This window comes from Bradyrhizobium guangdongense, assembly GCF_004114975.1.
GTDB lineage: Bacteria > Pseudomonadota > Alphaproteobacteria > Rhizobiales > Xanthobacteraceae > Bradyrhizobium > Bradyrhizobium guangdongense.
Window position 1 is genome coordinate 1,649,209 of record NZ_CP030051.1, and the last position, 113,611, is coordinate 1,762,819.

109 protein-coding genes and 1 tRNA gene (2 of these 110 running past the window's edge) are annotated in these 113,611 nt (G+C 63.7%); 54 read left to right on the forward strand and 56 right to left on the reverse strand.

Annotation, left to right across the window (positions count from 1 at the left end):
* The 5 genes in view from X265_RS07905 to napE are tightly spaced (at most 26 nt apart) and all read right to left on the reverse strand, a layout consistent with a single transcriptional unit that may run on beyond the window.
* Positions 1–244: the start of a NapC/NirT family cytochrome c gene (locus tag X265_RS07905; protein ID WP_128964297.1), read on the reverse strand. The gene continues 410 nt to the left of window position 1, outside the view; only the first 244 of its 654 coding nucleotides appear in the window; the start codon lies at positions 242–244; its stop codon lies off the left edge, out of view.
* Complete coding sequence (locus X265_RS07910; RefSeq protein WP_164938466.1) at positions 241–711, reverse strand: nitrate reductase cytochrome c-type subunit; 471 nt, start codon at positions 709–711, stop codon at positions 241–243. The genes X265_RS07905 and X265_RS07910 overlap by 4 nt, the downstream gene beginning before the upstream one ends.
* Positions 708–3,221 (reverse strand): nitrate reductase catalytic subunit NapA, encoded by a 2,514-nt coding sequence (gene napA, locus X265_RS07915; RefSeq protein WP_128964299.1) that lies wholly within the window; start codon positions 3,219–3,221, stop codon positions 708–710. The genes X265_RS07910 and napA overlap by 4 nt, the downstream gene beginning before the upstream one ends.
* 17 nt (positions 3,222–3,238) lie before the next feature.
* Positions 3,239–3,553, reverse strand: a complete 315-nt coding sequence (locus tag X265_RS07920) for a chaperone NapD (RefSeq protein ID WP_128964300.1) — start codon at positions 3,551–3,553, stop codon at positions 3,239–3,241.
* 26 nt (positions 3,554–3,579) lie between these two features.
* A complete protein-coding gene (gene napE / locus X265_RS07925) occupies positions 3,580–3,765 on the reverse strand; it encodes a periplasmic nitrate reductase, NapE protein (protein ID WP_128964301.1) in 186 nt (61 codons plus the stop codon).
* A 235-nt stretch (positions 3,766–4,000) separates the two neighbouring features.
* Here napE and X265_RS07930 point away from each other — a divergent pair, with 235 nt between their 5' ends.
* The 4 genes from X265_RS07930 to X265_RS07945 all read left to right on the forward strand — a co-directional run bounded on the left by X265_RS07930 (position 4,001) and on the right by X265_RS07945 (position 8,056).
* Entirely contained in the window at positions 4,001–5,194 is a 1,194-nt protein-coding gene (locus X265_RS07930) for an LLM class flavin-dependent oxidoreductase (RefSeq protein ID WP_128964302.1), read from the forward strand.
* A gap of 143 nt (positions 5,195–5,337) precedes the next feature.
* A complete protein-coding gene (locus tag X265_RS07935) occupies positions 5,338–6,027 on the forward strand; it encodes a Crp/Fnr family transcriptional regulator (protein WP_128964303.1) in 690 nt (229 codons plus the stop codon).
* Between the two features lie 773 nt (positions 6,028–6,800).
* Positions 6,801–7,145, forward strand: coding sequence for a septal ring lytic transglycosylase RlpA family protein (locus tag X265_RS07940; protein ID WP_244659246.1), 345 nt, complete (start codon positions 6,801–6,803; stop codon positions 7,143–7,145).
* 122 nt (positions 7,146–7,267) lie between these two features.
* Complete coding sequence (locus X265_RS07945) at positions 7,268–8,056, forward strand: helix-turn-helix transcriptional regulator (RefSeq protein ID WP_128964304.1); 789 nt, start codon at positions 7,268–7,270, stop codon at positions 8,054–8,056.
* Positions 8,057–8,160: 104 nt separating this feature from the next.
* Here X265_RS07945 and X265_RS07950 read toward each other — a convergent pair whose 3' ends face one another.
* Positions 8,161–11,136 carry an autotransporter outer membrane beta-barrel domain-containing protein gene (locus X265_RS07950; protein WP_244659245.1) on the reverse strand — a complete coding sequence of 992 codons (2,976 nt, stop codon included), beginning with the start codon at positions 11,134–11,136 and terminating at the stop codon, positions 8,161–8,163.
* Between the two features lie 459 nt (positions 11,137–11,595).
* On the opposite strand from X265_RS07950, the gene X265_RS07955 reads away from it, so the two are divergent.
* A complete protein-coding gene (locus tag X265_RS07955) occupies positions 11,596–12,510 on the forward strand; it encodes an NAD(P)/FAD-dependent oxidoreductase (RefSeq protein WP_244659244.1) in 915 nt (304 codons plus the stop codon).
* A 64-nt stretch (positions 12,511–12,574) separates the two neighbouring features.
* Here X265_RS07955 and X265_RS07960 read toward each other — a convergent pair whose 3' ends face one another.
* Entirely contained in the window at positions 12,575–13,465 is an 891-nt protein-coding gene (locus tag X265_RS07960) for a LysR family transcriptional regulator (RefSeq protein ID WP_128964305.1), read from the reverse strand.
* A gap of 106 nt (positions 13,466–13,571) precedes the next feature.
* On the opposite strand from X265_RS07960, the gene X265_RS07965 reads away from it, so the two are divergent.
* From X265_RS07965 to X265_RS40335, 10 genes are all read left to right on the forward strand, one after another.
* The gene (locus X265_RS07965; protein WP_128964306.1) at positions 13,572–15,158 is read left to right on the forward strand and encodes an NADH-quinone oxidoreductase subunit L; all 1,587 of its coding nucleotides are present in this window, start codon (positions 13,572–13,574) and stop codon (positions 15,156–15,158) included.
* Between the two features lie 13 nt (positions 15,159–15,171).
* Positions 15,172–17,745 carry a YbcC family protein gene (locus tag X265_RS07970; RefSeq protein WP_128964307.1) on the forward strand — a complete coding sequence of 858 codons (2,574 nt, stop codon included), beginning with the start codon at positions 15,172–15,174 and terminating at the stop codon, positions 17,743–17,745.
* Positions 17,746–18,146: 401 nt separating this feature from the next.
* Complete coding sequence (locus X265_RS07975) at positions 18,147–19,310, forward strand: cytochrome P450 (protein WP_128964308.1); 1,164 nt, start codon at positions 18,147–18,149, stop codon at positions 19,308–19,310.
* Positions 19,311–19,524: 214 nt separating this feature from the next.
* Positions 19,525–20,475, forward strand: coding sequence for a sulfonate ABC transporter substrate-binding protein (locus tag X265_RS07980; protein ID WP_128964309.1), 951 nt, complete (start codon positions 19,525–19,527; stop codon positions 20,473–20,475).
* Positions 20,476–20,513: 38 nt separating this feature from the next.
* Positions 20,514–21,467, forward strand: a complete 954-nt coding sequence (locus X265_RS07985) for a sulfonate ABC transporter substrate-binding protein (protein ID WP_128964310.1) — start codon at positions 20,514–20,516, stop codon at positions 21,465–21,467.
* An 8-nt stretch (positions 21,468–21,475) separates the two neighbouring features.
* Entirely contained in the window at positions 21,476–22,642 is a 1,167-nt protein-coding gene (ssuD, locus tag X265_RS07990; RefSeq protein ID WP_128964311.1) for an FMNH2-dependent alkanesulfonate monooxygenase, read from the forward strand.
* The gene (locus X265_RS07995; RefSeq protein WP_128964312.1) at positions 22,639–23,445 is read left to right on the forward strand and encodes an ABC transporter permease subunit; all 807 of its coding nucleotides are present in this window, start codon (positions 22,639–22,641) and stop codon (positions 23,443–23,445) included. The genes ssuD and X265_RS07995 overlap by 4 nt, the downstream gene beginning before the upstream one ends.
* A gap of 8 nt (positions 23,446–23,453) precedes the next feature.
* Positions 23,454–24,284 carry an ATP-binding cassette domain-containing protein gene (locus tag X265_RS08000; protein WP_128964313.1) on the forward strand — a complete coding sequence of 277 codons (831 nt, stop codon included), beginning with the start codon at positions 23,454–23,456 and terminating at the stop codon, positions 24,282–24,284.
* A gap of 264 nt (positions 24,285–24,548) precedes the next feature.
* The gene (locus tag X265_RS08005; RefSeq protein WP_128964314.1) at positions 24,549–25,130 is read left to right on the forward strand and encodes a flavin reductase family protein; all 582 of its coding nucleotides are present in this window, start codon (positions 24,549–24,551) and stop codon (positions 25,128–25,130) included.
* 90 nt (positions 25,131–25,220) lie between these two features.
* Positions 25,221–25,376, forward strand: coding sequence for a hypothetical protein (locus X265_RS40335; protein WP_164938468.1), 156 nt, complete (start codon positions 25,221–25,223; stop codon positions 25,374–25,376).
* A 63-nt stretch (positions 25,377–25,439) separates the two neighbouring features.
* Here the strand turns inward: X265_RS40335 and X265_RS08010 are convergent, their stop codons facing one another.
* The 9 genes from X265_RS08010 to X265_RS08050 all read right to left on the reverse strand — a co-directional run bounded on the left by X265_RS08010 (position 25,440) and on the right by X265_RS08050 (position 35,153).
* A complete protein-coding gene (locus tag X265_RS08010; protein WP_128964315.1) occupies positions 25,440–26,588 on the reverse strand; it encodes a M20 family metallopeptidase in 1,149 nt (382 codons plus the stop codon).
* A 168-nt stretch (positions 26,589–26,756) separates the two neighbouring features.
* Positions 26,757–28,142 (reverse strand): sigma-54-dependent transcriptional regulator FlbD, encoded by a 1,386-nt coding sequence (gene flbD, locus X265_RS08015; protein ID WP_128964316.1) that lies wholly within the window; start codon positions 28,140–28,142, stop codon positions 26,757–26,759.
* 107 nt (positions 28,143–28,249) lie between these two features.
* The gene (fliN, locus tag X265_RS08020; protein ID WP_092302896.1) at positions 28,250–28,600 is read right to left on the reverse strand and encodes a flagellar motor switch protein FliN; all 351 of its coding nucleotides are present in this window, start codon (positions 28,598–28,600) and stop codon (positions 28,250–28,252) included.
* Positions 28,601–28,603: 3 nt separating this feature from the next.
* Positions 28,604–29,224: a FliH/SctL family protein gene (locus X265_RS08025; RefSeq protein ID WP_128964317.1), complete on the reverse strand. Its 621-nt coding sequence runs from the start codon at positions 29,222–29,224 to the stop codon at positions 28,604–28,606.
* Complete coding sequence (gene fliG, locus X265_RS08030; protein ID WP_128964318.1) at positions 29,224–30,321, reverse strand: flagellar motor switch protein FliG; 1,098 nt, start codon at positions 30,319–30,321, stop codon at positions 29,224–29,226. The genes X265_RS08025 and fliG overlap by 1 nt, the downstream gene beginning before the upstream one ends.
* A gap of 17 nt (positions 30,322–30,338) precedes the next feature.
* Positions 30,339–31,955 (reverse strand): flagellar basal-body MS-ring/collar protein FliF, encoded by a 1,617-nt coding sequence (fliF, locus tag X265_RS08035; RefSeq protein WP_128964319.1) that lies wholly within the window; start codon positions 31,953–31,955, stop codon positions 30,339–30,341.
* 183 nt (positions 31,956–32,138) lie between these two features.
* A complete protein-coding gene (gene sciP, locus X265_RS08040) occupies positions 32,139–32,414 on the reverse strand; it encodes a CtrA inhibitor SciP (protein ID WP_002714638.1) in 276 nt (91 codons plus the stop codon).
* A 387-nt stretch (positions 32,415–32,801) separates the two neighbouring features.
* A complete protein-coding gene (locus X265_RS08045) occupies positions 32,802–33,509 on the reverse strand; it encodes a flagellar hook assembly protein FlgD (protein WP_128964320.1) in 708 nt (235 codons plus the stop codon).
* Positions 33,510–33,521: 12 nt separating this feature from the next.
* The gene (locus X265_RS08050) at positions 33,522–35,153 is read right to left on the reverse strand and encodes a flagellar hook-length control protein FliK (protein ID WP_128964321.1); all 1,632 of its coding nucleotides are present in this window, start codon (positions 35,151–35,153) and stop codon (positions 33,522–33,524) included.
* Between the two features lie 349 nt (positions 35,154–35,502).
* Here X265_RS08050 and mnmA point away from each other — a divergent pair, with 349 nt between their 5' ends.
* The 4 genes from mnmA to X265_RS08070 all read left to right on the forward strand — a co-directional run bounded on the left by mnmA (position 35,503) and on the right by X265_RS08070 (position 38,389).
* The gene (gene mnmA / locus X265_RS08055; RefSeq protein WP_128964322.1) at positions 35,503–36,684 is read left to right on the forward strand and encodes a tRNA 2-thiouridine(34) synthase MnmA; all 1,182 of its coding nucleotides are present in this window, start codon (positions 35,503–35,505) and stop codon (positions 36,682–36,684) included.
* Between the two features lie 242 nt (positions 36,685–36,926).
* A complete protein-coding gene (locus X265_RS08060; RefSeq protein ID WP_128964323.1) occupies positions 36,927–37,565 on the forward strand; it encodes a class I SAM-dependent methyltransferase in 639 nt (212 codons plus the stop codon).
* A 138-nt stretch (positions 37,566–37,703) separates the two neighbouring features.
* Positions 37,704–38,069, forward strand: coding sequence for a hypothetical protein (locus X265_RS08065; RefSeq protein WP_128964324.1), 366 nt, complete (start codon positions 37,704–37,706; stop codon positions 38,067–38,069).
* 243 nt (positions 38,070–38,312) lie between these two features.
* A tRNA-Met gene (locus tag X265_RS08070) sits at positions 38,313–38,389 on the forward strand.
* A 190-nt stretch (positions 38,390–38,579) separates the two neighbouring features.
* Here the strand turns inward: X265_RS08070 and X265_RS08075 are convergent.
* Both X265_RS08075 and X265_RS08090 read right to left on the reverse strand, forming a co-directional pair.
* The gene (locus tag X265_RS08075) at positions 38,580–39,278 is read right to left on the reverse strand and encodes a hypothetical protein (RefSeq protein ID WP_128964325.1); all 699 of its coding nucleotides are present in this window, start codon (positions 39,276–39,278) and stop codon (positions 38,580–38,582) included.
* A gap of 777 nt (positions 39,279–40,055) precedes the next feature.
* A complete protein-coding gene (locus X265_RS08090) occupies positions 40,056–40,442 on the reverse strand; it encodes a DUF1622 domain-containing protein (RefSeq protein ID WP_164938469.1) in 387 nt (128 codons plus the stop codon).
* Positions 40,443–40,616: 174 nt separating this feature from the next.
* Here X265_RS08090 and X265_RS08095 point away from each other — a divergent pair, with 174 nt between their 5' ends.
* The 7 genes from X265_RS08095 to fabI all read left to right on the forward strand — a co-directional run bounded on the left by X265_RS08095 (position 40,617) and on the right by fabI (position 48,944).
* Positions 40,617–41,912, forward strand: a complete 1,296-nt coding sequence (locus X265_RS08095) for a DUF2254 domain-containing protein (protein ID WP_128964326.1) — start codon at positions 40,617–40,619, stop codon at positions 41,910–41,912.
* A gap of 17 nt (positions 41,913–41,929) precedes the next feature.
* Positions 41,930–42,574 carry a hypothetical protein gene (locus tag X265_RS41245; RefSeq protein ID WP_244659243.1) on the forward strand — a complete coding sequence of 215 codons (645 nt, stop codon included), beginning with the start codon at positions 41,930–41,932 and terminating at the stop codon, positions 42,572–42,574.
* A complete protein-coding gene (locus tag X265_RS41250; RefSeq protein WP_244659242.1) occupies positions 42,571–43,659 on the forward strand; it encodes an AI-2E family transporter in 1,089 nt (362 codons plus the stop codon). The genes X265_RS41245 and X265_RS41250 overlap by 4 nt, the downstream gene beginning before the upstream one ends.
* Before the next feature lie 65 nt (positions 43,660–43,724).
* Positions 43,725–45,947, forward strand: coding sequence for a DUF3141 domain-containing protein (locus tag X265_RS08110; protein WP_128964327.1), 2,223 nt, complete (start codon positions 43,725–43,727; stop codon positions 45,945–45,947).
* Positions 45,948–45,976: 29 nt separating this feature from the next.
* Positions 45,977–46,939 carry a phosphate acetyltransferase gene (locus X265_RS08115; protein WP_128964328.1) on the forward strand — a complete coding sequence of 321 codons (963 nt, stop codon included), beginning with the start codon at positions 45,977–45,979 and terminating at the stop codon, positions 46,937–46,939.
* Positions 46,940–46,944: 5 nt separating this feature from the next.
* Positions 46,945–48,159: an acetate/propionate family kinase gene (locus X265_RS08120; protein WP_128969181.1), complete on the forward strand. Its 1,215-nt coding sequence runs from the start codon at positions 46,945–46,947 to the stop codon at positions 48,157–48,159.
* Positions 48,156–48,944, forward strand: coding sequence for an enoyl-ACP reductase FabI (fabI, locus tag X265_RS08125; protein WP_128964329.1), 789 nt, complete (start codon positions 48,156–48,158; stop codon positions 48,942–48,944). Before X265_RS08120 ends, fabI begins: the two co-directional genes overlap by 4 nt.
* A 30-nt stretch (positions 48,945–48,974) precedes the next feature.
* Here fabI and X265_RS08130 read toward each other — a convergent pair whose 3' ends face one another.
* From X265_RS08130 to X265_RS08150, 5 genes are all read right to left on the reverse strand, one after another.
* Entirely contained in the window at positions 48,975–49,433 is a 459-nt protein-coding gene (locus X265_RS08130; protein ID WP_128964330.1) for a MaoC family dehydratase, read from the reverse strand.
* Positions 49,434–49,447: 14 nt separating this feature from the next.
* The gene (locus X265_RS08135) at positions 49,448–50,098 is read right to left on the reverse strand and encodes a 3-oxoacid CoA-transferase subunit B (RefSeq protein ID WP_128964331.1); all 651 of its coding nucleotides are present in this window, start codon (positions 50,096–50,098) and stop codon (positions 49,448–49,450) included.
* Positions 50,099–50,102: 4 nt separating this feature from the next.
* Positions 50,103–50,756: a CoA transferase subunit A gene (locus X265_RS08140; RefSeq protein WP_128964332.1), complete on the reverse strand. Its 654-nt coding sequence runs from the start codon at positions 50,754–50,756 to the stop codon at positions 50,103–50,105.
* A gap of 67 nt (positions 50,757–50,823) precedes the next feature.
* The gene (locus X265_RS08145; protein ID WP_128964333.1) at positions 50,824–51,435 is read right to left on the reverse strand and encodes a hypothetical protein; all 612 of its coding nucleotides are present in this window, start codon (positions 51,433–51,435) and stop codon (positions 50,824–50,826) included.
* On the reverse strand, positions 51,432–52,358 hold the full coding sequence (locus tag X265_RS08150) for an alpha/beta fold hydrolase (protein ID WP_128964334.1): 927 nt from the start codon (positions 52,356–52,358) through the stop codon (positions 51,432–51,434). The genes X265_RS08145 and X265_RS08150 overlap by 4 nt, the downstream gene beginning before the upstream one ends.
* A 133-nt stretch (positions 52,359–52,491) precedes the next feature.
* On the opposite strand from X265_RS08150, the gene X265_RS08155 reads away from it, so the two are divergent.
* From X265_RS08155 to X265_RS08165, 4 genes are read left to right on the forward strand one after another with little or no spacing between them, the layout of a single operon-like run.
* Positions 52,492–54,999: an alpha/beta hydrolase gene (locus X265_RS08155; protein ID WP_128964335.1), complete on the forward strand. Its 2,508-nt coding sequence runs from the start codon at positions 52,492–52,494 to the stop codon at positions 54,997–54,999.
* Positions 55,000–55,008: 9 nt separating this feature from the next.
* Positions 55,009–55,872, forward strand: a complete 864-nt coding sequence (locus X265_RS08160; protein WP_128964336.1) for an alpha/beta fold hydrolase — start codon at positions 55,009–55,011, stop codon at positions 55,870–55,872.
* A 39-nt stretch (positions 55,873–55,911) separates the two neighbouring features.
* Positions 55,912–56,088: a hypothetical protein gene (locus tag X265_RS40345; RefSeq protein ID WP_164938471.1), complete on the forward strand. Its 177-nt coding sequence runs from the start codon at positions 55,912–55,914 to the stop codon at positions 56,086–56,088.
* A gap of 16 nt (positions 56,089–56,104) precedes the next feature.
* Positions 56,105–56,560 carry a potassium channel family protein gene (locus X265_RS08165; RefSeq protein WP_128964337.1) on the forward strand — a complete coding sequence of 152 codons (456 nt, stop codon included), beginning with the start codon at positions 56,105–56,107 and terminating at the stop codon, positions 56,558–56,560.
* Here X265_RS08165 and X265_RS08170 read toward each other — a convergent pair.
* Positions 56,541–57,221 (reverse strand): helix-turn-helix domain-containing protein, encoded by a 681-nt coding sequence (locus X265_RS08170; protein WP_128964338.1) that lies wholly within the window; start codon positions 57,219–57,221, stop codon positions 56,541–56,543. The genes X265_RS08165 and X265_RS08170 overlap by 20 nt on opposite strands.
* Before the next feature lie 341 nt (positions 57,222–57,562).
* Here X265_RS08170 and X265_RS08175 point away from each other — a divergent pair, with 341 nt between their 5' ends.
* The 4 genes from X265_RS08175 (at position 57,563) to X265_RS41255 (ending at position 59,509) form a co-directional block, all read left to right on the forward strand.
* Complete coding sequence (locus tag X265_RS08175; protein WP_128964339.1) at positions 57,563–58,186, forward strand: response regulator transcription factor; 624 nt, start codon at positions 57,563–57,565, stop codon at positions 58,184–58,186.
* A gap of 117 nt (positions 58,187–58,303) precedes the next feature.
* Complete coding sequence (locus X265_RS08180; RefSeq protein WP_128964340.1) at positions 58,304–58,750, forward strand: response regulator transcription factor; 447 nt, start codon at positions 58,304–58,306, stop codon at positions 58,748–58,750.
* Between the two features lie 113 nt (positions 58,751–58,863).
* The gene (locus X265_RS08185; RefSeq protein WP_128964341.1) at positions 58,864–59,145 is read left to right on the forward strand and encodes a hypothetical protein; all 282 of its coding nucleotides are present in this window, start codon (positions 58,864–58,866) and stop codon (positions 59,143–59,145) included.
* Positions 59,146–59,296: 151 nt separating this feature from the next.
* Complete coding sequence (locus X265_RS41255; protein ID WP_244659268.1) at positions 59,297–59,509, forward strand: hypothetical protein; 213 nt, start codon at positions 59,297–59,299, stop codon at positions 59,507–59,509.
* Positions 59,510–59,634: 125 nt separating this feature from the next.
* On the opposite strand, the gene X265_RS08195 is transcribed toward X265_RS41255, so the two are convergent.
* Positions 59,635–60,069, reverse strand: a complete 435-nt coding sequence (locus tag X265_RS08195) for a L,D-transpeptidase (protein ID WP_128964342.1) — start codon at positions 60,067–60,069, stop codon at positions 59,635–59,637.
* A 366-nt stretch (positions 60,070–60,435) separates the two neighbouring features.
* Between X265_RS08195 and X265_RS08200 the strand changes: the two genes are divergently transcribed.
* The gene (locus X265_RS08200) at positions 60,436–61,101 is read left to right on the forward strand and encodes a helix-turn-helix domain-containing protein (RefSeq protein ID WP_128964343.1); all 666 of its coding nucleotides are present in this window, start codon (positions 60,436–60,438) and stop codon (positions 61,099–61,101) included.
* 23 nt (positions 61,102–61,124) lie between these two features.
* On the opposite strand, the gene X265_RS08205 is transcribed toward X265_RS08200, so the two are convergent.
* Genes X265_RS08205 through X265_RS08215 form a run of 3 tightly spaced genes read right to left on the reverse strand, consistent with a single transcriptional unit; the run spans position 61,125 to position 64,320 of the window.
* Positions 61,125–61,700 (reverse strand): invasion associated locus B family protein, encoded by a 576-nt coding sequence (locus tag X265_RS08205; protein WP_128964344.1) that lies wholly within the window; start codon positions 61,698–61,700, stop codon positions 61,125–61,127.
* Positions 61,701–61,727: 27 nt separating this feature from the next.
* A complete protein-coding gene (locus tag X265_RS08210; protein ID WP_128964345.1) occupies positions 61,728–62,621 on the reverse strand; it encodes an alpha/beta hydrolase family protein in 894 nt (297 codons plus the stop codon).
* 10 nt (positions 62,622–62,631) lie between these two features.
* Positions 62,632–64,320 (reverse strand): aspartate:alanine exchanger family transporter, encoded by a 1,689-nt coding sequence (locus X265_RS08215; RefSeq protein ID WP_128964346.1) that lies wholly within the window; start codon positions 64,318–64,320, stop codon positions 62,632–62,634.
* A 140-nt stretch (positions 64,321–64,460) separates the two neighbouring features.
* Here X265_RS08215 and X265_RS08220 point away from each other — a divergent pair, with 140 nt between their 5' ends.
* The 5 genes from X265_RS08220 to X265_RS08240 all read left to right on the forward strand — a co-directional run bounded on the left by X265_RS08220 (position 64,461) and on the right by X265_RS08240 (position 71,890).
* The gene (locus X265_RS08220; protein WP_128964347.1) at positions 64,461–65,144 is read left to right on the forward strand and encodes a YoaK family protein; all 684 of its coding nucleotides are present in this window, start codon (positions 64,461–64,463) and stop codon (positions 65,142–65,144) included.
* Entirely contained in the window at positions 65,141–66,838 is a 1,698-nt protein-coding gene (locus X265_RS08225; RefSeq protein ID WP_128964348.1) for a SulP family inorganic anion transporter, read from the forward strand. The genes X265_RS08220 and X265_RS08225 overlap by 4 nt, the downstream gene beginning before the upstream one ends.
* Before the next feature lie 135 nt (positions 66,839–66,973).
* Positions 66,974–69,727 carry an aminotransferase class I/II-fold pyridoxal phosphate-dependent enzyme gene (locus tag X265_RS08230; protein WP_128964349.1) on the forward strand — a complete coding sequence of 918 codons (2,754 nt, stop codon included), beginning with the start codon at positions 66,974–66,976 and terminating at the stop codon, positions 69,725–69,727.
* A gap of 12 nt (positions 69,728–69,739) precedes the next feature.
* A complete protein-coding gene (locus X265_RS08235) occupies positions 69,740–71,440 on the forward strand; it encodes an aspartate:alanine exchanger family transporter (RefSeq protein ID WP_128964350.1) in 1,701 nt (566 codons plus the stop codon).
* Between the two features lie 24 nt (positions 71,441–71,464).
* On the forward strand, positions 71,465–71,890 hold the full coding sequence (locus X265_RS08240) for a hypothetical protein (protein ID WP_128964351.1): 426 nt from the start codon (positions 71,465–71,467) through the stop codon (positions 71,888–71,890).
* A gap of 73 nt (positions 71,891–71,963) precedes the next feature.
* On the opposite strand, the gene ppk2 is transcribed toward X265_RS08240, so the two are convergent.
* Positions 71,964–72,764, reverse strand: coding sequence for a polyphosphate kinase 2 (gene ppk2 / locus X265_RS08245; protein WP_128964352.1), 801 nt, complete (start codon positions 72,762–72,764; stop codon positions 71,964–71,966).
* A 78-nt stretch (positions 72,765–72,842) separates the two neighbouring features.
* Positions 72,843–73,298, reverse strand: a complete 456-nt coding sequence (locus X265_RS08250; protein ID WP_128964353.1) for a hypothetical protein — start codon at positions 73,296–73,298, stop codon at positions 72,843–72,845.
* A 151-nt stretch (positions 73,299–73,449) separates the two neighbouring features.
* On the opposite strand from X265_RS08250, the gene X265_RS08255 reads away from it, so the two are divergent.
* The 11 genes from X265_RS08255 to X265_RS08315 all read left to right on the forward strand — a co-directional run bounded on the left by X265_RS08255 (position 73,450) and on the right by X265_RS08315 (position 82,899).
* Positions 73,450–73,902, forward strand: coding sequence for a hypothetical protein (locus X265_RS08255; protein WP_244659240.1), 453 nt, complete (start codon positions 73,450–73,452; stop codon positions 73,900–73,902).
* Positions 73,895–75,130, forward strand: coding sequence for an HlyD family secretion protein (locus X265_RS08260; protein WP_128964354.1), 1,236 nt, complete (start codon positions 73,895–73,897; stop codon positions 75,128–75,130). Before X265_RS08255 ends, X265_RS08260 begins: the two co-directional genes overlap by 8 nt.
* Positions 75,131–75,158: 28 nt before the next feature.
* A complete protein-coding gene (locus X265_RS08265; RefSeq protein ID WP_128964355.1) occupies positions 75,159–75,575 on the forward strand; it encodes a hypothetical protein in 417 nt (138 codons plus the stop codon).
* Positions 75,576–75,668: 93 nt separating this feature from the next.
* Entirely contained in the window at positions 75,669–77,558 is a 1,890-nt protein-coding gene (locus X265_RS08270; RefSeq protein WP_128964356.1) for a sensor histidine kinase, read from the forward strand.
* A 104-nt stretch (positions 77,559–77,662) separates the two neighbouring features.
* Positions 77,663–79,297: a DUF3300 domain-containing protein gene (locus tag X265_RS08275; protein WP_164938981.1), complete on the forward strand. Its 1,635-nt coding sequence runs from the start codon at positions 77,663–77,665 to the stop codon at positions 79,295–79,297.
* Positions 79,294–80,208 carry a DUF2950 domain-containing protein gene (locus X265_RS08280; RefSeq protein ID WP_128964358.1) on the forward strand — a complete coding sequence of 305 codons (915 nt, stop codon included), beginning with the start codon at positions 79,294–79,296 and terminating at the stop codon, positions 80,206–80,208. The genes X265_RS08275 and X265_RS08280 overlap by 4 nt, the downstream gene beginning before the upstream one ends.
* Positions 80,192–80,656 (forward strand): hypothetical protein, encoded by a 465-nt coding sequence (locus X265_RS08285; RefSeq protein WP_128964359.1) that lies wholly within the window; start codon positions 80,192–80,194, stop codon positions 80,654–80,656. The genes X265_RS08280 and X265_RS08285 overlap by 17 nt, the downstream gene beginning before the upstream one ends.
* A gap of 641 nt (positions 80,657–81,297) precedes the next feature.
* The gene (locus X265_RS08295; protein WP_373291540.1) at positions 81,298–81,465 is read left to right on the forward strand and encodes a DUF2934 domain-containing protein; all 168 of its coding nucleotides are present in this window, start codon (positions 81,298–81,300) and stop codon (positions 81,463–81,465) included.
* Between the two features lie 448 nt (positions 81,466–81,913).
* Entirely contained in the window at positions 81,914–82,228 is a 315-nt protein-coding gene (locus X265_RS40350) for a hypothetical protein (protein WP_164938472.1), read from the forward strand.
* Positions 82,229–82,347: 119 nt separating this feature from the next.
* A complete protein-coding gene (locus X265_RS08310) occupies positions 82,348–82,614 on the forward strand; it encodes a hypothetical protein (RefSeq protein WP_128964363.1) in 267 nt (88 codons plus the stop codon).
* A 3-nt stretch (positions 82,615–82,617) separates the two neighbouring features.
* Complete coding sequence (locus X265_RS08315) at positions 82,618–82,899, forward strand: hypothetical protein (protein WP_128964364.1); 282 nt, start codon at positions 82,618–82,620, stop codon at positions 82,897–82,899.
* A gap of 133 nt (positions 82,900–83,032) precedes the next feature.
* On the opposite strand, the gene X265_RS08320 is transcribed toward X265_RS08315, so the two are convergent.
* From X265_RS08320 to X265_RS08390, 15 genes are all read right to left on the reverse strand, one after another.
* Positions 83,033–84,097, reverse strand: a complete 1,065-nt coding sequence (locus X265_RS08320) for a UDP-glucuronic acid decarboxylase family protein (RefSeq protein ID WP_128964365.1) — start codon at positions 84,095–84,097, stop codon at positions 83,033–83,035.
* Between the two features lie 12 nt (positions 84,098–84,109).
* Positions 84,110–85,234 carry a CgeB family protein gene (locus X265_RS08325; RefSeq protein WP_128964366.1) on the reverse strand — a complete coding sequence of 375 codons (1,125 nt, stop codon included), beginning with the start codon at positions 85,232–85,234 and terminating at the stop codon, positions 84,110–84,112.
* A complete protein-coding gene (locus X265_RS08330) occupies positions 85,231–86,319 on the reverse strand; it encodes a CgeB family protein (RefSeq protein WP_128964367.1) in 1,089 nt (362 codons plus the stop codon). Before X265_RS08330 ends, X265_RS08325 begins: the two co-directional genes overlap by 4 nt.
* Complete coding sequence (locus tag X265_RS08335) at positions 86,316–87,446, reverse strand: CgeB family protein (protein ID WP_128964368.1); 1,131 nt, start codon at positions 87,444–87,446, stop codon at positions 86,316–86,318. The genes X265_RS08330 and X265_RS08335 overlap by 4 nt, the downstream gene beginning before the upstream one ends.
* Positions 87,443–88,555, reverse strand: coding sequence for a glycosyltransferase family 4 protein (locus X265_RS08340; RefSeq protein WP_128964369.1), 1,113 nt, complete (start codon positions 88,553–88,555; stop codon positions 87,443–87,445). Before X265_RS08340 ends, X265_RS08335 begins: the two co-directional genes overlap by 4 nt.
* A complete protein-coding gene (locus X265_RS08345) occupies positions 88,552–89,838 on the reverse strand; it encodes a TIGR04295 family B12-binding domain-containing radical SAM protein (RefSeq protein ID WP_128964370.1) in 1,287 nt (428 codons plus the stop codon). Before X265_RS08345 ends, X265_RS08340 begins: the two co-directional genes overlap by 4 nt.
* Complete coding sequence (locus X265_RS08350) at positions 89,835–90,899, reverse strand: NAD-dependent epimerase/dehydratase family protein (RefSeq protein WP_128964371.1); 1,065 nt, start codon at positions 90,897–90,899, stop codon at positions 89,835–89,837. The genes X265_RS08345 and X265_RS08350 overlap by 4 nt, the downstream gene beginning before the upstream one ends.
* A complete protein-coding gene (locus tag X265_RS08355) occupies positions 90,899–92,011 on the reverse strand; it encodes an NAD-dependent epimerase/dehydratase family protein (protein WP_128964372.1) in 1,113 nt (370 codons plus the stop codon). Before X265_RS08355 ends, X265_RS08350 begins: the two co-directional genes overlap by 1 nt.
* Positions 92,012–92,222: 211 nt before the next feature.
* Positions 92,223–93,428, reverse strand: coding sequence for a phosphopentomutase (locus tag X265_RS08360; RefSeq protein WP_128964373.1), 1,206 nt, complete (start codon positions 93,426–93,428; stop codon positions 92,223–92,225).
* Positions 93,416–94,357, reverse strand: a complete 942-nt coding sequence (locus X265_RS08365; protein WP_128964374.1) for a glycoside hydrolase 5 family protein — start codon at positions 94,355–94,357, stop codon at positions 93,416–93,418. The genes X265_RS08360 and X265_RS08365 overlap by 13 nt, the downstream gene beginning before the upstream one ends.
* Positions 94,357–95,121, reverse strand: coding sequence for a TIGR04290 family methyltransferase (locus tag X265_RS08370; RefSeq protein WP_128964375.1), 765 nt, complete (start codon positions 95,119–95,121; stop codon positions 94,357–94,359). Before X265_RS08370 ends, X265_RS08365 begins: the two co-directional genes overlap by 1 nt.
* Complete coding sequence (locus X265_RS08375) at positions 95,118–95,927, reverse strand: nucleotidyltransferase family protein (protein ID WP_128964376.1); 810 nt, start codon at positions 95,925–95,927, stop codon at positions 95,118–95,120. Before X265_RS08375 ends, X265_RS08370 begins: the two co-directional genes overlap by 4 nt.
* Before the next feature lie 2 nt (positions 95,928–95,929).
* Positions 95,930–97,033 carry a CgeB family protein gene (locus X265_RS08380; protein WP_128964377.1) on the reverse strand — a complete coding sequence of 368 codons (1,104 nt, stop codon included), beginning with the start codon at positions 97,031–97,033 and terminating at the stop codon, positions 95,930–95,932.
* Positions 97,030–97,626: a histidine phosphatase family protein gene (locus X265_RS08385; RefSeq protein ID WP_128964378.1), complete on the reverse strand. Its 597-nt coding sequence runs from the start codon at positions 97,624–97,626 to the stop codon at positions 97,030–97,032. Before X265_RS08385 ends, X265_RS08380 begins: the two co-directional genes overlap by 4 nt.
* On the reverse strand, positions 97,626–98,726 hold the full coding sequence (locus X265_RS08390; protein WP_128964379.1) for an inositol-3-phosphate synthase: 1,101 nt from the start codon (positions 98,724–98,726) through the stop codon (positions 97,626–97,628). The genes X265_RS08385 and X265_RS08390 overlap by 1 nt, the downstream gene beginning before the upstream one ends.
* Before the next feature lie 332 nt (positions 98,727–99,058).
* On the opposite strand from X265_RS08390, the gene X265_RS08395 reads away from it, so the two are divergent.
* Positions 99,059–99,346: a hypothetical protein gene (locus tag X265_RS08395; protein ID WP_128964380.1), complete on the forward strand. Its 288-nt coding sequence runs from the start codon at positions 99,059–99,061 to the stop codon at positions 99,344–99,346.
* Between the two features lie 36 nt (positions 99,347–99,382).
* On the forward strand, positions 99,383–100,273 hold the full coding sequence (locus X265_RS08400; protein ID WP_128964381.1) for a hypothetical protein: 891 nt from the start codon (positions 99,383–99,385) through the stop codon (positions 100,271–100,273).
* Positions 100,274–100,279: 6 nt separating this feature from the next.
* On the opposite strand, the gene X265_RS08405 is transcribed toward X265_RS08400, so the two are convergent.
* Positions 100,280–101,062, reverse strand: a complete 783-nt coding sequence (locus X265_RS08405; protein ID WP_128964382.1) for a Crp/Fnr family transcriptional regulator — start codon at positions 101,060–101,062, stop codon at positions 100,280–100,282.
* A 634-nt stretch (positions 101,063–101,696) separates the two neighbouring features.
* Between X265_RS08405 and X265_RS08410 the strand changes: the two genes are divergently transcribed.
* The gene (locus X265_RS08410; protein ID WP_128964383.1) at positions 101,697–103,463 is read left to right on the forward strand and encodes an SDR family oxidoreductase; all 1,767 of its coding nucleotides are present in this window, start codon (positions 101,697–101,699) and stop codon (positions 103,461–103,463) included.
* A gap of 18 nt (positions 103,464–103,481) precedes the next feature.
* Here X265_RS08410 and X265_RS08415 read toward each other — a convergent pair whose 3' ends face one another.
* From X265_RS08415 to ctaD, 10 genes are all read right to left on the reverse strand, one after another.
* A complete protein-coding gene (locus tag X265_RS08415; RefSeq protein ID WP_128964384.1) occupies positions 103,482–105,869 on the reverse strand; it encodes a glucose/quinate/shikimate family membrane-bound PQQ-dependent dehydrogenase in 2,388 nt (795 codons plus the stop codon).
* A 14-nt stretch (positions 105,870–105,883) separates the two neighbouring features.
* Complete coding sequence (locus tag X265_RS08420) at positions 105,884–106,264, reverse strand: c-type cytochrome (RefSeq protein ID WP_188637351.1); 381 nt, start codon at positions 106,262–106,264, stop codon at positions 105,884–105,886.
* Positions 106,265–106,276: 12 nt separating this feature from the next.
* Positions 106,277–106,912: a c-type cytochrome gene (locus tag X265_RS08425; RefSeq protein WP_128969186.1), complete on the reverse strand. Its 636-nt coding sequence runs from the start codon at positions 106,910–106,912 to the stop codon at positions 106,277–106,279.
* A complete protein-coding gene (locus X265_RS08430) occupies positions 106,912–107,751 on the reverse strand; it encodes a substrate-binding domain-containing protein (protein ID WP_128964385.1) in 840 nt (279 codons plus the stop codon). The genes X265_RS08425 and X265_RS08430 overlap by 1 nt, the downstream gene beginning before the upstream one ends.
* Complete coding sequence (locus tag X265_RS08435; protein WP_128964386.1) at positions 107,735–109,582, reverse strand: methanol/ethanol family PQQ-dependent dehydrogenase; 1,848 nt, start codon at positions 109,580–109,582, stop codon at positions 107,735–107,737. Before X265_RS08435 ends, X265_RS08430 begins: the two co-directional genes overlap by 17 nt.
* Before the next feature lie 105 nt (positions 109,583–109,687).
* Complete coding sequence (locus tag X265_RS08440; RefSeq protein WP_128964387.1) at positions 109,688–110,476, reverse strand: heme-binding protein; 789 nt, start codon at positions 110,474–110,476, stop codon at positions 109,688–109,690.
* Between the two features lie 87 nt (positions 110,477–110,563).
* The gene (locus X265_RS08445) at positions 110,564–111,484 is read right to left on the reverse strand and encodes a cytochrome c oxidase assembly protein (RefSeq protein ID WP_128964388.1); all 921 of its coding nucleotides are present in this window, start codon (positions 111,482–111,484) and stop codon (positions 110,564–110,566) included.
* Positions 111,472–111,825 (reverse strand): hypothetical protein, encoded by a 354-nt coding sequence (locus tag X265_RS08450; protein ID WP_128964389.1) that lies wholly within the window; start codon positions 111,823–111,825, stop codon positions 111,472–111,474. Before X265_RS08450 ends, X265_RS08445 begins: the two co-directional genes overlap by 13 nt.
* Positions 111,822–112,421 carry a cytochrome c oxidase subunit 3 gene (locus X265_RS08455; protein WP_128964390.1) on the reverse strand — a complete coding sequence of 200 codons (600 nt, stop codon included), beginning with the start codon at positions 112,419–112,421 and terminating at the stop codon, positions 111,822–111,824. Before X265_RS08455 ends, X265_RS08450 begins: the two co-directional genes overlap by 4 nt.
* Positions 112,418–113,611: the 3' portion of a cytochrome c oxidase subunit I gene (gene ctaD, locus X265_RS08460; RefSeq protein WP_128964391.1), read on the reverse strand. It continues 720 nt past the right edge of the window; only the last 1,194 of its 1,914 coding nucleotides appear in the window; the start codon falls outside the window, past its right edge; its stop codon occupies positions 112,418–112,420. Before ctaD ends, X265_RS08455 begins: the two co-directional genes overlap by 4 nt.

Sequence of the window (113,611 nt, forward strand, 5' to 3'; positions counted from 1 at the left end):
TGTCCTTCATCTCGTGGCAGCCGGTGCAGAATTTCTCGGTGTTGGTCAGCTCCAGCGCGGTGTTGAAGCCGCCCCAGAAGATCACGCCGGCGGCAAAGCCTGCGAGCACGAGCGTGCCGAGCGCGAACACGGTGCTCGGCCGCGACAGCACGTGCCATAGCTCGCCTGCGAAATCCCACGCGCGCGCGATGAAGCCGCGCTTGGCTTTCAGCTCCGCATTGGGCTCGTCAGCGGTCGTCGTCATCGCCGGCCACCGGGACTTGCGCGCGACAGCAGCGTGTCGATGTCGGTGAAATCGTTGCTGACGGGCGGATTTGCGGTGCTCTGCGGCACGTGGCACTCGGTGCAGAAGAAGCGTCGCGGCGAGATCGAGGCCAGGAACTGGCCGTCGCGGTCCATGAAGTGGGTGATCGACACCATCGGCGCCTGCGATTCCGCCGTGCGCGCCCGCGCGTGGCAGGACAGGCACTTGTTGCCGTTGAGGTCGACTTGATAGCCGTCGATATTGTGCGGGATGACGGGCGGCTGTTCTGGATAGTTGCGCGACTCCCGCTCCGACGTGTTGCGGTTCGGCAGCATCGGCGGCGCCGGCCCCTCGTCATTGAGCGGGGTCGCGCCGCGCAGGCTGGAAGAGACCGTCTGTGCGGCCAGTGAACTCGCGCCGGCTGCGATCGCGAACGCCAGCAGCGCAATTGCGGAACGTTTCATCATGACATGTTCACCCGCTCGATGCGCACGGCGCATTTCTTGAAGTCGGTTTGCAGCGAGATCGGATCGGTGGCATCCAGCGTCACCTTGTTGATCAGCTTGGACTCGTCGAACCACGGCACGAACACGAGGCCGCGCGGTGGCCGGTCGCGTCCGCGGGTCTCGACCCGGGCGCGGATGAAGCCGCGGCGGGACACCACCTTCACTTCGTCGCCGCGTCGCAGTTTCATGTCCTGGGCGTCGTCTGGATGCATGAAGCAGACGGCTTCCGGGAACGCCTTGTAGAGCTCGGGCACGCGGCGGGTCATGGTGCCGGAATGCCAGTGCTCCAGCACGCGGCCGGTCGAGAGCCAGAACGGATAGTCGCCGTCGGGCGATTCCGCCGGCGGCTCGTAAGGCAGCGCGAAGATGCGCGCCTTGCCATCAGGGTAGCCGTAGAACTGCACGTCGGTGCCCTGCTTGACGTAGGGGTCGCTGCCTTCGCGGAAACGCCACTTGGTCTCCTGGCCGTTGACGACCGGCCAGCGCAGCCCGCGTTCGCGATGATAGGTGTCGAACGGTGCAAGGTCGTGGCCATGGCCGCGGCCGAACGAGGCGTATTCCTCGAATAGGCCCTTATGGACGTAGAAGCCGAACGCCTTGGACTCGTCGTTGAGATAGCCCGCCTCGATGTCGGACACGGGAAACTTGTCGACCTGGCCGTTCTTGTAGAGCACGTCGAACAGCGTCTTGCCGCGCACCTCCGGCTTCTTGGCGATCAGCTCCTCGGGCCAGACCTCCTCGATCTTGAAGCGCTTGGAGAATTCCATCAGCTGCCAGAGGTCCGATTTCGATTCTCCGGGCGCGGCGACGAGCTGGTGCCAGAACTGGGTGCGCCGCTCCGCATTGCCGTAAGCGCCTTCCTTCTCCACCCACATCGCGGTCGGCAGGATCAGATCGGCGGCGAGCGCGGTGACGGAAGGATAGGCATCCGAAACCACGATGAAATTGTCGGGGTTGCGGAAGCCGGGATAAGTCTCCTCGTTGGCGTTCGGGCCCGCTTGCAGATTATTGTTGACCTGTACCCAATAGGCGTTGATCAGTCCGTCCTTCAGCATCCGGCTTTGCAGCACGGCGTGTGCGCCGGGCTTGTCCGGAATGGTGCCCTCGGGCAGCTGCCAGATGTGTTCGGCTTTGGCGCGGTGCTCCTTGTTGGTGACGACCATGTCGGCGGGCAGGCGGTGCGAGAAGGTGCCGACCTCGCGCGCGGTGCCGCAGGCGGAAGGCTGCCCCGTCAGCGAGAACGGGCTGTTGCCGGGCGAGGAGATCTTTCCCGTCAGAAGATGGATGTTGTAGACGAGATTGTTGCACCAGACGCCGCGGGTGTGCTGGTTGAAGCCCATGGTCCAGAACGAAACCACTTTTGTCTTGGGATCGGCATAGAGCTCGGCCAGCGCCTCGAGCCGGTTCACCGGCACGCCGGACATCTCTGCCGCCTCCTCCAGCGTGTAGTCCGAGACGAACTTGACGTATTCGTCGTAGGTCATGTCGGTGGAGTCGTTGGCCTTGGCGGCGCCCGTCGCCTTCTTCTGCAGCGGATGTTCGGGCCGCAGGCCGTAGCCGATGTCGGTCTGACCGCGCCGGAAGATCGTATGCGCCGCGACGAAGTCCTTGTTGACGCGCCCGGTCTTGATGATGTGGTTGGCGATCGCGTTGAGGATGTAAAGGTCGGTCTGCGGCTTGAACACCATGCCGATGTCGGCGAGGTCGAAGGAGCGGTGCTCGAACGTCGAGAGCACGGCAACGCGGACATGCGGCGCGGACAGCCGGCGGTCGGCCACGCGCGTCCACAAGATGGGATGCATCTCCGCCATGTTGGAGCCCCACAGCACGAAGGCATCGGTCGCCTCGATGTCGTCATAGCAACCCGGCGGCTCGTCGATGCCGAAGGTGCGCATCATGCCGGCGACGGCGGAGGCCATGCAGTGGCGCGCATTGGGGTCGATGTTGTTGGTGCGGAAGCCGGCCTTGAACAGCTTCGAGGCCGCATAGCCTTCCCAGACCGTCCACTGGCCGGAACCGAACATGGCGACGCCGTTCGGTCCGCGCTTCTTCATCGCCTCCTTCCACTTCAGCTCCATGACGTCGAAGGCTTCGGTCCAGCTGACAGGCGTGAAGTCGCCGTTCTTGTCGTACTTGCCATTGGTCTTGCGCAGCATCGGCTGGGTCAGGCGATCATGGCCATACATGATCTTGGAGAGGAAATAGCCTTTGACGCAGTTGAGGCCGCGATTGACCTCGGCCTTGATGTCGCCGTGGGTGGCGACGACGCGGTTGTCCTTGGTCGCGACCATCACCGAGCAGCCTGTGCCGCAGAAGCGGCAGGCGGCCTTGTCCCATTTCAGCTCGGAGGAGTCGCGCTCGGTCACGAGATTGGCGGCGAGCGAGGGTGCCGGCATGCCGGCAGCGGCGGCCGCGATCGCGGCAGCCTCGAGCTTGAGCATCTGGCGGCGGTCGAGCTTTGGCGATGTCATGATGGCTCTCCCGGCCGTTAGGCGGTTTCGATGGCGTGAAAGACCAGCGCCGCGGAATAGACGTCGCGCAGCGACTGGATGGTGTTGAGCATGGTGCCGAGGCTGCCGGCGTCGGGCGCCTCGGTCACGACGACGAGTTTTCCTCTGATGTCGCGGCCATGGATCTCGCAGCCGGGCAACGCGGCGATCTCGGCTTCCAGAGCGTCGAGGCGCTCGGGGCGCGCCTGCACCAGGATGCTGGCGATCTCGCAGCCCGGAGGAGAGATGATGCGGTCAGTGTTGAGCACGCGGCCTGTGATCAGTGCGCGACGGTTCAGTGTGGCGTGTGCCATGATGCCTGTCTTTTCGTTTGTCGGGATCAATGGGGGGAGGGCGGCGGACCGGGAGGGCCGGCGAACATCTGGTAGATCCAGACGCCTAGGCCGTAAGAGCCGACCGTTCCGACCGCGAGAACGGGCATCACGACCGCGGTCAGGAACAGGAACGCAAAAATTTCCATGCGCTTACGGCGCACGCGGGAAGGCGCGTCGTCAGGGGCCGACATATTCGGTCTCTCTGAAATGATATGGGGAATCGGGACGGCATCCGGGCCGTTGCCTTGCCTCACATTAGATGCAGCAGGCCGATAGAAGCGTTGATCTGGATCAACCGGTCGCTTTCGCCGCACGCAGCTGTCGTGGCCCCTTGCGGTCTCCCGCGCGGCGGAATTGCTGCTCCGTAGACAGCCGTTCCTCGTGCATTAAGATGACGTTAACAACAATAAGCGGGAGAGCGACGCCATGAAGTTCGGCATCTTCTACGAGCTGCAACTGCCGCGGCCCTGGACGCCCGGCGACGAACTCGCGCTCTATCAGAACGCGCTCTTGCAGATGGAGCTCGCCGATCGTCTCGGTTACGACCATGCCTGGGTGGTCGAGCATCACTTCCTCGAGGAATATTCGCACTCGCCTTCGCCGGAGTCGTTCCTCGCCGCCGCGAGCCAACGCACCAGGAACATCCGGCTCGGTCACGGCATCCTCCAGCTCACCACCAACCATCCGGCGCGAATCGCCGAGCGCGTCGCAGTGCTCGATCTGCTCAGCAACGGCCGCTGCGAATTCGGCATGGGCGAGAGCGCCTCGATCACCGAGCTGACGCCGTTCGGCCGCGACATGGAGACCAAGAAGGAGGTGTTCGAGGAGGCGGTCGCCGCGATCTTCCCGATGTTCAGGGACGCCGGCTCCGAGCATCACGGCAAGTATTTCGACATCCCGTTGCGCAACGTCGTGCCCAAGCCGGTGCAGAAGCCGCATCCGCCGCTGTGGATGGCCTGCTCGCAATTGCCGACCATCGAGCGCGCCGGCCGTCACGGTTTCGGCGCGCTCGGCTTCCAGTTCGTCAGCGCCGATGCCGCGCATGCCTGGGTGCATGCCTACTACAATGCGATGACCAAGCGGCTCACGAAGCTCGCCGACTACGAGATCAACCCGAACATGGCGCTGGTGTCGTTCTTCATGTGCGCGAAGACCGACGAGGAGGCGCGCGCCCGCGCCGACGGCGCCACCTTCTTCCAGTTCGCGCTGCGCTTCTACGGCGCCTCGCAGAATCGCCAGCGGCCGGCGCCCTACACCGTCAACATGTGGGACGAGTATATCAAGTGGAAGCGCGACAATCCGGAGGCGCAGGAGGCCGCCTTGCGCGGCGGCCTGATCGGCTCGCCCGAGACCATCCGCCGGAAGCTGAAGCGCTTCCAGTCCTCGCATATCGACCAGGTCATCCTGCTCAAACAGGCCGGCAAGAACAGCCACGAGCACATCTGCGAATCGCTGGAGCTGTTCGGCCGCGAGGTGATGCCGGAGTTTCAGAACGATCCGGCGCAAGCCGCCTGGAAGCAGGGCGTGATGAGCGGCGAGATCCAGCTCGAAGAGATCGACACCGAGGCCTTCACCGACCGTTACGGCAAGCTCGCCATCAACGTCGCGCGCGCCGGGTAGCGCAAATCCGGTGGCGCGAATGCCGCCGCGCGGGTCCCGTCGTCCGGTCCTTCAGAGGAGGAACCATAGCCGGCCGCGCTGCTTGGGACGGAGACCCTATGTCGTCCAGATGACATAGGTTAATCCCATCGCGCGGAGCAGGCATGGACAACAAGCTTCTGGCAAGGCTCCCGCCGGCGGAGCTGAAGCTCATCCAGCCCCACTTGCAACCCGTCGAGTTGCGCTACGGACAGGTGTTGGCGGAGCCCGATGAGCCGATCAGGGACATGCACTTCCCCACTCAGGGTGTGCTCTCCATGGTGAACGAGCCGGAGGATGGGGACGTCATCGAGTTCGCGACGGTCGGCAACGAGGGCATGGCGGGAGTTCCGCTTCTCCTGGGCGCATCGACCATGCCGAGCCGCGTCTTCGTGCAGGTGGGCGGTTCGGGTTTTCGGGGCGAAGCAAGCAGGCTTCTCCACGTCCTGAAAGAGACCCCCACGTTTCATGCGCGGCTGATGCGATACGTGCTGGCGCTGTTCAATCAGGTCGCGCAGGGGGCGTCGTGCAACCGCCTGCACGACGTGCAGGAACGCTGCGCGCGATGGCTGCTGCACACGCATGACCGTGTGAATGGCGAGAGCTTCACGCTGACCCAGGAATTCCTGAGTCAGATGCTCGGGGTGCATCGTCCCACGGTGACGATTGCCGCGCGGATGCTCCAGCAGGCCGGCCTGATACGCTACAGCCGCGGCCACATCGAAGTCATCGATCGGCCCGGTCTCGAAGCCGCGTCATGTCCGTGTTATCGGCTGATATCGGATCAATATGCGCGGTTGCAGAACGAGACTTGAACTGCTCGAACGAAGACCGCAGAACCTCGTAAGCCGCTGCCGCCGAGAGCCACGAGGCGCGCAACAGCGGATCTCGGCTGCGCTCCGCGGCGACCGTGCAATGCATCTGCAAGCGGCGAAGCCGCAACACCTCGGTCACAAATCTTTCGGCGGCTGCAAGCCCGGCGAGTTGATCCATGCTTCTTCCCGCTGTCTCCACGATGTCGGCTCTTGCTCGCCTTTGCGTGCCGGTAAATCATCCGGCTTGAACATCCGCGAGAGCCGGCGACACCAGAGCATGAGGCGATTCATGCCACAGCGTTAGCGGGAAGACGGGCTCGCGTCCGTCATGTACCCGACGGATGTACGCAAATTATGTGGCGTTGGTTGCTGTTGCTGATGGGAACAGCGGCGGCAGCGGCCGGACAGGTTGTCCGTCAAGTCATGCTGCTGACGCATTCTCTGTTTTAGACGGCGACAACTTAAAACACTGCGTGGGAACCACTTAAGGTTCGCACCACGGTTCCATCGCCAAGGGGTTGGCGCGAACCCGCAAAAATCCGGTGCAAGCCCGATGAACGCTGTCGCGTTCGCTTGTGCTGTTTGCGGTGTCGGGAACCGACGACGAAAAAATCACAGGAGTTATGATGCTGTTCCGCTCGAGCGCCGCGATTTGCGGCGCCCTGGTCGCACTTGCCGTGTCTGTTACCGCTGCCAAATGTGAAACGCGTGGGGGTCGCTCAAACGCCGTCGCCGATACTGCCTCCGGGAATGCGGTGGTCGGCGCGGCATCCATGTACAATCCGTTCAGGCCCGGCAAGGAGGAGGGCGGTCCGCGCACCGCCTCGGGCGAACGCTATGATCCCTCGGCCTGGACAGCGGCCATCAAGACGACTTTGCGCCGCAAATTCGGCGGCGTCCAATTTGGTGTGAAGCCGAAATTCGCGCTCGTCGAGGCGGCCGGCAAGAAGGTCATCGTCAAGATCAATGACGTCGGCCCGCTCAGGCCCGGCCGCGTCATCGACCTCAACGAGCGGACGATGCGGCATTTCGATCCAGGCCTGGAGCGCGGAGTCATCAAGGACGTAAGGGTCAGCCCGCTCTCAGGCGACGACTGGACATTGGGACCGGTGGGCTGAACATCCCACGCGAAAGAGATCGTGAACGTCTCGGGCAGCGGACCGCCTTCAGGTGGCTCCGCCTTCCGCGGAAGCCGCTTCGCTGCTATCCTCCCGCACAACAATGGTTCGTGGAGGAAGCAATGCGGTCTCGGGCGGTGCGCGCAAATTTGGCGGCCGGCGATGTCGCGCCCGCGGTGCTCGCCATCGGCCGCCCCGACTTTCCTGATGTCCTGATCGACACGCTGCGCCGGCAGGCCGGCGTCGGCCATTGCATGGTGTTTGCGCTGACGCGCACCGGTGCTGCGAGCTGCCTGCTCGATGTCGGCAATATCCCTGTTGGCGGCGATCTCGGTGCCGCCTATGCCGGCCAGTTCCACGAGTCCGATCCCAATCGCGATGCGCTGTTCGAGGCCGAGGCCGGCGCGCCGATCCTGCTGCCGAGCTTCGCGCCGCGCATGTACGGCGCGCGCTACCGGAAAATCTTCTTCAACGATTCCGACATCGTCGACAAATGCGCGACCGCGATCTGGACCGGCGGTACCTGCTTCTACGTCAATTTCTACCGCATCAGTGCGCAGGGGCGCTTTGACGACGCCGCGCGTGCCCGGCTTCAGGCCATTGCGCCGACGATCGGAGCCAGCGTTGCGCGTCATTTCCAGCAGGCGGCGATCGCGACGCCGGACCAATCGCTCACCGCGCTGTTTGCGACGCGCGCGCCGCTCTCCGCGCTGACGCCGCGCGAGCAGGAGGTCTGCCGCGGCATCCTGCTCGGCTTCAGCTCCGAGGCGATCTCGCAAGATCTCGGCATCAGCCTGCATTCGACCCTGACCTACCGCAAGCGTGCCTATCAGCGGCTCGGCATTTCCTCCCAGAACGAATTGTTTGCGATCGTGCTGCGGCTGCTCTCGGGCGCATCCAGCCTGAATTAGCGGTATGTACTCATCATCGCTGCAGACGTCTCTTTGACCTTCCGGCCTTCACCATCTCGGATGAGTGCGGAGCATCGCCGTTCGGGCTGTTTCGCGGCTGGCCCCTACCAGGCGTACCGCACTGCGCCCTTGCCGGCGTAGGAGCGCGTCATATTGGAGAACTCGCCCTCGAAGCTCGCGCCGATCGACCAGCCGCTGGACCATTTCACCTCGGCTGTTGCCGTGGTGAGGGCGGACTCGCTGGCCTGGCGCGCGCCGTTGACGACGAACGCTGTGCCTGGCAGCGACTGGAACACGGCGCCGATGCTGCGGTCCGGGCTGAAGTCATGGGCCCAGGCCAAGCGGCCGCGCAGCGTCAGCATGGCGTCCTGCATTGCAAACGACTTGTCGCCGCGCAGGCCGAGTTCGCTGCGAGTGTCGGTGACGCCCTTGGCCGCATAGGTCAGGGCAAAGGTGCCGGCTCCCGAGACGACGCTCTCCGCGTAGTTCGGCAGGTTGAAGGTCGTGACCTGGCCTGCGGCATAGGGCGTGATAGCGACGCCGCCGATCCACGGCGCAACGAAGTGGTAGCCGCTTTCCACGCGCCCCGACCAGGCATTGGCGTTGAACTCCGCGCGCAGGTGGTCGACGCCCGTCGCCGTGACGATGCGGTCGGTGGTCACGTCCTGCCAGCCGTAGGCTAACGCGGCGGTGAGATAGGCCGGGCCGACAGTGTGGCGCGCGAAGGCGCCGGCCTGGAACAGATCCGAGCGGCCCCAGCCGAGGCCGTTGACGCTGAAACTGGTGCCGCCGCCGGCGAGTGCGAAGCCGGCGATGGTGTCCGGCGAGAAGCGGTAGCCGGCACCGACAGCCGTGCCGTAGATGCCGCTCGTCGTGTTGGCCGAGCCGAGCGCAGCGTTGCCGCTTGTGGTCTGCGAACCGCCGAAGCCCGCGGCCCAAACGCTCCAGCGCCGGTCGGAGGCAAGCTCTGCGGCTGCGGCCTTGCGCGGCATGCGGGCGAAGGCGTCGCGCGCATCGCCGGCACGCGCGGCGGAGGCGAGCGACGAGTTCTCCTCGGCGAACGGCACCACGCCGCCGCTGCCCGCCGTGCTGCCGTCGCGGCCCGTGACGAACGGATCGGTCAGCAATCCCAGGAACTGGCTCATGGCGTCGAACGTGGTCTGCTGCGATCCTGTCGCGCTCTCGCCCGACAGCTGGGTCAGGTCGCTCGCAGAACGCCCGGCAAAGGCGACGTTGATGCCACCGTTGGCGTCGAAGAAGTTCTGCAGCGTGGCCGCGACTGCGCTCTGGTTGGCGTTGAGACCGGTCCGGGTGCCGTAGTCGAGCGCAAAATTCAGATAGGCGTGGCTGCTGTCATAGCTGAGGCTCGCGGCAACGCCGGCCGGCGCGCCCGTACCATCGAGGCTGGTGAACGTGCCGCTGACGCCACCCGCCGCGGACAGGATCGTGTATTGCTTCGCCACGGTGCCGCCGGTGGCGACGCTGATGCCGACCGCTCCGCCGAGCGCCGCGGTGCCGGTCACGTTGACCGACGAGGCGCCATTCGAATTGAGCGTCACCAGGTACAGCGCGCCCGACTGGAAGGCGAGGTTGCCCGCGATTGTCATCGCTGAGCCCGCCGGCCCGCTGCGGGGCAGCAATATGCCGCCGCTGGCAATCACGGCTTCGCCGACGGTGCCGCTGCCTGCGAGTGCGCCGCCAGCATTCACCGTTGTCAGGCTCGAGGATGCGATCGAGCCCTCGACCCGCAACACACCGCCATTGACCGTCGTGGCACCGGTATAAGTGTTGGCGCCCGACAGGGTCAGGGTGCCGGCACCCACCTTCACCAGCGAGCCGCCGACGCCACCCGCCGGATCGCCATCAAACCTGCCATCGGAAATGACCCCGCTGACGGTGGTGGAGAGATTGTTGCCGCCGACGGTCAGCTCCTTTGCGCCGAGAAAATAGTTTCCGGCGCCCTCGATCGAGCCGGCCGTCATGCCGGCGGTGGCCAGCCCTGAGATGTCGACCAATCCATTCGCACTGGTGATGAAGCGCGCGGTTCCGCCGGTGGCAGCGCCGCTAAATCCGGTGCCGGCGCCGGCATTGGTGATGATCGTGGCGGCGTCCGCCGTGCTGCCGCCTCCAAAGACGACAGCGCCATTGAGGCTGAGAGGGGCGTTGTTGACGATGGTGGCATTGCCCGCGGTGCTGCTGTCGATAAAAATGATCTCGCCGGTGTTGTTGGCGATGGCGGCACTGCCGGCCGTGCTGCTGTCCTGGAACACGACCCGTCCCGCCCCAGGGGTGGCGTTATTCGTGATGGTGGCGTTGGCGCCACTGCTGGTATTCGAGAAAACAACACTACCGCTGCCGCTGTTGTTGATTGTGGCACTGCCGGCGGTGCTGTTGGTAAAGCCCGAACCAATGTCCACACCGAAGACCACCGCGCCGGCATTCGTGATGCTGGCGTGCCCGGCCGTGGCACTGTCCTGGAATTGGATGGTCCCGCTGCTGCTGTTCGTGATGGCCGCGTTGCCTGCCGCGCTCGTGGACTTGAAGACCAAGCTGTCGTTATTCAAAATGCGGGAGCTTCCGGCGGTGCTGCTGCTCGAAAAAAGAAAAACATCTCCGACGTTGATCGTGATGGTGGAATTGCCGGCCGTGCTGCTGCCACTGAACTCCCCATGTCCGTTGATCGTGGCGTTCGCGGCCGTGCTGGTTCCATAAAAGAGCGTATAGCCGTTGATGGTGGCGCTACCCGCACTGCTGGCGATATTGAAAATCAGTGTACCCCCGTTGATCGTGGCGCTGCCGCCATTGATCACGATACCGGCCCCGTCGAACATGAGGTCATGATTGTTGGTGAAGGTGTAGTTCGACGCGCCGGGGTTGAACGTGAGGCCCCCGATCGTCGTATCGCCTGCGAACGACAATGCCGTGGTGTTCGACGTGTTGAAGAACGCGGTGCCGGTGGGGACCGCGGCGGGAGTCCAGTTGGTCGCCGTGTTGAAATCGCCCGAGCCCGGATTGGTGAGCCACGTCGCGTCCTGCGCCTGCGCGCCGGTCGCTGAAAGGCACACCGTAGTGAACAACATCGTTGTGAGGGTCCGCAGGGAGCCGCCGCGAAACGCGGTCAGATCCGACCTGCAAAGCCGCCAGTTGCCTGAGACTCCAATTTGGGACGACGGTTTTGCCCCACCGAAATCATCCGAAACCAGTTTCATTATCCGACTCGATCCAGTTTCAATTTTTGGCTGCGAAACGCATGAGAAACCATGACCCGCGCACTCTGGTACCGATCGGATATTTGCGCCTCAACCGTTCGGTTGAATGCGGCTGCCAAACCTTCGATCGAGTGTGAATCACCACCTTGTGTTGCCAAACCGCGACACCGGATATCTGACCGGGAGTCGCGCGACGGCGCACAGCGGACCCAGCGCGGTCACCATGTATCGGGCAATACCTTCAGTCGCACCTCATATGAGGAACGAGCGAAGTGCTGAGCATTTGATAGCGAGGTGCGCGCCGCTGCTCGGCGCGCGCGGTGGCCGGAAATGAAAGCGCCTGTGATGCCCTCTTCTGACGAACCCGACGTTCTCGACTGCCTCGTCATCGGAGGCGGACCGGCCGGGCTCACCGCCGCGCTCTATCTGGCGCGCTATAAACGGTCGGTGGCGGTGTTCGATGCCGGACGCAGCCGGGCGGAATGGATCCCGAGGAGCCACAATTACCCGGGCTTCCCGTCCGGCATTTCCGGTCATGAGCTCCTTGGCCTGCTCAGGACCCAGGCGTCTTCCTACGAAATCTCGCTCGTCAATGCCCGCGTGGACAGTCTCGCCCGGGCCGGTGAGCTGTTCGAGGCGCGCTTCGAGGGCGGCACGGCAAGGGCGCGGAGCGTTCTTCTCGCCACCGGCATCATCGATGTCGAACCCGAGATCGACGGGCATGACGAGGCCGTCCATCGCGGCCTGATCCGTTACTGTCCCGTTTGCGACGGCTACGAGGCGGCCGACAAGCGCATCGGCGTCTATGGCGCCGGCATCGGCGCCGTGAACAAGGCCAAATTCCTGCGCAGCTATTCGCGTGACGTCGCTCTCGTTCTCTCCGGCGACGAGCCCCTCGACGAGGAGGATCTCCGCGCATCCGGCATCACGCTGATCCGCGCTCCCAATCGATTGCGCATCGACGAACGGAACATCGTCGCCCTGTGCGAGGGGAAAGAAATTGCGTTCGATGTGCTCTACCCCGCGCTCGGCTGCAAGGCGGGCTCGCCCCTTGCAACCGGCCTTGGCGCGACGTGCAATGATGTGGGATGTCTCGACGTGGACGAGCATCAGCAGACCACGGTGCCGGGCATCTATGCGGCGGGCGATGTCGTGTCCGATCTCCACCAGATCGCGGTCGGCACCGGCCACGCCGCGATCGCAGCCACCCACATTCACAAGACATTGCCGCCGAATCCGCGGTGAGAAGGGCGAGGTCGAGATGCGGGAAGGCCTGCGCGATTTTGGCGGGCGCGCGAGGCCGATCTGCTCAAACCGTCCGGTGCCTGTTGCGGGCTCCAATCAATTCCGCCACCAGCGGATTCGGATAACGGCGCTGCTGGGTCACGGCAAAGAACTGCTCCTTCAGCGCGTTCAGCCGCGCCCGCTCGACGAGCAAGCCCGAGCGCAGCTCATCGATCACGACGATCGAGGGCACCAACGTCACGCCGCTGCTCTCGCGAGCCATCAGGCGCAGCATCGCCATGTCGTCGACCTCGGCGGTGATGGTCGGACGGATACCGCTGCTGCCCATGAGCGCATCGAAAGCGGAACGCAGCGCGCTGCCGCGTCCCGGCAGCACCACCGGCGTATCTGCAAGATCATGCGGGAAGCGGAAGCGGGAGGGCTTTACCGGCTTGCGGCCGACCAGACTGACCCGCTGCTCGTCGATCAGCGTATTCTCGAAACTGCTGCTGGCATCCGGCGGCGCCGGATGGTTGGCGAGCACCAGGTCGAGCCTGTGTAAGTCCAGCAATTTCAGGAGATCGCCGAACAGGCCGGTGTGGATGATCAGTTCCACCTCGCTGCGACCGATCAGCGGTCGCAGAAACGCGATCTGGAAGTTGCGCGACAGCGTTGCAGCTGCGCCGACCCGCAACAGCTGGCGTCCGGGCCGCAGGCCCGACAGGGTCTCGATCAACTCGTGCCCGGACTTGAACACGCTGCCGGCGTAATCGAGCGCGATGCGGCCCGCTTCGGTCAGCTGCAGCGTGCGGCCGACCCGCTCGAACAGCTGTTGGCCGAGCTGCTCCTCCAGTGCTTTGACCTGAACCGACAGGGACGAGGGCGAAACGTTGAGCCGCTGCGCCGCACGGCTCATGCTGCCTTCGGTGGCGATGATCCAGAAATAGCGCAGATGATGGTAGTTCAGGTGCGGCATCTTGATCGTTCTATTTGAACTAACGATTGGGTTCAATAATTGAATTTTTCTTAAATAGCGGGACGCGCTACGCACTCGGCCGCCGGACCAACCCAGCCGAGATGCCATGATCAAGCTCCTGCCTTGCCTCGCCGCGCTGGCCCCGCTCACGCTCTGCGCGGTCAGCCTACTTCCATCGCGTGACAGCACCCCCGGTTTCGTCCGCGCCGCGATCGTTGCAGCGGCGGCTGCGCTTGGCTTCGCCGTCGCGGCGGGGCTCGCTTGCGCTCTTGACGGGGCCGGGCGATCAGCGCTGCTCGGCGGATATGGGCTCGGGCTCTCGCTCCACGTCGACGCGCTCGCCGCGACTCTCTGCGTGCTGGTCGGCTTCATCGGTCTCGTCGTCGTCAAGTACAGCCGCAACTATCTGGGCGGCGATCCCGGCCAGGTCAGGTTCATGCGCTCGCTTCTGCTTACGCTCGCCTCCGTTTTGACGCTGCTGATCTCCGGCAATCTGGTGCTCCTTCTGATGGCCTGGGTCGCCACGAGCGTCTCGCTCGGCAGGCTGCTGCTGTTCTACGACACGCGGCCCGCCGCGATCCGCGCATACCGCAAGAAGTTCGTCGTGAGCCGGCTCGGCGATGGCTGCCTCGCGCTTGCCGCCGTGCTGCTCTACCTCCATTTCGGCACACTCGAAATCGCCGATCTCGCGGCCGGGGCGCGCAGCAGCGCGGCGACAGGTTCGCCGGCAATCACGGCGGCGGCGCTGCTGATCGTGGCGACAGCCATGCTCAAATCCGCGCAATTGCCGCTGCATGGCTGGCTGATCGAGGTGATGGAGACGCCGACCCCGGTGTCGGCGCTGCTGCATGCCGGCATCATCAATGCCGGCGGCTTCCTGGTCCTGCGGCTCGGCGACGTGCTGCTGCTGGCGACGCCCGCGCTCGACGTGCTGGCCGTCGTCGGCGGCGCCACGGCGCTATTCGGCTCGCTGGTGATGCTGACGCAGACCTCGGTGAAGGTCCAATTGGCCTACTCGACTGTCGCCCAGATGGGATTCATGCTGCTGCAATGCGGCCTCGGCGCCTTCTCGGCTGCACTTTTGCATATTGTCGCGCATTCCCTCTACAAGGCGCACGCCTTCCTCTCCTCAGGCAGCATCATCGACCTCGCGCGTGCCTCCTGGACCCCCAGCCCGGGTGGTCAGCCCCATCCGGCGCGGCTGATCCTGGCACTTGCCGCGGTCGTGGGTCTGACGCTGCTGATGGGCTGGGCTCTCGGAGTGACCTTGCGCAGTAATCCCGCGCAGATCGCGCTCGGCTCTGTGCTGCTGATGGGGCTGGTGCATCTCATGGCCAATGCCCTCGACGAGCGGCCAAACGTTTTCGTTGTCGTGCGCGGCGCCGCAACCGCCATCGCTCTCGCGGCGGTTTACTTCGCGCTCCAGGCCGCGACGGCCTGGCTCGTTGCGGGCAGCGTTCCGACCGGCCGCCCAGTCGATGGCGTTGCACCGATGCTGATCGCGATCCTGGCGGTGATCTCCTTTGCAGCCGTGACCCTGTTCCAGAACCAGATGATGCGCCGCGCCGACGCACGGTTCTGGATCGCTGCCTATGTGCATCTGCGCAACGGGCTCTACCTCAACACGCTCGCCAACCGCCTTGTCCTCGCGATGTGGCCGCAGGCTTCCACCCAACTCTCGACCAAACCCTGACGCCGAGATCATCATGATCCAGACTGCCCTTGCCATCCGGACCGCTTCGATCGACACCGATTCCGATATCCGGCTCGAAGAGCGCATCGAGGCCGCATGTGCGCGCGTCGCGCCGCTCTGGCCGCTCAAGCATTTCGTCGCCGTCAATCCATTCCTCGGCTTCACCGGGCAGAGCTTCGCGGCCACGGCCGCGACGTTCGAACGGGTGGTTCGCACTCGGATCCTGATGCCGCGCGCCTTCTACCGGAAGGCGCTCGATCAAGGCCGCATCGACGATGCGGCGCTGGCGCAGGCGCTGCAACTCCACTCCGAGGCGGGTCTCGACCTCGATGGGCTCAAGCGGGCGCTTGGCTCGGACGCGCCGCCTGGTGCGCCGCCGGCCGTGGTGGCCACCGTTGCTGAAGTGCTGGACCGTCTCGCCACCGGCGACCGCTATGTCTCGCTGGTGTCGTTCATGATCGACGAGATCTCCGCCTTCTGCGCCAGCTATTTCGACGAGGGCCAGGCAAACTGGCAGAATCCGGCGCGCAGGCTCAAGCCTTACACCGCGTGGCGCACCCTCGCGATCTACGATCGCAATCCGGAGGTGATGGGAATTGCCGGCTTCCGCAAAACGGTGGCGGCGCTTCCTCGCAATCCCGTGCAGGCAATCGCAGTCATCGTCGAGCGGCTCGGCATTCCCGCGCGCGCGGTGGAGGATTATCTCGTGCGCGCGCTGTTCGACCTCAATTGGTCGGCTTACGCCCGTTATGTTGGATGGAGCGCTCAGCTCGAAGGCCGGCGCGACGATACGCTGGTCGAGCTGCTCGCGATCCGGCTGGCCTGGGGTTTTGCGCTGTTCGAGGCCAGGACCGATGCGGCTTTCAGGGCGGCCTGGGCCGAGGCCATGGACGAAGCCGCAAAGCTGCCGGTCGATCATCGACTCGACGAGAGGCCTGAACTTGCCGTCGATGTCATCCTGCAGGAGGCGTACGAGATCGTGTTTCGCCGTAACCTCGTGGGGCAACTCGCGGCCAATGCTTCGGCCCAACGAGCAGCGCGGCCCGCCGTTCGGCCGGCAGTGCAAGCGGCATTCTGCATCGACGTGCGCTCGGAGATCTTCAGGCGCGCGCTCGAGACGGCCTGCCCCGAGGCGGAAACGATCGGCTTTGCCGGCTTCTTCGGCTTTCCGATCGAGTATGTTCCGATCGGTCACTTCCGCGGCGGGGCGCAATGTCCGGTGCTGCTCAAGCCCGCCTTCATCATTTGCGAGACGGTCAAGGATGCCGATGCCGTCGAGGAAGCCGAAGTGCTCGGCTTGCGGTTGCTGCGCCGGCGAGTTGCAAAGGCCTTCAAATCGTTCAAGGTCTCGGCGGTGTCCTCCTTCTCCTACGTCGAGACGGCGGGCCTCGGTTTTGCCGCCAAGATCGCGACCGACAGCGCAGGGGTGACCCGGCCGGTGCCGTCGCCCGTCATCGACGGCCTTGATCCTGATATCGCCGCCCGGGTCAGCCCGCGGATTGCTCCGGGCCAGCTGGAAGGCCGCCCCACCGGGTTTGCAGGAACCCAGGCCGTCGACATGGCCGAGGCGGTGTTGAAGGCGATGTCCCTCACCGGGCCTTTCGCGCGGCTCGTGCTGCTGGCCGGCCATGGCAGCAGCACGACCAACAACCCGCATGCTTCGGGGCTGGACTGCGGCGCTTGCGGCGGCCACACCGGCGAGGCCAATGCACGCGTCGCGGCGGCAATCCTGAACGATGCCGGTGTGCGCGAAGGGTTGCGCAAACGCGGCATCGACATTCCCGCCGATTGCTGGTTTGTCGGCGCGCTGCACGACACCACGACCGATGACGTGAAGCTCTTTGACGAGCAGGATGTGCCCGCCGGTCTCGCGGCCGATCTGGCGCGGCTCAAAACGGCTCTGGCACAGGCCGCGCATCTGGCAAGGCTCGAACGCCGCGCGTTGCTCGGCATCAAGGATGCCGTCAGCGTCGACGACGCGATCAAAGCCCGCAGTCGTGACTGGTCGCAGGTTCGGCCCGAATGGGGCCTCGCCGGCAACGCTGCCTTCATCGCCGCCCCGCGCAGCGTCACGCGCGGTCTCGATCTGTCCGGGCGCGCCTTCCTGCACTCCTACATGCACGAGCAAGACCGGGACTGTCGTGTGCTGGAGCTGATCATGACGGCGCCGATGGTGGTCGCGAGCTGGATCAATCTGCAATATTACGGCTCGACCGTGAACAATTCGGCGTTCGGCAGCGGCAACAAGGTGCTGCACAACATCGTCGGCCAGCTTGGGGTGCTCGAGGGTAATGCAGGCGATCTCCGGGTCGGACTGCCGTGGCAGTCCGTTCATGACGGAAAGCGCTTCATCCACGAGCCGGTTCGTCTCAACGTCTTCATCGCGGCGCCGGAGGCCGCGATGGACGATGTTCTGCGTCGGCATCCCGGGGTCTGCGATCTCGTCGTCAACGGCTGGGTCATGCTGCATTCGCTCGGCGACAGTCAGGAGACTATCCGCCGCTGCGTGGAGCCCGGCGTCTGGACAGAGGTTCAAGGTGTTCTGCCCCCGTTGGGGCGGCCACTCCTCGGTGATCCAAATCCATAATGAACGAGTTGAGAAACCAAAATCACTGTCCAATCAAACGCCGGTCATGACCGATGAGCAAATGCCGCCATCCCCGCGGCCGACTGGCGAACGGGGGCGCCGCTGCCCCAACTGCGCAGGCCTTTTCCGTCTCTCCCATTCGTTCCTCGACCCAATAAAGGGAAACACGGTTCGACTTTATCGGTGCGCCTGCGGCGAACACATCTGGGATGATTGAGCGGGAGCGCTGCGAACGTCTGTTTCCTCCCATCGGCGAGGGTCCGTCGGCGCTCTCCGCTCCGAGGTCGATCTCGGCCGTCAACACGTTGCGATGGCATCCGTCCCCATCGCTAGGGACAGACAACGGCGCCCGAATTCGTTAGTCTTGTCCGAAAGACAGGAGAGACCCGGAGGAGCCCGCCTTGAGCACCGCGCCGCGCATCGACATCGACCCCGTCGCGTTCTGGGCCGACCCCTATCCGATGCTCGCCAAGATGCGCAAGGAAGCGCCGATCGCGTTCGTGCCGCAGCTCGGCTCGACGCTGTTGGCGAGCCGCGACGACATCTCGATCTCCGAGAAGCAGATCGACGTGTTCTCTTCCCACCAGCCCGCCGGCCTGATGAACCGGCTGATGGGCCACAACATGATGCGCAAGGACGGCGAGGCGCATCAGCTCGAGCGGCGCGCGATTTTTCCGACGGTGTCGCCGAAGACGGTGAAGGCGCACTGGACGGCGCTGTTCCAGGCCCATGCCGACCGCATCCTCGATGCGATCGCGCCGGGGCGGATCGATCTCATGCGCGACTTCGCGCTGCCATTCTCCGGCGAGTGCCTGAAGTCGATCACCGGCCTCACCAATATCGGCTTCGCGGACATGGACGCGTGGTCGCAAGGAATGATCGAGGGCATCGCCAATTACGGCGGTGATCCCGCGATCGAGGCGCGCTGCCATGCCGCGACCTCGGGCATCGATGCCGCCATCGACGACATCCTGCCGGTCATGAGGAAAAACCCGGACCAAAGCATTCTCGGTGTGCTCCTTGCCTCCGGCATGCCGATGGAGAGCGTGCGTGCCAACGTCAAGCTCGCGATCTCAGGCGGCCAGAACGAGCCGCGCAAGGCGATCGCCGGCACGGTGTGGGCGCTGCTGACGCATCCCGCGCAGCTCGATCTCGTGCGCAGGGGCGAGGTGACGTGGCTTGCGGCGTTCGAGGAATATGCCCGCTGGATCTCGCCGATCGGCATGTCGCCGCGGCGCATCGCCAAGCCCTGGACCATTCGCGATGTCTCCTTCGAGCTCGATGAGCGCGTGTTCCTGATGTTCGGTTCTGCCAACCGCGACGAGAAGCATTTCGAGCGCGCCGACGAATTCGACGTGCGGCGCGACACCTCCAGGAGCGTTGCCTTCGGCGCCGGCCCGCATTTCTGCGCCGGAGCCTTCGCCTCGCGGGCGATGATCGCCGACGTCGCGCTGCCGACATTGTTCGCCCGTGCCAGGAAACTCGAGATCGCCGACGATGAGCCGATCCGGATCGGCGGCTGGGCGTTCCGCGGGCTGCAGAACCTGCCGGTGAGGTGGCACTGACTTTCAACGCACCCTCGCCACAAAGACAGTCTCACATCCGTGTGCGGAAAGAATCTCCCTGCATTCCTCGCCAGGGTCGAAAGATTAATCATGCGCATCGCACGAGGCGCAGTGCTCGCATCGCTATTTTTCCGCGCGTCTCGACACGCCCGATAAGCCGCACCATCATTCCCGACGCGAATGAATGACGGCCACGAGCGGCCGGGAGTGTGGAATGCAGCGTCGGGACTTTCTGAAACTTTCGATGGGCACCGCGGCGGTTGCCGCGTTCGCATCGCATGCGAACGCGCAAGGCGAGGTGAAGCAAATTCGTATCGGTTACCAGAAGACTGGCGTGCTGGTGATCGCGCGCCAGCAGGCCGTTCTGGAAAAACATTTCACGCCCCAAGGCATCGACGTGAAGTGGATCGAGTTCTCCTCGGGGCCGCCGATGATGGAAGCGATGAACGTCGGTAGCGTCGATTTCGGTGCGGTCGGCGACTCCCCGCCGGTGTTCGCGCAGGCGGCGGGAGCTGCGATCGTCTATGCCGCGGGCCAGCCGATCACCAACGGGCAGGGCATCCTGGTGCCGAAGGAGTCGCCGATCCGCAGCATCGCCGACCTGAAGGGCAAGCGCATCGGCTTCACCAAGGGCTCCAGCGCGCACAACGTCGTGGTGCAGACGCTCGAGCAGGCGGGCCTCATCTATGCCGACATCACGCCGGTCTATCTGACGCCGCCCGATGCGGGCCCCGCCTTTGCCAATGGCAGCATCGAGGCCTGGGCGATCTGGGACCCCTATTTCGCCATCGGCGAAACCAGGCAGAACGGCCGCATCCTGATCAATGCGCGCGAGGTCACCAAGACAAATTCGTTCTACATCGCCAACCGCGATTTCGCGAGGAATCATGGAACGATCCTGCAGCAGATCGTCGACGTCACGACGGCCGCGGGCAGATGGGCCGAACAGCACCGTGACGAGGTCGCCAGATCGCTCGCCGCGATCACCGGGGTCCCGCTGGATATCCAGACGGTCGCGGCCAATCGCGCGAACTTCGTGGTCGGTCCCGTCACCGACGATATCGTGGCGACTCAGCAAGGCGTCGCCGACCGCTTCTACAAGATCGGGCTGATCCCGAAGCCGATCGTCGTCCGCGACATCGTCTGGCGCAGCACGGCGATCTGATCGTGCCGACCAATCTCCCCGTTTCGAAAGGTCTGAACATGAGACGCATCATTCAGCGCCTGATTGCGGCCATCGTGCTGTCGATCGGCATCGTCGCCGCCGCGGTCGGCACCTCCTACGGGCAGGACAAGGTGGTCCGCATCGGCTACCAGAAATACGGCAAGCTCGTGCTGCTCAAGAGCAAGGGAACGCTGGAGCCGAAGCTCGCTGCCGACGGCTACAAGGTGGTGTGGACCGAATTCCCGTCCGGTCCGCCGCTGCTCGAAGCGCTCAATGTCGGCGCGATCGATTTCGGCAACACCGGCGAAGCTCCGCCGATCTTCGCGCAGGCCGCCGGCGCGCCGATCCAGTATGTCGCCTACGAGCCGGCGGCGCCGAACGGCGAGGCAATCCTGGTGCCGAACGCCAGCCCGCTGAAGTCGGTCGCCGATCTCAAGGGCAAGAAGGTCGCGCTGAACAAGGGTTCCAACGTCCACTACCTCCTGGTCAAGGCGCTGGAGAAGGCAGGCGTGAAATATGCCGAGATCGAGCCCGTCTTCCTCGCGCCCGCCGATGCGCGCGCCGCCTTCGAGCGCGGCGCGGTCGATGCCTGGGTGATTTGGGATCCGTTCCAGGCCGGAGCGGAAGCCGCGACCGGCGCGCGCACGCTCGCGGATGGCACCAACACCGTCGCCAACTACCAGTTCTATTTCTCTTCGAAGAAATTCCTCGATGCCAATGCCAAGGTTGTCGACGCCGTGCTCGCCGAACTGAGCGCCGTCGACGATTGGGCCAAGGGCGACATCCATGCCGTGGCCGAGCAGCTCGCGCCCTCGATCGGCTTGTCGGTTCCGGTGGTCGAGGTCGCCTTGAGGCGGCAGGCCTATGGCATCAAGCCAGTCAGCGAAGCCGTGATCGCCGATCAACAACAGGTCGCAGACGCGTTCTTCGCGCTGGGCCTGATCCCCAAGGCCATCAAGATTGCCGACGTAGCGCGTAAGTCAGGATCGTGAGCATAGTCATGAGCAAGCAAAGCAACACCAACATTCTCTGGTTCCTGCCGACGCACGGCGACGGGCGCTATCTCGGCACCGGCATCGGCGGCCGCGAGGTCAATTTCAACTATCTCCGCCAGATCGCGCAGGCCGCCGATCAACTCGGTTATTTCGGCGTGCTGATACCGACCGGGCGGTCCTGCGAAGATTCCTGGATCGTCGCGTCCGCGGTGGCGCCGTTCACCCAGCGGCTGCGCTATCTCGTCGCCGTTCGCCCCGGGCTGCAATCCCCCAGCGTTGCGGCGCGCATGACCGCGACGCTGGATCGCGTCACGGGCGGCCGGCTGCTCGTCAATGTCGTTACCGGCGGCGATCCCGTCGAGAACAGGGGCGACGGCGTTTTCCTGGGTCATGACGAGCGCTACGAGGTGACCCGCGAGTTCTTGGGCGTCTATAGCGATCTGCTGGCCGGCAAGACCGTCACTGTCGAGGGCAAGCACATCCGCATCGAAGGCGGCAAGTTGCTGTTTCATCCCGTGCAATCGCCGCGGCCGCCGCTCTATTTCGGCGGCTCCTCGGATGCCGGCATCGACGTCGCGGTCGACACCGTCGACAAATATCTCACCTGGGGTGAGCCGCCGGCGCTGGTCGCCGAGAAGATCGCGAAGGTGAGAGACGTCGCCGGCTCACGCGGCCGCAAGTTGTCGTTCGGCATCCGTCTTCACGTGATCGTCCGCGAGACCAATGAAGCGGCCTGGCGCGCCGCTGGCGAGCTGATCAAGCATGTCAGCGACGAGACCATCGCGGCCGCGCAGCAGAACTTCGCGCGCATGGATTCGGTCGGTCAGCAGCGCATGGCGCAGCTCCATGGCGGCAAGCGCGACAAGCTCGAGATCGCGCCGAACCTCTGGGCCGGTGTCGGCCTCGTGCGCGGCGGCGCCGGCACGGCGCTGGTCGGCGATCCCCAGACGGTCGCGGCGCGCATCAGGGAGTATCAGGACGTCGGCATCGACACCTTCATCCTGTCCGGCTACCCGCATCTGGAGGAAGCCTATCGCTTCGCCGAGTTGGTCTTCCCGCTGCTCTCGCTGGAGCAGCCGAGCAACGTGACCAGACTGCACTTCAACGGCGGCCCGTTCGGCGAGACTGTCGGCAGCGACTACCGTCCGCAGCATCGAGTGTCGCAATCATGAGCCTCATCGACGGCGTCTCCCTCCCGCGTAAGTTCCGCTTGCCGCGCGTGGATGGTCTGGTGCAGTGGATCGTGCCGCTCGCCATCATCGCGATCTGGCAAGCGGCCTGCGTCACCGGTCTCGTGCCGGTGCGCGTCCTGCCGGCGCCGAGCGATGTCGCACTGGCGGGTTGGAAACTGCTGCTCTCCGGCGAGCTGGTCCGCAACATCTGGGTCTCGTTCTGGCGTGCCTCGATCGGCTTTTTGATCGGCGGCAGCATCGGCTTCGCCTTCGGACTCGCCAATGGCCTGTCGCAGCTCTCGGCCACGCTCACTGACACCACCCTGCAGATGGTGCGCAACGTGCCGCATCTGGCGTTGATACCGCTGGTGATCCTGTGGTTCGGCATCGACGAGAGCGCGAAGCTGTTCCTCGTCGCGCTCGGGGTCTTCTTCCCGATCTATCTCAACACGCTGCACGGCATCCGTACCGTCGATCCGCAGCTGATCGAGATGGGACGCATCTACGGCATGAGCGATGGCGAGCTGTTTCGCCGCGTGATCTTCCCCGGCGCATTGCCGTCGATCTTCGTCGGCATCCGCTTCGCGCTCGGCATCATGTGGCTGACGCTGATCGTGGCTGAGACCATCGCGGCATCCTCGGGTCTCGGCTACATGGCGATGCAGGCCCGCGAATTCATGCTGATTGACGTCGTCGTGCTGTCGATCCTGATCTACGCGCTGCTTGGCAAGCTCGCCGACAGCGCCTCCCGCGTGCTGGAGCGGGCGACGCTCGCCTGGCACCCCGCCTTCCAGAAACGTTGAGAGTGACAATGCAGACAGCGCTTCGTACAGCCTTTTCCGACAGCGAACTCGCCCGCCCCGCCAATTTCGTGCCCCATGCCCGCGTGGCGGAGCGGCCGGTTCACACCAGCGGCCTGCCGCTCAGCATCCGCGGCTTGCGTAAATCCTTCGGCGACAATGAGGTGCTGCGCGGCATCGATTTGCACATCCCGGCCGGCCAGTTTGTCGCGATCGTCGGCAAGAGCGGCTGCGGCAAGAGCACGCTGCTGCGCCTCATCGCCGGCCTCGAAAAGATTGACGCCGGCGACATCAACTTTGGCGACGAAGTCCAGGCGGAAGACATCCGCGTGATGTTTCAGGAGCCGCGGCTGTTGCCTTGGGCGCGGGTGCTCGCCAATGTCGAGGTCGGTCTCGGCCGCGACCGTGCCTCCGGTGACGCGCAATCGCGCGCGGACAAAGCGCTTGCCGAAGTGGGCCTCGCCGACAAGCGCGAGCAGTGGCCGTCGGTGCTGTCGGGCGGCCAGAAACAGCGCGTCGCGCTCGCTCGCGCGCTGGTGTCCCGGCCGCGCGTGCTCGCCTTCGACGAGCCGCTCGGTGCGCTGGATGCATTGACCCGGATCTCGATGCAGCGGCTCCTGGAGCGGGTCTGGCGCGACCAGGGCTTTACCGCGATCCTGGTGACCCACGATGTCTCCGAGGCGGTCGCGCTGGCCGACCGGGTGCTCGTGATCGACCAAGGCCGGATCGCCCATGATGTCGTGGTCAACCAGGGCAGGCCGCGCGAACGCGGCTCCGCCGAGCTCGCCGCCCTCGAAGCCTGGATCCTGGGGCATCTCTTGTCGGCGGACGATCGTGACTAGGCAAGGAAATGACAGCGGAGGCCGTGGGGGAGTCTGTCGCCGGCAGCCGATCCCATGATGCCATCATGCCCCTGTTTTGCCCGACGGGTCAATAAAAATTCGAAAAAAGAGAAATATGATGTTTGTCGGTGACGGTGGCTACTGTGCATGGGGTTGTTTTCGCGATTTCGTCGTGTGGCAGCTCGAGCCCTGGATTGGCGCGGGCACTTTCGTCGGCGGACGATCGTACCTAAATACAGCGGACCCCGCTTCGGGGAGCATGCCATGAATCTGGTCCCTCGCGAGCTCATGACCGAAACTGCCGTCTCCTCCGCCGATTTCCGCGGCGCCATGCGCCACCTCGCCGGCGGCGTCAGCATCATCACCGCCGGACGGGGCAAGGACATCACCGGCATGACGGTGACCTCGGTCACCTCGCTGTCGATCGATCCGCCGACGCTGCTGGTCAGCATCAACCGCGATGCCTCGTCCTTCCCGCTGATCCGCCGCTACGGTGCGTTCGGCGTGAACATCCTCGCCGCCGATCAGCTCGACGTCGCCGAGCGCTTTGCCGGCAGGGGTGGCCTGAAGGGGGCGGATCGTTTCGCGGGCAGCCAGTGGGTCACGGCCGTCTCCGGCGTGCCGCTGCTGGTCGGCGCCTTGTCCGCGGCCGATTGCGAGGTCGAGGACATCGTCGAGCGGCACTCGCATGGCATCGTCATTGGGCGCGTCAGGACTATCAACAACTCGGCCCGCACCGCCGCGCTCGCCTATTGGCACGGCCAGTATGTGGCGGTGGACCGGGACGAAGACGCCGCAAGGCTCGCCGATGTCAGCGTTCCCGCGCGCAGCCGCCGCGGCGTTTGACCGCCTCAGGCCGGCGCAGGCTGGCCTTTTCCGCATCATCGCTCTAGAAGCGCCTCGAGCCGTCCCGCCGGACGGCAATGGAGCGGAACGATGAAGCGCGTCGGGACCTGGGCCTTCTATGCCGTCGGCGCGCTGGCGATTGCCTACCTCGCGCTCTACGCCTACGCAATGTTCCGCGGCCAGCCATTCGTGCCCGGCGATCCCATCCACATCTTCCGCAAGCCAGATGCGCCGAGCTATTCGTAGACGCTGGAAGTTTCGTTCGCGCATCTGCAGGGCTAACCCACCCTATGCAGCGAGGTGTGCCCTTCAGCCCTTTAGAATCGCCAGCGCCAGCGCCTGCGCGCGCGGGACGATGCTGTCGAGCTCCAGATATTCCTCCGGCGTGTGCGCGAGCCCACCGACCGGCCCGAGACCGCAAATGGTCGGCGTGCCCACGGCGGCGGTGAAGCCGGAATCGGCGCAGCCGCCGGAGAACTCGCCCTGGAGCGTGGTGAGGCCAACCTGCCTTGCGGCGGCCTGATAGCCCTCGAACAGCGCCTTCGAGGCCTCGCTCTGCACCACCGGCACGAACTCGCCCTTGATCGTCAGCGTCGCACTGGTGCCCGGCACGTCAGAGGACGCGACGATCTTCTCGATCGCGGCCATCACCCGCGCGCGGTCGGCCGGATCGACATAGCGCATGTCGATCTGGCCTTCGGCGTAAGGCGCCGTCGTGTTGACGGACTGCCCGCCCGAGACGAGGCCGACATTGAGCGTGATGCCCTTGTCGAGATCGGTCAGCGCGTGGATCTGAACGATCTTGTGCGCGAGCTCGCCGATCGCGCTGACGCCCGCGGCAAAGTTCGCGCCGGAATGCGCCGCCTTGCCGGTGATGGCCAGATGCATGAAGATTCCGCCCTTGCGCCCGGTGACGACGTTGCCCGTGGGGCGGCCCGGTTCGGAATTGAAGACGGCGCGGGCAGAGCGCCCTTCGCGCTCGATCACGGGTCGCGACGACGGCGAGCCGATCTCCTCGTCCGACGTGATCAGCACCTTGATCGGATGCGGCGAACCGCCGAATTTGTGGAAGGCGGTTGCCACGAAAACGTTCATGACGAGGCCGGACTTCATGTCGGCGACTCCGGGTCCGTAGGCGCGACCATCCCGGATCGTGAAGGGGCGGCGCTTGGCTTCATCTTTGCCGAACACGGTGTCGCGATGCCCCATCAACAGCACCGGCTTTTCGTTGCTGCCGGGTTTTGCCACTTCGGCATGGATCGCGTCGCCGAACGTGGCGTTGGCCTCGCGCCGGAACGGGATGCCGTGCTCGGTAAAATGCCGCTCGAACCGCGCACCGACCGCATCGACGCCTTCCTTGTCATAGGACCCGGAATCGATGTTCACGACGTCACGGAGCAGATCGATCATCGCCTGCTTCTGCGACGCCAGCCAATCCGTGATCTGAGCTTCAGACATGTGCTTCCTCGCGTGGTTCTCGCGAGCGGTTATAGGGCCTGGAGCGGCGATGACCTAGTCGCGAGATGCGGTCCGGCCATGTGTTCGCTCCCTGCGGGGTACCATTTGCCAAAACAAAATGCCCGGGATTGAGCCCCGGGCATTTTCATCGTCACTTTTGCTGGAGCCCTACGCCCCGATCATCGGCAGCCGCGAATGTTCGCCCGGCCCTCCCGCCGGCGTGATCGGGATGCCGCCGTCGGCGTATTCGTTGAGCTTGTTGCGCAGCGTGCGGATCGAAATCCCCAGGATGTTGGCGGCATGGGTGCGATTGCCGAGACAATGCTTGAGCGTCTCCAGAATCAGATCGCGTTCGACATCGGCGACAGTGCGCCCCACCAGAGCCCGGGTCACCTGCTCGGCGGCCATGGTCGCGTGCGCCACGGCCGGCGGCGTCTTGGCGAGGTCGAGGCGATCGCCGTCCGGGGTGAGGATCGCATCGGGGCCGATCTCGTCGCCCTGCGCCATCAGCACGGCGCGGTGCATGGTGTTTTCGAGCTCGCGGACGTTGCCTTGCCAGCGGTTGGTGGAGAGCACGCGGCGGGCTTCCGCAGAGATCGGACGCAGCGGCACGCCGTTGGCTTCCGCATATTTCTTCACGAAGTGCTGGGCGAGCTCCAGGATGTCGGCGGGGCGCTCGCGCAGCGGCGGGATCTTCAGGTTCACGACGTTGAGGCGGAACAAGAGGTCTTCGCGGAACGTGCCTTCGCGCACGGCATCCGCCAGATTGCGGTTCGACGTTGCGATGATGCGGATGTCGACCGGGACCGGCTTGGTGCCGCCGACGCGGTCGATCACGCGCTCCTGGATGGCCCGGAGCAGCTTCGACTGCAGACGAACGTCCATCTCGGAGATTTCGTCCAGCAGCAGCGTGCCGCCGGTCGCCTCCTCGAACTTGCCGATGCGGCGGGCGATTGCGCCGGTGAAGGCGCCCTTCTCGTGGCCGAACAGCTCGGATTCAAGCAGATGCTCGGGGATCGCGGCGCAGTTGATCGAGATGAACGGGCGCTTGGCACGGGCCGAACGGGAGTGGACGTAGCGCGCCAGCACCTCCTTGCCCGTGCCGGATTCGCCGGTGATCATCACCGAGGCGTCGGAGCCTGCGATCTGCTGGGCCAGCTTGATCACGCGCGCCATGGCGTCGTCGCGATAGACCAGTTCGCGGGAATCGTTGGCGACGGCGGCGAGAACCGCGGCGATCAGCTCCGGGTCCGGCGGCAGCGGGATGTATTCCTTGGCGCCGGCGTGGATCGCGGCGACGGCGGCGCGGGCGTCGTTGGTGATGCCGCAGGCGACGATCGGAGCGTGGATGTGCTCGGCCTCGAGCCGCATCACGAGATCGCGGATGTCGAGGGCGACGTCGACCAGCAGCAGGTCGGCGCCCTTGCCGCCGCGCAGCACGCGCATCGCCTGCTCGTGATCCTCGGCGTGGGTCACGGTGGCGCCGTTGTCCATCGCGATCTTGGTGGCGGTGGTGAGCTGGCCCTTCAATGTGCCAACGATGAGAAGCCGCATGTCAGTCTCCTGTCCGTCTGGTCGCGCTGTCGCGCGTCATTCGCTTTGCGTGCATGATCCGGAAAAGTGCGAAGCGGTTTTCCGACAAGATCATGCTTGGAAAAAACTTAGCCGCGTTCCGTCCTGATGATTTCCGTCATGGTGACGCCGAGCTTGTCCTCGACCAGCACCACCTCGCCGCGGGCGACGAGCTTGTTGTTGACGTAGATGTCGATGGCCTCGCCGACGCGACGGTCGAGCTCGAGCACGGTGCCGGGCCCGAGCTTGAGGAGCTCGCCGACATCCATCTTGGAGCGGCCGAGCACCGCCGAGACCTGCACCGGCACGTCGAAGACGGCCTCGAGGTCTGCGGCGACACGCGCTGCATATTCGTCCTCGTTGTAGCCGACGTCGGCGCCGGTGGGCGGCAACGGGCCGTTGAGATCGGGCAGCGGGACCTGTCCGTCGGTGTCGCTCATGGCTTAGTTCCCCTTGCGGGACGCGATATAGCGTCCGACCATGTCGTCGATCTTGGCCGCGATGGCGCTGCGCTCCAGCACGACACCGCCATCGGCCCATTCGATCCGGCAGTCGCCGGTGGCAATTTCAGGCTCGGCCAGGATCACCAGCCGTCCTTCGAAGCCGCTCTGCTTGGCGAGCCGCTCGATCTTCTCGCGCGCGCTGTCGTAGAGGGCGTCGTTGATGCGGACGACCAGATGCGGCGTCGCGACCAGATGCGAGAAGCAGTCCTTGACCAGCGCCATGATCTCGCCGAGCGGCTCGGCGGCGATCAGGTCGGCGCACAGCTTGCGCGCCACTGCGATTGCGACCTCGACCGCCTCGGTCTCCATCTTCGTTTCGATGTTGCCGATGCCCGACGCGACGCCCCGGATGCCGATACCGATCTCTTCCATCGCGAGCGCAACGCGGCGGTCGCTCTCGGCCTTGGCCTCGCGCTGGGCGGCAGCAAAGCCGTCCTGATAGGCGCGCGCCTCGGCTTCCGCGACCTTCTGCGCGATCTCGGCCGCGGTCGCGGCTTTCTCGCGCGTCCGGTCCGGCGCGGCGAAGTCGGTATCGAACAAGAATTTGGCGGGAGCGCCCATCAATACACCAGCTCGTCGTCAGCGCGATTCTTGGTCAGCATGATCTCGCCCTTGGCGGCGAGGTCCTTGGCGAGATTGACCAGCAGCGCCTGGGCCTCGTCGACGTCGCGCAGGCGCACTGGCCCCATCGCCGCCATGTCGTCCTGCAGCATCTTGGCCGCGCGCGAGGACATGTTGCCGAAGAAGAAGTTGCGGACGTCCTCGTTGGCGCTCTTCAGCGCCACGCCGAGCTTGTCCTTGTCGACGTTGCGCATCAACGTCTGGGCCGAGCCGGAATCGAGCTTCACGAGGTCGTCGAAGGTGAACATCAGCGCCTTGATGCGCTCGGCCGATTCCCGATTGTCCTCTTCCAGCGAGGTGATGAAGCGGGTTTCGGTCTGGCGGTCGAAATTGTTGAAGATTTCCGCCATCACCTCGTGGGCGTCGCGGCGGCGGGTCTGCGACAGGTTCGACATGAATTCGGTGCGCAGCGTCTTCTCCACGCTCTCGATCACCTCCTTCTGCACCGCCTCCATCTTCAGCATACGGTTGACGACATCGAGCGCGAGGTCTTCGGGGAAGATGCCGAGTACGCGCGCGGCATGTTCCGGCTTCAGCTTCGACAGCACCACGGCGATGGTCTGCGGATATTCGTTCTTGAGGTAGTTGGCGAGGACCTCTTCCTGCACGTTGGAGAGCTTCTCCCACATGTTGCGGCCGGCGGGGCCGCGGATCTCGTCCATGATGCCGTTGACGCGCTCCGGCGGCAGGTACTGCTGGAGCAGGCGCTCGGTCGCGTCGAAATTGCCCATCAGCGCGCCCGAGGCCGACATGCGCGAGACGAATTCGAGCAGCATGTCCTCGACCGTGTCGACCTCGACGGTGCCGAGCGTCGACATTTCCAGCGACAGCTGACGCACCTCGTCGTCGTCGAGCAGGCCCCAGATCTTGCCGCCATATTGCTCGCCGAGCGCCAGCATCAGGATCGCAGCGCGGCGCGGGCCGGTCAATTGCTCGGCGCCCTTGCCGTCCCTGGCGCGGTTGCCGGCGCGCTGGCCGAGCGTCGAGATCACGCTGGTGATGTCGTTCGAATTGGCGTTTTGCAGGGAAGCAGCCATGTCAGTTCACTTCTCGGTCATTTCGCGGGTTCGGCCAGCCATTGACGGATGATGGCGACGGTTTCGTTGGGATTGCGCTCGGCGAGCTCGCCGACGCGATGAACGGACTGGGCGTGGACCTGGCCCTGGATGGTGGCGACGTCGATCGCGCTGGCGGCGCCGCCCGGGATCAGCGCCTGACCGGCGGCGGCCGGCGCCGCGTCTTCGGACGCTGCGGGGCCGGAGAGCACGCCTGAGATGGCGGCGGCGACTTCGTCGGAGGCGAGGATGCGCTTCACCAGCGGGCGGATCACCATGAACATCACGACGAGGCCGAGCAGCATCATCACGCCGAGCTCGACGAAATACATGACGTCGTCCTTGGTGAACTGCAGCATGCCGAGGAAGCCGGAGGGCTCTGCGATCGGAGCGGTGGAGGGCGCGTCGGCGAAGCGCAGATTGACGACCTCGACCTGGTCGCCGCGCTTCTGGTCGAAGCCGATCGCCGAGCGCACCAGGGTGGCGATGCGGTCGAGCTGCTCCTTGGTCCGATCGGTGTAGGCGAGCTCGCCCTTGTCGTTCTTGGTGTAGATGCCGTCGACCAGCACCGCGACCGAGATGCGGTTGACCCTGCCGGCCTCGGTCACCTCGGTCTTGGTGGTGCGGGAGATCTCGTAATTGTTGGTCTCCTCGGACTTCTTGCTCTGGTCCTTTGCCGGCACGCCGCTGTTCTGCTGGTTGCCGGGGAGCTCGTTGTTGACGGTGACCTGGCCGTTGGTGTCGGCGGTGAGGCTGCTCTCTTCGCGGGTCTGGCTCGAGCGCAGCACGCGGCCCTCGGGATCGAACTTGTCCGAGGTCTGGGTGATCTTGTTGAAGTCGAAATCGGCGGAGAGCTGGACGCGGGCGCGGCCCGAACCGACCACGGAGGAGACGATGTCCTCGACCTCCTTGCGCAGCCGCTTTTCGAAGGCGATGCGCCGGTCGTCGCCGGCGGCCTGCTCCGGATCGGTCGCGGCCCCGTCGGCGAGCAACTGGCCGGCCTCATCCACGATCGAGACCCGCTGCGGCTTCAGGCCGTTGACGGCGGAAGCGACGAGATGACGGATGGCGCGGATCTGCTGGGCTTCGAGCGAGCCGCGGACCCGCACCACGATCGAGGCCGACGGCTCCGGCGCCTCGCGCGCGAACAGCGGACGCTCGGGCAGCACCAGGTGGACGCGGGCGGCCTGGATCCGGTCGATGGCGCGGATGGTGCGGGCGAGTTCGCCCTCCAGCGCGCGCAGATGATTGATGTTCTGGACGAAAGAGGTGGTGCCGAGGGCGTCCGACTTGTCGAACACTTCATAGCCGACGCCGCCACCCTTGGGCAGGCCGCCCTCGGCGAGCTTCATGCGAAGGCGGGTGACCTTGTCCTTGGGCACCATGATGATGCTGCCATCATTGCGCAGCTCGTACTGGATACCCTGGCGCTCCAGGTCTTTGATAATGCTGGAGGAATCCTCCATGCTGAGGTCGGTGAACAGCGTCGTCATCTGCGGTGTGGTGACGCGCATGATGACGAAGGCAAAGAAGCCGATGAGCGCGGCGGTGACCGCGATCATCGCCCCGAAACGGGCGGCGCCGATACCTTTTAAAAAGTCCGCAAGACCTTGCAAGCAACCGCCCCGACAGATTCGACCCGCATTCCAAGAGCGGACGAGTGGGCAATTATTGCCTAGGTGATGGTTTCGATATGGTTAACGAAGGTTAAGAGCTGGGACAAAAGTAGCGAACATGAAAAAAATCGGCCTCGCAGGGCGAGGCCGATTTTCGTCAAACACAGCAGATTTCCGCAGCGCTTACTGGCGATATTGCTGGATGCGGGTGGTGCGAAGACCCGCCAGACCATGCTGGTCGATGGAAAACTGCCAGGAGAGGAATTCGTCGACCGTCAGGGTATAACGGCTGCAGGCCTCCTCGAGCGAGAGAAGTCCGCCACGCACTGCGGCGACGACTTCGGCCTTGCGGCGGATGACCCAGCGTTTGGTGCCGGGTGCGGGCAGATCTGCAATCGTCAGCGGACTGCCGTCCGGCCCGATGACGTATTTTACCCTCGGGCGATGGGGTTCTGTCATGGCGTACTCACAAACTCTCAACCACTGAACTCACGCCGTAACCCTACGCGTGCCGGCTTAAAAATCCGCTAAGCCTAAGGCTTCAATACAATTCTCGTTGAATCCGGCTGGAACGACGCCGGCCCGGCGGGCTGAAGCGGTGATTCAGCCGGCCGAGCGGGGTCTTCGTAAATACTTTACTAACGAACGAGGGGGCGGGCGTTGAGGCGCTGCCAAGGCCCCTCCTGTCATCCCGGGGCGCAGCGCGAGCCCGGGATCCATAACCCCAGGGAGGGGTTTGATGAACACTCGGAGTTCTCAGTCTCGCGCTACAACCGCTCCCTGCGGTTGTGGATCCCGGCCTTCGCCGGGATGAGACCATGAGTGGCGAAGCAGCGTGGCCCTCATTTAGTTGCTGCTGGTCGCGATGATGCTCTTCACCTGGCTCAGCGTGTAGCTGTTGCCGTCGATCGAGAGCAGCGGCGGCGACTGGGTCAGGTCGACGGAGCTCACCACGCCCTGCACCTGCGCGGCGATGCCGACATTGTTGTTGGCGACATCCTTGCCGGTCGCGGTGATCGTGTACTTGCCGTCGGGCCATTGCGTGCCGTCGTTGCCCTGGCCGTTCCAGGTGAAGGGAACATCCGAGGCGGCGCCGGCCGTGTATTTTCCGGTAAACACGGTCTGGCCGCTGGAATTCGCGATCGAAATATCGACGGTCGCATCGGTCGGCACATTGAGATGCCAGGTGGCCGACGAGCTCTTCATCGTCGCCGTGGTGCCGTCGACCACCGCGGTCTTGCCGACGAAGCCCAGCGCCTGGGTCGCCTGCGTGGTCTGCTGCAGGGTGACGAGCTGCGACAGCGAGTCATTGGTCTTGAGCTGCTGCTCGACGCCGGCGAACTGCACCAGCTGCTGGGTGAACTGGTTGGTGTCGAGCGGATCGAGCGGGTTCTGGTTCTGCAGCTGCGTGGTCAGCAGCGTCAAAAAGGTCTGGAAGTTGCCGGCGAGCGTCGCGCCCGTGGTCGAGCTCAGGCTCGAATTCGAGGAGGACTTTGGCACATCGGTGGTGCCTGATACGACTGACGGCGCGGTGGCGGCATTCGTGGTGGTCATGGCGAATACTCCTCACACTCTGATATCGACGCCGCTGCTCGATCCGAGCATGCGGCCATAGCTGCGGCTGACGGGCGCCGTGGTTGCAGAATCGTCCTCGCTGATGATCAGCCGGCGGGCATTGCCGGAATTGTCGTTGTTCTGGCCGGTGTTCTGTCCCGACGAATTCTGATCGCGAAGGCTGAAGGAGAGCCCGTTGCTGCCGGTCTTGAGGCCGGCATCGTCGAGCGCGCGCTGCAATTGCGGCGCATCCTGCCGCAGCATCTGCAGCGTCTCCGGCTTCTCGACGGTGACATGCGAGGTGACCTGGCCGTTGCGGTCGACATTGATGCGCACGTCGATGCGGCCGAGATCGACCGGATCGAGGCTGATGTCGAAGCGGGTCTTGCCGGCGCGGGCGGCAGCCGCGATCTCGACCGGAATGCCGTTGATCGGTACTGCTGCCGAATTCGCAGCGGTCGCGGTCAGCGTCGCGGTGGAGGCGGTGGCCGCCGAGGTCGTGGTGGTCAGTGGCGCCTGCACGGCGTTGGCGGCTTGCGTGCTGGTGTCGGTCGCGCCAGCTGCGACAGTCTGCGTATCGGCATGGGCGTGTGGGGTAGGTGCCGCCGGGATCGCATCGGCGGTGCGACTGGCGGCATCGGCCTTCGCATCGGTGGCGGCGCTATCGGCCTGCGGCTTCGCGGCTTGCGGATGGGCGGCCGTGGTCGCGGTCGCGGCATTTTGTGCGGAGGTCGCCGCCTGAGCCGTCTTGCCGGCGTCCTGGCCGATGTTGGAGACATCGCTCTGGCCCTGCGCCGTCGCGGCGGCCTTGAACGAGACCTTCGGCGTGCCCTGGTCGGCCGCGGTGACCTGCGCGGCTTTCGCTGTGACGTCGGTTGCGGTGGCGTCGGTGCCCGCAACGGTCGCCTCGGCAGGCGAGCCCTTTGCGTCGGTGGTCTTGTCGCCGGTCTTGGCGTCGCCGCTCTTGGCCGCCTTGCCGGTGGCATCCGTTTTCGTGCCTGCGATCTGCGCCGCTGTCGAAGCGCTGGCGGCAATGCCGGCCGCGGCGATCGTCAGCGGCGAGGAACCGGTGCCCGCCGGTTGGTTGGCGGCGGCATTCGGGTCGGCGGGTACAACGGGCGTGGCGACCGGGACGGCGGTCGGATCGGGCGCAGCCGCCGGCGTCGCGGCGGCCTGCGCGGCGGCGGAGGCGTCCACCGCGGCAGCGAGGCCGTCGGTGCTGTCCGTCTTGTCGCTCTTGGTGCTGTCCGGCTTGTCGCCCGACTTCGACGCGGAGGCGTCCGCCTTGTCCCTATCCTTGGATTTGCCGGCGGGCTTGGTCGGATCGGCCTGGGTATCGCTGGTAGCCGGCGTTGCGGAATCCGGAGCGTCGCTCGCGTTGCTCTGCGGGCCCTGATCGGTCGAGGAGCTGTCGCGCGCGCTCTTGTCCGACGAGGAGGACGTCGAGGAGGAATCAGTCCGCCGCGGTGCCGGATCCTGGCTCGGTGACGGTGCGCTGTTGCTGATGGCCTGGGTGTTGCTGTCGACCAGCGCGCCAAAAGAGTCGCCCGGCGCGGTGTCCTTGCTGGTCTGGGAACGGGCAGGCTTTTGCTGCGCGCTCGAGACTTGCGCGCTTGCCGCTACGTCTGACGTGACACCGACCACAGGCGACCCCTTGAAAACATCTTCGGATCAGGAGGTGAGCAAGGAGCGGGCCAGTCTCCCGAAAATCGATTTTCGGTAGTAAAACCAATGGTTTGATGAATCGATAGCTCTCCCGCCAGCCACCCCGCGGCCCCGTCATTTCTGCCGCCCCGGCAAGAATTGCCCGAAAGCCCGGGGCACGCGTGATTGCTTCAGTGGAATGCCCCCTATATTAAAGGCTGCTCTCAGCCGCTTTCGACCGGGCAGGCCAGTGCCCTGCGGGAACTCGAGTTCCCGAAGGACGCCTAGCGGCCCGGCCCAAGGCATCAGCAATCGCGGAAAAACGCCGCCGTCACGTCAGCTTAGGCCCATGCTCAACAGTCTGGATCTCGAAGGCCGTCCTGAGGACACCAGGGTCGTCGTTGCCATGTCGGGCGGCGTCGATTCCTCGACGACGGCTGCGCTGCTCAAGGCCGAGGGCTACGACGTCGTCGGCATCACGCTGCAGCTCTACGATCATGGCGCGGCGACCCACCGCAAGGGCGCCTGCTGCGCCGGCCAGGACATCCACGACGCCCGCGATGTCGCGGCCAAGCTCGGCATTCCCCATTACGTGCTGGACTACGAGGATCGCTTTCGCGAGTCCGTCATCGACAACTTCGCCGATTCTTACGCGCTCGGCGAAACGCCGGTGCCCTGCATCGAGTGCAACCGCTCGGTCAAATTCCGCGACCTCTTGAAGACCGCGCGCGAGCTCGGGGCGCAGGCGCTCGCCACCGGCCATTACGTCGCCTCGCGCCGCCAAGCCGACGGCTCGCGCGCGCTGGTCTGCGCCGCCGATGCCGACCGCGACCAGAGCTACTTTCTGTTTGCGACCACGCAAGAGCAGCTCGACTTCCTGCGCTTTCCGCTCGGCGACATGACCAAGCCCGAGACGCGCGAGCTCGCGCGCCGCTTCGGTCTCTCGGTCGCCGACAAGCACGACAGCCAGGACATCTGCTTCGTGCCCACGGGGCGATATACCGACATCATTACCCGGCTGCGGCCCAATGCGATGGATCCCGGCGACATCGTCGATCTCGACGGCCGCGTTCTCGGCCAGCATCAGGGCATCGCCAATTTCACCGTCGGCCAGCGCCGCGGCCTCGGCATCGCAGCGAGTGCGCCGCTGTTCGTGGTGCGGCTGGATGCGGCCAACCGCCGCGTCGTCGTCGGCCCGCGCGATGCCTTGAAGATGCACCGCATCGCGCTTCGCGACGTCAACTGGATCGGCGGCGGCGATATCGACCGGGCCATCGGCGACGGCCTCGAGCTGTTCGTGCGCGTGCGCTCGACCCGCAGCCCGCAGCCGGCCTGGCTGCGCGGCGCCGGTGGTCACTACGAGGTCGAGCTCGTCGGCGGCGAAGAGGGCGTTTCGCCCGGCCAGGCCTGCGTCTTCTACGACGCGCCATCGGGACAGGCGCGCGTGCTCGGCGGCGGCTTCATCCAGAGCGCCGCGGCGAAGGTCTCAGCCGGGACATCGCGCCCGCTGGCGGAAGCCGTGCGCGGCTAGCGCAATGAGATTGAGTCCGACTGCAGCCACCGAAAAGGTGCACCCCCTCTCCCGCTTGCGGGGGAGGGTTGGGGAGGGGGCTCTCTCCACACGTGATATGTCGCGAGCGGAAAAAGCCCTCACCCGCCACGCTCTTGCGAGCGCGTCGACCTCTCCCGCAAGCGGGAGAGGCGCTAGACCAATTTCGGGGCTGGCTTCGATCTCATCACTTATCAATTCTCGTTTCGTGTAAGGCAGGGGGCATGGCAGCAGATATCTCGCGGGCCGGGGTCGAGAAGGCCTATGGCCGCTGGGCGCCGGTCTATGATCTCGTGTTCGGCAAGGTGTTCGACGCCGGAAGGCAGTCGACCATCGCGGAGGCCGATCGCATCGGCGGCCGCATCCTCGACGTCGGTGTCGGCACCGGGCTCTCGCTGTCGGACTATTCGCGCACCACGAAGATCTGCGGCGTCGACATTTCCGAGCCGATGCTGCGCAAGGCGCAACAACGCGTGCGGACCCTTCGCCTCTCTAATGTCGAAGTGCTCTCGGTGATGGACGCGAAGAACCTCGCCTTTCCGGAAAACTTCTTCGATGCGGTGGTCGCGCAATATGTCATCACCGCCGTGCCCGATCCCGAAGGCACGCTCGACGAGTTCGTGCGCGTGCTGAGGCCCGGCGGCGAGCTGATCCTGGTCAACCACATCGGTGCCGAAAGTGGTCCGCGAAAACTGTTCGAGCTCGCCTTCGCCCCCATCGCCCGCCGCCTCGGCTGGCGCCCGGAATTCCCGTGGGAGCGCCTCGTCAAATGGGCCGCCAAACACGGCGGCGTCACGCTCGCCGAGCGCCGCCCCATGCCGCCGATGGGCCATTTTTCGCTGATCCGCTACCACAAATCGTAAGCGCAAGCGGCAAAGCCCTCACCACCCGTCATTGCTTCGCTGCGCCCGCAATGACGAGGGGGATAGCTCAGGGGACTCCACCCCGATCACATCGCACTCCCCCGGGAACATCGCCCGCGCCCTGCGCGTTTCCCTGCCATGCGCACCACATCGAACCTCATTCTGGCCGGCCTCCTGATCGCAGCCTCTGCGCCCGCGATCGCGCAGGCCCCGCCCGCCCCGGCGACGCCGCCGCAAGCGACCGCGCCGCCATCCCCGCAACACGCGGCAGCCGATTGCGCCCCGCAGGATCGCCCGAACCGCGCCACCACGCCCGATGGCACCACGACAGGGCAATCGAGGGAACCGCTCGGCGACAAACTGGCAAAATCCGACGGCGTGCTCTGCCCGCCAGCAGGCGTCGACCCCGAGATGCACGCCCCGGCGCCGAGCACCGACGGCAAGATGCCCGTCATCCCGCCCCCCGGCAGCCCCGGCGGCGACCCGAATGTGAAGCCGAAGTAAGAGAATTTCCGCGCGCTCTGCGTTCCCTGGCCTCTCACCGCCTGCGGGGAGAGGCCGCAATCCGCGCAAAGCGCGGATTGCGGGTGAGGGGGACTCTCCACGACCCGGGTGCCTAAAGCTCGGATTACACAGCCAAATCAGCCGCGTCAGATCGTAAGCGACCTTAGCTTGACTTCCCACCGCCCCCTTCCTTATATGCCGCGCATTCGCGAGATCGGCCTTATTCGCCGCCGCGAACCCTGTGGCGGGGTAGCTCAGCTGGTTAGAGCACGGGAATCATAATCCTGGGGTCGGGGGTTCGAGTCCCTCCCCCGCTACCAATCATCCGATGTTCAGCCCGGACACATAGGTAACGAAACGTACCTGACACATAGGTGACGACCTCGCACCGGTGTGCGGTCGACGCAAGCGCGCTGTAATCGCTGAGCGCTTGCGAAACCGATCACACCTGTCGTCAGTCGGAACTTCGAAGGGTTTAGCTGCGCTCTCCCCATTTTATGTTAGAGCAATTCAATCAAAGTATGTGATCGTCTTTTTCACGACGATTGGCTTTCCCTCGTCAAACAGAATTTTCGGAGATTCGTCCCCGGATCTCAACAACCAAAGCGCTTTGCTCAAAGACACTACATAGCTGTCCGGGGTGACGACCCTTTGTTGCAGGCAGACGAGCAATGAGTCACTCACTGTGAGTCGAAAGATATTCGGGAACACGATACCTTGTTCTCCGAGCGGCTTGCCCGAGAAACCGAAGGCATATTTGAGGTCCCGGATGTCGGTAATCTCGCCAGGCTTTATTACCATCGATGAAAAATCAAACCGCGGGTAAATCTTCGTATCTTGCTCGCCTTCGTCGCAACTCGCGTCTGTCGGAGTCCTGACGTCGTCGTACTTCAGGGCAACCAAGCCAAGATTGCTGGTGCGAGCCTGCCGATTTCCTGAGTTGATGTAAGTGAGTCCGATTGGCTGTGCAAATCCAATCCGGTCGATTGCCCTCGTTATAAGGGGTGCAGGAGAGGTGATCAGTACGCGCAAATCGTCAGTTTGTCGTAGCTTTGCCCAAAATCCAAAAGCCGAAATACCGAAACCAAACACCGTGATCAAAAATGTTACGACGCTGGCTAGGACGGCTCCCGACCATCGATTTTCATGAGTTGTCGAGCTTTGCGATTGACGGGTCTTTAGTAAGGCACGCATCTGCCTGCGATGCATCTCGGCATCTCCAACCTATATGTACATTGCTAAAGTTCGATTGCAATTTATGCGAGTGTTCGGCAGATCAGTCAATCTCGTTAGAGGAGTGCTCTTTTGGCGAATGGTCGACGCGACCGCTTCCTGTTTCGCCTCCGTCAACCTCTCCCCATAAAAATATTCCACTTTGCCGAAATTCGGAAATAGCGTATGTGTCGCCCATCCCGGCTCATCCTTGAGGGGCGGTCTCGAGTCGTCTTGATTGCGAGCCGGGGATGCGGTGGACGCGGCAGCGTCGGCGCGAGAGGTGCGGGCAGGGCGGGTAGTCCCTGTGAGCCCGTCACCGCGCGCAGACGAACGGCGCTGTCAGGTTCGTCTCGCCAGCATGCTTCCGGCAACGTCGACGAAGCCGGGTGATCATGCGGCGAACAAGCGAGCCGTGCGTACGGCAAAACCGTGTGGTCCTGGCTGTCGTTGCTACGGTCAAGCCTGTCGCGGAGGTGTGGAGCGTCCAACCGGATCAACCACATCGTCAATTCGCGGGGCGAGGGAGGCCAGAGGGAAATCGGCTCCCGGGAGAGCACGGCATAAGCCGTCAAACCATCGCGCAGGGAAGGCCGAGTGTTCGGCGCCACCTGTATGCTGCTGTGCGGTCTTCTTGCGCTACATTTTCGCGCAGCGGACCGCGGGTGCGAGGTCGGCACCCGGTCTTCCCTGCGCCCTCTTGGTTCGAGAGGGTAGAACGGAAAGCAAGAGCTCGGGCAGATAGTGCCGCGAGGGCGCACACGCGCGTCGCTTCTATTCCACCCGCTCCATGGATTCGCGCCCCGGCTGCCACGGCCAGCGACCCTCGATCTCCAGCGTCAGCGTCCAGCTCAGGAAAGTGCGAACCACGACGAGGCCGGCAAGCAGGCCGAGGCTCACGAAGGTCAGCTCGATCGCGATCGTCTTCACGATGTCGGCGGCCACCAGCACCTCGAGGCCGAGCAACAGCGATCGTCCAATGCTGATCTTGTAACTGTCGTATCGGGACGCGACGTCTCGGCCGAACAGGTACCGCGCGGACCAGATGATCCCGATGACGATGATGAACACGCCGAAGATTTCGATCCCGATGCCGACGAGGTGAATCCACTGGCTGGTGGCGGTCTCGAAGGAGGGAGAAGGATCGGCGGCGGAATTCATGTTCAGAGGCTGCGTTGCGGCATGGCGTCTCGAAGGCCGAGGGGCCGTCCAATGAGCGCGCATTGATCCACGCGCACGGTACGCATCATTGATCAAGATCAACGAACCGCTCGCAGGCGCGAAGATGCTGCCGTCGTCGACCGATCGGAAGCCGTGGATGGGAAAGGAAGTGGCATGCAGCTCTGGCTGATCCCCACGCTCTACGCGATTGCGAGCGTCGCGGCCGGCTTCCTGGTGCCGCGCCTGGAATCGACGTTCCTGGCCGTCAGCCTCAACCTGTCGACGTCCTCCGCCCAGGCTTACCTGTCGGCGGTCGCCTCCGGCATGATGGCGCTGACCGGCATCGTGTTCTCGATCGCCTTCGTGCTCGTCCAGTTCAATGCCGTGGTCTATTCGCCACGCCTCGTCGTCTGGTTCGCGCGAGACCGACTGTTGTTTCATTCGCTCGGCATGTTCGTAGCGACTTTCATGTACAGTCTCTCCACGCTCGCCTGGGTCGATCGCCAGGGGACCGAAGGCGTGCCTCTGCTGTCCGCGGCGATCGTGGCCGCCATGCTGGTGGCCAGCGTGCTGATGCTTGCGCAGCTCGTGCAGCGTTTGAACAATCTCCAGATCATCAGGGTGCTGCAGGCGCTCGGCGATACCGGCCGGCAAGTCATCGCCAGCACGTATCAGTCCACCCCGTGGCGGAGATCGGGCAAGGCTGCCCCAGCCCAGCAGCAGGCCTATCCGGCGGAGGTGACCGTCAGGCACGTCGGCAATCCGCAGTCGGTAGCTTCGATCGATATCGGCAGGCTGGTCGACCACGCGCGCCGGCTGGACATCGTCATCGTGCTGGAGTGCGGTGTCGGCGACACGCTGCTCGAAGACAGTGTCGTGCTCCGCGCTCGGGGCGGGACGTATCCGGCAGCCGAGAAGGAGCTGAACGCATGCGTTCATCTCGACGAGCAACGCACCTTCGAGCAGGACCCGAAATATGCGATGCGGCTGCTCGTCGATGTCGCCATCAAGGCGCTGTCCCCGGCCATCAACGATCCGACCACCGCCGTGCAGGCCATCGATCAGATCGAGGACCTGCTGCGGCGGCTGGCGAAATGCGATCTGGAGGCCTGTTGGGCGTTCGACGACGAGGGTGTTCCAAGGGTGCTCTATCGGATGCCGACCTGGGAGGATTATCTCGCGCTGGCCTTCGATGAAATCCGGCAGTTCGGATCGACCTCCATCCAGGTGATGCGCCGCCTGCGCGCCGCGCTCGCTGAGCTCGCCGAATGCGGCGAAGAGCGGCGCGCGAAACAGGTTCGCGACTATCTGGGTCATCTCGACGCCGGGATCGAGCGGTCCAGCTTCGATTCCGAGGATCGCGCTGCGGCCCGCGTCGAGGACCGCCAGGGTCTCGGCTTGTCGCACCCTCATGAGGTGCAATCTGCAAATTTCGCGGGCTCCGGCGAGAAAGGACGGGCAGTCTCGTGATCGTGCAAGCGACCGGATTGACACGTGCCAGACTGCGAGCCCCGCGCGTCGCGGCGGTGGCGGGAATCCTGTTTTCGGTGCTGCTGCTCGCGGTGTTCTGGCTGATGCGGCGCTCCGTCCCGGCCGATCCGCTCGAGCCGGGCGCTTGGCTTCACGGCGGCACCGGCAATGTCGCCTTGGCGCTGAACCTCGTGCCCTTCGCGGGCGTGGCATTCCTGTGGTTCGTCGGCTTCCTGCGCGACCGGCTGGGCACGCGCGAGGACCAGTTCTTCGCAACGATCTTCTTCGGCAGCGCGGTGCTGCTGCTCGCGATGTTGTTTGCCGCCGCTGCCGTCATCGGCGCCGTCATTCTGGCCTTCCACGCCGCGCCAAACGTGCTGATCAATTCCGCGACATTTCATTTCGGCCGGGGCCTGGCCTACGGAATGGTCAACATCTATCTCGTCAAGACCGCCTCCGTATTCATGATGACGACGTCGACGATCGCGCTCTATACGGGACTGACGCCACGCTGGCTCGCCTATGGCGGCTATGCAGTTGCCGCCATCCTCCTGATCGGAAGCTACTACATCGACTGGAGCCTCGTCGTCTTCCCGTTCTGGGTGCTCCTGGTGAGCATCAACATCTGGCTCAAGAAGGACGAGCGCGAGGTGCGCTCGTGAGGACGCTCCGCCAGCTTCTTACGGGAGAGGAGTTGATACGGCTGGTGATCCGTATCGGATTGCTCGCTCTGCTGATCATTTGGGCGCTTGTCCTGATCCGCCCGTTCGGGACGATTCTCGTCTGGGCGTTCGTGCTGGCCGTCGCGTTCAACCCCGTCTTCGTCAGGCTGGCAAAGATTCTCGGAGGACGGCCGAAGCTCGCAGCGGGCCTTCTCACCGTGGTCAATCTTCTCGTTCTTACCGGGCCGGCGGCGTGGCTCGGTATCGGCGCGGTGGAGGGACTCAGGGATTTTGCCGGGCAATTGACGGCCGGCGAGCTCAAGATTCCGTCTGCACCGGCGGCGATCAAGAGCTGGCCGCTCATCGGACCACAGCTCCATGAGCTCTGGGACCAGGCCTCGTCGAACATTCGCTCGGCTCTGCGCACGGTCGCTCCCTACCTGAAGCCGTTTGCCGGAACGCTCCTCGGGCTCGTCGGCGACGCCGGCGTCGGCGCCGTCAAGTTTCTGCTGTCGGTGGCAGTGGCCGGATTCATCCTGCCGTATGGCCAACTGTTCGTGGCGGCGGGACGGGGATTTCTGTCGCGGATCGTGCCCGAACAGAGCGAGCACTTTCTGGATCTCGCGGGGGCGACGATCCGCGCGGTATCCCAAGGTGTGATCGGTATCGCGGTCATCCAGGCCCTGCTTGCGGGGATCGGCTTCAACCTAGCGGGCATTCCGATTGCCGGCCTGCTCGCATTCGTTGTGCTGCTGCTCTCCATCGTGCAGATCGGCGCGGCAATCGTCATGCTGCCCGTGATCATCTGGATCTGGACTGACAAGGACGTCACCACGGCAGTTCTGCTGACGCTGTTTCTCGTGATCGTCGGTCTGCTCGACAACGTCTTGAAGCCGCTGCTGATGGGCCGCGGGCTGACCACACCGACCCTGGTGATCCTGCTCGGCGTGATCGGCGGGACCCTCGCGCACGGCATCGTCGGCCTCTTTATAGGGCCCATCGTTTTGTCGCTGCTCTGGGAATTGTCGGTGGCGTGGATCGCCATCGACCGTTCTGCCTCCGCTCGCAGTTCGGCCGACCGTTGACCTAGGTCAACGTATCTCCCCGCGCGCGGGCTCTCTATGAAGGGGCGGACAGAAGAGGTCGGAACATGTCGATGGAAACTCCAAATCTCCCAGGTGGTCCCATGTCCGGGCTCGTCGCTTCGGCGGTGGAGTATCTAGTGGACGCAGGACAGCGCAGCGTGCTGTTCCTGGACGTCATGCGCCGACGGGGGGACCAATATCGCGAGCACGTCGCGCAGACGGCGCCCCACGTCCTGCAATATGCCGCCGAACTGATCATCGACGGCCGCAAGCTCGACGAGCCGGTCAATTATGCGCTGGTCCGCATCATTCCCCCCAAGGGCGTCGAGATCGATCCCGAGCGGCGGCCGTTCATCGTGGTCGATCCACGCGCCGGACACGGCCCGGGCATTGGCGGCTTCAAGGCCGATAGCGAGATCGGCGTTGCGATGAAGGCGGGTCATCCCTGCTATTTTGTCGGTTTCCTGCCCGAGCCAATGCCGGGGCAGACCATCGAGCGCATCGCCCGCGCCGAGGCGCTGTTCATCGAGAAGGTCATCAGCCTGCATCCCAAGGCCGACGGCAAGCCTTGCGTGATCGGCAACTGCCAGGCCGGCTGGGCCGTGATGATCCTGGCGTCGCTGCGGCCGGAGCTGTTCGGGCCGATCATCGTCGCCGGCGCGCCGCTCGCCTATTGGGCGGGCGTGCATGGCAAATATCCGATGCGCTATTCGGGCGGACTGCTGGGGGGAAGCTGGCTGACCGCGCTCGCCAGCGATCTTGGCGCCGGCAAGTTCGACGGCGCCTGGCTGGTGCAGAACTTCGAGAACCAGAATCCGTCGAACACGCTGTGGACCAAGCAGTACAACGTCTATTCCAAGGTCGACACCGAAGCGGATCGTTATCTCGAATTCGAGCGCTGGTGGGGCGGCCACGTCAATCTGAACGCCGAGGAGATCCAGTTCATCGTCGATGAACTGTTCATCGGCAACAACCTGGCCGCCGGCAAGATCGAGATGTCCGACGGCCAGAAGGTCGATTTGCGAAACATTCGATCGCCCATTCTGGTGTTCTGTTCCGAGGGCGACAACGTCACGCCCCCACAGCAGGCGTTGGACTGGATTCTGGATTGCTACGCGGATGTCGACGAGATCAGGGCTTACGGGCAGACCATCGTCTATACCGTCCACCAGAGCGTCGGGCATCTCGGCATCTTCGTCTCGGGCGGCGTCGCCAAGAAGGAGCATACGGAATTCTCGGAGAACATCGATCTGATCGATGTGCTGCCGCCGGGGCTCTATGAGGCGACCTTCGAGGCCAAGGACGAGGAGACGACGAGCTCGGATCTCGTCGTAGGCAAGTGGGTCATGCGTTGCGAGGCGCGCACGCTCGACGACATCCGGGCGATGGGCGGCAATTCGCCGGAGGACGAGCGGCGATTTGCGGCCGCCAAGCGCCTCTCCGAGATCAATCTTGCGGCCTACCGGAAGTTCGTCCAGCCCTGGATCAAGAACGTCGTGAGTCCGCAATTGGCGGAGACGATGCGCAGCCTGCATCCATTGCGGCTGCAGTACGAGGCCTTCAGCAGCCAGAACCCGCTGATGGCCTCCGTCAGGACTGCGGCAGAAGAGATCGAGGACAAGCGCAAGCCGGTCTCGAAAGATAATCCGTTCCTGGCGTTCCAGGAGCAGATATCCAAACAGATCGTCCATGCGCTCGATAGCTGGCGCGACGCAACGGAAGCGCTGAGCGAGACGGTTTTTCTCAATCTCTACGGATCGCCTGCGGTGCAGGCTGCGCTTGGGATCGATCCGAAATCGGAGCCGTCGCGCCGGCGGGAGATGTCCGCCGAGCACCGGGCGATGCTCGAGGCGCGGATCGCCGAACTGAAAGCCAAAATCGGCGAGGGCGGCCCGCGCGAGGCAGCCACCCGAAGCCTGCTCTATATCGGTTCGGCCCGCGGAATGGTCGACGAGCGCAGCATCGAGGCGCTGCGCCGGGTTCGGCGTGATTATGGTGGCCCTCGCCTGTCGCTGGCCGAGTTCAAGATGCTGGTTCGTGAGCAGTTCTTCATGCTGCTTCTGGACGAGGAAGGTGCGCTCGCAGCCATTCCGAAACTGATGCCTGATGACGCCAATCAACGCCGAGCTCTGTTCGGATCCCTGCGGGACGTGCTGTCTGCCAGCGGCGCGGTGGTGGGTGAACCTGCAAACCGTCTTCAGCGAATTGCGGCGCTTCTTGGAGTCGATACGGGAGAGGGGAGGAGCGCGAACAAAGTTGCCCCTTTCGACCAGGCGAGAGCGTCGTAGCGGCCATTAAGAGGATCGGGAGCAACGTCATGGCAGCCGAAACCGGACAATCGCAATCCTCCAGCAAATATGACCGGCTGATTGCGGCAGCCAAGGCGATCCCTCCGGCTCCGACTGTCGTGGTGCATCCCTGCGACGAAACCTCCCTGCGCGGCGCGGTTGACAGCGCACAAGCCGGCATCATCCGGCCGATCCTGGTTGGCCCCGAAGGCAAGGTCAAGGATACGGCCAGAAAGTTCGATCTGGACATCTCGGGCTTCGAGGTTGTCGATGCCGCGCATAGCGAGGACGCCGCCGCCAAAGGGGTCGAGCTGATCCACGCCGCCAAAGGCGAGCTGCTGATGAAGGGCAGTCTGCATACGGACGAGCTGATGCGTGCTGTTACGGCCAAGGTCGGAGGCCTGCGCACTGATCGTCGCATCAGCCATGTGTTCGTCATGGACGTCCCAGCCTATGCCGAGACGCTATTCGTGACGGACGCTGCGATCAACATCTTCCCCGACCTCGACGCCAAGCGCGACATCATCCAGAACGCGATTGATCTCTATACGCAGGCCGGCTTCGGCAAGGCGCCGCGCGTCGCCATCCTGTCGGCGGTCGAGACCGTCACCTCCAAGATTCCGTCGACCATCGAGGCGGCCGCGCTGTGCAAGATGGCCGATCGCGGCCAGATCACGGGCGGCGTGCTTGACGGGCCGCTGGCGTTCGACAATGCGATCGACCCTGAGGCAGCGCGCATCAAGGGCATCAAGTCCGAGGTCGCCGGCCGGGCGCAGATCCTCGTCGTTCCGGATCTAGAGGCCGGGAACATGTTGGCTAAGAACCTCGCCTACTTCGCCAAGGCTGATGGGGCCGGCATCGTGCTTGGCGCGCGCGTGCCGGTCGTCCTGACCTCGCGGGCCGATACGCCGCGCGTGCGAATGGCCTCTTGCGCGGTGGCATCGCTTTACGCCAACGCGCGTCGCCAGCATGCTCCCACGATAGCTGCGTGACCGCCATGGATACGATCCTCGTCGTCAACGCCGGCTCCTCCAGCGTCAAGTTCCAGATCTTCTCGGTCGAGTGCGAAGGACGACTCCGGCGGCAGATAAAGGGGCAGATGGACGGCATCGGCGCTCGTCCGCGGCTGAAGGCGAGCGGCGCGGGGGGCGAGTCCCTGGCCGATCGCGCCTATCCGATCGAGGCGGTGCCGGACGTTTCAACTGCAATGGGCGTCGCCGGCGCGTGGCTGCGCGAGGAGCTTCGCATTCACCCGATTGCTGTCGGGCATCGGGTCGTGCATGGGGGGCCGGATTACGACAAGCCTGTCCTGATCGACCATGGCGTGGTGGCTCGGCTGGAGCGCTTCATCAATCTCGCGCCGTTGCACCAGCCGCACAATCTGGCGCCGATCCGATCGATCCTGACGAATTTTCCGACGCTGCCGCAGGTCGCCTGCTTCGACACCGCATTTCACCGAACGCACGGTGCTCTCGCGGATTACTACGCGATCCCGCATCGGCTTCATGCCGAGGGGGTGCGGCGCTATGGCTTTCATGGCCTGTCCTACGAGTACATCGCAAGGACCCTGCCGAGCGTCGCTCCCGAAATCGCAAAGCGTCGGGTAATCGTCGCTCACCTCGGCAGTGGCGCCTCGATGTGCGCGATGAAGGATGGCCGAAGCGTCGAGAGCACCATGGGTTTCACTGCGCTGGACGGTCTGCCGATGGGTACGCGGCCGGGCCAGCTTGATCCCGGCGTCGTGCTCTATCTGTTGGCCGAGAAGGGTATGTCGGCCGCAGGCGTGCAGGATTTCCTCTACCGCGAATGCGGCTTGAAGGGGCTTTCCGGCGTCAGCAACGATATGCGCGAGCTGGAAAGGAGCGAGGATCCCAAGGCAAAGCTTGCGATCGACTATTTCGCCTATCGGATCGGCCTCAACGCCGGCATGCTGGCAGCGGCCTTGCAGGGCTTGGATGCTTTCGTCTTCACGGCCGGCATCGGCGAGAATTCCGCAACTATTCGTGCTCGCGTGGCCGAGCAGCTGGGCTGGCTCGGGGTCGCGCTCGACCCGCTCGAAAACTCTCGCCACGCACCGCTGATCTCGCGCTCCGGAAGTCTGATCCCTGTTTACGTGGTGCCGACCGACGAAGAGCTGATGATCGCACAGCATACGCTGTCGCTGCTGATGAGCACACCATCGAGCAACCCCAGACAAGAGAGGGTGTCATGATTCCCGTGTATCCGGAAACCAAGGTTGCCTTGAAGGGCAAGAAGGGGCTCGTCGTCGGTATCGCCAACGATCAATCCATCGCCTGGGGCTGCGCCAGGGCGTTCCGTGCCCTCGGTGCCGAGCTTGCAGTGACTTATCTGAACGACCGAGCGAAGAAGCACGTCGAGCCGCTCGCCCAGGCGCTCGAAGCGCCGATCTTCATGCCGCTCGACGTGATGGTCGAAGGCCAGACCGAGCAGGTTTTCGAACGCATCGCGAAGGAGTGGGGTCAGCTCGATTTCCTGCTGCACTCGATCGCCTTCTCGCCCAAGGAGGCGCTGCACGGCCGGGTCGTCGATGTCGGCCGCGAGGGCTTCCTCAAGACCATGGAGGTCTCGTGCTGGTCGTTCCTGCGGATGGCTCATCTGGCTGAGCCGCTGATGAAGAACGGCGGCACGATGTTCACCATGACCTATTATGGCAGCCAGATGGTGGTCGAGAACTACAACATCATGGGTGTGGCGAAAGCCGCGCTGGAATCAGCAGTCCGTTATGCCGCGGCCGAACTGGGGCCGAAAGGAATCCGCGTGCACGCGATCTCGCCGGGCCCGCTGGCCACCCGTGCGGCCTCGGGCATCCCGGAGTTCGACGAACTGATGGACAAGGCGCAATCGAAGGCACCGGCGCGGAGCCTGGTGAGCATCGACGATGTGGGCAATGCCACCGCGTTTCTGGCGCTCGACGGTGCCAAGCTCATGACCGGCGGGGTGCTCTACATCGATGGCGGCTATCACATCATCGACTAGAGGACTGGATCGCGCCGATCGCGCGAGCACTCACCGATAGTGCAGCGCGATCAGCTCGGCGACACAGGCCGGCTTCGTGCCGCCCTCGATCTCGATCACGAGATGATAGTTCACGCGCAAGCCGTCGGGAGGCACGTCTTCAGCTTCGGCAACGGTCACGCGTCCTCGTAGTCTGGATCCTGCCGGCACGGGCGCCAGGTAGCGGATCCGGTCCGCGCCATAGTTGAGGGTATTGCGCAACCCCTTCAGGCCGATCACTGATCGGATGAAGAGAGGCGCGAGCGCCAGCGACAATAGTCCGTGGGCGATGGTCTTGCCGCCCGGCATCTCCTTCCTGGCGCGCTCCTGATCGACGTGAATCCATTGCTCGTCGCAGGTCGCTTCGGCGAACTGATTGATCCGTTCCTGGGTGATCTCGACCCAGTCGCTGACCCCGATCTCGGTGCCGACGGCCGCCTTAATCTCTTTGAAATCGCTGAATATGCGCATATTCCCTCGCCCGCTCATATCTTCATTTCGGGAACGCGGTCGCCGACAACCAGCTCAGCCTCCGTGACGGCCATTACCTCGCCGACGCTAATGCCGGGAGCAGTCTCGAGAAGTGTGGCCTTGCCGCCGGGAAACCCAATCACGGCGAGATCGGTGACTACCAGGCTGACCGGCCGGCTGGACGTCAGCGGCAGGTTGCACTGCTTGACGATCTTCGACTTACCCTTCGCCGCATGTTGCATGGCGACGATGACCCGTCTGGCGCCGCTCACCAGATCCATGGCGCCGCCCATGCCGGGCACCATCTTGCCGGGGATCATCCAGTTGGCGAGATGGCCGCCTGCATCGACCTGCAGACCTCCGAGCACGGTGACATCGACATGGCCGCCCCGGATCAGTCCGAAGGACATGGCGCTGTCGAACGTGCTTGCGCCCGGCAGCGCGCTGATCGGCTTTCCGCCGGCATCGGTGAGCAGCGGGTGCTCCAGTCCCTGTTCGGGAATTGGTCCAGTGCCGATCAGTCCGTTCTCGGACTGGAAGAACACCTTTAATTCGGGCGAAACATAGTTGGCGACCAGTGTCGGAATGCCGATGCCGAGGTTGACGAGATTGCCCGGCTTGAGCTCCTGCGCGACACGGCGGGCGATGATCTCCTGTGCGTCCATGATCTCACCCGTTCGCGTTGGTGACGAGATAGTCGACGAGCGGCGCCGGCGTCATGACGTGGTCGGGCGCGATCACGCCAACGGGCACGATGTGCTCCGCGGTCACGATCACGGTATCGGCCGCCATGGCCATCACCGGGTTGAAATTGCGAGAGGTTAGCGCGTAGGAGAGATTGCCGAGGTAATCGGCGAGGAAGGCGTGCACCAGCGCGAATTGCGCGCGCAGGGCGGTCTCAAGCAGATACGGCCTGCCGTCGACCTCGATCTGGCGCTTGCCTTCCGCGACCAGCGTGCCGACGCCTGTCGGTGTCAGCACGCCGCCCAGGCCGCAGCCGCCGGCGCGAATGCGTTCGGCAAAAGTGCCCTGCGGAATCAGATCGACTCCGATCTGATTGGTGAGCATCTGCTGCTGCGCCTTGGGGTTCAGGCCGATATGGGTGGCAGTCAGCCGCGAGACCAGCGCTGCGTCAAACAGCTTGCCGACACCCTTGCCGGGGGTTGCTGCGTCGTTGCTGATGATCGTGAGGCCGCTCTTCTTCTGTCGAACGACCTCGTCGAGCAAGCGCTCCGGTGTCCCGACCCCCATGAATCCGCCAACCATGATGCTCGCGCCGGTTGGGATCATCGCCACGGCTTCTTCGACGGATACGGCCCTCATGGTCGGAACTCCGGTCAGTTCGTCGACGGAATGTTGGCGGGCGGTCAGAGTAGTCCTTTGACCTGAGTCAAGGCTTCACGCCATTTTCGTCGCCCGAAATATCGATGCTCTCGAGCATCTCGCGCCACAGCTTGCGCACCTCGGCGTGGCGCCGTTCGAGCGCGGCGCTCACGGCGTCGCGAAATGGCAGGAGGCTTTCTCCCTTCAGGAACATAATTTGCGCTTGCAACAACCGGCCGCTCTCGAACTCAACGCGCCGCAGCGCCATCGCGAAGGGATCGTTCGCGTTCGCCTCGACCGGAAGCAGAGCCGCCGGCCTGATACCGGCGTGGATCGCGTGAGCGAGAGTTGCAAGATCAACGGCAAACGCCAGCGATTGATCCGGAATGCCATCCGCCGCCGCAGGAAACCAGGCGGTCTCCCAGGCCGCCGCGAGATAGCCGAGGGCGAGGTCCGGCGTCCAATGAGTTGCGCGCAGGAGCAGAGAGACAATTTCGGACTCGTTGTAGAACTGCGCGTTCAGCTCGGTCTGCCAGGCTGATTCCAGCCTCAGAGGAAGGGCGAGAGCGAAGCGACGCCCAAGCGCGCCATGGGCCGAGACCAGGAAGCTCGCGACACGGGTCTGCTGCCGGGCAGGTACGCGCCCATCGGAATCGAGCGGACCGAAGAAGGTACTCATGCGATCGCTCCCTTGACCGGGATCGCGCGCAGATGGTCGTAACCGGCAGGAAACGGCATGAGCTCGCCGCCCGCCTCGTCCGGGGCGATCCAGACCGACTTGTTGCCTTGCCAGCGTCCAGCCATCACGTCATCCGCGAAGCGGGCGAGTAAATCGGCCGTCAGTGCTGGCTTCTCCAGCGTGAAGGCATGGTAAGCCCGCGGGATGATGACGAGGCTGCTGTTGGGAATTTGAACGCGCAACGTCTCGTGCAGCGCGCGTGGCGTGAGGAAATCGAACTCGCCGTTCAAGATCATCGTGGGCACGCCGATCGACGCCAGTTGCGGCGTCAGCGGCTGGAAGTCGAGGAAGGATTCCATCAGGTTCTGCAGGGCGTAGACGTCGTTCACGAGCCAGCCCTGCCGCTTCACGCTGTCGAGCTTGTCCAGCACCGGCGCCAGCCAGTGGTCGGAGACGTTCATCGGCAGCAGCAGATCCTGCAGATAGCTGGTACCGCCGAGGATCAGGCCGGTGCGCAGCGCGTTTCCGAGCAGGAAAAGTTGCGGTGGCAGCTCGGCGAAGCAGCTCATCGGCACCAGCCCTGATAGTCGGTCGCCATATGCGATGGCATAGCGCAGCGCTATCAGGCCGCCGAAGCTGATGCCGCTCAGGAACACGGGCCCACTGCCGAGCTCCTGGATCAGGAGGTGCAGGGCCATAACCTGATCGTCCTGGCTGATGAAGAGCGCAGGTTTGTCGGACTCGCCCTGACCCAGCAGATCGAACGTTGCGACGCGGAAACCGCGCGCGATGAGCGCATCGCGATAGGCGGCCCACAGCTCGGCATATTGCGTCAGGCCGTTGACCAGCACGTAAGCCGGTGCGTCGGCAGGGCCGTCAAGCTCGTAGCGGATCCGATGCGAGCCGTGGCTGAGAAAGGGCATTGCGGCGATCCCGCGGGTAATTCGGTGCCGAAACATCCTTGGCCAGTACTTCCGCAATCCGTTGAGTTAAGTCAAAGGATGCCGCGCAGCCGCTCCTAGCCTTCGATCAGAACAATTGCCGGAGGATATCGCCATGAAAGGGAGCGAGCCTATGCGCCGTCTTCTCGTAAGTGTGGTGCTGCTGTTGATCGGCACTTCATTTGCGCTTGCGCAGCCATTCACGCGCCGCTCGTCGCAGATGCAGCATGACGAGCTGAAGAAGACCTACGAAATCGCAAACTTCCGCCTCGGTGGCAAATACGACCTCTCGGATCCCTCGAAGTGGGAGAATGGCGGAGAGGGCGGCGTCACGTTGGAATCGTTGGGCGCCGGCAAGCTGCGGACATCCTACATCGCGATCGGCAATGCCCGCCGCAACGCGGCGGGTGAAATCACCAATGCTGTGATCGTCAATTCCTACTATTCCGGCGACTCCACCGACATGTACGAGCAATGGGTCAAGGGCGCTGCCTTGTCCGGTGGCGTGCCCATCATCGGCCCGGGCCGGCCGATCGATACCGATCGCTATTATGTCGTGATGGTCGATCCGCTTGGCACCTGGGGCGCGAGCAAGCCCTCCGACGGCCTTGGCGTCAAGTTTCCGCAATACAGCTACTATGACATGGTGCAGGCCAACTACCGCATGCTGCACGACGGACTGAAGATCGCTCGCGCTGCGTTGGTTACCGGCGTCTCCATGGGCGGCACCCAGACGTACGTCTGGGGCGTGATGCATCCGGAATATGTCAGTGCAATCATGCCCATCGGCGGCACCACGCAGTCCGATGGCGATGATCCCGTGGGCAACTGGACTTTCCAGATGATGACTGCCGCGATCGAGGCCGATCCCGTCTGGCAGGCCACCAAGGGCGACTATTATAAGCTGCCCAAGGAGAAACACCCGGTGCCAGGCGTCGCTTTCGGTTGGTCGATCCTTGGCATGACTGGGTACGACTTTGCTTTCCGCACGAGCCAGAACTGGAAGGCGGTTCAGCCGGAGATCTTCTACTGGGACCCGCCTAACGAGAAGGCGGGGCTGAACGTCACCAATCGCGCCAAGCTTTATGACGCCGTCGATCTTGTCTGGCGCAACCGGGTTGGCGAGACCCACAACATCAATCCCTATCTGGGCCGCATTCGCGCGCGCACGCTGGTGATGCACATCACCAACGACCTCTGGCTGAACTTCAAGCTGGCCGAGAAGGCGGTCGACCGCGTCCCCGGCGCAGACCTCATCGCCCAGGAAAGCCCAGTCGCGCACTACGGTGTGTTCCCGATCATCAACCAGCGCAAGAACGATCCGAAGTTCGTCGCCTTCATGGACGACGTCGCGGCGCTGGATCGCGCGCAGAAGTTCGAGGACAAGAACTACCGCGTCCCCGGCGTGGCCGAAAACATCGACTCAAATAAGTCCTTCTGGAAGGATTTCGTGACCTATCCCTATCCGGTCAAATACGCCAACGCGAAGGACAGGAGCGGCAACTCCTGGCAGATCGGCTACATGGACGAATATGCCGGCACCGACAAAGATCCCAAGGTGCTGGTGATCATCCACGGCAAGGGCGCGTTCGCCGGACACTACGGCAACGTGATGCAATATGCCCTGCGCAGCGGTCTGCGCGTGATCGCGCCTGATCTGCCGCATTACGGCATGTCCGGGCCCGGCAATCTCGACAAGAGCTCGGCTCGCACCATGCAGGACATGCGCGAGGTGATCTACGACCTCGTCGTCAACCAACTCGGCGTCAAGAAAGCCTATTACCTCGGCCATTCGCTAGGCGGGCAATTTGTGATGGGGTACGCCTTGACTTGGCCGGATGCCGTCCAGGGCCTCGCCCTCGAGGCTCCCTCCGGCCTCGAGGAATATCCGCGCGACATCACGATTGCCAAGGACAAGAAGGCGAGATTGTTCGATCAGTCCTTCGACCACGACTTCGACAAGTGGAAGGCAGCCTGGGGGCCGACCGGAATCCTCGACGCCGAGATCAAGCGCTCGGAGCAGAACGTCCGCGACTTCTTCTATTTCAAGAAGCGCGATCCCGAGACCAACGCGGTCTCTGCGGCCAAGAGCGGCTACTTCTTCAGCGACAGCGAGTACGCCCGTTTCCACACCGAGCAGCGCGTCGGCCTGATCAAGGGCAACCCGAGGGAGCTCGAACAGTGGTGCAACGTGTTCATCTACGACATTTACACTATCGGCGCAGAGCTTCAGCAGGATGATCCGAAGAACCTCTACGAGCGGCTCACCCAGATCAAGGCACCGATCTTCCTCGCCTTCGGTGACAAGGAGCCGTTCATTCCGACGCCCGCCTTCAATGGATTGACCGATCTGGGCCGCGACGCGATCACGCCGTTCATGTCGCGCATGACCAATGCGGGCAATCGGCCGATTTTGAAGATTTACCCAGAGACCGGGCACTTCATCCACACGGACAATCCTGTGGAGTTTCCGGCCGACGTCGTCGATTTCGTGATCAAGGGGACGGTCGACACGTCTTCTCCGATGGGCACGGATCGCATGATCAAGGGTGCCGTGGTCTCGGCCTTGCCGGTGGCGCCGACGCCCCCGGGCGCCGCTCCGACGGCTGGCTTGAACAAGTAGGCCCGGATCATGCCCAGAGTGCAGGCGGGTGAAATCCAGCTGGGTTGGCGGGAGTGGGGACGAGGCGACGTCACAGTCGTGTTCGTCCATGGCAATCTCGCCAGCAAGGACTGGATCGAGCTCGCCGCACCGCTGTTCCCCTCCGGGGTTCGCGTGATCGGCATCGACTGGCGCGGTTGCGGCGACAGCGACCGGCCGAAGCCAGCTGCGGACTACGTCAACTACGCGATGCAGCAGCATGCGCAGGATCTGCTGGCCGCACTCGATGCGCTCGGGATCGAGTTCTGCCATCTCGCCACCCATTCCACCGGCGGCATCATCGCCGCGCGGATGCTGCTGATGCAGCCGCAACGGTTCGGGCGGGTGTTCGCGCTCGATCCGGTTACGCCGCTCGGGATGGCCTTCAATGCTGATCAGATTGGCGTGTTTCGCGCGATGATGGCGAGCAAGGAGGTGACGCGGGCGGTGATGGCCACTGCGGCGTCCTCCCTGTTCGTTCCCGACAGTCTTGCACCAAACGCCGTGCCGCGGTTTCGAGAGGGGCTTGGAGATATCCAGCGCCTGTTTGAGCGTATCCTCGAGCAGACCTTCAGCGTCTCCGAGGGTATTTGGATCGGCACGCCCGTCAATCTCAATCGGGAGTGGGAAAGCAAGGAACTGGAGCGCCGGATGGCCGAAATCCGGCATCCGCACCTGGTGCTCTGGGGAGAGCGGGACGGGTGGATCCCGCCGGCGGACCTGAGGGCCATGGCGGCCGCTATGCCGGACTGCCGGCTCGTGATCGTGCCCGGTGTCGGCCATTCGATGAATCTCGAAATCCCGGCGCTTTTTGCCGGCTATTTCGGTGCCTGGTTCGGAGGACTAGCGAGGTAGCGGCATCGCTATCGGCAACGGCGGGACGAGGAGAAGATTATGGCCAGCACGACCAAGCTCTCGGTTGAGAAGGCGCTCGAAAAGCTGCGCCGCGACGAATTGCAAAAGACCGGGACGGAACAGCGCGACGAGAAGACCGAGGCGCTGCAGAAGGAGATCAAGCGCATGAGAGCGCAAAGGCAGCGTCTCGACCCGATCTCGCGCAAGCGCAGTTGAGCTGCGTTCGGCCCGGATGGCAGTCCAATTTCTGGCTGGCAGCTTCGTCAGCGCGATCAACATCATGATCCACGCGATTGTGACGGTCGGTGCAATCGGCATCGCTCGCGCCGCCGGGTTGAGGCACACGGGCCGACCGAGGCTGCATCTGATGGCGGTGATGGTCGCGACGGCAGCGGTGCTCATGCTCGCGCACACGCTGGAGGCCCTGGTCTGGGCGCTCGCCTATTTGATGCTCGGCGCTGCACCAATCGGATCCGACCTGCTCTATTTTGCCTTCGTCAATTACACCACGCTGGGTTACGGCGATATCACCCCAGTTCAAGCATGGCGCTTGACCGGGCCGATGACCGCCATGAACGGCATTCTTCTGTTCGGCTGGTCGACCGCCGTGCTGTTCGAAGTCCTGCGCAAGACGCTGGAGCACCTCGCCGCGATCGGCGCCGGCGGATTCAGCCCTGCAGATCGATAGTGGCGAGCTTTTGACGGTCCGACAGCACGATCTGGCGCTGCGTGTTGCCGACAAATTCGATGATGCCGAACTCGTGGAGCCGGGACAGGGCGCGCGACACCGTCTCCAGCGTCAAGCCGAGATAGTCGGCGATATCGCGTCGCGACATCGGCAGCGCTATGACGTCGGCCCCGGTCAGTCGCTGATCCATTTCCAGGATGAAGGCAGCGACCCGTTCGAGCGACGTCTTGCGACCCAGCAGCAACATGTGATCTTCGGCGTGCTGGAGGTTCGTCGTCGTCATGTTGAGCAGGTTGTTGGCCACGACGGGATCATTGTCCGCCACCAGCTCCAGCGTTTGCCTGCGGATCAGCCGCACAGTGGTGTCGACAATCGCCTCAGCCGTGAAGCGGTGCGAACTTCCGTTCTCCAGGCCAAAGATGTCGCCGGCAAGGTGAAACGCACCGATCTGGCGCCGCCCGTCCGAAAGCAGCTTGTAGCTTCGCACCGCGCCCGTCTTGACTTGATAGACGTACTCGGCAGGCTCCTTCTCGCCATAGATCTCCGTTCCCTTCTTGTAGCTGAATTCGCTCAAGCTGACCGCGGGGTTCAGATCGCTGGTCATTCCAAGGTCGCGAAGGGAACTGGAGCGGGAGGTCACATCGCTGTTGCGCACAAACATGGGCCAACTCCTCAACGAAATCGCTGAATTGGTCTCAGATCAGAATTCCATTGCCAGGAATGCGCCGCGCAATCCCACTCCCGCCGAGGTTGATTTACGGCTAAAGAGGATATTCCTGTCCATTGTCTCAAGGGACAATGTACCTTCGCACGGGGGGGCGAAGCTTCGTGCGCGGGATGAGAAGCCGAGAGCGAAATGTATGATTTGAAGCAATGTTTCGTTTGAAAGTTCTGCTAAGCACAATGTCATTCATATGGATGGAATTGCCTTCAGATCTAAACGCTTTGGGCTGCCGTCCGCTCAAGTGGGCTCTGCGGCGACATAGCGGCTGAGAGGTGGAATTGCCCGGCCTGGTTCATGTGGTAGACGACGATGCTTCGTTTCGCACCGCGATAGAGCGCCGGCTGCGATTGGCAGGTTACGACGTCGTCGTACATTCATCGGCGGCGGAGTTGCTCGATCACCTTCCACGCGGTGAAACACCTGCGTGCGTGCTGCTCGACGTGAAGATACCGGGCCTCAGTGGTCCTGATCTGCAAAGCCGGTTGAACGAGCTCGGTTCGACATTGCCGATCATCTTTGTCACCGGGTATGCCGATACGGCAACGACTGTGCGCACGATCAAGGCCGGTGCGGAGGATTTCCTGACGAAGCCGGTATCGTCTGAACAGCTGATTGATGCGATAGAGCGCGCCTTGGCGCGTCACAATGCCGCACAGAGCCAGCGGATCAAGCTCGGCATGTTTCGCGCCCTCCTGGCATCGCTGACGCCGCGCGAGCGGCAAGTCTTCGATCTCATCGTACGCGGCAAGATCAACAAGCAGATCGCTCACGAGCTCGGAACGACGGAGCGAACGATCAAGGCACATCGCCATCAGGTGATGGAGAAGATGCGGGTGAGTTCGTTCGCAGAACTCGTATCGCTCGCTGAGCGACTTGGCATGCTGGATCCGAATAGCCACTGAAAGGTCCTGATGTGCGGCCTCTTGAGGCCGAGAAGTCGTCGCGCCCTGTCCAAAGGGACAATATCGCATGTTATTGACGGACTGGCTTTCCAGGCGCGCAATGCCTCCCGATCTTGGATGGTCAAGCGGATCGTAGCGAAGGTTGCCCGCCCTGATCCTCCTGCCAGGCTCGAAGGAAAGCTGGTTATCTTGCCCGAGTACAAGTCCGTTTACGTCGTCGACGATGATCCCTCCATGCGACGAAGCATGAAGCGGCTGCTCCGCGAGCATGGGTACGAGACGGTGTTGTTCGACTCGGCAGGAGCGTTGATCCGGCACGGCAGATTCGAGTGGGCTCTTTGCATCGTTCTCGACATCGATCTCAATGGCAGCTCCGGAATCGATTTGCGACGTCAGCTTGTGACCCAAGGTATTGCCGTGCCGATCATTTTTGTGACCGGCAACGACAGTGAGGCCTGCCGCTCGGCGGCGGTGGAGTCGGGGTGCGCCGCTTACCTCAACAAACCGTTCATGCCGCAATCATTCATTGCGTCCATACAGGCGGTATGCGGGCGTGCAAATTAGCGAGATATCGGTCTTTCGGCGACAATCGACATTCCATTGATTTTAATCAACGGCCCGATCAAGCGTTTGGGCTCACGTCGTGTTCGATCACCATCAGATCGGGAGAGACGAGCATGACGGGAATTGCCAAGTTCTTCGGACTGATCGCGGCTGCGTCGTTCTTTGCGGCAGCTCCGCTGTCACTCCAATCATCGCAAACAAACCTGCTCACCGTATCGGTGGATCAGGCTGAAGCCAGGGTCGGGCGGCCGCTGACGCCGATGAGCGTGGCCGGCGTCCATCGCCGGGTCCACCGCCGCGCCTATTACGGCGCTGCCGCGGCGGGCGCTGCCGCTTACGGTGCGTACCGTTATCAGCGAGCCTGCGGGTACTATCCCTATCCGCCTTGTTACTGAGGCCTAGTGTGGGGCTCGCCGCAGCATGTCCACAATCGATATGCGCGCTGAGCCTCACGTCCTGCCTTTCGTGTTATGAAAACAGGAGGTGTTCGTGAATTTGTTCTCCAGACCAATCACATCGAGGACGCTTGGCGCGTTCGCGCTTGGCTTGTCACTCGCAATTCCGGGCGCCGTGGTCGGCAGTAGCCCCGCAGGCGCGGTGGTGTACTGCCAATACGTCGACTATCCGCCGAGTTGCATCGCCAGGCCCGGCGTCGTGCTGCGACCGCGCCCGGTCGCCCGTGCGGCGGCTCGAGAAGCGGTGCGGCCCGGAACACCGATGAATCGCGGCGGCCCGGTCGATCGTGTCGGGCGTCGATGAGTTCTCGTTGATAACTTGCACAACATAGCCCCGGCTTCTCAGCCGGGGTTTTGTTTTGTCGGGCGGAGCGAGCAGGCAGCTCAGGAGAATTTCTGCAGCTATCGAGGTGACGCAACGGGTCTGCATCAAGGCGAGATCTCGTTCGTTGTATTCTGAGGTCCCTGAGCCTGGATCAATTCGAACAGCGATTGCGCTTGTTCTGGCGCCAATCGGATGCAGCCGTGAGACACGGGGCGCCCGAGATTGCGGACGTCGAATGTCCCATGAATTGCATATCCTCCGTTGAAGAAGATCGAATAGGGCATCGGCGTGAAATCGTAGAGCCTCGAATAATGCATGCTCTGGAGAGAATAAGGCCGGTATGTGCCGATGGGAGTGCGGTATCCCCGCCGGGCCGTCGACACTGGCCAAGTCGCAAAATCGACTCCGTCGACGGCGACCAGCATTGTCTGGGTGGAAAGCTGCACCCGGATTGTCACTGATGCGTGCGCATTTTGAACGTTGAGGCCGAGGAGCAGCAGTACGGCCAAAATCAGGGCCGAGGGTGATCGTGCAGGCATTTCGCTTCTTCCAACTGTTCGCTGGCCCGACGGAAAAGTTGCGCCGGATCTGCGGCCAGGCCGGCCGCCTTCCAGCGTCGAGCATCACGATGGCTGGGAGTGTCCCCACCCCAGCTTTGCTGCAAATTAGGTGAGTTTCGGCGTGCATTGTTGATCCCGCGCAACACATTGCCTCTGCAATTCCTATCGGCTTTCGGCAATCCGGAACTTCTGAGGTGCTTTGGATGGGGGCTTCGCGCAGCCTATGCGACCGGGCCGCTTACGGGCAAATACGTAGGCGGGACCTAAGTTGCTGCAGATCAAATTCGTTCGGCCGCGGCGTGCCTAGCATTCATGCATCGTTAATTCAGTCGGAGTCTTTCCACGATGCTGCTCAGGACCCACACCTCCAGCAGCCGTCCGGTTGACGGGCATCTCGCAGCTCTCGCTGGCGAGCGCGTGTTCTGCAGTGAATTCAGATATCGCAGAGGCACCGAAATCTTCGGAGAAGGAGAGGAGACGGAGTACGTCTACCAGATCATCTCTGGCGCAGTACGCACCTACAAGCTGCTCTCCGACGGCCGTCGTCAGATCAATTCGTTTCATCTGCCAGGCGACATGTTCGGGCTCGAGAATGGCGCAATGCATCGTTTTACGGCGGAAGCGGTGATTGAGACGAGGGTTCGCATCACCAAGCGGCGCAGCCTGCTCGAGACGATGCAAAGCCGGGAATCGGGCGCTTCCAGTTTCCTCGGCCTCGTCACGCGAAGCCTGCAGCACGCGGAAAATCATATGCTTCTGCTCGGGCGGAAGACGGCGCTGGAGCGCGTAGCCGCATTTCTGCTTGAAATCGACGAGCGGCTCGGCCATCCCAAGGTCATGGCGCTGGCCATGAGTCGTCGCGACATCGCCGATTATCTCGGATTGACGCTCGAGACGGTGTCGCGCGCATGCTCAACGCTGCGTGACCGGAAGATGTTGATGTTCGCGGACGCGACACAGCGAAAGATCGTGCTGCTCGACCGCGAGGGTCTCGCGGAGTACGATGCGTGATCCTGGCGGCTCGATGAGCCCGCTCACTCCTCGATGTCCTGCTCGAGCGTCTGCGCCGGCGGTCCAGTGTGAGCGGTGTTGAATTGAGCGAGTGGCAGGGACGTCGTCAGCGACAGCAGATTGGAATCGACGACTTCCAACGTCAGCGTTTTTCCCGCGTCCATTTCCTTGATCAGCTTCGAGCTTGCCACGCCAGCTGCGATGCAGCTATTGCTGAGGCACCAATTGTAGGGAATGGGCTGGTAAGTGCCGTCATCGACTTTCAGCTTGGCGGGTATTCGCAGGTACATGCCTGAGGGCACGAAGATCTGCACGCGTGCGTTGCCGGCTTTCTCTCGCTCGATCAGATCGATCCGAACCGCCATTTGTCCGGTTTCATAGGTTCCCGAGATCGAGGTCCTGCAAAGAAGCGGGGCGCCGGCAGCCTTGAAGCAAAGCTTCTTCCATTCACCATACGTGATGTCGTTGGCGGCCCGCTGCCCTCGTGGCGCGATTTCGGCAAGCGCGGGCGCTGCGATCGTGAAAGCGATCGATACCAGCGCGGCAAGTGAGATCTTGGCAGTCCGGCTTGATACCAAATTGCGATGGCAAAGAAGCATAGCGTCCTCCTGGCCCAAACAATGCATTCACTTCAGCGCTGCGAGAAATCCGGTCACCAGGGGCGACCAGATCGGAATGGCATCGGGCGAACCAATGAAATAGTGCCCCTCATTGCCGAATGGCGGCATCAGGTGATACTCGGCGCGGCCGCCGGCGGCGGTAAAGGCTTGGTGCATCCGCTTCGACAGATCCGGGCCGAAGAACGTATCGTTCTCGATGTAGATCCACAGCATCGGCACCCGCGAGGTGCGGCCGAACTCCTCTGTTGTTTCGACTAGCCTGTCCGGTGCGCAGTTGTTGTTGGGCTTGCCGCCGACCCGGCCGCCGCGACCGGCGGCGAAGGTGATGATCGCTTTGACCTGTGGCGGGTTGAGGCTCGACAGCGCGATGGAAGCCCAGCCTCCTGCTGATTGTCCGACCACGATGACGCCGTCGGGCAGGACGCGCTTCTCGGCGATCATGTATGAGATGATCCACAGATCGACCTGGGCGACAGCGAGGCCCGCATCGCGGAAATTCGGATTGGTGCACTTGCCGACCTTCGAGAAGAACGGGCCATAGATGCCGCGCTCGGGGATGTCGATCGCGGAAGCGCCGTATCCGGTGCCGACGGGCGCCACCACGAGATAGCCTTGCTTGGCGAACCATTTGGCGGCATCGCGAAACTCGACGAGGGGAAAGAAGCTGCGATCGGTCGGGTTGAGCGAGACGCCATGGTTCATGATCACAAATGGAAACGGACCGTCGCCTACCGGGCGCACGAGATACGCAAACATCGGGAGCGGCAATGGCAGAGCCCAGATCTCCTCTTGAATGCGTCGTGGGGCCGCCTGATCATCGGCATGGGCGGCTCCGATCGACCAGATCAGAACGAGCGGCGCCGCCAGCAACAGCCGTCGCACCGAGGAATTGAAGCGCATCGCATCCTCCTCATCCGGCAAACGTGGCCGCTACGATGATGGGGCCAAGCACCGTCAGGACAACGTTTCCGACGGCATAGGGCACTGCGACGCCGAGCACCGGCGTTTGGCTTTCGGCGACCTCGCAGGCGCCGGTTACGGCGGCATCGACCGTCATCGCGCCGGCCAGCGCACCGCAGGTAACGACAGGGTTCATGCGCAGCACATGGTAAGCGAACAGAGTCGCCACGATCAGCGGCACCAGAGTGACGACGAGACCCATGCCGACCAGGAGCAAGCCATGCGCCTGGATCGCGATCCAGGCGGCATGGCCGTTGCCGAGGCCAATGGCGGCAATGAAGCCGCCGAGGCCAAGGTCGCTCAGTGTTTGCTGCGCGGCGGGCGGCATGGCGCCGAGCGTCGGCCGGCGCGAGCGTAACCAGCCGCAGACGAGGCCCGCGATCAAGGCGCCGCCTCCGCCGCCAAGCGTCAGCGCGATGCCCCCGACCTTGAAGCTGATCAAGCCGGCCAGCAGGCCGGCGGCAATGCCGGCTGCGAGAAAGGCGATGTCGGTACGATCGCCGGCACGCAGGATCTGTCCGACATGCGTGGCGGCGCGCTCGATGTTGCGACTGGTGCCGACCAGCGTCATCACGTCGCCGACATAAATGCGTGTGTCTGCGCTCAGCGGCACCTCTCGCCCCATCCGAGTCAGAGCCCGCAGGAAGACGCCACGTGCATTGCTGCCGACGCGGTCGGCGACATCCTGGACCGAGCGGCCGTGGAGATTGCGGTTATCGACCAGCACGTCGACCACATTGCCCGGCATGGCCTTCAGGATCTCATCGGCATCGATTTCGGTGCCCAGCACGGGGCGCGCGGCGACGATGGCGGCCGTCCGGCCGGCGATGACAATGTCGTCGCCGGACTCGAGGATCGTGTCGAGATGCGGCTCGATATCCGCGCCTTGACGCACGATGCGCTCGATCACCGTGCGGCTGCCGATCTCGTCCTCGATCGCCTTTACAGTCCGCCCGGCTGCGGCAGAGACGCGGTAGGCGCGGGCCTGGAATTTTCGATAATGCAGGTTCTCTGACTTGGGAGGCTCGCCGCCGGACAGCTCGATCTCGAGCTTTTTGGCCTCGTCCTTGAGATTGACGCCCATCAGCTTGGGCGCGACGAACGGGACATAGATGAGCGTCAGAATATATCCGAGCACATAGGTGACCGCATAGCCGGCTGCGATGTTCGCCTCCTGCTGCTCGAGCAAAGCCTTCGGCAGGCCAATCTGCGCGAGCGCCCCCGAGGCGGTACCAATGACCGAGGATTGCGTCAGGGCACCGGCGGCAAGACCGGAGGCGGTGCCTGGATCAAGCCCGAAAGCGAACGCAAAGGTAAGCACGATGAGGAGACCCGTGCCGCCAAGCACGAGCGCCATGGCAACCTGGGCGAGGGTGCGGAGGCTCAAGGAAGCGAAGAACTCGGGACCGGATTTGTAGCCGATCGTGAACACGAACAGGCTGAACAGGATGACTCTCAACACCGACGGAAAGGCGAAGCTGCCGAGTTGACCGATCAGCACGGCCACGATGAGCGTGCATGCCGTGGTGCCGATCGAAAAGCCCCGGATCTTGACCCGGCCCAGCACGGTCCCGAGGGCGACGGCGATCAGCAGAAAGATTTCCGGAGCGGTGGAGATGATCCACCTGACGGTGTCCATGGTCGCTATTCCCCAGCGCATTGTTCCCCTGGAATTGAATCCCCGAAGCCGCCTGGAGGCTTGATTCAAGTCAAACCTTTTCTCCGCGCGCACGGCGTCAATAGGCGACGGTCAGATCGGTGACATCAGACGTTCCAGCCATGAGCACATTGCGTATTGCCGCCACTCCATTGCTGCGCCGCGACGAAACGATCACCGTCGCATTGCTGCTGGCTTTCGCCGGCGGGTGTCTCGATGCCTATACCTGGATCATCCATGGTGTCATGGCCAATGCGCAGACGGCGAATCTCGTCCTTCTGTGGGTCCACGGAATGGAAGGCGACTGGATGAGAGCGCTGCAATTCGGCCCCCCGATCCTGGCTTTCGCAATTGGTATTGTGATCGCTGCCTGGCTGCGCCGCGCGACGGGGGAGAGAGCCAGCGCCGTCAGTACGTTGCTGGAGATTGTTTTCCTGATCACTATCGGCATTCTTCATAATCGAATGCCCGAGGTCGCCGGCACACTGGGAATTTCGCTGGTTGCGGCGATGCAGGCGGCGATCTTCACCAAGGTCGAAGGCGCGACCTATAGCACGGTGATGATCACCGGTAACATGCGCCAGGCGATCGAAGGCATGTTCGCAGCGGCTTCCGGCGGCGTTGCCGCCGGGACATTGCGGCGATCTGGCATTTTCACCGGCGTGTGCTGCGCCTTCGGCCTGGGTGCGGCTCTTGGCGCGCTGACGACGAAGACCGTGCCGGACCTCGCATTGGGTCTTCCGGTCATCGTGCTGCTGATCGTGCTGCTCCGATGCGAAGCCGCGCACTTCGAGGCGAAGTCATGAAGCCGACATTCGAACCATCGGGCGGCTGGACTCGGTTCTTTCCGCCCTTCAACTGGCTCTCGGGTTATCAGATCGCCTGGCTGCCCTCCGACACGGTAGCGGGTTTGACGCTGGCCGCGTACGCGATCCCGGTGTCGCTGGCGTATGCGGCTCTGGCAGGCCTGCCGCCGCAGATCGGCGTTTACGGCTACATTCTGGGCGGCATCGGATATGCGCTGTTCGGATCGTCGCGCCAGCTTGCTATTGGTCCGACCTCAGCCATCTCGCTGATGATTGCCGGCACCGTGGGCTCGCTCGCGGCGGGCGATCCGGCTCGCTACGCGCAAATTGCAAGCCTCGCCGCCTGCGCGGTGGCGCTGCTTTGCCTGATTGCCTGGCTGTTCAAGCTGTCGAGTCTCGTCCGCCTGGTCAGCGACAGCACCCTCGTCGGCTTCAAGGCGGGCGCCGGGCTCACCATTATCATGAGTCAGCTGCCGGCCCTGTTCGGTATTCCCGGCGGCGGCCGCAATTTCTTCAATCGGGCCTTCCACATCGCAGGCCAGCTCGGTGATACGAATCTGCTCGTATTGGCCGTCGGCGCCGTCGCACTCGTGCTGTTGTTGCTCGGCGAGCGGCGCCTGCCGGGCCGGCCCGTCGGCATTACTATCGTCGCGCTCTCCATCCTGGCTGCGACGTTGCTCGGATTGCCCGCCATGGGGGTGCCCGTCACCGGCAAGATCCCCGAGGGCCTGCCGACTCTCGCCTTTCCAACCTTCGGCCTGGTCGAGCCCGAAGAGCTGTTCCCCATTGCCGCCGGCTGCCTGCTGCTGGCCTATATCGAAGGCGTGTCCGCCGCGCGCAGCTTCGCCGCGAAACACGGTTATGCGCTCGACGTTCGCCAGGAGTTTCTCGGCTTGGGCGCCGCCAATCTCGCCGCGGCATTTGGCCACGGTTATCCCGTCGCCGGCGGATTGTCCCAATCGGCCGTGAACGACAATGCCGGCGCGCGGACACCGCTGGCACTCCTGATCTGCTCCGTCGCCCTGGCGCTATGTCTGTTGTTCTTCACTGGCCTGCTCACCAACCTGCCAAAGGCGGTGCTGGCCGCTATCGTTTTTGCCGCGGTCTACCGGCTGGTGGATGTCCCCGCGTTGGTGCGCATGTGGCAAGTCAGCCGGATCGACTTCTACGCCGCCGCCATTGCGCTCGTCTCGGTGCTGCTCCTGGGCATCCTCCAAGGCGTGCTGCTCGCTGCGATCGCGTCGATCTTCCTGTTGCTGGCGCGGGCATCGCAGCCGAACATCGCGTTTCTCGGACGCTTGCCGGGAACCGGCCGCTATTCCGACAGCGCCCGACATGATGGCGTGGAACCTCTAGTCGGCGTGATCGCCTTCCGACCCGAGGCCTCGCTGCTCTACATCAACGCCGAGACGATCCTGTCGGCCGTGCTGAACGCACTGCAAAAATCGGCCGACATCCGGCTGGTCGTCTGTGATCTCTCGGCATCGCCCTATATCGATCTCGCCGGCGCGGGCATGTTGCACGCTCTTTACGACGAACTCGCGTCCCGGCGCATCGCGCTCTGCATTGTCGGCGCCCACGCGCAGCTGCGCGATCTTCTGCGTGCGGAAGGACTGGCAGAAAAGACCGACAGCGCGCAATGGCTGCGGACGCTCGACAGTGTTCTGGGTAGTCCTGATGCAAGAGGCGCATGAGCGCGCATTTTGCGTTGCGACATGAGCCTCATGCCGCGGCTGACGAGAAGCCCCGGACCGTTGACTTGAATCAACGAAGCCCAAGCGCGCAAGGCCACGATCCCGCATCATTTGCCGACAGATCGGGAGAGCGACATGTCCAAGGAATCAAAGCCCGCACAGAAGCGTATCGATCGATTCTTCTCCGGTCCCGGCGGACGGGCTGACGATTGGCGCGATCTCGTGGAGGCAGCCAAGATCTGGGCGCGAGTCGGCAATCGCGCGGCCTATGATGCGGCGCTCGCCGAGCTCTCTGTGACTGAGGAGTTCCACGGCTATCCCGGTCTCAATCTGATGGCAGCACTGCGCGAAGCGGCAGCTGCGGGCGACGGACCCACATCGTTTGCGCTTGCAACCAAGATCGCCCAGGCACTAGCGACGCGCTCTTTCCGCCAGCATGCCGGCGACTGGAACGCGAAGGATGAAGGCAATGGCGACGTGCCCGAGCTGGTGCCGCCGTCGTTCGGCGCGCACACGGCGCGGCGGCCCTATTTCGAAACCCTGATCGTGACGGGCGTACCGTCAAGTCAGTGGCCGGCACTCGCCGCCGAATGGCGCAAGCTGCGCCGTCCGGTCGATGGCTTCATCTACGAGCCTGTCATCGTCGGTAGCCTCGAAGACGCGTTCTGCGCGACCATGCTCAACCCCGACATCGCCGCCGTCATCATCAACGAGGGCTTCGGACTGCGCTCGCGGCATGATGCGCCGGTGCTCCGCTCGATCATGGCCACGGCGGCTCTGAATGACGAATCCGACGCGTCCGCACTGCGGCTGGCTCAGATCATCAAGAAGGTTCGCCCCGAACTCGACCTCTATATGATCTCGAACCGCGACGTCGAAGAACTGGCCGGCAATCCCGACGCCAGCGTCGTCCGCCGCATCTTCTATTCGGTTGAAGAGCTGCTGGAGCTGCATCTGTCGATGCTCGAAGGCATCCAGGATCGCTACGACACGCCATTCTTCGACAATCTCAAGAAATACGCGCAGCGTCCGATCGGGACGTTCCACGCCCTGCCGATCGCCCGCGGCAAGTCCATCTTCAAGTCGGACTGGATCCGCGACATGGGCGAGTTCTACGGCCCGAACCTGTTCCTGGCCGAGAGCAGCGCAACCACCGGCGGCCTCGACAGCATGCTGGAGCCGACCGGAAACATCAAAAAGGCGCAGGAGAAGGCCGCCCGCGCCCTCGGCGCCGACCGCGTCTTCTTCGTCACGAACGGTACGTCGACCTCGAACAAGATGGCGGTGCAGGCGCTGCTTGCGCCCGGCGATATCGCGATCGTCGACCGCAACTGTCACAAATCCCATCACTACGGGATGGTGCTTGCCGGCGCCCAGCCGCTCTACGTCGAAGCCTTCCCGATGACCGAATATTCGATGTACGGCGCCGTGCCGCTGAAGACGATCAAGCAGGCGCTGTTGAGCGCGAAGGCCGACGGCCGGCTCGACCGCGTCAAGATGGTCGATCTGACCAATTGCACCTTCGACGGCCACATCTACAACACTCGCCGCGTGATGGAGGAATGTCTCGCCATCAAGCCGGACCTGATCTTCCTCTGGGACGAGGCCTGGTTCGGCTTTGCGCGCTTCTCGCCGTTCCTGCGTCGGCGCACGGCCATGGGCGCCGCCAACGAGATCGAAGCGTGGATGCACGACCCGAAGTCCGTCGCGGCCTATGACAGGCAACAGGCCGAGCTCGGCAAGAACCCGACGGACGAGGTGCTGCTCAAGACGAGGCTCATCCCTGATCCGCGGCAGATCCGCCTCCGTGTCTACCAGACCAATTCGACCCACAAATCGATGTCGGCGATCCGACAAGGCTCCATGCTCTCGGTGAAGGACGTCGAGTTCCACACCGTCGAGCAGCAGTTCAAGGAAGCGGTGTTCACCCACGCCTCCACCAGTCCGAACCAGCAGCTCATCGCCAGCCTCGATATCTCGCGGCGGCAGATGGAGCTTGAAGGTTACGGTCTCGTGGCCAATGCGATCGAGATCGCCTTCGCGATCCGCCACGCCGTCAACAACAATCCGCTGATCTCGAAATACTTCCGCGTGCTGGGCGCAGACGCCATGGTGCCGGCGCAGTACCGCCAGAGCGGCTTCACCGACTATCTCGCGGCCGGCGTGAACTGGGCGAATACGCTGAAAAGCCTCGACGAGGACGAGTTCTGCCTCGACCCGACACGCATGACCTTGGTGTGCGGAACGGCCGGCTACGACGGCACCCAGTTCAAGGGCATCCTGGCAAGCGAGTACAACATCCAGGTCAACAAGACCTCGCGTAACTCGGTCCTGGTCCAGTCCAACATCAACAACACCCGGAGCGACGTCGCGCATCTCATTCGCGTGCTCGCCGAGATCGCGGGCGAGATCGATCGGGGACTTGCTCAGGGCGGGGCCAATGCGCGGAAGACCTTTGAGGCACGGGTGACGAGCCTGATGAAGGATGTGCCCGATCTGCCGAATTTCTCGCATTTCCATCCGAGCTTCCGTGGCGATGCCGGGGCGAAGACCAACGAAGGCGACATCCGCACCGGCTTCTACACCGCCTATGACGTGGCGGGCTGCGAGCACATCCGCCTCAACGATCCCGAGATCGACCGGCGGCTGAAGGCCGGTCCCGAACTCGTCTCGGCGAACTTTGTCATTCCGTACCCGCCCGGCTTCCCGATCATGGTGCCAGGCCAGGTCATCACGCAGGAAACCATCGACTTCATGCGCAAGCTCGATGTGAAGGAGATCCATGGCTACGACGCCAAGGAGGGACTGAAGCTCGTGCGCACCGAGGCCTTGGCGAAGATCGGCAGGCCCAAGCCTGCGGCCGCGCCGAAGCTCAAGGCTGCATCTTAGAGGGGATCGAACATGCAGGGCTTTTTCACATTCCTTCAGCAGTATCCATACCTGCTGCTCTTCTTCGTCGTCGGCCTCGCCGTCTATATCGGCCGGGCCAGCATCAAAGGCTACGGCCTCGGCATGGTCGCCGGTGCTATCGTGGTGGGGGCAGGCCTCTCGGTGTGGGCCTCGACCTACGGCGTGAAGCTCGAACTGAACAACTTTGCCAAAAGCCTGTTCTACTATCTCTTCATGTACGGTGTGGGCCTGCGCGTCGGTCCCTCCTTCATCAACAGCCTGAAGGGCGACGGCCTCAAGTTCTGCATTCTCGCTGTCGTTTCGAGCGTGCTCGGCCTTGCTCTGGTGGTTATCGGTGCAAAGCTGTTTGCTCTCCCGACGGGAGCGGCCGGCGGCATGTTGGCAGGATCACAGACGATGTCCGCCGCCATCGGCTCGGCCGAACAGGCCGTCACATCAGGTGTCGTCAAGCTGCCCGCGGGCATGAAGCCCGAGGATGCATCCGGCATGATCGCGCTGTCCTACGGGATCACCTATATCTGGGGTACCGTCGGCATCATTCTCATCTGCAAATATCTGCCGCGTTGGTGGGGTGTCGATGCCAAAGCCGCCGCGAAGCAGTATGAGCAGGAGTTCGGCGTGAGGGATCTCGAAGGCGGCGCGCTGACCGGTTATCGCCAGTTCGGCCTGCGGGCCTATCGGCTGGAGAATCCCGCAACCGCCGGGATGAGCATCGCAAAATTCCGCGCGATGAACCCGGAATACCGGATTGTCAACGTCGGACGGAATGGCGAGCCGCAAGGTGCCGATGCCGACCTCGTGCTGCAAAAGGGCGACATCGTCGCGCTTGGCGGTTCGACCGAGCATCTTGCCGACAAGATGGGCCTGATCGGTCCCGAGGTCGCCGATGCCAAGACCCTGGGCGTTCCCATGGACCAGGCGGACATCCTCGTGACCAACAAGGAGATGGTTGGGCGCACCTTCGAATCCTTCCGCGACTCGGCGATCGCCGGCCAGTTGCAGGTCACCAAGGTCGAGCGCGGCGGCGTGCAGATTCCGGCCGGTCTCAAGACCAAGCTCGAGCGGATGGACATCGTGTCGGTGGTCGGCCTGAAGTCCGCGGTCAACGAGCTCGGCGACATGTGGGGCCGCATCGCGCGGACCAACACGTCGACGGACCTGCTGACCCTGTCGGTCGGCATGATCATCGGCTTCCTGATCGGCATGGTCGAATTCCCGGCATTCGGGGCCAAGGTCGGTCTCGGCAACGCCGGCGGGCTGTTGCTATCGGGCGTGATCGTGTCCTCGATCGTGTCGCGGCTGCGCTTCTTCGGCAACACGCCGAATGCGGCCCGCAACGTGCTCGAGGATCTCGGCCTCGTCGTCTTCGTCGCCATCGTCGGCGTCAACGCCGGTGCGGGACTGCTGTCGCAGCTCACGGGCGCGATCGCCTTGAAGATCTTCATCGTCGGCTTCATCGCCTGCACGATCCCGCCGTTCATCGTCTGGGCGATCGGCTTCCATGTCTTCAAGATCAATCCGGCAGTGCTGATGGGCGGCGTGGCCGGCGCGCGGTCGCATTCCGGCCCGTGCCGCGAGGCCGCGGTTGAGATCCAGAGCTCCGTGCCCTGGATCGGTTTCCCGGTCGGTTACGCCGTCTCGGGCATCCTGCTCACGATCTTCGGTTACTTCGCAATGCTTCTGGCTCAATAGGTGAGCCAAACTCAGGGGAAAGTCATGAAGAAACTGGTTGCTGTAGCTGCTCTGCTCCTCGGTGTCGCTGCCTTCAGCGCGCCCTCGCGCGCCGAAACCGGCAGCGTCGCCGTGGTCTTCACCAAGGGCGGCTTCATCGTCGGTGTGGGAGGCGGCGAAGGGGTGCTGCACCTTCGCGGCAAGAATTATCCGTTCACCGTCTCCGGGATGAGCGTCGGTTTGACCGTGGGTGCCTCGACGACCAAGTTCGTCGGGCGTGCCTTGAACTTGCGGGGGCCTGCGTCGATCGAAGGTTCTTACGCAGTGGGCGGCGCCGGCGGCGCCGTTGCGGCCGGTGCCGGAGCGGTTCAATTGCAAAACGCGAACGGCGTGATCCTGCAGCTCAGCGGCCCGAAGGTGGGCGCCGAAGTGTCCGCAGCTGTCGGCGGCGTTACGATCCGGCTCAAATAGGCCGCATGCGCAAAGAGAATAGGCCGCGCGTTGGCGCGGCCTATCTATGTTCGGTCAACGTGTCCCACCAAAATCAGTATCGCTCTTCGACGAATTTCCGCCCGCGCAGGCTGGCCTGGTCATTGTAGCGCCCTTTATGAGAGCGTGGCGGCAGCTTGACCTTGTCGCGCTTGATCTTCTTGTAGGGGATCGTTTGCAGGATATGCGAGATGACGTTGAGCCGTGCGCGCCGCTTGTCGTCGGAGCGGATCAATCGCCACGGCGCGTGCTTGGTGTCGGTCGCCTCGAACATCATGTCGCGCGCGCGGGAATAGTCGTACCAGCGGCCGAACGACTCGGTGTCCATCGGGCTCAACTTCCACTGCCGCAGCGGATCCTCGATGCGAGCCTTGAAACGGAGTTCCTGCTCCTCCATCCCGACCTCGAGCCACAGTTTGATCAGGATGATGCCGGCGTCCACGGCGAACTTCTCGACCAGAGGACATAATTCCAGGAAGCGCTTGTGGTCGGCCGGCGAGCAGAAGCCCATGACATATTCCACGCCGGCCCGGTTGTACCAGCTGCGATCGAAGATCACGATTTCGCCGCCGGCCGGATATTGCTCGATGTAGCGCTGCAGGAATAGCTGGGATTTTTGCCGGTCGGAGGGAGCGGGCAGCGCGCAGACACGAAAGACGCGCGGACTGACCTTTTCGGTCAGTGCCTTGATGGTCCCGCCCTTGCCGGCGGCATCGCGCCCTTCGAAGATGATGATCACTTTCAGTTTTTGGGCCTTGACCCATTCCTGCAGGTGACACAGTTCGACTTGGAGCTTGCCGAGCTCCTTCTCATACTCCTTCCGCTTCATCTTGTTCGCGGTTATGTCCTTGGCCATGCCTGTCCTTTCGCTGCTGCGTTTCATTCAGCCCAAGTCGCGCATTCCACGTCATTCAGGCCGACTTGTTCAGGTAAGTCAGTCGCCCCAGGAGATCGTGACGCCGATGTCGCCCGGCACGCCGCCAGGAAAATCGATGATCTGATAGCCGATGCGATAGCCGCGCGGCTTCAGATAATCGCTCCAGAGCTGGAAGATTTCTTTCGGGATACCCGTCAGCGTCTTCTCCCAGCCCGCTTCTTGCTGATTGATGGCACGGCCCTTGTCGGTGCATAGTGTGTTCGGAAAGCGATAGACCAGCACCTCGGTCAGCCCGTTGCGCACCGCACGCTGGATGATGCTGGCGGCAAGCTTGATTTTCTCGTCCTCGGTTTTGCCTGACGGTTTGCTCAGCCGTTCGATCAAGGCATTCTTTTCGGCCTCCGCCGCAGCGGCGAGCTTTGCATATTCCTCCGCCTTTTCGGCCTCCTTGAGGGCCGCTTCCTTGCGGATCTGCATGGCGTTGGGGATCAGGGTGTCGAGATTCGCGGACATTGCCGATGCCTCCTGCTGCTCTTTTGAGTGTTCCAGTGAGGCTAGATCGGAAGGGCGCCATTCCGTTGATTCAAATCAAGCAAAGCGGTGCCCTGGGACGGCAAAGTCGCGTGAAGTCCGTGACTGCTGGACCCCTGATCAGGAGAGCACGTTGAGCGAGCAGCTTCATCCGCTGGCACCACATCACCTGCCGTTCTACATCATCTCGCCTGGCGAGACCGATGTGCTGATGATCGTGACGGGCCTGATCCTGATCGGCGCCGTTTTCGGGGTTGGCGTTTTCTATTGGAATCTGCACAGCCTTCCGGAGCGGATGGCTCACAAGACTCAGAAGCTGCAATTCGAGATCGTGGCCGTGCTGGGACTGATTTCCCTCTTCTCGCACGAACACATCTATTGGATCGCCGGACTGATCCTTGCCCTCATCGATTTGCCGGACTTCAGCACGCCGCTCCGAAGCATTGCGGATTCCGTCGAGAAGATCGCGGAGACGCCGTCGGCCGCGAGCGCACCGACAGAGCGAGAGCCCGGCGCCACGGCAGTTCCGGTCGAGCACGACCGCCAAGACGTGATCGCCGGAGAGAAGGTGCACAGCCATGCTTGAACTTCTCATCTGCTCACTATTGACCATCGTTCCCGATTACCTCTTTCGCCGCTTTGCCCAGGGCAAGCGGTTCGGCAAGGAAATTACGCTATTCTCGGTCTGGTACGAGCTGCGATGGGGTATCACCGGCTGCCTGATGCTCACCGTCTGCCTGATCACCAGCGTCTTCTTCTTCCACCCAGCCACCACCAATGCCGCGCTGCTGTTCCGGACTATTCCGATTCTGCCTGAGGGCTCAGGGCGTGTCGCGGAGGTCAATGTCGGCTACAGCGAGGACGTTAAGAAAGGACAGGTTCTTTTTCGGCTGGATAATTCGAAACAGGCGGCAGCTCTCGAAACGGCCAGGCGCAAGGTCGCGGAGGTCGACGCGTCAATGGCAACCGCAGCGGCTGAAGTGGTCAAGGCTGATGCGCAGATCCAGGAAGCCAAGGCCAACTACCAGCAGGCCAGGGATGAGCTAGAGGTCAAGACCGAGTTGCAGCGCCGAAATCCGGGGATCGTACCGCAACGGGACATCGAGAAGCTTCAGGTCCTGGTGGACCAGCGCCAGGCTGGCATCGATGCCGCAACCGCCGCCAAGGAGTCGGCGGCCCTGCAGGTCTCGACATTGTTGCCGGCCCAAAAGGCGAGCGCGCAGGCCGTGCTCTCGGAAGCGCAGGTGGAGTTCGACAAGACGTTCATCCGCGCGGGAGTGGATGGGCGCGTCGAGCAGTTCCTCGTTCGTGTCGGCGACGTCGTCAATCAATTGATGCGGCCGGCGGGCGTCCTGATTCCCGAGGGCGCCGGCCGGCAGCGGCTGCAGGCTGGATTTGGCCAGATCGAAGCTGGCGTAATGAAGGAAGGCATGGTTGCAGAGGCAACTTGTGTCTCGAAGCCATGGGTCGTGGTCCCCCTGATCGTGACTTCGGTGCAGGATTACATCGCTGCGGGCCAGTTCCGCTCGGGCGAGCAACTCATCGACCTGCAGAACGTCGCCAAGCCCGGAACGATTCTCGCCTTCCTCGAACCGCTGTACAAGGGCGGACTTGACGGAGTGACCGCCGGCAGCACCTGCATCGTTAACGCCTACACCAGCAATCACGACGAGATCGTAGATCCGAAGACCTCGACCGGGCGGCGGATCGTTCTCCATGCCATCGATGCGATCGGCTTCGTTCATGCGCTGCTGCTGCGGATCCAGGCTCTGTTGCTGCCGTTCAAGACGCTGATCTTCAGCGGTGGTCACTAAACAAAACTGATTTCAAGGAAATTTTTGGATGTCAAAATTCAGAAAGTCGGTCGTTGCGATCGCGCTGACAATTTCCGCAATCTTTGCGTTGGCCGAACCTGCCGGTGCCGTTGACCTGAACGGTGCCTGGGCCACCAGCGCCGATCAGTGCGAGAAGGTGTTCACCCGTGAAGGAGGCAAGCTCGGCTTTACCGAGATGTCCGAGGTCTATGGCGGCGGCTTCATCGTCGACGGTGATCAGCTGATCGGCAAGTTCGCACGCTGCAAAGTGAAGGCCAGAAAGGACAACGGCTCGAGCGTCAACCTGATCGCGGCCTGCGCCACCGACATCATGCTGTCCAGTATTCAGTTCAGCGTGAAGGCATTGGATGCCGACAGCATCGTGCGGCTCTTTCCGGGTATGGAAGACATGGAGATCCGGTATCACCGATGTTCGTCGCAATAGACGGCTTCCAGCAGCGCGGTTGCAACCTGCACTAGTGCAAGAACGCCCAATGTGCTGTGATGGCGCCGTCCGCAGGACGCGCCGGAGAGAAACATGAGCAGGCGCAATTTCATTGCGTCGACCAAGCGGAAAGTTGCCAAGGTTGCGCTGTTGTGCCTCGGATTGGCGCTTTGGTGGGCCGCTGGAATAGGGCCAGCTCATGCTGACGAGCGCCGCGCACCCAAGCGCGTGTTGTTGTTGCATTCCTTCGGACGGGACTTCCTGCCCTGGAGCGAATACGCGCGCAACATCAAGATGAATCTCGAGCAGCGCTCGCCCTGGCCGCTCGACATTCAGGAGCACACGCTGCTGACCGCGCGGTTCACCGGGCCAGGTCCTGAAGGACCCTTCGTCGAGTATCTGCGCTCGATCTACCAAGGGCGTCCACCTGACATCGTGATGAGCATCGGCGGGCCTGCCGCCGGGTTCGTGCAGAAGCACCGCACGGATTTGTTTCCGAACGCGCCGATGGTCCTTACAACGGTGGAAGAACGGCTGATCGACCGCGCGAGCCTGACCGAGCAGGACACCGTGGTGTCGGTTCGCAACGACTTTGTTGCGGCATTCCGCAACGTGCTTCAGGTGCTGCCGGATACGCGGACGATCGCTCTCGTCATCGGTGCGTCCGAGCTGGAGAAATTCTGGCTCGATGAGGTCAAGAAGGATGTCGAGACGCTCGGAAATCGTGTTTCGTTCGTCTGGTACGGCGATCTGCCGTTCGACGAGATCTTGAAGCGCGCCTCGGCGCTCCCCCCACACACGGTTTTGTTCTGGGGCTTGATGTCTGTCGATGCAGCCGGGGTCGTTCATGACGGCGATCGCGCGCTGCAGCGCCTCCGTGCCGTTGCCAATGCCCCCATTTTCTGCTTCGAGGAGTCGTTCTTCGGACGCCACATCGTCGGCGGTCCCATGCATTCCATTCCCGAACTGGGCGAAAAGACTGCCGATGCGGCCCTGCGCATCCTCGGCGGCGAGAAGCCGGCAGACGTCAAGATCGAGCCTATCGTCTATGCTGCGCCGAAGTACGACTGGCGCGAATTGCAGCGATGGGGAATCAGCGAGAGCAACCTGCCTGAAGGCAGCGAGGTCCTGTTCCGGGAGCCAGGCATTTGGGAAGAATACCGTTGGCAGCTGGCTCTGATCGCCGCGGTGATTCTCATCCAGGCAGGGCTCATCAGCGGCTTGCTTCATGAGCGCCGGGGGCGACGCCTCGCCGAGGTCGAATCCCGACAGCGCCTGGCCGAGCTCGCGCATGTCAATCGTTACGCAGCCGTCGGAGAACTGACCGCGTCGATCGCCCATGAGCTGAATCAGCCCCTTGGTTCGATTTTGACCAACGCGGAGACGGCGGAGCTGATGCTGAAGGGCACTGCGCTCGATCTCGCCGAAATCGGCGAGATTCTTGCCGACATCAGGCGTGACGACCAGCGTGCCGGCGAGGTGATCCGCCGGTTGCGCAGCGTGCTCAAGAAGGCGCCGTTCGAGATCAAGGATATCGAGTTGAAAGAAACGGTGCGGGAAGCGATCGGCCTGGTCGGTGATGTCGCCGCAAGGCGCAACATCGTGTTGGGGTTCTATGCCCCGCCGGAGATGGAGCTGCACGTCAAGGGCGATCCTGTCCAGCTGCAGCAGGTCGTCCTCAATTTGATCCTCAATGCGTTGGAGGCGATATCGGAAAGCAAGGCAGGCAAGCGCGAAGTCAGCGTCACCATGGGACGCTCGGCAGGGGCTGCCGAAATCCGGGTGGGCGACACGGGACCAGGCATCGCAATTGCCGATCTCAAAACCATCTTCGAGCCCTTCTTCACCACCAAGCCGGAGGGCATGGGCATGGGGCTGGCGATCGTGCGAACGATCGTCGAGGCGCACCACGGCACGATTTCCGCGGAGAACCAGCCGTTCGGCGGTGCTCTGTTCACGGTTCGCCTCCCGATCGCGAGTTAGCATCCCGCGCTGCAATGGGCGACGCTCCCGTTTCGTTGATTTTTGTCAATGAACGTCCCTCTCTCGGTCTCATGCTTATCGGCAGGACTGAAATGGAGGATGCGATGATCCGCTGCGGCAAGACGTTGCTCGCGCTCGCGCTGGTGCTGGCCGCGCCGGTTTGCGTGTCGGCCCAGACAAGCGACAAGTCGGCCGGACCAGCCCCGCAGGCGCAACCGGCCAGTCCCGCAACGCCGACGGCCGAGCTCCTCAAGCCCGAACAACTCGAAGCCCTGGTCGCGCCGATTGCGCTCTATCCCGACGAATTGCTGGCCAACGTGCTGGCCGCCTCGACCTATCCGTTGGAGGTAGTTCAGGCCGACCGGTGGCTGAAGGAACGCAAGAACCTCAAGGGCGACGCGTTGAAGACAGAGGTGGACAAGCAGGGCTGGGACGACAGCGTCAAGGCGCTGGCCAGCACCGCCGACGTCTTGACCATGATGAGCGATCAACTCGACTGGACCAAGAAGCTCGGCGACGCCTTTCTCGCGCAGCAGCCCGACGTGATGGACGCGATCCAGCGGCTGCGCAACAAGGCCTATGACAACAAGAAGCTGGTCACCACCAAGCAGCAGAAGGTCAGCGTCCAGTCTCAGGAAGGCAGGCAGGTCGTCGTGATCCAGCAGGCGGATCCCGCAGCGATGTATGTGCCGTATTACGACCCGGCCACCGTCTACGGCAGCTGGCCTTATGCGGAATATCCGCCGTATTATTGGGGCTATCCGTCCTATATCGGTGCGGGAGTGGTGGCGGCGGGCATCGCCTTCGGTACGGCCTGGGCGGTCGGACGCTGGGGCAATTACTGGGGCGGTGGCTGCAACTGGGGCAACCGCAACGTCTACGTCAATCACCGGACGACGAACATCGGCAACGGCTGGCAGCACAATCCGGCGCATCGACAGGGCGTGCGCTACAACAATGCGAACGTTCAGCAGAAATTCGGCAACAGCAATCTGAAAGCGGGCGCATCGGACCGGATGGACTTCCGCGGTCGCGACGGCAACCAGGTGCTGCGGCCCAATCAGGGGACGGGAGACCGAGCGGGCGACCGCGTTGGTGATCGGAATGGACCGGGTGATCGCGGAGGTGATCGCGCGGGGAATCGCGGCGATCGGCCCGGCGGCGGTGATCGCGGCGGTGCCGGAGATCGTGCCAAAGGCGGCGGTGATCGCGCCAAGGCCGCTGCCAAAGGAGGCGGCGATCGCGCAAAGGCCGCAAACCGCGCCGGCGGCGGCGGCAATCGCGGCGGCGCGATGAACGTCTCGTCCGGTCGGTCCGCGGCCGCGGCGTCAGCGCGCGGGCGGTCGAGCATGGCAAGTATGCCGCGAGGTGGTGGCGGCGGACCGAGCATGGCTGGCCGAGGCGGCGGAGGTGGGATGGCGATGCGCGGCGGTGGAGGAGGCGGCGGTCGTGGAGGTGGCGGGGGCGGCCGGCGCTCCGATATCGCGCTGAAGCACGACATCGTCCTGCTCGGGCACCTCGCAAATGGCCTCGGCTATTATCGCTTCAGTTATATCGGCAGCGACAAGGCCTATGTCGGTGTGATGGCGCAGGAGGTCGAACAGGTGATGCCTGACGCAGTGGCTCGCGGCAGCGACGGCTATCTCCGCGTCTATTATGAAAAGCTTGGCCTGACATTCCGCACCTACCGCGATTGGCTTGCCGGCGGCGCGAAGATCCCTGCGGAGGTGATGCCATGATCAGTCTGAAATCGCTGCAGCGCGCGGTGTTGCCGGGCATGTTCGTGTTTGCGCTGCTTGGTTCCGTGGCCCAGGCACAGCAATCCTACAAGACGCCAGAGGACGCGGCAGCAGCGCTTGCTGCCGCAGTCAAGAGCGGGCCTCGTGATACCCTCAAAGTGCTCGGCAGGGCAGCCGAGGACATCGTCTCCTCCGGCGATGAGGTTGCCGACAACGACATCCGCCAGCGCTTCAGCTCGATGTACGAGGCCAAGCACGGCATCAAGGCGGAGGGCAACAAGAGCGCAACCCTCATCCTGGGAGCCGACGATTTTCCGTTCCCGATTCCGCTTGTCAACACCAAGGCGGGCTGGGAATTCGATACCGACGAGGGACGCATCGAAGTGCTTCGCCGGCGGATTGGACGCAACGAGCTCGACGCGATCCAGACCGCGCTCGCTTTTGTCGACGCGCAGAACGAATATGCCGATAAGGACCGCGGCGAGGGCGTCGGCGTCTACGCGCAGCACATCATGTCCTCGCCTGGCAAGAAGGATGGACTGTTCTGGCGCGACGACAACGATCCGAGCCCGCTAGGACCCCTGGCGGCGCAAGCCTCGAGCGAGGGCTACAAAGCCGGCGAGAGCATGACGCCCTATCACGGCTATTACTTCCGCATCCTGAAGGGGCAGGGGCCCGACGCCCCCGGGGGCGCCTTGAACTACGTCGTCAAAGGCAAGATGATCGGCGGCTTCGCGCTGATTGCGTGGCCGGCCGAGTACGGCAATTCCGGCGTGATGACCTTCCTGGTCAATCATGCCGGCGTCGTCTACCAGAAGGATCTCGGCAAACGCACCGACTTCGTCGCCAAGCGCCTAACGCTGTTTGATCCCGACCAGACCTGGAAGAAGGTCGATGCCGCGAAGCCGTGAGATGACGGGCCCGCCGCTGCGGTCGCTCGGCCGCCTTGCCGCGATCGCGTTAATCGCCGTCACGATTCCAGCCGTTCCCGCGCTTGCGCAAGCTGCCGGCCAGGTCCGGGTCAAGATCGTAAAGGCGGGCCTGCTTTTGGGTGGCGGTGCCGGCAGTGGAGTATTGAACTATCGCGGTCGCAGCTATCCCTTCCGGGTCACAGGAATAAGCCTGGGGATCACGGCCGGCGCGACGGCCGGCCGCCTGTCAGGTTGGGCGTCCGGCATCAGGGAGGTCCGCGACTTCGCCGGCACCTACAGTTCGGTTGGTGGTGGCGGCGCTCTCGTCGGCGGTGTGGGTGGTGTTCACCTTCGAAACGACAATGGAGTTGTGATGGTGCTGCAAGGGCCCAAGGCCGGCCTTGAGATGGCCGCCAATCTCAGCGCGATCACGATCTCGCTGAAGTAAGCCAAATGCATTCTCTGCGGGATCATTTGGCCGCGGGCCGTTCAGATCCGGATTCCGGCGCAACGTCTTTCGCGCGATTTTACTCCCGCATCACCCAAATGGGTCATCATTGGGAAGCCTGGTTGGTCTAGTGATTTGTTCGCTTTCGTACCACCAAGCAGGGGTTTTGGTTGAGTCACCTTGGTAAAGATCGGGCGCCTGTCCAGATGAGCCGGAAGGACGGGTCCAGTTACTTCGCGATGTTCGATATCAAAGTCCGGAAGCGCTCCCGCTCCTGGGAATGGACGGTCTGCGCCTTGCCCGGAAAACCCGTGATGCTTGGCCGCGAGCGTAGCCGCGAGGCAGCCAGCTACAAAGGCGCGAGAGCTCTCTTCCTGCTGCTCTCGGCCCAACATACCGCGCCGCGTCGGGACCAGATCCGCTAGTCCCGGCGCGAAGCGTCCCGGACAGCGGCGAGCGCGCCGCTATCCTCACCTGCGTCCTTAAAACGCGTCGGGTCCGTGGCGTGGCCGGCATAGGAACCCTCCTCATCGTCAATGCTTGAATCTCCGGGTCAGCGTCGCCGCCGATGGCTGGCCTGCGTGGCCCCGCCTCCAAGTCCCCCCAGCCCCCCAGGGTGGGGCCGCGCGTCAGGAGAGGAGATGCAATTGTCCGAGCCGAGCGAGCAGGAGATCAGAGAGCGCGCGCACCAGCTATGGGAGCGCGCCGGCAAGCCCGAAGGCCGCGAGGACGAGTTCTGGCACGCGGCCGAGCAGGAGCTGCGCAACGAGGACAGGTCGGACACGATGCGGACGCCGGATACGCTATGAAGACGCCATGTCTGTTCTGCCGCGGTCTGGGCTGGGTTTGCGAAAACCACCCGCTACGCGCCTGGACCGAAGAGGCGGGCGGATGCCAATGCGGCGAAGGCATGCCGTGCACCTGCAACACGGTTGAGGACCCCGAGACGAGGGCCGTCATCGTCACGGCGGACACGACCTGGCACTAGAGGCGAGTGCATTCAACTGCGCTCGGCAATGGCGCTCTCGATCAGAAAAAAGCCGCCGGGCTCTTCACCTCGGCGGCTTCAAAAAGTCCGTAGCTGTTGATCGCCTCCGCAGCCTCGTGCGTACCGCCGTTACCTTGTTTGCGGCCATGCCGGATCCTTGTAGGCAAGGCGGTCCGATTCTGCTGTGACCCAAAGCACACAGAGAAGAAGCATGTCGGCAAGGCGATGTTGCTGCGGAGCCCGGCTGCTATTTCCGGCCGGATCCCGAAGTGCCGGTATTCGGGGCCGCGCTTCCCTGCGTCGTGCCGGCACCCGTCGCGTCCGGCGATGCGGGCGCGGATTTCGCCGGGGCACTCGATCCGCCGCCATTGTTGTCCGCCGGTGTATTCAAGCTCGAGGCTCCGGCGCCTGTCGTGCCGCCGGTGCCGGACGAATTGATGCTGGACCCGGTGTGGGATGCACCCGATCCGCTTTGCGCGCCGGCCGGCGATGTCGTGATCAGGGCCGCGACGAGTGCGACCAGGGCAGGGATCTTCATGTCGGTTCCTCCGGTTGAACGAGCAGGGATGAAAGGCGGCCGCTGAAGCACGATGTTGCGCGCTCATCGAACGGCAACTGCCGCGACGACTGAAAGTGCCTAATCGCGCGCAGCATTAGGAACTGGCGCATGTCTCCCGCGGTTGCCCGCCGAAGGGAGCCGACCATGCGCAGCATCAAGCTCGGACAGGTTCTTCTCATTGCAGCACTGTTCGCCATGCTCGGCCTTGTCGCGTTCGGCATCGCTTGGGCGTGGGATGCGACCAACGGCGTGAACGACGTGCCCATGGAGGCGAACGGCTGGATCGCGCTCGGCCTCGGCTCGTTCTTTTCGCTGCTGATCGGCTGCGGCCTGATGGCACTGATGTTCTTCGGCAGCAGGCGTGGCTATGACGAGGCTGCCGATCCGTTTCGAAACAAGGAGCCAAAATAGATCATGAAGTGCATCGCGATCTTTCTGAGCCTCATGTTCGGCAGCCTGCCGTTCGCCCTCGCGCAGAGCAATTCGGGCGGGTCGGCCGCCGGGCAGACCACGACCAGTTCCTCGAGCGTGCAGGGCACAGCAGGAACCAACGTCGGCGGCACCGTGAACACCAACCAGGGCAACAGCTACGGCAACAACGCCACCGGCGGAGCGAACCCCGGCCACGATCGCACCGGCCAGCCCGCAACCAGCAATTCGACCTCGGGTTCGTCCATTCAGGGCGGCGGCAAATAGCATCGATAGGCGCGCGGTCGTCGCGTGGCTGTCGCGAGCCGCCGCTTGAGGCCGAGCGAGATTATCGCCCTGGACTCGCACCTTCGGATCCCGATTTCACGGATGCTCTTCAACCCGGATCAAATCCAAAGGTCTATCGGTCCTGATCTGCGACCTTGAGCAGGCCGCGCGCCGGACCTTTCTTCCGCGGCGCGAGAGCCGGTACCAGCGTCGGTGTCTCGTCCGCGATGCGCAATGCGAAATAGGCGATCGTGGCTTGAAGACCATCCTTCAGCGCCACGCGTGGGCGCCATCCCAGGAGGCGCGTTGCGGTGTCGATGACCGGCTTGCGGCGCTTCGGATCATCCTTCGGCAGCGCCTCGAAACGGAGCGGTGACGTCGATTCCGTGTATGTCAGGACCTCCCGGGCGATGGTCTCGATGGTGACCTCGTGCGGATTTCCGAGGTTGCACGGGCCGGTCACCGAGGCAGGACTCTCCATCAACAGTTGGAGCCCGCGCACGAGATCGTCGACGAAACAGAAGCTCCGGGTTTGCGTGCCGCCGCCATAGATCGTGATCGGCTCGCCGCGCAGGGCCTGCACGATGAAGTTGGAAACGACGCGGCCGTCGTTCTCCAGCATGCGCGGGCCATAGGTGTTGAATATGCGCGCGACCTTGATCTCGGTTCCGTGTGTGCGGTGGTGGTCGAACATCAGCGTCTCGGCGGCGCGCTTGCCCTCGTCGTAGCAGGCTCGCGGTCCGATCGGATTGACGTTGCCGAGATAGGATTCCGGCTGCGGATGCACCTCCGGATCGCCATAGACCTCGCTGGTGGAGGCCTGCAGGATTCTGGCGCCCTTCAGGCGCGCGAGTTCGAGCATGTTGATGGCGCCGAGCACGCATGTCTTCATCGTTCCGATGGGGTCCTTCTGGTAATGTCGGGGCGAAGCGGGACAGGCGAGGCTGTAGATGCGCTCGATCTGGTCGTCGATTTCGATCGGCTCGCGGACATCGTGATCGATGAAGCGGAAGTGCGGATGATTCAGCAGCGGCCTGATATTGTCGATGCTGCCCGTGAACAAATTGTCCAGGCAGATCACCCTGTGGCCGCGTTGCAGGAGCGAGTCGCAGAGATGAGAGCCGATGAAGCCCGCGCCACCGGCAATCAGGGCGGTCGGCGAGCGATGAAGGGACGGAATGCGGGTCTGGAGCGTCATGGCAAGCTCTCTTTAGAGTTCGGCGACTTGCATCGGGCGGCGGGCGGGAAGCCGCGCGGATTTGCGGCGGCGTCGCGCGGCCGCTTCGGCGTAATAGCTCTCCAGCTGGCGAGCCCGCTGGTCGGAGGTGTGGTCGGTCAGAACGCGCCGGCGTGCACTCTCCGCGATGGCACGGCGACGCTCCTCGGGCATGTCGCGCAGGATCTCGATGACGTCGCGCGCGGTCGAGGCCAGCAGGATTTCGCGCGACGGCTCGAAGATGGTTTCTATGCCCGGCCATCGGTCTGAAATCACGGGCGTGCCGCAGGCTGCCGCTTCGAACAGGCGAACGCTCGGCGAGAAGCCCAGCGCGCGCATGTCGGCGCGGGTCGCGTTGAGGGTAAACCGCTGCTCCGCGTAAAACGCCGGGTGCTGTTTCGGCGGGAGGTGCTCGATCCGCATGACATTGCCGGGCCAGGCGATATCAGCGGGATATTGCGCGCCTGCGACCGCGAATTGGGCCGACGACAGAGTACGCGCTGGCGACAGCAGCAACTGTTCAAGAACCGGCTGCCGGTCTTCGCTATAGGTTCCGAGATAGCCAAGGGCCCATCTCGCCTGCGCCTGTTGCGGCGTGTAGGCTTCCGTGTCGGCACTACAATAGAGAACGCGCGCCATCGGGCTGCCGTACCGCTGTTCGATCATGCCGGGCACCGGACCGCCGGCAAATGACAGATAGAGATCAAAGCGCGGGATCATCGCGGCCGACAAATAGTCGAGGCCGTGGTCGAGCTTCGCCAGCGTCACGGGGGTATCGATGTCGTAGAACGCGGTGATTCCCCGTGCCTGACTCGTGATCCACTCGGAGATCGCGATGCCGTCAGGCACGTAAGAGCCGATCATGACGAGGTCCGCGTCCCGGATCAGCTTGCCGAAGCGGCGAGGCACGTCCTTGGGCGACTGATAGAGCTCGACAGTCCAGGACGACGGCTTCGTGAGATCGCGATGCTGCCGATACCAGGCGACGTCGCGTTCAAGGAACGTGACATGGTGGCCTCGTCGCGCGAGGGCCTCGATCAGGGCGCGGTAGGTCGTGGCGTGACCATTGCCCCATGACGATGTGACCGAGAGACCGACGACGACGATATTGAGGTTCATTCTGCTGCCTCGATGCGCGAGCTGCTTCCGACAAAGAGATCGTTGAATTGACGGGCGCGTTGCCGATAGGTGTGCTGGCCCAGGATGCGCGCGCGGGCTCGGCCGGCGATCGCAGCGGCGCGATCGGGATCGAGGGCGTCGAGATGGCCGGCAATTTCGGCCCCGCTCGCAGCCACGAGCACTTCGCGATCCGGCTCGAGGAAATGGTCGATGCCGTCCCACTTATCGGTGATCAGGCAGGCGCCGGCGCCGATCGCCTCGAACACCCGCGTCGGCGGCGAGAAACCATAACGCGCCATGCTGTCGCGATTGACGTTGAGCGTGGCGAGACCGGAGCCGAAGAAGGCGTTGTGCTCGCTGGTGCCGACATGCCCGACCTTGCGGAGGTTGCCGGGCGTGTCTTTCGTCTCCCAGCCGGAGCCGCCGAGAACGAACGTCTTGCCAGGCAGCTCGCGTGCGACGTCGAGGAAGAAGTGTTCGACCCGCTGCTCGCGATCGGGCAGGCGATTTGCCAGCAGGCTGAGATCGCAGGCGAAGTCCGGCTTGGACGGGGACGGAAAATGCGTCTCGGGATCGAGCGCGTTATAGATCGGCACGCAATCCCGCGCGCCCATAGCGCGGTAGGCCGTTACGACGCCGTCGCCACCGCCATAGGTCAGGACCATGTCGTAGGATAGAATCGCGCGCCGCAGATGATGCGCGGAATCGTTTGCCATCGCTTCGAGCGTCGCGGGAGCATCGACGTCCCAGTAGATCCGCATGGTTCGGGAGGGCAGGGCCGCAACCGCGATCTCCAGCTCCTGATCGAACACACCGACGCCGCTGGCCTTGATCAGCATGTCGGACGAACGCGCAGCTGTCTCGAGCGAGCCGCGCCAGCCATCGGCAGTTGCGGGGTAGACGACGACTTTGGCCCAGTCGGGATCGGCGATGTCGCGATGGGCCTGTCGCTCGAAGGCGTCGGGCTCGAAGAACGTGATGTCATGTCCGAGCGCCGCAATCTGCTTGAGCATACCGCGGTAATAAGTGGCGGCACCGTTCCAGTAGGACGAAACGAGGCTTGATCCGAAGAAGCAGATCTTCATGCGGAAGCTCCGATGTAACGCTCAGGCCGTGACGAGGTGTCGGAGGCACGAATGGCCTCGACAATGCCCACAAGCTGTTGTGCGCGATGGCGGCAAGTATGGCGCTCCCGGATCGTCCGCAGCCCGGTGGCCACCATGGCGGCGGACAGCTCCCGATCATCGAGAACAGCACGGAGTGCACGCTTCATCTCTGCGCCGTTGGCGGCCTGGAGATAAGCGCGATCCGGAAACAGGCTTTCCTCGTCGGACCACGGCGCGGAGACCAAGGGAATGCCGCAGGCGAGCGCCTCGAACACACGGATGGTGGGAATGCCTGGAAGCGACCGCACATAAGGGCCGCGAGGAACGTGGACGGTCGCGCGCGCTCCGGCGAAGGCGACCGGAGCCCAGTGCGCCGGCAGCCATCCACCATATCGGATGCCCGCAGCCTGGATGATCTGGAGCGCATCGTCGGAGTAACGAACGCCGTAGACGTTCGCTCGCAAGCCAAGTTCGGCGACGGGCTCGACGAGGAACTCATTGAGCTCGGCGCTCCGTTCGCCGTCGCCCCAATTGCCAATCCAGACCAGATCGTCGGTGCGCTCGACGTGCGGCAGGGGGTGATACATGGCGGTGTCGGCGGCCTCGTGCCAAGTATAGGCTCGATCCCCCCAGCCGAGCTTGATGTAGATCTGGCGAAGCACCTCGCCGAAGGCGAGCACGCCGTCGAACGCATCGAGGTCGAACTGCGCGAGCTCATCCGGCGCAGTGATCGCGCGATGATGGGTGTCGTGAAACAGCAACGCGAACGGAGCTCCGTGCGCGCGCCTGTATCCGATCTGCTCGATCACCTCGGGCGAATTCCATTCGTGTACGATGACGAGATCGGCACCATCCAGTGCTTCGTCGAAATCGAGTGAAGCATCGTAGCGACGAATTGAGACGCCGGGGAACAGCCGGCCGATGTCTTGCAGCGCCTGGCTGCCGCTCTCGCGGATGGCGTTCAATCGGCTCCAGCCATCGACCGGCTCGAACACGACGACCTCGTGACCGAGCGCATGCAGCTCGCGGGCATAGCCGCGCAGGAAATGAGCGTTGCCGTTGTTCCAGCAGGAGGTGAACGCGTGGTAGAACAGGACGCATTTCATGCGTGCACCTCGACCTGACCGGCTTGGGGCGACGGGCGATTGGAAGCGAGCAGCCCTTGGTAGAGCTTCAGATAGGCGCTGGTCGTGCGCGCCAGCGAATAGCTCAGGGAATGTTCATAGGCGGCGCGCTGCAGGCGCGTTCTCTCGATATCATCGGCGCAGAGTTCGGCGAGTATGCGGTGCAGCGCCTGACTGTCACCGGGCTCAAAGAACCTTGCCGCTCCGCTCCACAATTCCCGGAATGTTGCAATATCCGACAGCACGAGCGCACAGCCGGCAGCGGCGGCCTCCAGAACCGAGAGGCCGAACGGCTCGTACAGCGCGGGGCTTGCAAAGATAGCGGCGTGCTGGAGGTGTCCACGCAAGGCGCTGTGGGACAATGGGCCTAGCCAGCAGATGCTCGCAGACGGATCTGCGTCAGCAGGTCCCGCGACCTGAACCGGCCAATCCAGCCCGGGCGCAGCCGCTGCCAAAACCTCGATGTTCTTGGCACGATCCCACAGCCGGCCGGCCGCGAAGATCAGCTCCCGCTTGCGATTGGGAAAGGCGCTCGCCGCAATCCCGTTCCAGATCACGGCTCCGGGTGAGCGGGGACGATAGATCTCCACGAGGTCATCGTGAAAGGACCGGCTGGGGCAAACCCACGCCTGCGTGCTGTCGAGCGCCGCGGCCACCCGCTCCGTATAACGCGTCCACCGGGGTTCGCCGAGCCAGTCCGAATCCCGGCAGGCCAGCGCCCACGAATTGACGCAGGAATGCGCCACGAGAACGGTCGGCGCGCGCCACGACAAGGTCGCCTCCCGGAAACTGTTAAGGTGGACGATGTCCGGCCTGAACTGCGCTTCGAGCGCGGCGAGGGTGCGGTGGGCATTGGGCAGGTCTCGTCCTTCCGGGTCCTGCCATTCAAGAGCGAGGTCGGTTTCGATCAGGCGGACTCGGGAGTCACACAGCATTTCGTGCTGGTCGGCACGCGCGCGGGGGCCCAGCGTTGCCAAGGTGACTTCGGCGCCCGAGGCGGCAAGGCTCGCGGCGAGGGCGCAGGAATAGGTCCACACGCCGCCCACAGTGTCGGTCGTCATCAGGATCCTGATGTCCGAACCTTGGCTCATGGTGCCTCCGGATGTTCGAGGGCATCGAGCGGAATTGGCCGGTCGTTTTGCACGTCGCTGAACTGATCGAACATCCCGAGATAGTGCCGATGCGCGCGCTCCCAGGCGAAATCGTCGGCTTCGCCCCACAGCTTTCGGTAATCCGGCGAGCCGGGATAGGGATACAGCGGGACCGGATCGTTCGCCCAAATGCCGGCATCCTGCATCTTGCGGCGCCAGCGCTGCACCACGGGATCGTCGTCCTCGGGCACCTCGATCAGATTGGCCTGCACGAAGGGAACGTGGCGGCGAGCTTCGACCAGCCGGTCGGCGAGCTGGTCGGTTGTCATCTTGCAGTTCTTGGCGAGCACCGCGCGCCCCTCGACGGTGAGGCTCTCGATTCCGGCCTCGATCGAGACGCAACCGGCGCGGCCGAGCAGTGCAAGCATATCCGGTTTCCAGAGATCGATGCGCGTCTGCACCCCGAACTTGAGGCCGCGCGTGCTCAGCCCTTCCAGGAGCTCGGGGTTTGGCAGGAAGATCTCGTCGATGAAGTAGACATATTCGACGCCTTGCTCGCGCAGGCGATCGATCTCGTCGAGAATGATCGATGGCGGCCGCTTGCGATAGGCGTTGCGAAAATTCTCCTTGGCGCAGAACGTGCAGTTGTAAGGGCATCCTCGCGACGCCTCGACTTCTGCGCCGGGGCCCACCGGCTCTGCCTCGAACCGGTGATGGTGGTGACGATGCCGCCGGATCATCTCGTCCGGCCAGTCGAGCGCTGGCTGATCCCTGAACTCGACGGCCTGCGGCCCGCCATTGACCCTGACCGAAGTGCCGTCCGCAAAGCATAGGCCGGCAAAGTCCCGCTCCCCGTTGGCGAGGCGCAGCAAGGATCGTTCACATTCGCCCATCACGATGATGTCGACGCCGAGCTTCCTGAGGGCCGCTCGCGGCGTGGTCGAGCCGTGCGGACCGACGGCGACGAGCACTGGTGCCAGATCCCGCACCGCCAGCGCCAGCTCCTGCGGAACGCGAAGCTCCGGCGGTGCGCACCGCCAGAACAGGTAGGTCGGGGCTGTCGTGATGACGATCAGGTCGGGACCGAACGCGCGCAATTCGGCCTCGATGTCCTGGCACGACAGATCGAACATGTGCGCGTCGAGCAACAGCGTCCGGTGCCCGGCCGCTTTCAGATAATGCTCGGAGATGCCGAGCTCGAGCGGAAGGTGAGGGGACCTGCAGCCGAAATAGATGCTGCCACCAAAATCCCAATTCGGATTGATCAGGGCGACCCGCGTCATGCGAGAGCCCCACGGTTGCCTTGTGTTTCTCCGAAACGGCCGTCCAGCCAGGCGTGCAGCGAGCGAAGGCCCTCGGCGACCGACACCTGCGGCGCCCATCCGAGGGTCGTCGACAGCGCGCGGGTGTCAGTGACGTACCAGGGCTGATCGCCGGGGCGCCAATCGGCAAAGCCGTAGGTGACCTCGCGGCCGGTGAGTTCGGCAATCTGCTCGATCAATTCCCGCAGGCTGATGGCGTTGGCCGGTCCGCCGCCGAGATTGAACACGCGTCCGCGCGCGAGCGCGACCCGATCGAGCACGGCGAGCCAGGCAGAGGCTGCATCCGACACATGCAGCGCGTCGCGGACTTGATAGCCATCGCCATAGATCGTCAGAGGCTTGCCGCGGATCGCGCTCAGCAGGAAATGTGCGATCCAGCCCTGATCCTCGGTGCCGAACTGGCGCGGCCCATAGATGCAGCTCATGCGCATCACCACGGTCTGGAGACCATAGACCCGCGCATAGTCATGGACGTACTGATCCGCGGTCCCCTTGGAGCAGCCGTAGGGACTGTAGAAGTCGAGTGGCGCATTCTCGGAGATGCCGCCGGCCAGGAGGTCGCTGGTAGGCGTATAACGACGGCCGGTGAGGGCGATCTCACTGTCCTCGATCAGGCGGCCATAGACCTTGTTGGTGGACGCAAACACCACCGGCGCGGTGCTGTTATGCAGTCGAACCGCTTCGAGCACGTTCAGGGTGCCGCGCGCGTTGATCTCGAAATCGGCGGACGGGTCGCTCACGCTGTCGGTCACGGCGACCTGAGCGGCCAAATGCAGCACGGCCCGGGCCTCGCGCACGGCGTCGATCACCGGGATCGGCTCGCGAATGTCTGACATCGTGATGGTGACGAGATCGCCATGCCTGGATTTCAGCCATTGTGCGTTCTCGCGCACGCCGGCGCGGGCCATATTGTCCAGCACCAGCACGCGCTCGCCGCGCCCTGCCAGCCTGTCCGCAAGATTGCATCCGATGAAGCCGCAGCCGCCGGTGATTAGGACGGGCTTGTTGTCTCGCTCATTCATCACGCAACCAATCCTCGTTGCAGCAGCTCCTGGGTGGCCCGTTCGGCCTGGTCATCGGCGATCTGGTCCGCGAGATAGTCCGCGAGCTCCTCGAGGCCGTCCTTGAAGGTCACCTGGGGCTCGAAGCCGAGCAGGTCGCGCGTTTTGCCGATATCCGCAAAGCAGTGCCTGATATCGCCGGCGCGGTATTTTCGCGTGATCTCGGGCGCGATGTCGCGCCGCCCCATGACCTCTGCGAGGTCCTCGGCAACAGACAGGATGCTCCGGCTTTGGCCGGAGCCGACATTGAAGACGTCCTGCGCATGCTCCGCTTCCAGCGCGATGCGGCAGGCACGGGCGACGTCATGCACATGAACGAAGTCGCGCCGCTGCTCGCCGTCCTCGAACACCAGCGGCGGTCGTCCGTTGAGCAGCCGCGCGGCAAAGATCGCGAGTACGCCGGTGTACGGGTTTGACAGGGCCTGGCGCGGACCGAACACATTGAAGAAGCGCAGCGCCGCGGTGGGGATGCCGTAAGCCTTGCCCGTGATCAGGCACATGCGCTCCTGCGCAAATTTGTTCAGCGCGTAGACCGAGCTCAGGGAAGGCGGCTTGGTCTCCGGCGTAGGTACGGGCTGGAGCGGATGGCCGGCCGTGTCGCACAATTCCCATTCGCCGCGGCGGAGCTGTTCGATTGATCGCTCGTCGCAGGCAACGACGCTCTGATCGGGCCGCCGATAGAGGCCTTCGCCGTAGACGCTCATCGAGGAGGCGACGACCAGCCGTTCGACGGGACGCCTCGACAACGCCTGGAGGAGAACGGCGGTGCCGAGCTCGTTGGTCCGCACGTAAGGCTCGATATCATACATGCTCTGGCCGACGCCGACGGCGGACGCAAGATGCAGGACCATGTCGGCCCCGCGCAAGGCGTGCTCTACGGCGAGGCTGTCGGTGACGTCGCCGACAACGAGTTCGGCATCGTCGGCGAGGTAGGATGGACGCTGGCGGTTGCCGCCGTGGACCTGCGGCGAGAGATTGTCGAGCAGGCGAACCTCGTAGCCGGCGGCAAGCAGCACATCCGTCGCATGAGAGCCGATGAAGCCCGCGCCCCCTGTGATCAATACTCGCGTCATTCACCGCTCCGTACAATCGTGAGACCGATCCGTTCGGGATCGCTCGATGATGTGAGGTGAAGCGCACCTGTTGGGTGGTCGGACGACCTGCGCGCTGGTCACGTTTGGAGTCAGAAGCGATGCAAGGAATGTTCGTTCCTCGAAACTGTACAAACGAATATTTCTCTAACCTGGATCAATAACCCAGGTGAATCGGGGGCGCTGCCGCCGACTAAAAATGCGCGCCCTGCATCGGTTCGGGCAGGCCCAGATGCCTTGCCGCGGTTGCGCCCATATCGGCGAAGCCGGCGCGACGGCCGATCCGAGAAGATGATTGCGTCGACCAGGCGAGGATGGGCACCTGCTCGCGGGTGTGATCAGTGCCGCTCCAGGTCGGATCGCAGCCGTGATCGGCGGTGATGATCAAGAGGTCGTCGCTCCGTAGTCGTGACAACAGCTCGGGAAGGCGATTGTCGAAGGCTTCGAGTGCTGCCGCGTAGCCGGCGACGTCGCGGCGATGACCATGGAGCGTATCGAAGTCGATGAAATTGGCGAACAGAAAGCCGCTGTCCGCAAGGCTAGCTAGCCCGTCGAGCGTGGCGTCGAACAACGCCATATTGCCGTCGCCGCGCATGTTCCGCCCTGTCCCCCGATGGGCAAAGATGTCATCGATCTTGCCGATGGTGACGACGTCGCGACCGGCGCCTGCGGCGTGGTCCAGGATGGTGTCTTCGGGAGGCGGTACGGAAAAGTCGCGCCGGTGGGACGTGCGCCTGAAGTCTTTCGAGCTTGTTCCGACAAATGGACGGGCAATGACGCGGCCAATGTTGAGAGGGTCGATCAGTCGCCTTGCGATCGCGGAGATCTCATACAGACGTTCGAGCCCGAAGGTCTCTTCATGCGCTGCGATCTGGAACACGCTGTCGGCCGAGGTGTAGCAGATCGGCATTCCGGTTCGCATGTGACGCTCGCCGAACTCGGCGATGATCTCCGTGCCGGAGGCGTGGCAATCTCCGAGGATGCCGGGCAATCCAGCTTGCTCGCAGAAGGCCCTTGTCAGCTCTGCGGGGAAACATGGCGTCGTGCGCGGGAAATAGCCCCAATCGAACGGGACAGGCACTCCGGCGATCTCCCAATGACCCGACGGGGTGTCTTTGCCCTTCGAGACCTCGCAGGCGCAGCCGAATTGCCCGCGTTCCACCCGACCCTCGAGCCCGGGCGGCACGCGGCCGGTAGCCAGCCGGCAGGCTTCGCCAAGACCGAGCGCGACGAGATTGGGAAGCCGGAGCGGTCCCTCGCGGGCGGAGCTGTCGGCGCGACCGGCCATGCAGGCCTCCGCGATGTGACCGACGGTGTCGGCGCCTTCGTCGCCATAGCGCTCGGCATCCGGCGCGCCGCCGATGCCCACGGAGTCCATCACCAGGATCAGGGCACGCATGTGGGCTCTCTGGCGGATGTTGGGGAGGATGCAACGCCGGTTCGCATGCAATAGCGGTCGACCATCGATGCGCAGAAATCGGCGAATTCGTTGACGTCCAGCGGCGGGCTGGTGTGATGTGGCTCGATGCCCCGATGCTCGGGGGTGAAGCAGAACGTCACCGTGACCTCAAATTCCGCCAGCGCCTCCATCTGGCGGTCGAACCAGTCGTGCGCGTTGGGACGGAAGCTGTCGGCCCATGACAGGCCTGTCCTGAGATGGGTCACGCCGAGACGACGCATCCAGCGGACTGCTTCGTCGAGTCGATGATCCTCGAAATGGAACCACTGGCACAGTCCCATGGCGGGCGCGTAGGCTCCAAATAGATCGGCGGCCGCTTTCGGCGTGCCGTCCTCACGCAGCAGGCCCATGTGGAAATGTCGGTAATAGGACGAGCCTTCGGCTTCCTTGTGCCGTGTCGTTGCTTCCCAGGCGGACGGAAGGTCGTAGAGGCTGTACCAATGGATGCGCGGTGCACGGCCGATCAGGAGCTCTGCGGTGCGCGACAGCCCCCAGGCCTGCACCTCTTCCGCGCCGAACGAGGAGACGCCGACCTCCGTCACCCAGACGGGCAGGGTGGTGACCGCCTTGATCTCCTCGAGCTTCGCCGGCCATTGGCCGATCTGCCACAGGTTCCAGTCGAGCGGAAAGCCGTGCACGGCGACTGCATCGAAGTGGTCGAGCACGCCGCGGTTCTGCATGTTGCGCATGAAGGAGGGATCGATTGGCGAGATGCCGCCGAGGACGATCGGCAATGCGGGGCGCGCGCCGCGGATCGACTTGCCGGCGGCGATCGCCAGGTTTGCGAACATCGCCCAATCCGGATCGATCAGCAGGTCCCAATGCGACTTGTTGTTGGGTTCGTTCCAGATCTTGGCCGCCTCGATCATCAGCTTGTGCTCCGGGATGGATAGACGGGCCCGTCGGCTTGTGGCCGCCCGGTGCGTTTGCAAAGATAGACTTCCTCTTCCGGATGGGCGGTGATCGCGAAGCCGGCGCTGCGCAACATGGCCTCGACGCAGGCCCGGTTCGGGACCCACCAATTGGTGGGATCGTCGGCATATTTGTGCTCGATGAAGTGCAGCTTGGGATAGCCCGCGGAATCGAACTGATCGGTGGTCCAGAAATCGTAATTCTTCTCGACGGTGTCGACATGGCTGGCGCCGCGCTGCATCGACTGGAACAGCAGGAGATCGGTGGCGACATGCTCGTGGATGAGATCCAGCGCCAGAAGCGGATGACGCAGATGATAGAGCACGCCCATGAAGATCACGAGGTCGAACTTCTCGCGGAGTTGTCCGACGTCGTAGGCCGACATCTGGCGGAATTCGATCCTGAGGCCGTTCACCTCGGCGGCGAAACGGGCCTGCGCCAGATATTCCTCATCGGTATCGAGGCCGAGCACGCGTTCGGCGCCCCGCCGCTTCATCTCCATGGCGTAGAATCCGGCGTTGCAGCCGATATCGAGGACGGTCTTGCCATCGAGGCGATCCGGGATAATTCCGGCGAAGCGGCGCCATTTCACGTTGGGATAGTCGCCGAGGAAGTGGGTGGGCGCGGTCGGCACGCCCTTGAGGTCGAGATTGTGAAACCAGGGCCCGAGCGCGTCGACGCGCCGGCGAATTTCGTCACGCGTGAGCAGCGCTCCCGTCATGCAGTTGCTCCATTCTCCATTGCGGGGATCGGTCGAGCCCCATCGCTCGAGCTGCCGGCCCGCAACCTCGACCTGCCGTCGGCGCCGGCGCTTTCCGCGAGCAGGGCCATCGCGGTGCGATAACCGCCGATGGTCCCGACGTCGACATAGGATTCGCCGGCCTTGACCCCGATGCCGAGGCCGCCTCCTTCGATATAGGCATTGACCAGAGTCCCGAAATATTCGTCTCGCCGCTCTCGTGCGTGCCAGAGCTCATGTAACTGGCGAAATCCGGTCGCGGACATCTTGAAAGCACCCCATATCCATCGCGAGGTCGGGTTGGGTTGCTTGACCTGGATTTCCCTTACTCTGTCGCCATCGAGAACGACGGCGTCGAAGAATTCCGGTCGCTCGACAGGGAAGAGTAGGAAGGAGAGGTCGGCATCGGGCAGAGCCTGCAATGCGACTTTGGGAAACCAGATGGTGTCGGGCAGGCCCACGATGACGTCCTCGTCATGGCCGACCACGGTGCCCGCCCGAAAAACGGCATCGCAGAGGCCGGAGGCGTCGGGCTGGACGACATAGGCGAGCTGCGCGCTGCCGTAATGATCGCCGAAATATTCCAGAATATCGGACTTGCCCGGCGAGATCACAAAGCAGATCTTGTCCGCGCCGCCGAGGATCAGGCGCTCCAGCAGATATTCGGAGACCGCACAAGGACGCTCGGTGCCGTCGTCGCGCCGGCTGCCGACGGGCAACAGCTCCTTGGAGAACGCCAGCGGTTGGATGCGGCTGCCGCGACCCGCGGCCGGAACGATGCCCCACATGGTCAGGCCTCCTCGGATTGCTGCTGATGTGCGCCGCTGGATTCCGCCTGCTCGAGCAGCAACACCAGCTCGCGCGCGCGTCTATCGGATGTGTGCTGATCCATCGTCCGCTCATAGGCGCACCTGGCGATGGCTTGCAGCTCGGCGTTCGACATCGCCAGCGCGGCCAAGGTGTCCTGCGCGTCGCGCGCGATCAGGATCTCCCGGCCGGGCGTGAAGAACGCCTCGATGCCCGGCCAGTCGTCGCTCAGGAGCGGGACACCGCAGGCCGCTGCCTCGAACAGGCGGCCGGAGGGGCACCAGCCCATCTCCGCCATGGCCTTGCGCGTGACATTGAGGGTCAGACGGGAGGACGCAAAGAAAGGCGCATGTTCGGACGGCGGCAGATGCCGCACGAAGTAGATGTTGGACGACCACGGAAAGTCGTCGGGATATTGCGCTCCGCCGATCAGGAACCGGAGGTCCTGCCGGGCTCGTGCCGGTTCGACGAACAGAGCTTCGAGCCCACGCTGGCGGTCTTGGGAATAGGTGCCGAGATAGGACAGATCCGCGCGATAGTGCGGTTGGGGCGGTACCGGGCGATGAATATCGCTATCGACGTGGCCGTACAGGGGATGGATGTCAGCGGCGCCGAGCCGATCGCGGAATTCTTGGGTCACGCGCGGTCCGCCGGTAAAGCTGAGGACAAGCGCAAAATCCCGCAGGCCTCGCGGGCCGATGTAAGGAACGGATTCACCCGCCAGGAGCCGCGCCAGTGTGATGGGCGTATCCAGGTCATAGAAGACGGGGATAGCGCGCCCTTCGGACATGATCAGGTCGGTCGCCGCGATCGCATCGGGACAGTACGACGTCACGATCGCGACATCGGCATCACGGACGTCGTCGCGGGCGAGGGAGCGAGTCTCCTCCCAATGCGAAAACAGTCGTAGCCGGCCACCCGGCAGCTCATTGAAGTCGCGGGCGCCGGCGTAATAGGGAACGTCGCGCTCGTAGAAGACGACGCTGTGGCCGAGACGTGTCAGGTGCTTGCAGAGGCCGCGCCAGAGCGTCGCGTGGCCGTTGCCCCAGGAGGAGGAGATGGTCAGGCCGAAAATGACGATCTTCACGCCGGCACCCGCTGATTGACTCCGGTTATTCTGTATCCGCCCCTGCCTGCGCTGAGGGTACTGATGCTGGACGGGTCGATCTCGATCGCAAGGAAGTCGTCCAGCCGCATGCGCGCGTAGTGCAGCAGCGCGGCGCGGATCGGCTCGGCATGGCTGACGGCGATGGCTGTGCCCGCGGAACGATCGTTGCGCAGCTGCTCCAGATGGTTGACGATACGATTCTGGAGCGACCGCATGCTCTCGCCGTCTGGTGGACGGGCGCTGCCACGCTCCCTGTTCCAGCGCGACCATTGCGGGTCCCGACCGAGCTCCTCGAAGGACCGGCCGGTCCATTCGCCATAGTCGAGTTCGTCGAGAGCGGGAACGATCTCGACCGGCAAACCGAAATGCGCGGCCAGGATGCAGGCTGATTGCATGCAGCGCCGCTGCGGGCTCGATTGGATCAGGTTCGGCCGCGGGCGCAAATTAGCCGCACAGCGCGCCATCTCCGCGCAGCCGACGTCGTCGAGCGTGACGCCATTCATCCGCCCGCATAATGTACGGCCGAGCAGGGCGTGATGACCATGGCGGACAAGATGGATGATTGCGGCCATCAGGTGTAGGCCTTGTCATCGATAAAGGCGCGCGTTCGCCGTCCAGCCTCCTCGTCGGTGAACTGTTGCGGCGGCGACTTCATGAAATAGCTGGAGGGACCGGTCAGGGCGCCGCCCTGACCGCGATCCATCGCCAGCTTGGCGCAGCGGACTGCATCGATCACGACGCCCGCCGAGTTCGGTGAATCCCACACTTCGAGCTTGACCTCGGCGCTCAGGGGCACGCCGCCGAAGGTCGTGCCTTCGAGCCGGATGAAGGCGAGCTTGCGGTCGGTCAGCCAGGGCACGTGGTCGCTCGGCCCCACGTGAATGTTGTCTGGGTCCATCGGGACGTCGAACTGGCTGGTGACGGCCTGGGTCTTCGAGATCTTCTTCGAGGTCAATCGCTCTCGTTCCAGCATGTTCTTGAAATCGGTGTTGCCCCCGACATTGAGCTGGTAGGTGCGATCGAGCCGTACGCCGCGATCGCGAAACAGATTGGCAAGCACGCGATGCATGATGGTCGCGCCGACCTGGCTCTTGATGTCGTCTCCGATGATCGGAAGTCCTGCGTCCTCGAACCGCCGCCGCCAGTCGGGATTGGAGGCGATGAAGACGGGAATGCAATTGACGTAGCCGCAACCGGCTTCGATGGCGCGGGCCGCGTACCATTCGCTTGCGCGCTGCGAGCCCACAGGCAGGTATGAGACCAGAACGTCGGTTCGCGACATCGCCAGAACTTCCGAAACGTCGGCCTCCGGGACGTCGGCGACCGGAACGTCGTCTTGGAGATAGTGCCCGATGCCATCCAGCACCGGACCGCGCTGGACAATCACGCCGGTCTCGTCGACGTCCGCGAAGCGATGCGTGTTGTTCGGCCTGGCAAAGATGGCCGCGGCGACATCGCGACCGACCTTGCCCGCGTTGACATCAAAAGCCGACGCAATCTGAATGTCGCTGATGTGATATCCGCCTAGATCAACGTTCATCAGGCCGGGCACAGGCTCGTTCGACTTGGCGTTACGATAATAGGTGAGCCCCTGGACGAAGGAACTTGCGCAATTGCCGACGCCGACGATGCCGACGCGCACGCGGCGCCTGTCCTGAAGACGGGAATGCATGGACGAAAACCTCCGGGAAGACGCGTGGCAGCAGTGTAAGTAGATCGGCGAACGTATCGGAAGGTATGTTCGTTCCTGCGTTGGAGACGCCACGCCGCGGCTGTGGATCGATTCCGGGCAACAAAATGCAGCGGGCTTAACCTGGGATAGAATCCGCGGCTGCACGCAGGGAACGAAGATCTTCCTGGATGAAGATGAAGAAGATGATGCAGGTTGCCCGGCTTCAGCCACGGCGTGCCGCGAAGAACGAATCCCGGCCGCCCGCGTTTCACCGCAAATGGTCCAGGCGATGACAATGTCATTGCCGGCCCGGTCAGCGAGCGAGGTGCCACATGACGTCCAAGACGCAGAACAGCGAAGCCGAAGCGACCACCGATCACGCCGCGATCCGCAAATGGGTGGACGAGCGCGGCGGGCGGCCGGCAACGGTCAAGGCGACCGAAGAGGATGGACATGCCGGCATCCTGCGCATCGATTTCGATCCGCCAGATGAAGGGCTCGACCGCATCGGCTGGGACGAGTTCTTCGAGAAGTTCGACGAGGCGGGGATTGCCTTTCTCCACCAGGATCGGACCAAGGACGGCAAGCTCAGCCGTTTCCACAAATTCGTCCGCCGCTAGTCGGTCCCGGACGTGGCGAACGAGTGGGTAGAGGCGATGCGCGCGGGCGATTTCGAGCGCGCCTGGGCCGTCAACGACCGCGATCTCGCGGCGTCGTCGCATCCGCCCAAGCACACAGGACCGCGGCATCTGCAGCGGATCTGGCGAGCAGAGCCGCTCGCGGGCAAGCACGTGCTGGTGCGCTGTTATCACGGGCTCGGCGACACGATCCAGTTCCTGCGCTTCATGCAGCCCCTTCGGGGCGTGGCGAGCAGCGTGTCGATCTGGTGCCAGCGCGAATTGTTGCCCCTGGTCGAGCGGGCCGCAGGCGTCGATCGCGCGCTGGCTCTCCATGACGGTACGCCGGAACTGGAGTTCGAGGTCGATATCGAGATCATGGAGGTTCCGCACGCGCTCAAGGTCGGGCGAGGGCAGATCGAGATGGGAGCGCCGTATATTAAGCTGCCGCCGAAGAGCATGCCCGTCTCGCTCGATCGCGAGGGTCTGACCGTGGGGCTGGTTTGGGAGGTTGGCCAGTGGGATAAACGGCGGGCCATTCCGCCTGAATTGCTCCGACATCTCGCTGTTCGTGGCGTAGCGCTCCACTCGCTGCAGCGGGATGCCACGACTGAAAGCCTCACAGGGATCGGCGCGCGCGACATCAGTACGCCCGAGATCGCAACGCTTGGTCATCTGCTCCGCGAGGTCGACCTTGTCATTTGCGTCGATACCATGGTCGCGCACCTCGCGGGCGCACTTGGGTGCGAAGCCTGGGTGCTGCTGCATGCCGATTGCGACTGGCGGTGGCCTTCAACCGGAGGCCGCTCGTTGTGGTACCCGAGCGTGCGGCTGTTTCGTCAAACGACGGCCGGCGACTGGAGCACCGTCATCGCGGAGGTGAGAGAAGCGCTGCAGGAGCGAGTGACGGCCGAGCAAAGGGTCGCATGAACATGATCAGGCCGGCACATTTTCGACTTTAGCTGGTTCCGATTGCGCTGGACGGGCACCCGGCTCGCGAGCACGGATGCCGAGATAGGCGGGATCGAAACCCGCCAGCCGGACCAATCCGGGCCAGTTCGAGATCACCAAGGTGTTGCCGTGCCATTGCAGCAGGTTGGAGCGGCGTAGTTCCTGGATAGTGCGATTGGCGTGGACGGGGGAGATGCTGCAGGCTGCGGCGAGGTCGGCCTGGGTGAAAGGCGAGGACAATCTGAAATCCTTCGCGAGCCCGACATTCTGCAGCCGTGTCGTGATTTCGCAGAGCAGATGCGCCACGCGCGTCAAGGCGTTCCGGCTGCCGAGATTGATCGTCCAGTTCCGCTGCATGGCATGGTCGGCGAGCAGCATGAGCAACAAGGCGCGAGACATTCGCGGCGACCGCGCCGACAATTCGCGAAAGAAGCGATGAGGAACCTGCGCCACGACGGCTGGGCCGAGCGCAATCAGATTACCGGTGATGCGCGGCTGGTACAGTGTCTGGAGATCTGCGATGTCGCCGGGGACCGCGATCGACGTGATCTGCCCGTCCGCCCCTTGGGCATCCTGCCAGGACAAATAACCCTGGAGCAGCAGGCAGCATTGATTGCCCTCGTCGCCCTGACGCAGGATCGCCTGACGCGAGCTGAAATGCGCAATGGTACTGGGCATTTCGGCCAGCAGATCGAGATCCTCGGTGGTCACGTCAGCAAGACTCGCCAGGTGATCGGCGAGTTTGGAAAAAGCAAAACCGGTCTGCATTGGTTACCCGATCGCCCCGCCACCGGCATCATTCTGACCTAGTGGCGAAGAGAAGACATTAACTCTTGATAACGTCCGCCCGAACTCAGAGGATGCATCAATGGATACAGATCGACGTCCGCCCGTCTTCAACGTTCCTATTCATCGGAGCTAATTCCGACTGCAATCGAGCTGCTGATCGTCGCGTTCGAACACGACGTTCGAAAGCGCCCTCCGGAACTCGTGGGCATCCCGATCAAGTCCATTCCCGGCGGATGAGGGCCGACCGAGAGGCGAAGCAGAAGCGATAGGCACAATCACGATATCCGGCGTTCAAGAGCCTTCACGATGATCAGAAGGGTCAGGACGGCGATCAGAAAGCTTCCGGCAGATATCGACCGCTGACGGTCCGCTCTTGGGCTTGCTCGCATGAACATCGTCCGGATGGTTGCCTACCAAGGAATCGGGTGAACTTCGGTTCCTAGGCCCGGCAAAATCCTGGTGAACTCACCGGATGGCTTCACCACGCGGGGACCTCAACTAAAGATACCGCGAGCCCGCGCTCCCCGAGACCCCGCCGCCTCGCTTCGATGACGACTGCAGGAACGAGCGTCATTCCCGGGATTTGCACCGGGTTACTAACGGGAAGGCGCTCATGAACAGTTCTGATGCCCTATTGTCGTCCGTCCTCCTGACCAGGGTGACTGATGATATCTGGATCGCGGATGACGCGCCGATCAGTGCGGCCGGCCTGCGTCTGCCCATTCGTATGACGGTCATTCGGTTGCCGAATGGCGATCTCGTGCTGCACTCGCCGGTGCGATATTCGTCGGCTCTGCGCGAGGAGCTGGAGCGGTTAGGCCCCATCAAATATCTGCTCGCACCCAATGTTGCGCACTGGATGTTTCTGCCGACGTGGCAGAAACAATTGCCGCAAGCACGGATCTTCGCGGCGCGGGGACTGGCTGCGCGGAAGCAGGTGCGCGAGGCCGGTCTTCATATCGACCGCGAACTGGGCGACGTCACCCCCGATGAGTGGGCTGCCGAGCTCGAGACCATCTCCGTGACTGCGCCGATGTTCGCGGAGGTGGAGCTATTCGACAAGCGAAGCCGCACATTGGTCCTGACGGATCTCGTGCAAAATCTGGACCCGAAGCATCTCTCCCCGCCAAATCAGGCTGCGGCAGACCTGCTCGGCAACGCCAAACCTGACGGCAAGGCGCCGGTTTATCTTCGGCTGCTGTTGCGGCTTGGCGGCCGTTCGACGCAGGCCGCGGCGGAGCGACTGGTGAGCCTGGCACCCGAGCGGGTCATCTTCGCGCATGGCGACTGGTTCGCATCTGAAGGAACCGAGCGGCTCCGTCAGTCACTGCGCTGGCTTCTTCCCGCCGGCGTTTCGGAAACCACATCGCGGTCAATGAAAGGCACACGCGTCGTCATCACGGGAGCGTCGAGTGGAATCGGTCGCGCCGCAGCGCTGGCGTTCGCGCGAGAAGGTGCGAGCGTAGCTCTCGCTGCGCGGCGCGGTGGGATCCTGAAAGACCTTGCGGCGGAGTGCGGGGCTCTCGGAGGTCGTGCCGTGGCGATCCCGACCGATGTCACCGATGCCGAGGCGGTGCAGCGATTGGCCCGGGAGGCGGAAGATGCGTTCGGCGGCATCGACGTCTGGATCAACAATGCCGGCACGGGTGTGTTCGGCGCCTACCAGGACGCCGATCTTGCGCTTCATCGGCGAACGATCGAGGTCAATCTGCTTGGGACCATGCATGGCGCTTTCGCGGTGCTGCCGATCTTTCTCCGTCAGAAGCGGGGGATCCTGATCAATAACATCTCGCTTGGAGGGTGGACGCCGACGCCGTTTGCTGCCGCGTACACCGCGAGCAAGTTCGGCCTGCGCGGGTTCACGGCAAGCCTGCGCCAGGAACTCGGCGCACATCCCCAGATCCACGTCTGCGGCGTCTTCCCGGCGATGGTGGATACGCCGGGTTTCATCCACGGCGCCAACATGTCCGGAAAGAGGCTCGATCCCGGCCCGCTTCTGTACCAGTCCGAAGATGTCGCCCAAATCTTCTTGAGCCTCGTTCGCGCGCCGCGCGATGAAGTGGCCGTCGGATGGCCGGCCCGCGCGGGCCAGATCGGTTACGCTCTCGCGCCGAGATTGACCGAGTATCTGACGGGAGGTGCATTTCGATTTCTGCTGTCGCGCGCCCGGCGCGCCCCGATCAGCGAAGGAAGCATGATCGAGGCGTCGTCACCAGGCACATCCGTCGACGGAGGATGGCTGGCGCGAAAGCAGCTTCCGCCGGCCGGGGTCATCAGCAAAGGGCTTGCGGTGGTTGGAATAGCTGCGTGCGCTGCTTTGGTCGCCTCGGCAGTTGCTCGCCCGCGCCGGCCAATCGGGACAAGACGCCGCCGAGCATAAAGGGCGTGCTGACGGACATCATGGCAGCGCGTAGGCCCGCACGTAGTCGCCGAGCTTGGTGCCGAATGAGCCGTGGCCGCCGTCGACCGTCACGACGTATTGCTTGCCGCCGACTTCATAGGTCATCGGTGTCGACTGACCGCCGGCCGGAAGCCGGTCCTCCCAAAGCTGCTTGCCGTCCTTGATGTCGAAGGCCCTGATATAATAGTCCATCGTTCCCGTGATGAAGGCGACACCGCCCGCGGTCACGATCGGCCCCCCCAGCATGGGGACGCCCAGCTTGAACGGCAGCGGTAGCGGCGCCTCATCGCGGATCGTGCCGATGCGATGCTGCCAGACGATCTTCTGGGTCTTCAGATCGATGGCTGCGATATTGCCCCAGGGCGGTTCGAGGCAGGGAATGCCGAGCGGCGAGAGGAAAATGCCGAGATCGACGCCATAGGGAGCGCCATACATCGGCTGCACCCCGAGTTCGGTGCCGGGTGGATGCGCCGCGTTGGGCGCAGCCGGATTGTCCTTTCCGCGCGGCACCAGGCGCGAGATGAAGGGAATGGATTGCGGATTTGCGATCGCGATCTGGCGCTTGGGATCGACGGCGATGCCGCCCCATTCGAACATGCCGAAGTCACCAGGGAACACCAGTGTGCCTTGTTCCGAGGGCGGCGTGAACGGTCCTTCGTAGCGCAGGCGCTTGAACTTGATGCGGCAGGCGAGCTGATCGAACATCGTGCTGCCCCACATCTGCGCATCCGTCAGCATGCCAGGTGGACGGAAGCTCAATTGCGAGAAGGGCTGGGTCGGCGACAGCCGGTCTCCGGGCGCGGGCCCTTGCGGCACCGGCTTCTCCGGCGTGGGCACCAGTTGATGCCCGTCGCGGCGGTCGAGCACGAAGATGTCGCCGGTCTTTGCCGGGATATAGATCGCCGGCGTGACGCTGCCGTTCGAGCGCAGATCGACCAGGCTCGGCTGCGACGGCATATCCATGTCCCATAGGTCGTGGTGCACGTTCTGGAACGACCAGCGCAGCTTTCCCGTGCCGATGTCGAGTGCAATCAGAGCCGAATCGTAACGCTCTTCGTCGGCGGAACGGCCGCCGCCCCAGATGTCCGGAGAGCCCGAACCGAGCGGCACGTAAACCAGACCAAGATTTTCGTCGACCGCGGAAATGCTCCACGAATTGGGCGAGCCGGCGGTGAAATGATGCGAAGCCGACGGCATCTCGTTCGGGTCGGGATTGCCGGCATCGAACGCCCAGATCAGCTTGCCGGAATAGATGTCGAAGCCGCGGATCACGCCTGACGGTACGCGATCGGAATAATTGTCGATCACGGCCCCGCCGACGATCAGGACTTTGTCGGTCACGACCGGGGGCGACGTCCCCTCATAAAAGCCGAGCGTCTGGATCTCGCTACCTTGTTTGAGGTCGATCTGGCCGTGATCGCCAAAGCTCTCGCAGGGCCTGCCGCTCTGTGCATCGAGCGCGAACATTCGCCCGTCATTGGTGGGGATGAAGATGCGCGCCGGACAATCGGAGGGAGCGGGCCCGCCGCCGGCAGTCACCGCGCCGGGCTTGGTCGCGTGATAGGACACGCCGCGGCAGGTCATGTGCTGAAATGCCTTGTTGTGCTTGACCTCAGGGTCGAACTTCCAGCGAAGCTTTCCGGTCGCAGCCTCCAGCGCGAACACGATCTGGTGCTGCGAGCAGGTGTAGAGCAGGTCGCCGACCTTGAGCGGGGTTGCCTGGTTGGTGATCTCGTCGGGATCGTCAGGTCCCTTGTGGTCGCCCGTGCGGAATTCCCAGGCGAGCTTGAGGTCCTTGACATTGGCGTCGGTGATCTGGCTGAGCGAGGAATAGCGCGTGCCGAAGCCGGTGCTGCCATAGGCCGTCCAGTCCTGGCCGGCAGCAGGCGCAGACGAGGCGGAGGAGGCGGCGTCCGACGTATTGTTCTCGGGCAGCGTTCCGGCAATCGCACGGCGATCCCTGGCAAGAGAAACGCCGAGCACGACAATGGCGATGATCAACACGAAGCCAAGCGCCGCTCGCGCCATCCGCACGCGCGGCATCAGACGTGACGATACGAACGGCAGCAGCAACCACACGCCGAGCGGCGCCAGGATGTCACCGCGGGGTGCGAGCGACCAGAAATCAAGCCCGACCTCCCACACCGCCCAACCCATCGTGCCGAGCAGCAGCAGCGCATAGACCCAGAGCGCCGCAGCGCTGCGGTTCGCAAGCAACCAGCAGGTGAGCAGGAGAGCGATCCCGGCAATCACATAATAGGCGGAGCCACCCAGAGTTGCGAGCCAGATGCCGCCAAGGAGCAGATACAGCGCGATGAGCGCAAGGACCACGATGGTGATGGCGAGCCAAGGCGTTTCGCGGAATAAGGTCTTGATGGAGATCATCGGGGACTGCTCGGCTATTTGAGCGTGTAGAGAAAGGCGGCGATGTCGCGCGCGTCCTTCTGCGGGATTCCCATTCTGGGCATTGCGTTACCGGGTAACGCTTTCTGCGGATCTTCGATCCAGGCGGCCATGTTGTCGGGAGAGTTCCGGATGTAGCCGGCGATATAGGTCCGCGTGCCGACCCGATGCAGCGGCGGGCCGACATTGCCGTCCGCGCCGGCAATGCCGGGAATGTCGTGACAGCCGCCGCAATGATAATTCTTGATGAGGTCGGCGCCGCGCTTGGCGTCGCCAACGAAATTGTCAGGGCCCGCGGCATCGGCCTTGCCGCAGCCGATCATCGCCAGCCCCACCAGCGAGGCGATCAACAACCGTGCGGCCAGATTGTCGCCCATTCGCCGCTCCGATCAGGGCTTCTGGCCGAAATTGAAGGTCTTGGTGGCGGACCATGGATCGGTCGTCGAGACCTGCTCGCTCGGGACCTGCTCCACTTGGGGCGACAGCGGATTGGCCGCAAAGGTGCGACCCCATTGCCGGTTCGGCTCATTGCTGATCTTGCCGATATAGGTGACGAGGTCCCAGATCACGCTGTCGGGCAGCACGCCGCCCCAGGCCGGCATGCCATTGGGCCGCCCCTGGTAGATCGACAGGTAGATGTTCTCGGGTTGCGAGCCATAGGTGAAGAGATTGTTGCTCAGCGCCGGTCCCATGCCGCCGCCGCCATTCGGCGCATGGCAGCCGACGCAATTGAAATTGACGAAATAGGTCATCCCGCGCTGCTCGGCATTGGGATCGCCCTGGACGGGGTTCTTGATCTCGGGCGGATCGGGCTGAGCGCCGGGGAAAAGATGGCTGACGGGCACCTGCATGAAGACGCCCCGCCTGCCGTTTCCCACGCTGCCACCGAAATTCGGACGCGGCGCCAGGGTAGGCAATTGCGCCTCCTGGGATTGCGGCAGAGTTTGTTGCGCGAACACGGCGCCGCTCGGCGTGGTCGCCAGCAGCAGGGCGGCGGCGCTCGCGCGCAGCGATGGGGCAGACATCATTCGTGTCCTCCTGATGCCGTCACTGACTCGTCGACCAGAGGCACGCCGTAGCTCCGCAGCAGCGCGGCGATCTCGGATCGATGCTCGTCGATGAACGTGTTCAAGCGGTCGCGTAGAGCGTGGTCTCCCTTGCGAACCCCCATCGCGATGGCGAACTGGAATTGCTGCGGCGTGAAGCGCGCGCCGTCCTGGATCGGGGTGACCGTCAGCGGCACCCTCGAATGCTCGGCGAAATAGCCGCCCAGCGGCCCCCATGCGGCGGCAACGTCGATCTCGCCGCGTTCGACCGCCTCGATCAGGCGCGCCGGCGGGTCGGCCTGGCGATAGTCTCCATAGATCGAGTAGCCGCGGACATTGTCGACGATACCGAGCTGGCCAAGGGCCTGCGCCGGTGGCGGATTGTTGCCGTCGTCGCCGACGAGGTGCACGCCGATCACGAGACGATGCAGGCGCGGGTCGAGCAGCGAAGACAGGTCAAGATGCTCGTCCTGACGACTGACGAAGACGTAGGTCGAGCGATAATAGGGCTTTGTGGTTTCGACCAGATCGTAGCCGGAGGGCACACCGATCACGAGGTCGCATTTATCGGCCTTCAGCGTGTTGCGGATGAAGCCACGACGCTGCGCCCACCAGGTGTAGGACAGGGATCGTCCGAGGGACTCGGCGACCATCGCCGCGAGCTTGTTCTCGAAGCCGGCCTCCGCGCTGTTGGAGAACGGCAGATTGTTCGGATCGGCGCAGACTCGAAGCTCGCCATTCGGCGCGGCCGTTGCCGGGGACACGATCCCGACCAGGCAGGCAAGCACAACAGCGGTACAATCACTGCGGAGGCGCATGGCTGTTGTCCTGACCGTCGGCGCTGCCGAGCTTGAACACCAGGAGTTCGCTGCCGCCAGTGGTGTAGAACGGCAGATCCTGCATCGCGCCGGTGAAGCCCAGCGCGGCATTGCGCACGCGCTGATCGACCTCCGCATTCGCCACCACGCCGGGCCAGCCACCGACGCCCGAGAGGATGGCGATGTATTGCTGCCCGTCCGAGCCGCGGTAGGAGATCGGCTGGCCTATGAATCCCGAGCCTGCACGAAACTGCCAGAGCACTTTGCCCGTCTTGGCGTCCACCGCCTTGAACAAGCGGTCCATCGTTCCATAGAACGCGACATCGCCCGCCGTCACCAGCGCGCCGCTCCAGACCGGCAGCTTCTCGTGGATCTCCCAGACCTTCTTGCGCGCGACCGGATCCCACGCCATGAACTCGCCGCGATGCCCCCCGGGGCCGGCATACATATCGACATCGGCGCCGACATAGGGCGTGCCGGCGATGTAGCCGACCTGCGACGCCTTGAAGTTCATGCAGAGATGCTGATGCGGAACGTAGAGCAGCTTCGTGCGCGGTGACCACGCCGTTGGCTGCCAATCCTTGGCGCCCGGCGCGCTCGGGCAGATGTTCTCGACCGTCTTGCCGGCCAGCGGCGTCTTCTCCTCGTTGGGGATGATCTTGCCGGTCTTGAGGTTGACGCCCTTGTAGGCATTCACGAATTCGAAGGCATCGGCGGAGATCACTTCGCCGGTGGCGCGGTCGATCACGTACATGTAGCCGTTGCGGCCGGGATGGATCAGCACCTTGCGCGTCTGGCCATTCAGCTCGAGGTCGACCAGTACGTTCTCGTTGATCTCGTCATGGTCGAACAGATCGTGCGGGTTGACTTGGTAGGCCCATTTGGCATGCCCATTATCAGGATCGCGCGCGAAGATGGTTGTGCTCCAGAGATTGTCGCCGCTGCGCTGGTTCGCATTCCAGGGGCTGGGATTGGCGGTCCCGTAATAGATCAGGTTGAGATCGGCATCGTAGGAGATCCATCCCCACATGGTGCCGCCGCCGACCTGCCATCGGTCGGCAGGCCAGCTCTTGACGCCGAGATCCTTGCCCTTGAGGCTGTCGTAAAACGGCTTGAAGTCATCGCCGATCAAGACGTCCTTGTCGGGGCCGGTCGCATACGCACGCCAGGCGATGGCACCGGTGTTCTCGTCGAGCGCGGTGACCCAGCCGCGCACACCCATCTCTCCACCGCTGTTACCGATGAGAACCTTGCCCTTGACGATGACCGGCGCCATCGTGATGGTCTCGCCCTTGTTGATCTCGCCGAGCTTCGTATGCCAGAGCTCCTTGCCGGTCTTCGCGTCGATCGCGACGGAATGATTATCGAGCGTATTGAGAAACACCTTGCCGTTGTCGAAGGCGAGCCCGCGATTGACGACATCGCAGCAGGCAACGCCTGCCGCGGCAGGTTCGGGTTTCGGTGCATACGACCATTTCAACTCGCCCGTTGTGGCATCGAGCGCGAACACGCGGTTCGGATAGGGACCGGCATAGGGCCCAACCACGTACATGGTCCCGTCGACGACGAGTGGGGCGGCCTCCTGGCCGCGATCGGCTCCGATCGAAAACGTCCAGGCGAGCTGCAGGCGTGACGCATTGCTTGCGTTGATCTGGTCGAGGGCGCTGTAACGGGTGTTGGCATAGTCACGCGCAGCCATCGGCCACTGGCCGGGATCTTTCATGCGGCTGGCCAGATCGGTCTGGGCAAAGCCGGGAGACTGCGATGCGCAGCAGGCGCAGATCAGGCTCAACGTCCCCCACAGCAATTGCCTGAGGCCGGGCATTAACATAGGTGAAGATCTCCACGGCATTGATGAGGCCCTGCCGCGTTGCAGGCCGGATTGCGAACGTACAAACGTTGCACGCGCGCTTGGTTCCTAAGTGCTCGACTGCACCTATCTCACGACATTCCCCGAGACACCGGCGCCGAGATCGACGGCGATCTGGTCTTCCTTGCCGTTGCATTTCGGGTGACCAAATCCGGACGGGCTTTTGCCGTCCGGGCCGATGTCGTAGATGATGGCGTCCTTCGCGTTCGGGCTGACACCGGCCGGTACGTGATCGAGGCCGAGGAGGTGACGCACGCGCCAGGCGACATTGTGGTCCGCGCAGGAGCTGTCGCCGCTCACGCCGAGCGCGCCGGCGATGCCGTTGCCGTCATAGAGCGCGAGCCCGCCGCCGAACACGATGACGCCGCCGACAGGCTTGCCGACCATCGGATCATGCGCGGTTCCGAATTCCTCCGGCGTGCCCGCATAAATCACCTCCGGTGACGGTGGATTGCTGAGCGCCGCACCGAACAGAAAGCCGCCGGGCTGTGCACCCGCATAGAGGTTTGCGCTGGCCATCGCTTTGTTCGTCAGGCTGAACGCATTCGCCGTGTTGGCCTTCTCGGCGGCGATGGCACGGCTGCCCGGCCATTGGTCGTCGGCCTTGCTGCCGCTGTAGGCGACGGCGCAGACCACGCCCTGCCGGTTCACGACGGCAGCCCATTCGTTGTTGTCGAGGCCGCCGTTGCTGGGGCCGCCGCCCGGCTTGACGCTCTTCTTGAGGATGTCCGCCAGCTGGTCATGGTCGACCGGACACGACATTCCCGGGCGCGGCTGATCTTGCGCGATCACGCCTTGCGGCAGGGCAAGGCCAGCCGCGAGGATGACGGTCGCCAGGACGGTTCTTTTGCCCATGTGGCCTCCTTGGAGTGTCGAAACTCAGCAGGCGAACGTCGTGGTCCGACTTGCGGTTCCTATGTCCCTTGCCATCAAGCGGATCGTTCAGCCGGCATGCCGAACCATCGGCACGCGGGACGCGTCGATCGTGATCAGCCAGCGATAGGCGAAGAACAATGCTGCGCCCGTGTAGAGGATGCCCATGGGCACCCACATCAGAATGCCCGCGAGCTGCTGATCCTCGAGCGGCGACAAGCCGAACTCGCCCGCAAGGGCGCCCTGGCCGGGAATCCAGATGCGCGTCGACAGCGTCAACAAGGCGCCGAGCACGCCGGAATGAAGCACGGTGACGAACAGGCATGCGACCGCGATCCCATCCCGAAGTCGCACGCTGCGCCCGAGGCCGCGGCCGTGCAGCAGCACCCACCAGAACAACAGCGCGGTGGCGAAGAAGCTGATGTGCTGAAGGCGATGGACCGCGGTGTTTTCGAGCGCCCACGCATAGAGCGGCGGCGCATGCCAGACCCAGAGAGCCAGGCCATGCAGGGCTGTCGCGCTGACAGGGTGGCTGACGAGCGCCCACGGCCTCGCCACGCCAGGCCAGTTGAGACATCGGCCCACGGCGGGACGAAGCGAGGCGGGCAGGCTCCACATCACCGGCCCGTTGATCCGGGCGTAGGCCATCAGCGGCGCGCCGACGATCATGAGCAACTCGTGCTCGACCATGTGGGCCGTGAACAGACGCTCGCCGAGCCAATGCAGCGGCGAGGTGAGGGCGAGCGCGACGATCAGCCATCCCGCCCAGAATGCGCCGACCTGGCGGAAGTTGACGCCGCGTCCGCCGCCGGCACGGCGCCAGAGCCGCTGCGTGCCGACATAGAAGGCGGTCCCAACGGCGTAGAGCGGCGCCAGAAGCCACGGATCGAAGCTCCAGAGCGAGCCCGGATCGACGTCCGAGATGCCATGGGCCATCGCCGGCGCCGCAACCAGGCTCAGCAGGAGCGCCAGCAGGCTCAGCGCAGGCATGGGCTGATCATCAACGACGCCGCGAGCTGGTTCGCGATCACCAGCGCGAACAACACACCGGAGCCGACGCCCAGCCAGGCCATGAATGTGCGGGGACCACCGCCCTGCGCGTCGGTCCACTCCGCCCCGGCGCCGCGACGGACCGCACGCGCGGATATTGCCGTTCCCGCGAGGGCGACGATGGCCAGGACGGCGCTCATGATCGTGCCGCTCAGCTTCGTCGTCTCGCATGAGAAATGGGCGAGCGCGTAGACCCCTTGCAGGTTGATGCCCCAGGCCAGCGGGCCGAGCGCGACGCCGGCCCAATAGAGCAGTTTCGGAGCTCGTTCAGGATCGGTCATAAGCGCGGCACCCAGTCGAGCAGGACGTAGAGCGGCAGCCAGGCCAGCACGACGAAGTTCCAATAGAACACGTTGTCGGTGACGTCGCTGAACCGGCGCGGCTTGGCGTGGCGTGTGAACATCAGGACGGCCAGCACGACCGTGTCGCCGACGTCGGTGGCAAGATGGGTGGTGTGGAGTCCCAGGATCAACCAGACGATCGATCCGTAGGCGGAGTTGTCCCAGCGCGTGTTGAGATGGGCGAACTCGAAACCGCGCAGCACGAGCAGAGCGATGCCGATCAGCGACATCACGATCAGGCCGATGCGCACCCTGGCAAGATCCTGCCGGTGCGCCACGCGATTGATCATTTCGTTCGGGATGATGCTCAAGAGATAGATGATCGTCTCGGCCGTGCCGGGCCAGAGATCGGGCGGCGCAGCGCCGATCGGCCAGTTCGGATTGACGGCATAGAGATAGAGGTAGGCGCCGATGGCGATAGCAAATCCCATGCCCTCCAGCGCCATGAAGCCCATGGCGCCCCACCAGGGGCCGCTGCGCGGGCCGTAGCCATAGGTCGGCAGCTCGGCGACATTGCGGACGATGGTCTGTCTCACTCCTCGTCCTCCTTGCTGCCGCTCGGCCAGAACCAGCCGATCAAGGTGACCGCCATCGGCGGCGTGCCCCACAGCACGGCCCAGGGCGTGAAGATCGAGCCGATGAAGAACACCGTGGTGGCGATCGCCGTCAGCAGCGGCCAGATGCTCGGCTCGGGAGACGCTTCGCGGACCTGCGGCTCGGCTTCCGCAAGCGAGGTCATGAGCACCTCGCGGCGCTCCACGCTGAGACCTGCGACCACAGGCAGGCTCTCGTTGTCGAACCAGAGGGGATCGCGATGTTTGACGATGGGAATGCGATCGAAGTTCTGCGGCGGCGGCGGCGACGTGGTCGCCCATTCCAGGGTCGAGGCGTCCCAGGGATTGTCGCCCGCCAGGGCCCCGCTGCGGAGGCTATGAATCGCATTGACGAGCAATAGCGCGAAGCTGATCGCGAAGATGGCGGCGCCGGCGCTGGAGAGCAGGTTGAGGTGGGCCCAGTCCATGTCGGCGGTATACGTGTAGACCCGCCGCGGCATCCCGATCAGTCCGAGAATATGCATCGGGAAAAACGCGACATTGAAGCCGACAAAGGCGAGCCAGAAGTGCCAGCGTCCGAGCCGCTCGCTCAGCATCCGGCCGGCGATCTTGGGAAACCAGTAGTAGACGGCGCCGATGAGCGGGAACACGGCGCCGCCGATCAACACGTAGTGGAAATGGGCGACGACGAAATAGGTGTCGTGCACCTGGGTGTCGATCGGCACCGAGGCGACCATCACGCCGGACAGACCGCCGATCACGAAGATGACGATGAAGCCGAGGACGAACAGCAGCGGCGTGCGGTAGACAGGGCGGCCATCCCAGAGCGTCGCAAGCCAGCAGAAAATCTGGAGCCCGCTCGGCACCGCGATCAGCATGCTGGAGGCCGTGAACAGGCCGGCGCCGAGCTGCGGCAGGCCGGTGACGAACATGTGGTGGACCCACAGGCCGAACGACAGGAAACCCGTCGCAATCAACGAGAGGATGACGACGGGGTAGCCGATCACCGGACGGCGCGCGAACGTTGCGAGGATCATCGAGACCATGCCGGTGCCGGGGATGAAGATGATGTAGACCTCGGGATGGCCGAAGAACCAGAACAGGTGCTGCCAGAGCAGGGGATGCCCGCCCGAAGACGAGTCGTAGAAGCGCGTGTTGACGAGGCGGTCCAG

Excerpts from the sequence above, each read along its gene's own strand:
- X265_RS08320 (WP_128964365.1), bottom strand. The coding sequence starts at position 84,097 with ATGACGCTCCAGACCCGCATTCCGTCCCTTCATCGCTCGCCGACCGCC.
- X265_RS08335 (WP_128964368.1), bottom strand. The coding sequence starts at position 87,446 with ATGAAATGCGTCCTGTTCTACCACGCGTTCACCTCCTGCTGGAACAAC.
- X265_RS08210 (WP_128964345.1), bottom strand. The coding sequence starts at position 62,621 with ATGCGCTTCAATTCCTCGGTGCGACGGCTGTTGCTGGCGGCGCCGCTC.
- X265_RS08220 (WP_128964347.1), top strand. The coding sequence starts at position 64,461 with ATGAGCACATTGCGTATTGCCGCCACTCCATTGCTGCGCCGCGACGAA.
- X265_RS08420 (WP_188637351.1), bottom strand. The coding sequence starts at position 106,264 with ATGGGCGACAATCTGGCCGCACGGTTGTTGATCGCCTCGCTGGTGGGG.
- napA (WP_128964299.1), bottom strand. The coding sequence starts at position 3,221 with ATGACATCGCCAAAGCTCGACCGCCGCCAGATGCTCAAGCTCGAGGCT.
- X265_RS40345 (WP_164938471.1), top strand. The coding sequence starts at position 55,912 with ATGGCCAGCACGACCAAGCTCTCGGTTGAGAAGGCGCTCGAAAAGCTG.
- ppk2 (WP_128964352.1), bottom strand. The coding sequence starts at position 72,764 with ATGGCCAAGGACATAACCGCGAACAAGATGAAGCGGAAGGAGTATGAG.
- X265_RS08215 (WP_128964346.1), bottom strand. The coding sequence starts at position 64,320 with ATGGACACCGTCAGGTGGATCATCTCCACCGCTCCGGAAATCTTTCTG.
- X265_RS08025 (WP_128964317.1), bottom strand. The coding sequence starts at position 29,224 with ATGGGCGCTCCCGCCAAATTCTTGTTCGATACCGACTTCGCCGCGCCG.
- X265_RS08410 (WP_128964383.1), top strand. The coding sequence starts at position 101,697 with ATGAACAGTTCTGATGCCCTATTGTCGTCCGTCCTCCTGACCAGGGTG.
- napE (WP_128964301.1), bottom strand. The coding sequence starts at position 3,765 with ATGTCGGCCCCTGACGACGCGCCTTCCCGCGTGCGCCGTAAGCGCATG.
- X265_RS08045 (WP_128964320.1), bottom strand. The coding sequence starts at position 33,509 with ATGACCACCACGAATGCCGCCACCGCGCCGTCAGTCGTATCAGGCACC.
- X265_RS08375 (WP_128964376.1), bottom strand. The coding sequence starts at position 95,927 with ATGTGGGGCATCGTTCCGGCCGCGGGTCGCGGCAGCCGCATCCAACCG.
- fabI (WP_128964329.1), top strand. The coding sequence starts at position 48,156 with ATGATTCCCGTGTATCCGGAAACCAAGGTTGCCTTGAAGGGCAAGAAG.
- X265_RS08065 (WP_128964324.1), top strand. The coding sequence starts at position 37,704 with ATGCGCACCACATCGAACCTCATTCTGGCCGGCCTCCTGATCGCAGCC.
- X265_RS07950 (WP_244659245.1), bottom strand. The coding sequence starts at position 11,136 with ATGTTGTTCACTACGGTGTGCCTTTCAGCGACCGGCGCGCAGGCGCAG.
- X265_RS07930 (WP_128964302.1), top strand. The coding sequence starts at position 4,001 with ATGAAGTTCGGCATCTTCTACGAGCTGCAACTGCCGCGGCCCTGGACG.
- X265_RS08415 (WP_128964384.1), bottom strand. The coding sequence starts at position 105,869 with ATGATCTCCATCAAGACCTTATTCCGCGAAACGCCTTGGCTCGCCATC.
- X265_RS08140 (WP_128964332.1), bottom strand. The coding sequence starts at position 50,756 with ATGAGGGCCGTATCCGTCGAAGAAGCCGTGGCGATGATCCCAACCGGC.
- X265_RS07980 (WP_128964309.1), top strand. The coding sequence starts at position 19,525 with ATGCAGCGTCGGGACTTTCTGAAACTTTCGATGGGCACCGCGGCGGTT.
- X265_RS08365 (WP_128964374.1), bottom strand. The coding sequence starts at position 94,357 with ATGATCGAGGCGGCCAAGATCTGGAACGAACCCAACAACAAGTCGCAT.
- X265_RS08450 (WP_128964389.1), bottom strand. The coding sequence starts at position 111,825 with ATGACCGATCCTGAACGAGCTCCGAAACTGCTCTATTGGGCCGGCGTC.
- X265_RS08385 (WP_128964378.1), bottom strand. The coding sequence starts at position 97,626 with ATGGCCGCAATCATCCATCTTGTCCGCCATGGTCATCACGCCCTGCTC.
- X265_RS08195 (WP_128964342.1), bottom strand. The coding sequence starts at position 60,069 with ATGCCTGCACGATCACCCTCGGCCCTGATTTTGGCCGTACTGCTGCTC.
- X265_RS08395 (WP_128964380.1), top strand. The coding sequence starts at position 99,059 with ATGACGTCCAAGACGCAGAACAGCGAAGCCGAAGCGACCACCGATCAC.
- X265_RS08235 (WP_128964350.1), top strand. The coding sequence starts at position 69,740 with ATGCAGGGCTTTTTCACATTCCTTCAGCAGTATCCATACCTGCTGCTC.
- X265_RS08160 (WP_128964336.1), top strand. The coding sequence starts at position 55,009 with ATGCCCAGAGTGCAGGCGGGTGAAATCCAGCTGGGTTGGCGGGAGTGG.
- X265_RS08150 (WP_128964334.1), bottom strand. The coding sequence starts at position 52,358 with ATGCCCTTTCTCAGCCACGGCTCGCATCGGATCCGCTACGAGCTTGAC.
- X265_RS08230 (WP_128964349.1), top strand. The coding sequence starts at position 66,974 with ATGTCCAAGGAATCAAAGCCCGCACAGAAGCGTATCGATCGATTCTTC.
- X265_RS08120 (WP_128969181.1), top strand. The coding sequence starts at position 46,945 with ATGGATACGATCCTCGTCGTCAACGCCGGCTCCTCCAGCGTCAAGTTC.
- X265_RS08155 (WP_128964335.1), top strand. The coding sequence starts at position 52,492 with ATGAAAGGGAGCGAGCCTATGCGCCGTCTTCTCGTAAGTGTGGTGCTG.
- X265_RS08185 (WP_128964341.1), top strand. The coding sequence starts at position 58,864 with ATGACGGGAATTGCCAAGTTCTTCGGACTGATCGCGGCTGCGTCGTTC.
- X265_RS08170 (WP_128964338.1), bottom strand. The coding sequence starts at position 57,221 with ATGTTTGTGCGCAACAGCGATGTGACCTCCCGCTCCAGTTCCCTTCGC.
- mnmA (WP_128964322.1), top strand. The coding sequence starts at position 35,503 with ATGCTCAACAGTCTGGATCTCGAAGGCCGTCCTGAGGACACCAGGGTC.
- X265_RS08240 (WP_128964351.1), top strand. The coding sequence starts at position 71,465 with ATGAAGAAACTGGTTGCTGTAGCTGCTCTGCTCCTCGGTGTCGCTGCC.
- X265_RS07965 (WP_128964306.1), top strand. The coding sequence starts at position 13,572 with ATGATCAAGCTCCTGCCTTGCCTCGCCGCGCTGGCCCCGCTCACGCTC.
- X265_RS08425 (WP_128969186.1), bottom strand. The coding sequence starts at position 106,912 with ATGTCTGCCCCATCGCTGCGCGCGAGCGCCGCCGCCCTGCTGCTGGCG.
- X265_RS08400 (WP_128964381.1), top strand. The coding sequence starts at position 99,383 with ATGCGCGCGGGCGATTTCGAGCGCGCCTGGGCCGTCAACGACCGCGAT.
- X265_RS08075 (WP_128964325.1), bottom strand. The coding sequence starts at position 39,278 with ATGCATCGCAGGCAGATGCGTGCCTTACTAAAGACCCGTCAATCGCAA.
- X265_RS07910 (WP_164938466.1), bottom strand. The coding sequence starts at position 711 with ATGATGAAACGTTCCGCAATTGCGCTGCTGGCGTTCGCGATCGCAGCC.
- X265_RS08095 (WP_128964326.1), top strand. The coding sequence starts at position 40,617 with ATGCAGCTCTGGCTGATCCCCACGCTCTACGCGATTGCGAGCGTCGCG.
- X265_RS08360 (WP_128964373.1), bottom strand. The coding sequence starts at position 93,428 with ATGCGTGCCCTGATCCTGGTGATGGACTCCGTGGGCATCGGCGGCGCG.
- X265_RS08270 (WP_128964356.1), top strand. The coding sequence starts at position 75,669 with ATGAGCAGGCGCAATTTCATTGCGTCGACCAAGCGGAAAGTTGCCAAG.
- fliN (WP_092302896.1), bottom strand. The coding sequence starts at position 28,600 with ATGAGCGACACCGACGGACAGGTCCCGCTGCCCGATCTCAACGGCCCG.
- X265_RS08225 (WP_128964348.1), top strand. The coding sequence starts at position 65,141 with ATGAAGCCGACATTCGAACCATCGGGCGGCTGGACTCGGTTCTTTCCG.
- X265_RS08250 (WP_128964353.1), bottom strand. The coding sequence starts at position 73,298 with ATGTCCGCGAATCTCGACACCCTGATCCCCAACGCCATGCAGATCCGC.
- X265_RS08370 (WP_128964375.1), bottom strand. The coding sequence starts at position 95,121 with ATGACGGGAGCGCTGCTCACGCGTGACGAAATTCGCCGGCGCGTCGAC.
- fliG (WP_128964318.1), bottom strand. The coding sequence starts at position 30,321 with ATGGCTGCTTCCCTGCAAAACGCCAATTCGAACGACATCACCAGCGTG.
- X265_RS07960 (WP_128964305.1), bottom strand. The coding sequence starts at position 13,465 with ATGCCGCACCTGAACTACCATCATCTGCGCTATTTCTGGATCATCGCC.
- X265_RS08145 (WP_128964333.1), bottom strand. The coding sequence starts at position 51,435 with ATGAGTACCTTCTTCGGTCCGCTCGATTCCGATGGGCGCGTACCTGCC.
- X265_RS08350 (WP_128964371.1), bottom strand. The coding sequence starts at position 90,899 with ATGAATGAGCGAGACAACAAGCCCGTCCTAATCACCGGCGGCTGCGGC.
- X265_RS08115 (WP_128964328.1), top strand. The coding sequence starts at position 45,977 with ATGGCAGCCGAAACCGGACAATCGCAATCCTCCAGCAAATATGACCGG.
- X265_RS08265 (WP_128964355.1), top strand. The coding sequence starts at position 75,159 with ATGTCAAAATTCAGAAAGTCGGTCGTTGCGATCGCGCTGACAATTTCC.
- X265_RS07995 (WP_128964312.1), top strand. The coding sequence starts at position 22,639 with ATGAGCCTCATCGACGGCGTCTCCCTCCCGCGTAAGTTCCGCTTGCCG.
- X265_RS08430 (WP_128964385.1), bottom strand. The coding sequence starts at position 107,751 with ATGCGCCTCCGCAGTGATTGTACCGCTGTTGTGCTTGCCTGCCTGGTC.
- X265_RS08315 (WP_128964364.1), top strand. The coding sequence starts at position 82,618 with ATGAAGTGCATCGCGATCTTTCTGAGCCTCATGTTCGGCAGCCTGCCG.
- X265_RS07985 (WP_128964310.1), top strand. The coding sequence starts at position 20,514 with ATGAGACGCATCATTCAGCGCCTGATTGCGGCCATCGTGCTGTCGATC.
- X265_RS08330 (WP_128964367.1), bottom strand. The coding sequence starts at position 86,319 with ATGAAGATCTGCTTCTTCGGATCAAGCCTCGTTTCGTCCTACTGGAAC.
- X265_RS08435 (WP_128964386.1), bottom strand. The coding sequence starts at position 109,582 with ATGTTAATGCCCGGCCTCAGGCAATTGCTGTGGGGGACGTTGAGCCTG.
- X265_RS08445 (WP_128964388.1), bottom strand. The coding sequence starts at position 111,484 with ATGCCTGCGCTGAGCCTGCTGGCGCTCCTGCTGAGCCTGGTTGCGGCG.
- X265_RS08090 (WP_164938469.1), bottom strand. The coding sequence starts at position 40,442 with ATGAATTCCGCCGCCGATCCTTCTCCCTCCTTCGAGACCGCCACCAGC.
- X265_RS07920 (WP_128964300.1), bottom strand. The coding sequence starts at position 3,553 with ATGGCACACGCCACACTGAACCGTCGCGCACTGATCACAGGCCGCGTG.
- X265_RS08295 (WP_373291540.1), top strand. The coding sequence starts at position 81,298 with ATGCAATTGTCCGAGCCGAGCGAGCAGGAGATCAGAGAGCGCGCGCAC.
- X265_RS08280 (WP_128964358.1), top strand. The coding sequence starts at position 79,294 with ATGATCAGTCTGAAATCGCTGCAGCGCGCGGTGTTGCCGGGCATGTTC.
- X265_RS08200 (WP_128964343.1), top strand. The coding sequence starts at position 60,436 with ATGCTGCTCAGGACCCACACCTCCAGCAGCCGTCCGGTTGACGGGCAT.
- X265_RS08000 (WP_128964313.1), top strand. The coding sequence starts at position 23,454 with ATGCAGACAGCGCTTCGTACAGCCTTTTCCGACAGCGAACTCGCCCGC.
- X265_RS07940 (WP_244659246.1), top strand. The coding sequence starts at position 6,801 with ATGTACAATCCGTTCAGGCCCGGCAAGGAGGAGGGCGGTCCGCGCACC.
- X265_RS08110 (WP_128964327.1), top strand. The coding sequence starts at position 43,725 with ATGTCGATGGAAACTCCAAATCTCCCAGGTGGTCCCATGTCCGGGCTC.
- X265_RS08010 (WP_128964315.1), bottom strand. The coding sequence starts at position 26,588 with ATGTCTGAAGCTCAGATCACGGATTGGCTGGCGTCGCAGAAGCAGGCG.
- X265_RS08135 (WP_128964331.1), bottom strand. The coding sequence starts at position 50,098 with ATGGACGCACAGGAGATCATCGCCCGCCGTGTCGCGCAGGAGCTCAAG.
- X265_RS08060 (WP_128964323.1), top strand. The coding sequence starts at position 36,927 with ATGGCAGCAGATATCTCGCGGGCCGGGGTCGAGAAGGCCTATGGCCGC.
- X265_RS07945 (WP_128964304.1), top strand. The coding sequence starts at position 7,268 with ATGCGGTCTCGGGCGGTGCGCGCAAATTTGGCGGCCGGCGATGTCGCG.
- X265_RS40335 (WP_164938468.1), top strand. The coding sequence starts at position 25,221 with ATGAAGCGCGTCGGGACCTGGGCCTTCTATGCCGTCGGCGCGCTGGCG.
- X265_RS07955 (WP_244659244.1), top strand. The coding sequence starts at position 11,596 with ATGAAAGCGCCTGTGATGCCCTCTTCTGACGAACCCGACGTTCTCGAC.
- X265_RS08440 (WP_128964387.1), bottom strand. The coding sequence starts at position 110,476 with ATGGGCAAAAGAACCGTCCTGGCGACCGTCATCCTCGCGGCTGGCCTT.
- X265_RS08325 (WP_128964366.1), bottom strand. The coding sequence starts at position 85,234 with ATGAACCTCAATATCGTCGTCGTCGGTCTCTCGGTCACATCGTCATGG.
- X265_RS07935 (WP_128964303.1), top strand. The coding sequence starts at position 5,338 with ATGGACAACAAGCTTCTGGCAAGGCTCCCGCCGGCGGAGCTGAAGCTC.
- X265_RS08340 (WP_128964369.1), bottom strand. The coding sequence starts at position 88,555 with ATGAGCCAAGGTTCGGACATCAGGATCCTGATGACGACCGACACTGTG.
- X265_RS08345 (WP_128964370.1), bottom strand. The coding sequence starts at position 89,838 with ATGACGCGGGTCGCCCTGATCAATCCGAATTGGGATTTTGGTGGCAGC.
- sciP (WP_002714638.1), bottom strand. The coding sequence starts at position 32,414 with ATGACAGAACCCCATCGCCCGAGGGTAAAATACGTCATCGGGCCGGAC.
- X265_RS08260 (WP_128964354.1), top strand. The coding sequence starts at position 73,895 with ATGCTTGAACTTCTCATCTGCTCACTATTGACCATCGTTCCCGATTAC.
- X265_RS08405 (WP_128964382.1), bottom strand. The coding sequence starts at position 101,062 with ATGCAGACCGGTTTTGCTTTTTCCAAACTCGCCGATCACCTGGCGAGT.
- X265_RS08205 (WP_128964344.1), bottom strand. The coding sequence starts at position 61,700 with ATGCTTCTTTGCCATCGCAATTTGGTATCAAGCCGGACTGCCAAGATC.
- X265_RS08275 (WP_164938981.1), top strand. The coding sequence starts at position 77,663 with ATGATCCGCTGCGGCAAGACGTTGCTCGCGCTCGCGCTGGTGCTGGCC.
- ssuD (WP_128964311.1), top strand. The coding sequence starts at position 21,476 with ATGAGCAAGCAAAGCAACACCAACATTCTCTGGTTCCTGCCGACGCAC.
- X265_RS08130 (WP_128964330.1), bottom strand. The coding sequence starts at position 49,433 with ATGCGCATATTCAGCGATTTCAAAGAGATTAAGGCGGCCGTCGGCACC.
- flbD (WP_128964316.1), bottom strand. The coding sequence starts at position 28,142 with ATGCGGCTTCTCATCGTTGGCACATTGAAGGGCCAGCTCACCACCGCC.
- X265_RS08005 (WP_128964314.1), top strand. The coding sequence starts at position 24,549 with ATGAATCTGGTCCCTCGCGAGCTCATGACCGAAACTGCCGTCTCCTCC.
- X265_RS07970 (WP_128964307.1), top strand. The coding sequence starts at position 15,172 with ATGATCCAGACTGCCCTTGCCATCCGGACCGCTTCGATCGACACCGAT.
- X265_RS08310 (WP_128964363.1), top strand. The coding sequence starts at position 82,348 with ATGCGCAGCATCAAGCTCGGACAGGTTCTTCTCATTGCAGCACTGTTC.
- X265_RS08390 (WP_128964379.1), bottom strand. The coding sequence starts at position 98,726 with ATGCATTCCCGTCTTCAGGACAGGCGCCGCGTGCGCGTCGGCATCGTC.
- X265_RS08180 (WP_128964340.1), top strand. The coding sequence starts at position 58,304 with ATGGTCAAGCGGATCGTAGCGAAGGTTGCCCGCCCTGATCCTCCTGCC.
- X265_RS08355 (WP_128964372.1), bottom strand. The coding sequence starts at position 92,011 with ATGACGCGAGTATTGATCACAGGGGGCGCGGGCTTCATCGGCTCTCAT.
- X265_RS08285 (WP_128964359.1), top strand. The coding sequence starts at position 80,192 with ATGCCGCGAAGCCGTGAGATGACGGGCCCGCCGCTGCGGTCGCTCGGC.
- X265_RS08165 (WP_128964337.1), top strand. The coding sequence starts at position 56,105 with ATGGCAGTCCAATTTCTGGCTGGCAGCTTCGTCAGCGCGATCAACATC.